General features: G+C 73.5%; 102 protein-coding genes and 1 pseudogene. 49 read left to right on the top strand and 54 right to left on the bottom strand.

From position 1 onward, the window contains the following. Window positions 1–93: 93 nt before the first annotated feature. The 3 genes from ACFY7C_RS29235 to ACFY7C_RS29225 are packed head-to-tail and all read right to left on the bottom strand — an operon-like array spanning window position 94 to window position 3,365. Entirely contained in the window at window positions 94–1,011 is a 918-nt protein-coding gene (locus ACFY7C_RS29235; protein WP_389655960.1) for an acyl-CoA dehydrogenase family protein, read from the bottom strand. Window positions 1,012–1,019: 8 nt separating this feature from the next. Next, window positions 1,020–2,153, bottom strand: coding sequence for an acyl-CoA dehydrogenase family protein (locus ACFY7C_RS29230; protein ID WP_389655958.1), 1,134 nt, complete (start codon window positions 2,151–2,153; stop codon window positions 1,020–1,022). Window positions 2,154–2,174: 21 nt separating this feature from the next. Beyond that, window positions 2,175–3,365 carry an amidohydrolase family protein gene (locus tag ACFY7C_RS29225; protein WP_389655956.1) on the bottom strand — a complete coding sequence of 397 codons (1,191 nt, stop codon included), beginning with the start codon at window positions 3,363–3,365 and terminating at the stop codon, window positions 2,175–2,177. Window positions 3,366–3,495: 130 nt separating this feature from the next. Here ACFY7C_RS29225 and ACFY7C_RS29220 point away from each other — a divergent pair, with 130 nt between their 5' ends. Beyond that, the gene (locus tag ACFY7C_RS29220; protein WP_389655954.1) at window positions 3,496–5,043 is read left to right on the top strand and encodes a class I adenylate-forming enzyme family protein; all 1,548 of its coding nucleotides are present in this window, start codon (window positions 3,496–3,498) and stop codon (window positions 5,041–5,043) included. A gap of 45 nt (window positions 5,044–5,088) precedes the next feature. On the opposite strand, the gene ACFY7C_RS29215 is transcribed toward ACFY7C_RS29220, so the two are convergent. Both ACFY7C_RS29215 and ACFY7C_RS29210 read right to left on the bottom strand, forming a co-directional pair. After that, the gene (locus ACFY7C_RS29215; RefSeq protein ID WP_389655952.1) at window positions 5,089–5,439 is read right to left on the bottom strand and encodes an NAD(P)H-dependent oxidoreductase; all 351 of its coding nucleotides are present in this window, start codon (window positions 5,437–5,439) and stop codon (window positions 5,089–5,091) included. A gap of 325 nt (window positions 5,440–5,764) precedes the next feature. Then, the gene (locus tag ACFY7C_RS29210) at window positions 5,765–6,139 is read right to left on the bottom strand and encodes an STAS domain-containing protein (RefSeq protein WP_389655950.1); all 375 of its coding nucleotides are present in this window, start codon (window positions 6,137–6,139) and stop codon (window positions 5,765–5,767) included. Between the two features lie 272 nt (window positions 6,140–6,411). Between ACFY7C_RS29210 and ACFY7C_RS29205 the strand changes: the two genes are divergently transcribed. Beyond that, window positions 6,412–6,999, top strand: a complete 588-nt coding sequence (locus ACFY7C_RS29205) for a sigma-70 family RNA polymerase sigma factor (RefSeq protein ID WP_389655948.1) — start codon at window positions 6,412–6,414, stop codon at window positions 6,997–6,999. Then, the gene (locus tag ACFY7C_RS29200; protein WP_389655946.1) at window positions 6,996–8,345 is read left to right on the top strand and encodes a zf-HC2 domain-containing protein; all 1,350 of its coding nucleotides are present in this window, start codon (window positions 6,996–6,998) and stop codon (window positions 8,343–8,345) included. The genes ACFY7C_RS29205 and ACFY7C_RS29200 overlap by 4 nt, the downstream gene beginning before the upstream one ends. Before the next feature lie 498 nt (window positions 8,346–8,843). On the opposite strand, the gene purU is transcribed toward ACFY7C_RS29200, so the two are convergent. Together purU and ACFY7C_RS29190 are read right to left on the bottom strand one after the other, a co-directional pair. Further along, window positions 8,844–9,695, bottom strand: coding sequence for a formyltetrahydrofolate deformylase (gene purU / locus ACFY7C_RS29195; RefSeq protein WP_389655944.1), 852 nt, complete (start codon window positions 9,693–9,695; stop codon window positions 8,844–8,846). A gap of 46 nt (window positions 9,696–9,741) precedes the next feature. Continuing rightward, entirely contained in the window at window positions 9,742–10,260 is a 519-nt protein-coding gene (locus ACFY7C_RS29190; protein ID WP_389655942.1) for a hypothetical protein, read from the bottom strand. A gap of 143 nt (window positions 10,261–10,403) precedes the next feature. Between ACFY7C_RS29190 and ACFY7C_RS29185 the strand changes: the two genes are divergently transcribed. Beyond that, the gene (locus tag ACFY7C_RS29185) at window positions 10,404–11,675 is read left to right on the top strand and encodes an ABC transporter substrate-binding protein (protein ID WP_389655940.1); all 1,272 of its coding nucleotides are present in this window, start codon (window positions 10,404–10,406) and stop codon (window positions 11,673–11,675) included. 75 nt (window positions 11,676–11,750) lie between these two features. Here the strand turns inward: ACFY7C_RS29185 and ACFY7C_RS29180 are convergent, their stop codons facing one another. Both ACFY7C_RS29180 and ACFY7C_RS29175 read right to left on the bottom strand, forming a co-directional pair. Continuing rightward, on the bottom strand, window positions 11,751–13,046 hold the full coding sequence (locus ACFY7C_RS29180; RefSeq protein ID WP_389655938.1) for a hypothetical protein: 1,296 nt from the start codon (window positions 13,044–13,046) through the stop codon (window positions 11,751–11,753). Window positions 13,047–13,180: 134 nt separating this feature from the next. Further along, on the bottom strand, window positions 13,181–14,566 hold the full coding sequence (locus ACFY7C_RS29175) for a transcriptional regulator (protein WP_389655936.1): 1,386 nt from the start codon (window positions 14,564–14,566) through the stop codon (window positions 13,181–13,183). Between the two features lie 304 nt (window positions 14,567–14,870). On the opposite strand from ACFY7C_RS29175, the gene ACFY7C_RS29170 reads away from it, so the two are divergent. From ACFY7C_RS29170 to ACFY7C_RS29155, 4 genes are all read left to right on the top strand, one after another. Next, on the top strand, window positions 14,871–15,548 hold the full coding sequence (locus tag ACFY7C_RS29170) for a bifunctional DNA primase/polymerase (protein WP_389655934.1): 678 nt from the start codon (window positions 14,871–14,873) through the stop codon (window positions 15,546–15,548). A 134-nt stretch (window positions 15,549–15,682) separates the two neighbouring features. Continuing rightward, window positions 15,683–16,525 carry an ABC transporter ATP-binding protein gene (locus tag ACFY7C_RS29165; protein WP_389656911.1) on the top strand — a complete coding sequence of 281 codons (843 nt, stop codon included), beginning with the start codon at window positions 15,683–15,685 and terminating at the stop codon, window positions 16,523–16,525. Then, window positions 16,522–18,174, top strand: a complete 1,653-nt coding sequence (locus tag ACFY7C_RS29160) for a transporter (protein WP_389655932.1) — start codon at window positions 16,522–16,524, stop codon at window positions 18,172–18,174. The genes ACFY7C_RS29165 and ACFY7C_RS29160 overlap by 4 nt, the downstream gene beginning before the upstream one ends. A gap of 374 nt (window positions 18,175–18,548) precedes the next feature. Beyond that, a complete protein-coding gene (locus ACFY7C_RS29155) occupies window positions 18,549–18,992 on the top strand; it encodes a subtilase-type protease inhibitor (protein ID WP_389655930.1) in 444 nt (147 codons plus the stop codon). 25 nt (window positions 18,993–19,017) lie between these two features. Here ACFY7C_RS29155 and ACFY7C_RS29150 read toward each other — a convergent pair whose 3' ends face one another. The 4 genes from ACFY7C_RS29150 to ACFY7C_RS29135 all read right to left on the bottom strand — a co-directional run bounded on the left by ACFY7C_RS29150 (window position 19,018) and on the right by ACFY7C_RS29135 (window position 21,547). Then, complete coding sequence (locus ACFY7C_RS29150; protein ID WP_389655928.1) at window positions 19,018–19,767, bottom strand: hypothetical protein; 750 nt, start codon at window positions 19,765–19,767, stop codon at window positions 19,018–19,020. A gap of 95 nt (window positions 19,768–19,862) precedes the next feature. Continuing rightward, complete coding sequence (locus ACFY7C_RS29145) at window positions 19,863–20,153, bottom strand: hypothetical protein (protein ID WP_389655926.1); 291 nt, start codon at window positions 20,151–20,153, stop codon at window positions 19,863–19,865. A 60-nt stretch (window positions 20,154–20,213) separates the two neighbouring features. Further along, window positions 20,214–21,245 carry a trypsin-like peptidase domain-containing protein gene (locus ACFY7C_RS29140; RefSeq protein WP_389655924.1) on the bottom strand — a complete coding sequence of 344 codons (1,032 nt, stop codon included), beginning with the start codon at window positions 21,243–21,245 and terminating at the stop codon, window positions 20,214–20,216. A gap of 89 nt (window positions 21,246–21,334) precedes the next feature. Further along, window positions 21,335–21,547 carry a hypothetical protein gene (locus ACFY7C_RS29135; protein WP_389656977.1) on the bottom strand — a complete coding sequence of 71 codons (213 nt, stop codon included), beginning with the start codon at window positions 21,545–21,547 and terminating at the stop codon, window positions 21,335–21,337. On the opposite strand from ACFY7C_RS29135, the gene ACFY7C_RS29130 reads away from it, so the two are divergent. Further along, a complete protein-coding gene (locus ACFY7C_RS29130; protein ID WP_389655922.1) occupies window positions 21,480–21,962 on the top strand; it encodes an NAD(P)-binding domain-containing protein in 483 nt (160 codons plus the stop codon). The two genes, ACFY7C_RS29135 and ACFY7C_RS29130, sit on opposite strands and share 68 nt — an antisense overlap. Here the strand turns inward: ACFY7C_RS29130 and ACFY7C_RS29125 are convergent. Both ACFY7C_RS29125 and ACFY7C_RS29120 read right to left on the bottom strand, forming a co-directional pair. Then, the gene (locus ACFY7C_RS29125) at window positions 21,896–22,747 is read right to left on the bottom strand and encodes an alpha/beta fold hydrolase (protein WP_389655920.1); all 852 of its coding nucleotides are present in this window, start codon (window positions 22,745–22,747) and stop codon (window positions 21,896–21,898) included. The two genes, ACFY7C_RS29130 and ACFY7C_RS29125, sit on opposite strands and share 67 nt — an antisense overlap. 377 nt (window positions 22,748–23,124) lie before the next feature. Continuing rightward, window positions 23,125–23,817: a metal-dependent transcriptional regulator gene (locus ACFY7C_RS29120; RefSeq protein ID WP_389655918.1), complete on the bottom strand. Its 693-nt coding sequence runs from the start codon at window positions 23,815–23,817 to the stop codon at window positions 23,125–23,127. 160 nt (window positions 23,818–23,977) lie between these two features. Here ACFY7C_RS29120 and ACFY7C_RS29115 point away from each other — a divergent pair, with 160 nt between their 5' ends. Beyond that, window positions 23,978–24,733 (top strand): SIS domain-containing protein, encoded by a 756-nt coding sequence (locus ACFY7C_RS29115; protein ID WP_389655916.1) that lies wholly within the window; start codon window positions 23,978–23,980, stop codon window positions 24,731–24,733. Window positions 24,734–24,824: 91 nt separating this feature from the next. On the opposite strand, the gene ACFY7C_RS29110 is transcribed toward ACFY7C_RS29115, so the two are convergent. From ACFY7C_RS29110 to ACFY7C_RS29100, 3 genes are all read right to left on the bottom strand, one after another. After that, entirely contained in the window at window positions 24,825–27,710 is a 2,886-nt protein-coding gene (locus ACFY7C_RS29110) for a hypothetical protein (RefSeq protein ID WP_389655914.1), read from the bottom strand. 133 nt (window positions 27,711–27,843) lie between these two features. Further along, window positions 27,844–29,175, bottom strand: coding sequence for a PAS domain-containing protein (locus ACFY7C_RS29105; RefSeq protein ID WP_389655913.1), 1,332 nt, complete (start codon window positions 29,173–29,175; stop codon window positions 27,844–27,846). A 157-nt stretch (window positions 29,176–29,332) separates the two neighbouring features. Further along, window positions 29,333–30,457 carry a LuxR C-terminal-related transcriptional regulator gene (locus tag ACFY7C_RS29100; RefSeq protein ID WP_389655911.1) on the bottom strand — a complete coding sequence of 375 codons (1,125 nt, stop codon included), beginning with the start codon at window positions 30,455–30,457 and terminating at the stop codon, window positions 29,333–29,335. Between the two features lie 216 nt (window positions 30,458–30,673). Between ACFY7C_RS29100 and ACFY7C_RS29095 the strand changes: the two genes are divergently transcribed. The 9 genes from ACFY7C_RS29095 (at window position 30,674) to ACFY7C_RS29055 (ending at window position 40,705) form a co-directional block, all read left to right on the top strand. Beyond that, window positions 30,674–31,315, top strand: coding sequence for an NAD(P)-binding domain-containing protein (locus ACFY7C_RS29095; RefSeq protein ID WP_389655909.1), 642 nt, complete (start codon window positions 30,674–30,676; stop codon window positions 31,313–31,315). 56 nt (window positions 31,316–31,371) lie between these two features. Next, on the top strand, window positions 31,372–32,202 hold the full coding sequence (locus ACFY7C_RS29090; RefSeq protein ID WP_389655907.1) for a BTAD domain-containing putative transcriptional regulator: 831 nt from the start codon (window positions 31,372–31,374) through the stop codon (window positions 32,200–32,202). Window positions 32,203–32,354: 152 nt separating this feature from the next. Further along, complete coding sequence (locus ACFY7C_RS29085; RefSeq protein WP_389655905.1) at window positions 32,355–33,728, top strand: FAD-binding oxidoreductase; 1,374 nt, start codon at window positions 32,355–32,357, stop codon at window positions 33,726–33,728. A gap of 154 nt (window positions 33,729–33,882) precedes the next feature. Next, complete coding sequence (locus ACFY7C_RS29080) at window positions 33,883–35,244, top strand: MFS transporter (RefSeq protein WP_389655903.1); 1,362 nt, start codon at window positions 33,883–33,885, stop codon at window positions 35,242–35,244. Between the two features lie 167 nt (window positions 35,245–35,411). Then, window positions 35,412–36,485, top strand: a complete 1,074-nt coding sequence (locus tag ACFY7C_RS29075) for a phenazine biosynthesis protein (RefSeq protein ID WP_389655901.1) — start codon at window positions 35,412–35,414, stop codon at window positions 36,483–36,485. Further along, window positions 36,485–37,897, top strand: a complete 1,413-nt coding sequence (locus tag ACFY7C_RS29070) for an aldehyde dehydrogenase family protein (protein WP_389655899.1) — start codon at window positions 36,485–36,487, stop codon at window positions 37,895–37,897. The genes ACFY7C_RS29075 and ACFY7C_RS29070 overlap by 1 nt, the downstream gene beginning before the upstream one ends. Window positions 37,898–37,931: 34 nt before the next feature. Then, window positions 37,932–38,336 carry a tyrosinase family oxidase copper chaperone gene (locus ACFY7C_RS29065; RefSeq protein ID WP_389655897.1) on the top strand — a complete coding sequence of 135 codons (405 nt, stop codon included), beginning with the start codon at window positions 37,932–37,934 and terminating at the stop codon, window positions 38,334–38,336. A 28-nt stretch (window positions 38,337–38,364) separates the two neighbouring features. Continuing rightward, window positions 38,365–39,285, top strand: a complete 921-nt coding sequence (griF, locus tag ACFY7C_RS29060; RefSeq protein WP_389655895.1) for a grixazone synthase — start codon at window positions 38,365–38,367, stop codon at window positions 39,283–39,285. Window positions 39,286–39,367: 82 nt separating this feature from the next. Next, a complete protein-coding gene (locus tag ACFY7C_RS29055; protein ID WP_389655893.1) occupies window positions 39,368–40,705 on the top strand; it encodes an MFS transporter in 1,338 nt (445 codons plus the stop codon). A gap of 61 nt (window positions 40,706–40,766) precedes the next feature. On the opposite strand, the gene griH is transcribed toward ACFY7C_RS29055, so the two are convergent. The 4 genes from griH to pdxH all read right to left on the bottom strand — a co-directional run bounded on the left by griH (window position 40,767) and on the right by pdxH (window position 45,271). Then, the gene (gene griH, locus ACFY7C_RS29050; RefSeq protein ID WP_389655891.1) at window positions 40,767–41,930 is read right to left on the bottom strand and encodes a 3-amino-4-hydroxybenzoic acid synthase; all 1,164 of its coding nucleotides are present in this window, start codon (window positions 41,928–41,930) and stop codon (window positions 40,767–40,769) included. 6 nt (window positions 41,931–41,936) lie between these two features. Further along, window positions 41,937–42,740 carry a 2-amino-3,7-dideoxy-D-threo-hept-6-ulosonate synthase gene (locus ACFY7C_RS29045; RefSeq protein ID WP_389655889.1) on the bottom strand — a complete coding sequence of 268 codons (804 nt, stop codon included), beginning with the start codon at window positions 42,738–42,740 and terminating at the stop codon, window positions 41,937–41,939. A 94-nt stretch (window positions 42,741–42,834) separates the two neighbouring features. Beyond that, entirely contained in the window at window positions 42,835–44,208 is a 1,374-nt protein-coding gene (locus ACFY7C_RS29040; protein WP_389655887.1) for an aspartate kinase, read from the bottom strand. 433 nt (window positions 44,209–44,641) lie between these two features. Further along, window positions 44,642–45,271 carry a pyridoxamine 5'-phosphate oxidase gene (pdxH, locus tag ACFY7C_RS29035; RefSeq protein ID WP_389656908.1) on the bottom strand — a complete coding sequence of 210 codons (630 nt, stop codon included), beginning with the start codon at window positions 45,269–45,271 and terminating at the stop codon, window positions 44,642–44,644. A 272-nt stretch (window positions 45,272–45,543) separates the two neighbouring features. Here pdxH and ACFY7C_RS29030 point away from each other — a divergent pair, with 272 nt between their 5' ends. After that, window positions 45,544–46,644, top strand: coding sequence for a citrate synthase 2 (locus ACFY7C_RS29030; RefSeq protein WP_361574753.1), 1,101 nt, complete (start codon window positions 45,544–45,546; stop codon window positions 46,642–46,644). 29 nt (window positions 46,645–46,673) lie between these two features. Here ACFY7C_RS29030 and ACFY7C_RS29025 read toward each other — a convergent pair whose 3' ends face one another. The 4 genes from ACFY7C_RS29025 to ACFY7C_RS29010 form a co-directional block, all read right to left on the bottom strand. Then, window positions 46,674–47,744, bottom strand: a complete 1,071-nt coding sequence (locus tag ACFY7C_RS29025; protein ID WP_389655884.1) for an isopenicillin N synthase family dioxygenase — start codon at window positions 47,742–47,744, stop codon at window positions 46,674–46,676. A 179-nt stretch (window positions 47,745–47,923) separates the two neighbouring features. Beyond that, a complete protein-coding gene (locus ACFY7C_RS29020; RefSeq protein WP_389655882.1) occupies window positions 47,924–48,541 on the bottom strand; it encodes a TetR/AcrR family transcriptional regulator in 618 nt (205 codons plus the stop codon). Between the two features lies 1 nt (window position 48,542). Next, entirely contained in the window at window positions 48,543–49,265 is a 723-nt protein-coding gene (locus ACFY7C_RS29015; RefSeq protein ID WP_389655880.1) for an enoyl-CoA hydratase family protein, read from the bottom strand. Next, a complete protein-coding gene (locus ACFY7C_RS29010; protein ID WP_389655878.1) occupies window positions 49,262–50,884 on the bottom strand; it encodes a 4-coumarate--CoA ligase family protein in 1,623 nt (540 codons plus the stop codon). Before ACFY7C_RS29010 ends, ACFY7C_RS29015 begins: the two co-directional genes overlap by 4 nt. A 218-nt stretch (window positions 50,885–51,102) precedes the next feature. On the opposite strand from ACFY7C_RS29010, the gene ACFY7C_RS29005 reads away from it, so the two are divergent. From ACFY7C_RS29005 to ACFY7C_RS28995, 3 genes and pseudogenes are all read left to right on the top strand, one after another. Continuing rightward, window positions 51,103–52,575: a hypothetical protein gene (locus ACFY7C_RS29005; RefSeq protein WP_389655876.1), complete on the top strand. Its 1,473-nt coding sequence runs from the start codon at window positions 51,103–51,105 to the stop codon at window positions 52,573–52,575. A gap of 128 nt (window positions 52,576–52,703) precedes the next feature. Continuing rightward, complete coding sequence (locus tag ACFY7C_RS29000; RefSeq protein WP_389655874.1) at window positions 52,704–53,960, top strand: AAA family ATPase; 1,257 nt, start codon at window positions 52,704–52,706, stop codon at window positions 53,958–53,960. Next, window positions 53,957–55,260 (top strand): annotated as a pseudogene (locus ACFY7C_RS28995) (VWA-like domain-containing protein). Before ACFY7C_RS29000 ends, ACFY7C_RS28995 begins: the two are co-directional and overlap by 4 nt. Before the next feature lie 73 nt (window positions 55,261–55,333). On the opposite strand, the gene ACFY7C_RS28990 reads toward ACFY7C_RS28995, so the two are convergent. After that, complete coding sequence (locus ACFY7C_RS28990; RefSeq protein WP_389655872.1) at window positions 55,334–55,816, bottom strand: YybH family protein; 483 nt, start codon at window positions 55,814–55,816, stop codon at window positions 55,334–55,336. A 141-nt stretch (window positions 55,817–55,957) separates the two neighbouring features. Between ACFY7C_RS28990 and sigJ the strand changes: the two genes are divergently transcribed. Next, window positions 55,958–56,893 (top strand): RNA polymerase sigma factor SigJ, encoded by a 936-nt coding sequence (gene sigJ / locus ACFY7C_RS28985; RefSeq protein WP_389655870.1) that lies wholly within the window; start codon window positions 55,958–55,960, stop codon window positions 56,891–56,893. 28 nt (window positions 56,894–56,921) lie between these two features. Continuing rightward, window positions 56,922–57,047, top strand: coding sequence for a hypothetical protein (locus ACFY7C_RS28980; RefSeq protein WP_389655868.1), 126 nt, complete (start codon window positions 56,922–56,924; stop codon window positions 57,045–57,047). 22 nt (window positions 57,048–57,069) lie between these two features. Here ACFY7C_RS28980 and ACFY7C_RS28975 read toward each other — a convergent pair whose 3' ends face one another. Genes ACFY7C_RS28975 through ACFY7C_RS28955 form a run of 5 tightly spaced genes read right to left on the bottom strand, consistent with a single transcriptional unit; the run spans window position 57,070 to window position 64,234 of the window. After that, window positions 57,070–58,203: an acyl-CoA dehydrogenase family protein gene (locus ACFY7C_RS28975; protein WP_389655866.1), complete on the bottom strand. Its 1,134-nt coding sequence runs from the start codon at window positions 58,201–58,203 to the stop codon at window positions 57,070–57,072. Next, the gene (locus ACFY7C_RS28970) at window positions 58,200–60,131 is read right to left on the bottom strand and encodes an acetyl/propionyl/methylcrotonyl-CoA carboxylase subunit alpha (protein WP_389655864.1); all 1,932 of its coding nucleotides are present in this window, start codon (window positions 60,129–60,131) and stop codon (window positions 58,200–58,202) included. The genes ACFY7C_RS28975 and ACFY7C_RS28970 overlap by 4 nt, the downstream gene beginning before the upstream one ends. A gap of 7 nt (window positions 60,132–60,138) precedes the next feature. Then, complete coding sequence (locus ACFY7C_RS28965) at window positions 60,139–61,743, bottom strand: acyl-CoA carboxylase subunit beta (protein ID WP_389655862.1); 1,605 nt, start codon at window positions 61,741–61,743, stop codon at window positions 60,139–60,141. Further along, a complete protein-coding gene (locus tag ACFY7C_RS28960; RefSeq protein ID WP_389655860.1) occupies window positions 61,740–63,419 on the bottom strand; it encodes an acyclic terpene utilization AtuA family protein in 1,680 nt (559 codons plus the stop codon). Before ACFY7C_RS28960 ends, ACFY7C_RS28965 begins: the two co-directional genes overlap by 4 nt. Beyond that, entirely contained in the window at window positions 63,416–64,234 is an 819-nt protein-coding gene (locus ACFY7C_RS28955) for a TIGR03084 family metal-binding protein (protein WP_389655858.1), read from the bottom strand. The genes ACFY7C_RS28960 and ACFY7C_RS28955 overlap by 4 nt, the downstream gene beginning before the upstream one ends. A 243-nt stretch (window positions 64,235–64,477) precedes the next feature. Here ACFY7C_RS28955 and ACFY7C_RS28950 point away from each other — a divergent pair, with 243 nt between their 5' ends. Next, on the top strand, window positions 64,478–65,626 hold the full coding sequence (locus tag ACFY7C_RS28950) for a hypothetical protein (protein WP_389655856.1): 1,149 nt from the start codon (window positions 64,478–64,480) through the stop codon (window positions 65,624–65,626). A gap of 20 nt (window positions 65,627–65,646) precedes the next feature. Here the strand turns inward: ACFY7C_RS28950 and ACFY7C_RS28945 are convergent, their stop codons facing one another. Both ACFY7C_RS28945 and ACFY7C_RS28940 read right to left on the bottom strand, forming a co-directional pair. Further along, complete coding sequence (locus tag ACFY7C_RS28945; RefSeq protein ID WP_389655854.1) at window positions 65,647–65,826, bottom strand: DUF1272 domain-containing protein; 180 nt, start codon at window positions 65,824–65,826, stop codon at window positions 65,647–65,649. Window positions 65,827–65,879: 53 nt separating this feature from the next. Next, window positions 65,880–66,851 (bottom strand): DMT family transporter, encoded by a 972-nt coding sequence (locus ACFY7C_RS28940; protein ID WP_389655852.1) that lies wholly within the window; start codon window positions 66,849–66,851, stop codon window positions 65,880–65,882. A gap of 134 nt (window positions 66,852–66,985) precedes the next feature. Between ACFY7C_RS28940 and ACFY7C_RS28935 the strand changes: the two genes are divergently transcribed. Continuing rightward, the gene (locus ACFY7C_RS28935; protein WP_389655850.1) at window positions 66,986–67,888 is read left to right on the top strand and encodes a LysR family transcriptional regulator; all 903 of its coding nucleotides are present in this window, start codon (window positions 66,986–66,988) and stop codon (window positions 67,886–67,888) included. A 94-nt stretch (window positions 67,889–67,982) separates the two neighbouring features. Then, entirely contained in the window at window positions 67,983–68,639 is a 657-nt protein-coding gene (locus ACFY7C_RS28930; protein WP_389655848.1) for a DUF4232 domain-containing protein, read from the top strand. Window positions 68,640–68,659: 20 nt separating this feature from the next. On the opposite strand, the gene ACFY7C_RS28925 is transcribed toward ACFY7C_RS28930, so the two are convergent. After that, the gene (locus ACFY7C_RS28925) at window positions 68,660–69,004 is read right to left on the bottom strand and encodes a winged helix-turn-helix transcriptional regulator (RefSeq protein WP_389655846.1); all 345 of its coding nucleotides are present in this window, start codon (window positions 69,002–69,004) and stop codon (window positions 68,660–68,662) included. 89 nt (window positions 69,005–69,093) lie between these two features. Between ACFY7C_RS28925 and ACFY7C_RS28920 the strand changes: the two genes are divergently transcribed. Next, complete coding sequence (locus tag ACFY7C_RS28920; RefSeq protein WP_389655844.1) at window positions 69,094–69,786, top strand: NADPH-dependent F420 reductase; 693 nt, start codon at window positions 69,094–69,096, stop codon at window positions 69,784–69,786. Between the two features lie 7 nt (window positions 69,787–69,793). On the opposite strand, the gene ACFY7C_RS28915 is transcribed toward ACFY7C_RS28920, so the two are convergent. Then, window positions 69,794–72,658, bottom strand: a complete 2,865-nt coding sequence (locus ACFY7C_RS28915) for an FAD-binding and (Fe-S)-binding domain-containing protein (RefSeq protein ID WP_389655842.1) — start codon at window positions 72,656–72,658, stop codon at window positions 69,794–69,796. Window positions 72,659–72,709: 51 nt separating this feature from the next. Between ACFY7C_RS28915 and serC the strand changes: the two genes are divergently transcribed. Then, window positions 72,710–73,828 (top strand): phosphoserine transaminase, encoded by a 1,119-nt coding sequence (gene serC, locus ACFY7C_RS28910; protein WP_389655840.1) that lies wholly within the window; start codon window positions 72,710–72,712, stop codon window positions 73,826–73,828. Between the two features lie 122 nt (window positions 73,829–73,950). Here the strand turns inward: serC and ACFY7C_RS28905 are convergent, their stop codons facing one another. From ACFY7C_RS28905 to ACFY7C_RS28895, 3 genes are all read right to left on the bottom strand, one after another. Then, on the bottom strand, window positions 73,951–74,316 hold the full coding sequence (locus tag ACFY7C_RS28905) for a hypothetical protein (protein WP_389655838.1): 366 nt from the start codon (window positions 74,314–74,316) through the stop codon (window positions 73,951–73,953). Between the two features lie 96 nt (window positions 74,317–74,412). Next, complete coding sequence (locus ACFY7C_RS28900) at window positions 74,413–75,240, bottom strand: ABC transporter permease (RefSeq protein WP_389655836.1); 828 nt, start codon at window positions 75,238–75,240, stop codon at window positions 74,413–74,415. Then, complete coding sequence (locus ACFY7C_RS28895) at window positions 75,237–76,244, bottom strand: ATP-binding cassette domain-containing protein (protein ID WP_389655834.1); 1,008 nt, start codon at window positions 76,242–76,244, stop codon at window positions 75,237–75,239. Before ACFY7C_RS28895 ends, ACFY7C_RS28900 begins: the two co-directional genes overlap by 4 nt. A gap of 97 nt (window positions 76,245–76,341) precedes the next feature. On the opposite strand from ACFY7C_RS28895, the gene ACFY7C_RS28890 reads away from it, so the two are divergent. After that, window positions 76,342–77,103, top strand: a complete 762-nt coding sequence (locus ACFY7C_RS28890) for a TetR/AcrR family transcriptional regulator (protein ID WP_389655832.1) — start codon at window positions 76,342–76,344, stop codon at window positions 77,101–77,103. On the opposite strand, the gene ACFY7C_RS28885 is transcribed toward ACFY7C_RS28890, so the two are convergent. After that, window positions 77,069–78,064 carry a WD40 repeat domain-containing protein gene (locus ACFY7C_RS28885; protein WP_389655830.1) on the bottom strand — a complete coding sequence of 332 codons (996 nt, stop codon included), beginning with the start codon at window positions 78,062–78,064 and terminating at the stop codon, window positions 77,069–77,071. The genes ACFY7C_RS28890 and ACFY7C_RS28885 overlap by 35 nt on opposite strands. 114 nt (window positions 78,065–78,178) lie before the next feature. Here ACFY7C_RS28885 and ACFY7C_RS28880 point away from each other — a divergent pair, with 114 nt between their 5' ends. After that, entirely contained in the window at window positions 78,179–78,859 is a 681-nt protein-coding gene (locus ACFY7C_RS28880) for a GDSL-type esterase/lipase family protein (RefSeq protein WP_389655828.1), read from the top strand. Window positions 78,860–78,879: 20 nt separating this feature from the next. Here the strand turns inward: ACFY7C_RS28880 and ACFY7C_RS28875 are convergent, their stop codons facing one another. Further along, window positions 78,880–79,299, bottom strand: coding sequence for a carboxymuconolactone decarboxylase family protein (locus ACFY7C_RS28875; RefSeq protein ID WP_389655826.1), 420 nt, complete (start codon window positions 79,297–79,299; stop codon window positions 78,880–78,882). A 19-nt stretch (window positions 79,300–79,318) separates the two neighbouring features. On the opposite strand from ACFY7C_RS28875, the gene ACFY7C_RS28870 reads away from it, so the two are divergent. Next, the gene (locus ACFY7C_RS28870) at window positions 79,319–79,873 is read left to right on the top strand and encodes a MarR family winged helix-turn-helix transcriptional regulator (RefSeq protein WP_389655824.1); all 555 of its coding nucleotides are present in this window, start codon (window positions 79,319–79,321) and stop codon (window positions 79,871–79,873) included. Window positions 79,874–79,961: 88 nt separating this feature from the next. On the opposite strand, the gene ACFY7C_RS28865 is transcribed toward ACFY7C_RS28870, so the two are convergent. Together ACFY7C_RS28865 and thpR are read right to left on the bottom strand one after the other, a co-directional pair. Continuing rightward, window positions 79,962–80,951 (bottom strand): aldo/keto reductase, encoded by a 990-nt coding sequence (locus tag ACFY7C_RS28865; protein ID WP_389655822.1) that lies wholly within the window; start codon window positions 80,949–80,951, stop codon window positions 79,962–79,964. A 163-nt stretch (window positions 80,952–81,114) separates the two neighbouring features. Further along, entirely contained in the window at window positions 81,115–81,699 is a 585-nt protein-coding gene (gene thpR, locus ACFY7C_RS28860; protein WP_389655820.1) for an RNA 2',3'-cyclic phosphodiesterase, read from the bottom strand. Between the two features lie 32 nt (window positions 81,700–81,731). On the opposite strand from thpR, the gene ACFY7C_RS28855 reads away from it, so the two are divergent. Further along, window positions 81,732–82,250 (top strand): GNAT family N-acetyltransferase, encoded by a 519-nt coding sequence (locus ACFY7C_RS28855; protein ID WP_389655818.1) that lies wholly within the window; start codon window positions 81,732–81,734, stop codon window positions 82,248–82,250. 114 nt (window positions 82,251–82,364) lie between these two features. Here ACFY7C_RS28855 and ACFY7C_RS28850 read toward each other — a convergent pair whose 3' ends face one another. Further along, window positions 82,365–83,723 carry an MFS transporter gene (locus ACFY7C_RS28850; RefSeq protein ID WP_389655816.1) on the bottom strand — a complete coding sequence of 453 codons (1,359 nt, stop codon included), beginning with the start codon at window positions 83,721–83,723 and terminating at the stop codon, window positions 82,365–82,367. Between the two features lie 26 nt (window positions 83,724–83,749). Continuing rightward, window positions 83,750–84,193 (bottom strand): MarR family winged helix-turn-helix transcriptional regulator, encoded by a 444-nt coding sequence (locus ACFY7C_RS28845; protein ID WP_389655814.1) that lies wholly within the window; start codon window positions 84,191–84,193, stop codon window positions 83,750–83,752. Between the two features lie 132 nt (window positions 84,194–84,325). Between ACFY7C_RS28845 and ACFY7C_RS28840 the strand changes: the two genes are divergently transcribed. Continuing rightward, complete coding sequence (locus ACFY7C_RS28840) at window positions 84,326–84,526, top strand: ribbon-helix-helix protein, CopG family (protein WP_389655812.1); 201 nt, start codon at window positions 84,326–84,328, stop codon at window positions 84,524–84,526. On the opposite strand, the gene ACFY7C_RS28835 is transcribed toward ACFY7C_RS28840, so the two are convergent. Beyond that, the gene (locus ACFY7C_RS28835; RefSeq protein ID WP_389655810.1) at window positions 84,519–85,976 is read right to left on the bottom strand and encodes an NCS2 family permease; all 1,458 of its coding nucleotides are present in this window, start codon (window positions 85,974–85,976) and stop codon (window positions 84,519–84,521) included. The genes ACFY7C_RS28840 and ACFY7C_RS28835 overlap by 8 nt on opposite strands. Before the next feature lie 164 nt (window positions 85,977–86,140). Here ACFY7C_RS28835 and ACFY7C_RS28830 point away from each other — a divergent pair, with 164 nt between their 5' ends. Continuing rightward, window positions 86,141–86,428: a DUF2530 domain-containing protein gene (locus ACFY7C_RS28830; protein WP_389655808.1), complete on the top strand. Its 288-nt coding sequence runs from the start codon at window positions 86,141–86,143 to the stop codon at window positions 86,426–86,428. 123 nt (window positions 86,429–86,551) lie between these two features. Then, window positions 86,552–88,960: an HAD-IC family P-type ATPase gene (locus ACFY7C_RS28825; protein ID WP_389655806.1), complete on the top strand. Its 2,409-nt coding sequence runs from the start codon at window positions 86,552–86,554 to the stop codon at window positions 88,958–88,960. Between the two features lie 28 nt (window positions 88,961–88,988). Here ACFY7C_RS28825 and ACFY7C_RS28820 read toward each other — a convergent pair whose 3' ends face one another. Further along, entirely contained in the window at window positions 88,989–89,903 is a 915-nt protein-coding gene (locus ACFY7C_RS28820; RefSeq protein ID WP_389656905.1) for a GlxA family transcriptional regulator, read from the bottom strand. Between the two features lie 163 nt (window positions 89,904–90,066). On the opposite strand from ACFY7C_RS28820, the gene ACFY7C_RS28815 reads away from it, so the two are divergent. Further along, a complete protein-coding gene (locus tag ACFY7C_RS28815) occupies window positions 90,067–90,720 on the top strand; it encodes an MBL fold metallo-hydrolase (protein ID WP_389655804.1) in 654 nt (217 codons plus the stop codon). A 93-nt stretch (window positions 90,721–90,813) separates the two neighbouring features. On the opposite strand, the gene ACFY7C_RS28810 is transcribed toward ACFY7C_RS28815, so the two are convergent. Together ACFY7C_RS28810 and ACFY7C_RS28805 are read right to left on the bottom strand one after the other, a co-directional pair. Continuing rightward, window positions 90,814–94,029 carry a sacsin N-terminal ATP-binding-like domain-containing protein gene (locus tag ACFY7C_RS28810; RefSeq protein ID WP_389655802.1) on the bottom strand — a complete coding sequence of 1,072 codons (3,216 nt, stop codon included), beginning with the start codon at window positions 94,027–94,029 and terminating at the stop codon, window positions 90,814–90,816. A gap of 464 nt (window positions 94,030–94,493) precedes the next feature. After that, window positions 94,494–95,417 carry a DUF3027 domain-containing protein gene (locus ACFY7C_RS28805; protein ID WP_389655800.1) on the bottom strand — a complete coding sequence of 308 codons (924 nt, stop codon included), beginning with the start codon at window positions 95,415–95,417 and terminating at the stop codon, window positions 94,494–94,496. Between the two features lie 339 nt (window positions 95,418–95,756). Here ACFY7C_RS28805 and ACFY7C_RS28800 point away from each other — a divergent pair, with 339 nt between their 5' ends. The 4 genes from ACFY7C_RS28800 (at window position 95,757) to ACFY7C_RS28785 (ending at window position 99,315) form a co-directional block, all read left to right on the top strand. Then, a complete protein-coding gene (locus tag ACFY7C_RS28800; RefSeq protein ID WP_389655798.1) occupies window positions 95,757–97,154 on the top strand; it encodes an MFS transporter in 1,398 nt (465 codons plus the stop codon). A gap of 79 nt (window positions 97,155–97,233) precedes the next feature. Next, window positions 97,234–97,710, top strand: coding sequence for a DUF2771 domain-containing protein (locus ACFY7C_RS28795; RefSeq protein ID WP_389655796.1), 477 nt, complete (start codon window positions 97,234–97,236; stop codon window positions 97,708–97,710). A gap of 1 nt (window position 97,711) precedes the next feature. Further along, window positions 97,712–98,467, top strand: coding sequence for a futalosine hydrolase (locus ACFY7C_RS28790; protein WP_389656902.1), 756 nt, complete (start codon window positions 97,712–97,714; stop codon window positions 98,465–98,467). Further along, window positions 98,464–99,315 (top strand): 1,4-dihydroxy-6-naphthoate synthase, encoded by an 852-nt coding sequence (locus ACFY7C_RS28785; RefSeq protein ID WP_389655794.1) that lies wholly within the window; start codon window positions 98,464–98,466, stop codon window positions 99,313–99,315. Before ACFY7C_RS28790 ends, ACFY7C_RS28785 begins: the two co-directional genes overlap by 4 nt. A 19-nt stretch (window positions 99,316–99,334) precedes the next feature. On the opposite strand, the gene ACFY7C_RS28780 is transcribed toward ACFY7C_RS28785, so the two are convergent. Beyond that, window positions 99,335–99,718 carry a cold-shock protein gene (locus ACFY7C_RS28780; RefSeq protein WP_031073201.1) on the bottom strand — a complete coding sequence of 128 codons (384 nt, stop codon included), beginning with the start codon at window positions 99,716–99,718 and terminating at the stop codon, window positions 99,335–99,337. A gap of 166 nt (window positions 99,719–99,884) precedes the next feature. Here ACFY7C_RS28780 and ACFY7C_RS28775 point away from each other — a divergent pair, with 166 nt between their 5' ends. Further along, on the top strand, window positions 99,885–100,163 hold the full coding sequence (locus tag ACFY7C_RS28775; protein ID WP_389655792.1) for a hypothetical protein: 279 nt from the start codon (window positions 99,885–99,887) through the stop codon (window positions 100,161–100,163). Here ACFY7C_RS28775 and ACFY7C_RS28770 read toward each other — a convergent pair. Next, entirely contained in the window at window positions 100,151–100,780 is a 630-nt protein-coding gene (locus ACFY7C_RS28770; protein WP_389655790.1) for an HAD family hydrolase, read from the bottom strand. The two genes, ACFY7C_RS28775 and ACFY7C_RS28770, sit on opposite strands and share 13 nt — an antisense overlap. A 92-nt stretch (window positions 100,781–100,872) precedes the next feature. Here ACFY7C_RS28770 and ACFY7C_RS28765 point away from each other — a divergent pair, with 92 nt between their 5' ends. From ACFY7C_RS28765 to ACFY7C_RS28755, 3 genes are read left to right on the top strand one after another with little or no spacing between them, the layout of a single operon-like run. Beyond that, a complete protein-coding gene (locus ACFY7C_RS28765) occupies window positions 100,873–101,886 on the top strand; it encodes a FecCD family ABC transporter permease (RefSeq protein ID WP_389655788.1) in 1,014 nt (337 codons plus the stop codon). Beyond that, window positions 101,883–102,938, top strand: a complete 1,056-nt coding sequence (locus ACFY7C_RS28760; RefSeq protein WP_389655786.1) for a FecCD family ABC transporter permease — start codon at window positions 101,883–101,885, stop codon at window positions 102,936–102,938. Before ACFY7C_RS28765 ends, ACFY7C_RS28760 begins: the two co-directional genes overlap by 4 nt. Beyond that, a complete protein-coding gene (locus ACFY7C_RS28755) occupies window positions 102,935–103,756 on the top strand; it encodes an ABC transporter ATP-binding protein (RefSeq protein ID WP_389655784.1) in 822 nt (273 codons plus the stop codon). Before ACFY7C_RS28760 ends, ACFY7C_RS28755 begins: the two co-directional genes overlap by 4 nt. A gap of 48 nt (window positions 103,757–103,804) precedes the next feature. Here the strand turns inward: ACFY7C_RS28755 and ACFY7C_RS28750 are convergent, their stop codons facing one another. Continuing rightward, window positions 103,805–104,797, bottom strand: a complete 993-nt coding sequence (locus tag ACFY7C_RS28750) for a zinc-binding alcohol dehydrogenase family protein (protein ID WP_389655782.1) — start codon at window positions 104,795–104,797, stop codon at window positions 103,805–103,807. Window positions 104,798–104,901: 104 nt separating this feature from the next. Between ACFY7C_RS28750 and ACFY7C_RS28745 the strand changes: the two genes are divergently transcribed. Beyond that, window positions 104,902–105,243 (top strand): ArsR/SmtB family transcription factor, encoded by a 342-nt coding sequence (locus ACFY7C_RS28745; protein ID WP_389655780.1) that lies wholly within the window; start codon window positions 104,902–104,904, stop codon window positions 105,241–105,243. A 267-nt stretch (window positions 105,244–105,510) separates the two neighbouring features. On the opposite strand, the gene ACFY7C_RS28740 is transcribed toward ACFY7C_RS28745, so the two are convergent. Further along, complete coding sequence (locus ACFY7C_RS28740) at window positions 105,511–106,374, bottom strand: hypothetical protein (protein WP_389655778.1); 864 nt, start codon at window positions 106,372–106,374, stop codon at window positions 105,511–105,513. 41 nt (window positions 106,375–106,415) lie between these two features. Between ACFY7C_RS28740 and ACFY7C_RS28735 the strand changes: the two genes are divergently transcribed. Further along, on the top strand, window positions 106,416–109,004 hold the full coding sequence (locus ACFY7C_RS28735; RefSeq protein WP_389655776.1) for a helicase-associated domain-containing protein: 2,589 nt from the start codon (window positions 106,416–106,418) through the stop codon (window positions 109,002–109,004). 16 nt (window positions 109,005–109,020) lie between these two features. Here ACFY7C_RS28735 and ACFY7C_RS28730 read toward each other — a convergent pair whose 3' ends face one another. After that, on the bottom strand, window positions 109,021–109,599 hold the full coding sequence (locus tag ACFY7C_RS28730) for a Uma2 family endonuclease (protein WP_389655774.1): 579 nt from the start codon (window positions 109,597–109,599) through the stop codon (window positions 109,021–109,023). Window positions 109,600–109,711: 112 nt separating this feature from the next. Here ACFY7C_RS28730 and ACFY7C_RS28725 point away from each other — a divergent pair, with 112 nt between their 5' ends. Continuing rightward, window positions 109,712–111,364, top strand: coding sequence for a DNA repair helicase XPB (locus tag ACFY7C_RS28725; protein ID WP_389655772.1), 1,653 nt, complete (start codon window positions 109,712–109,714; stop codon window positions 111,362–111,364). The last annotated feature ends 29 nt before the right edge of the window (window positions 111,365–111,393 follow it).

The raw sequence follows: 111,393 nt of genomic DNA, 5'->3' as shown, positions 1-111,393 counted from the left end.
CAGTACGAGGGCGACCCTCCGCCTTGCGATCGCACGCACCAGACGCCGCGGGCCCTGCCCTGCGGGCAGACGGCGCTACTTTCCGGACACGACCTAGAGCCGGGCGGCGACGAGCTCCTCGGCCGCCGCCCCGGACAGCCCGCGCTCGGCCCGGACCCAGGCCCGTTTGAGATGCAGGTGCACATCGGCCTCCCAGGTGAAGCCCATGCCGCCGTGCACCTGGAGGCAGTCGCGGGCGCAGTCGACGGCGGCCTCGTCGGCGAGCAGGCGGGCCCCGGCGATCTCGACGGGGTCGGCGGTGACGGCGGCCGCGTAGACCGCGACCCGGGCGACCTCGGTCCGTACGAGCATTCGCGCGCACAGGTGCTTGACCGCCTGGAAGCCGCCGATCGGCTGCCCGAACTGTTCCCGTGCGCGCGCGTGGGCGACGGCGAGCTCGGTGGTACGGGCGGCGCTGCCGAGCTGTTCCGCGGCGGTGAGCAGGGAGACCGGGTCCCCGCCCGGCGGGGCGCCGTCGGGCAGCCGGTGCAGGGGCGTGAGCGGGTCGACGGACCGCGTCGCCACGGCCCCTTCGACCGGTCCGAGGACCACGTCGGCCTCGTCCAGCCACTCCACGAGGCCCCCGTCGGCCCGCGTGACGACGACCTCCCCCTCCGCCGCGCCCGGCACGCTCCCGGCCGCCAGGTGCGTGGCGATCAGCGGCCCGGGCAGCAGCGCCCGGCCCGCCTCCTCGAAGGCGAGCACCGCTTCGGGAAGGCCGAGCCCGACCCCGCCCCGCTCCTCCGGGAGCCGCAGCGCGAAGAAGCCGGCCGTGCCGAGCTCCCGCCACAGCGCGCGGTCGAGCGCCCCGCGCGCGCCGACGGCCCCTCCGCCCCCCTCGACAGCGCCCTCGACAGCCCCTCCGCCCGCGTCGACGGCCGCCCGGAGCGCGTCCCGGTCGAAGCGGCGCTCCAGGAGTGCCCGTACCCCCTTCCTGAGCGCCTGCTGGTCCTCGGTGAGTCGGAAGTCCACGTGTCGGTTCACCGACCCTTCGGCAGGCCGAGGATGCGCTCGGCGACGATGTTCTGCTGGATCTGCGAGGTGCCCGCCGCGATCGTGTACGAGAGCGAGGACAGCCGGTCGAGGGTCCACGCGTGCCCCACGTCGAGCGCGTCGGGTCCGATGACGGCGGCGGCCGTGTCGTAGAGCTCCTGGCGGGCGTGCGAGTAGCGCAGCTTGAAGACGGAGCCGCCGACGCCGGGCACGCCGCCGGTGGCCTGGGCCTCGCTGACGTTCCACTGGGTCAGGCGCCACAGGGCCTGGAACTCGGCGCCGAGGCGGCCGAGGCGGCGGCGCAGCGCGGGGTCGTCCCAGCGGCCGTTGGCGCGGGCGGTGCGGGCGAGTTCGCCGAGGACGCGGCGGCAGGCGACGACCTCGCCGACGAAGGCGGTGCCGCGCTCGAAGGACAGGGTGACCATGGTGACCCGCCAGCCGTCGTTCTCCGCCCCGACGCGGTTCGCCACCGGCACCCGTACCTCGTCGAGGAACACCTCGGCGAACTCGGCGGACCCGGCGAGGGTGCGCAGCGGCCGTACGGTGACGCCGGGGGCGTCCATGGGCAGGGCGAGCCAGGTGATGCCGCGGTGCCTGGGGGCCTCGGGGTCGGTCCGGACGAGCAGTTCGCACCAGTCGGCGACCTCGGCGTGCGAGGTCCAGATCTTCTGGCCGGTGACGACGTAGGTGTCGCCGTCCCGGACCGCCCGGGTGCGCAGGGAGGCGAGGTCGGAGCCGGCCTCGGGCTCGCTGAAGCCCTGGCACCACACCTCGTCGCCGCGCAGCACCGGCTCCAGCCAGCGTGCGCGCTGTTCCGGCGTCCCCTCGGCGGCGATGGTGGGTCCGGCGTGGAGGAGGCCGACGAAGTTGGCGCCGACGTAGGGCGCGCCGGCGCGTTCGGTCTCCTCCAGGAAGATCAGCCGCTGGGTCGGGGAGGCGTCCCAGTGGACGTGTCCGTAGCCCGCGTCGTAGAGCCGCCGCTGCCAGCCGCAGTCGTAGGCGCGCCGGGCGGGCCAGTCGAGCGGGTCGGGCCGGGGCGGCAGTCCGGGCAGTTCGGCGGCGAGCCATGCGCGCAGCCGGGCCCGGAACTCCTCCTCCTCTTCGGTGTGGCCGAGGTCCATCAGTCCTCCCTCCGTCCCCCCTCAGACGATGCCGAGGTCGAGCATGCGGATGGCGTTGCCGCGCATGAGCTTGTAGACGGTCTCGTCGTCGAGGCCCTTGACGTGGTCGAGGGCGACCTCCTTGGTGTGCGGGAAGGTGGAGTCGACGTGCGGGTAGTCGGTCTCGAAGGTGGCGTTGTCGCGGCCGACGACGTCCAGGGACGCGATGCCGTGCTTGTCGCGGAAGAAGCAGCAGAAGATCTGCCGGTAGTAGTACGTGGACGGGGGCTCGGGGATCAGGTCGCGGACGCCGCCCCAGGCGCGGTGCTCCTCCCACACGTCGTCGGCGCGTTCGAGGGCGTACGGGATCCAGCCCATCTGGCCCTCGCTGTAGGCGAGCTTGAGGCGGGGGAACTTCACGAGCACGCCGCTGAAGAGGAAGTCCATCATCGAGGCCATCGCGTTGTTGAAGGACAGCGAGGCCTGGACGGCGGGCGGGGCGTCCGGGGAGGCGGCGGGCATCTGGGAGCTGGACCCGATGTGCATGTTGACCACCGTCCCGGTCTCCTGGCAGACGGCGAAGAACGGGTCCCAGTAGCCGGAGTGGATCGACGGCAGGCCGAGGTGGGTGGGGATCTCGGAGAAGGTGACGGCCTTGACGCCGCGGGCGGCGTTGCGGCGGATCTCGGCGACGGCGAGGTCGATGTCCCAGAGCGGGATGATGCAGAGCGGGACGAGCCGGCCGCCGCTGTCGCCGCACCACTCCTCGACCATCCAGTCGTTGTAGGCGCGGACGCAGGCGAGGGCGACCTCCTTGTCCTTGGCCTCGGCGAAGGTCTGGCCGCAGAAGCGGGGGAAGGTGGGGAAGCAGAGGGAGGCCTCGACGTGGTTGAGGTCCATGTCCTTGAGGCGCTCGACGGGGTCCCAGCAGCCGCGGCGCATCTCCTCGCGGGTGATGCCCTCCAGGGTCATGTCGTCGCGGTCGAAGCCGACGGCGGCGATGTTGCGCTTGTACGGGAACTTCAGGTCCTCGTAGATCCACCAGTCGGTGGGCGGTCCGTCGGGATCCATCGTGATCTGGTACTTGCCGCCGATGTAGGCGAGCTCTCCGATGCCGGCGGTGAGGGGCTGGGGACCCCGGTCGCGGTACCTGGCCGGGAGCCAGGTCTCGAAGAGGTGCGCGGGCTCGATCACGTGGTCGTCGACGCTGATGATGCGGGGCAGTTCCGTCATGACCCCTCCGTTTTCTGATGGACCGTCAGATCCTCCTGGGGTCAGGCTAGCCCCGCACCCCTGGACCGACAAGGACCGGCCCTCTACGCTCTCGGCACGATCTGACGGACAGTCAGCCAGGGGAGTCGTCGTGACCGAAGATGCCGGAAGCCGGGCCGCCGCAGACCCGACCGAGACCGCGTACGCCCTGGGCGCCTCCCGCACGCTCTGGGAGCTCGTCGAACGCCGCGCCGCCCGCACCCCCGACCGGGCCGTCCTCCTCCAGGGCGACCGCGCCCTCACCTTCGGCGAGCTCCGCGACCGCGCCGAACGCTGCGCCGCCGGCCTGTACGGCATGGGCGTGCGCCCCGGCACCGTCGTCGCCTGGCAGCTGCCCACCCGGATCGAGACCGCGGTGCTCTCCTTCGCGCTCGCCCGCCTCGGCGCCGTACAGACACCCGTCATCCCCTTCTACCGGGACAAGGAGGTCGGCTTCGCGCTGCGCGAGTCCGGCGCCGAGTTCTTCGCCGTCCCCGGCGTGTGGCGCGGCTTCGACCACACCGCGATGGCCCGCCGGCTCGGCGCGCGCGGGGTCTTCGAGGCGTACGGGCCGGAGAGCCTGCCGGACGGGGACCCGGCGGTCCTCCCGGCCCCGCCCGCCTCCGGCACCGACGTCCGCTGGATCTACTGGACCTCGGGCACCACCTCCGACCCCAAGGGCGTGCTGCACACCGACCGCTCGCTCATCGCCGGCGGCTCCTGCCTGGCCCACGCCCTCCGCCTGACCGCCGACGACGTCGGCTCCATGGCCTTCCCGTACGCGCACATCGCGGGGCCCGACTACACGGTCATGCTGCTGCTGTACGGGTTCCCCGCCGTCATGTTCGAGCAGTTCGCGCTGCCGGAGGCGCTGGAGGAGTACCGCAAGCACGGCGTCACCGTGGCAGGGGGCTCCACCGCCTTCTACTCGATGTTCCTCGCCGAGCAGCGCAGACAGCCCGGCGAACCGGTCATCCCGACCCTGCGGCTCCTCGCGGGCGGCGGGGCGCCCAAGCCGCCGGAGATCTACCACGCGGTGGTGCGGGAGCTGGGCTGTCAGCTCACCCACGGGTACGGCATGACCGAGGTGCCCATGATCACCATGGGCGACCCCGGGGACAGCGCGGAGAACCTGGCCACGACGGAGGGCCGCCCGCCCGCGGGCATGGAGATCCGCATCGCCGGGGACGGCGAGGTCCGGCTGCGCGGCGAGGCCGTCTGCCGCGGCTACCTGGACCCGGTGCAGACCGCCGCCGCCTTCGACGAGGAGGGCTTCCTGCGCACCGGCGACCTCGGGCACCTCACCGACAGCGGCCATCTCGTCCTGACCGGACGGCTCAAGGATGTGATCATCCGAAAGGGGGAGAACATCTCGGCCAAGGAGATCGAGGACCTCCTGCACACCCACCCGGACGTCGGCGACGCGGCCGTCATCGGACTGCCGGACGCCGAGCGCGGCGAGCGGGTGTGCGCGGTGATCGAACAGCCGGAGGGCGCCGAGCCCCTCACCCTGGAGGCGGTGACCGCGTTCCTGCGGGAGGCGGGACTCTCGGTGTTCAAGCTGCCGGAGCAGGTGGAGCTGGTGGAGGCGCTGCCGAGGAACGAGACGCTGCGCAAGGTGCTCAAGTACAAGCTGCGCGAGCGGTATTCCCGTGCCTGAGCTCCTGTGGGGGTGGGGCTCCGGAGTGCGGTGGGGTGCGGTGCGCTACGCGGCCGGCCGCTCCAGGCTCTCGTACGCGCCCGCGAGGGACTTCTCCGCCAGCGGCTTGAGGGCGGCCATCCGCGGCACCACGGCGGCGAGGGTCGGCTCGGCGTGGACGAAGGTCAGGTCGTCGGCGAGCCCGATGGACCCGAACACGGACCGCAGGTACGGCTCCTGGTGGTCCCGGCCCTCGCGGGGCGTACCGGGGGCGTAGGAGCCGCCGCGGGCCGTGACCACGACGACCGTCCTGCCGCCGAGCAGGGCGGGGCCGCCGTCGGGGGTGACCACGTGGGCCGGGGTGACCAGCCGGTCCAGCCACGCCTTGACCGTCGAGGGGATCGCGTGGTTGTACATGGGTGCGCCGAGGACGACTCGCCGTGGTCCGCGCCGTCGAGGAGGGCCTCGCGGACGGCGTGGGTGATGTGGGGTACGGGCTCGGCGGCGAGATCACGGTGGACGTATCCGCCCCCGGGCTGGCAGCGGCGCCACTCCCGCGCGAAGTGGGCGGTCAGTTCGCGGGTGACGGATCCGGTCGGGCGGATGCCGGCGTCGAGGTGCAGGAGGGATGCCTGCGACGGGGAAGTCATGCGCCGGCCGTAGGGATTGCCGTCGGCGTCAGGGCAAGTGCGAGGACGGCTCGGGGCGGGATCCGCCGGGGGTGTGGGCCGCCGCGGGTGGCTCAGGCGGATAGGGGCTCGGTCGTCTCGTCGAGGGCCGCGGGCACGTCCTCGTACACCTCGAAGAGGCGGCGCACACCGAGCGCGGCGAGCACGCGGTTGACGTGCGCCCCGTCCTCGGCGCCCTGGGCGGGCAGGATCAGCCGGAGCCGGCCGCCGCAGGAGCGCATCAGACGACGGGACGCGATGAGGACGCCGACGCCGCTGGAGTCGCAGAAGCGGACCGCCGACAGGTCGAGGACCACGTCGTGGCGGCCGCCGGCGACGGCCGCGTGGACGCGTTTGCGGATCAGCGGGGAGCTGACCAGGTCCAGCTCCCCGCTGATCCGCAGCACGGTCCACGGGTCCTGCTCTGCCTCGTCGACCTGAATCGTCACAAGCGGCGCCTTTCAGACAGATCAAGCGAATCAGCGGATCAAGCGAATCAAGGAGATCAAGCGGATCAGGGGAATCGAGCGGATCAAGCGGAGGCGGTCCTTCCTGTCTCACCCGCTGCCCCGCCACCGTGCCCTGAAACCCCCGCGGTCGGGCTTGTCGCTTTCCTTACCATTCCCCCTCCCGTCAAGGGCGCACTTGCGGCAAAGAGGAGTGCGCCGGGGCCGGGCGCATTACTTTGGAGGGGAACTCGGGTCGGTCGGGAGGGCTTCGGATGGCGGCGAAGGACACACCACCGCGCTGGGACCGCAAGATGCAGCAGCGGCTGGCGCGCGGTGAGGCGGCCGCGCTCGGCGAGCTCTACGACCGGTTCGCCTCCCTCGTGCACAGCCTCGCCCACCGCGTGCTCGACGACGACGAGGCCGCCGACCAGATCACCCGCGAGGTCTTCGGCTACATCTGGGAGAACCCCGACGCCTACGACCCGAAGCAGGGCAACATGCGCGCCTGGGTGGCCCGGCTGACCCAGCGGCAGGCCGTGCACCGGCTGCGGCAGGCGGAGGCCGTGGCGTACGCGGAGCGCGGCGAGGGCTCGGCGGAGGAGCTGGAGCAGAAGGTGCGGCGGGCGTCGGTGGCGGCCCGCGCCGACTACATCGTGACGTCCATGCCGACGCCGCTGCGGCAGGCCCTGGAGCTGGCCTACTTCCAGCGGCGGGACTACCGGCAGACGGCGGCGGACCTCGGGGTGACCGAGGACGAGGCGCGGCGCCGGCTGCGGCTCGGGCTCCAGCTCCTGTCGACGGCGAACACCCGGCCGCTGGAGGGCTCCTCACCGCCCGGCGGCTACGGACGGTCGCTGTGACCGCGGCGAACGACGATCCCGAGGAGATCGCACGCGCCCCGTGGATACCGGGACCGCGCCCGGCGGCGGACGATTACGCGGACCTGACCTCTCCCTTTCAGGACATGGCCGAACAGGAGCCTGAGCCGGGGCGGGCGCCGGAGCGGGCGCGGCATCCGGAGCCGGAACCGGAACGGGCGCCGGAGCGGGCGCGGCATCCGGAGCCGGAACCGGAACGGGCGCCGGAGCTCCGCCCCGTGGCGGAACCGCTGCCGCACCGGGTGCTCAAGTCCCTGCTCGGGGCGTGGGCGCTCTCGGCGTGCTCGACGGAGGAGACCCAGGCCGTCGAGGAGCACCTCACCGAGTGCGCCCCCTGCGCGGACGAGGCGCTGCGGCTGCGCGACGCGGTCGGACTGCTGCACGCCGAGCGCGACCTGGACCTGGACCCGCTGCTGCGCTCCCGCGTCCTGGAGAACTGTCTGGGCCGGCGCCCGGCCCGGATCCCCGTGCCCGCGTGGGCGACGCCGTACGACGCGGAGACCGCCCGGCTCGACGCGCTGCTGCGCGACATCGGCGAGTCCGAGTGGCACGCGCCGGTGCGGCTGAAGTGGTTCGAGGGCGAGCGCCGGGTGAACCGGAAGACGACGGTCGCCGGCGTCATCGGCCATCTCCTCGCGGTGGACGGCCTGGTGGCCGCGTCCCTCGGGCTCGACGATCCGCTCGGCGCGCGCGGGGCGGAGATGCCGCCGACCGAGCGGACCGAGGCCTACTGGAACGGCTCCTCCCGGCCGCCGACGCGCGCGGTGCGCGAGCCGTGGCGGGACCAGAGCCACACCCTGATCCGTACGGTGTCCTTCGCGGGGCGCGGGGTCGCGGACCTGACGGTGACGTACGGGGACTTCGCGCTGCCGCTCAGGGACTCGCTCCTGGAGCGGGCCTTCGAGTGCTGGGTGCACGCGGACGACATCGCGAACGCGGTGGCGTATCCCTACGAGCCGCCCAGCGGGGCGCATCTGCACGGGATGATCGACCTCGCGGCCCGGCTCCTGCCGGCGGCCCTCGCCGACCGCCGCCGCGCGGGGCTGGCCGCCCCGCCCCGCGAACTGGTCACCGCGGGCTCGCCCGGCCGCTCCCTCCACCTGGAGATCGAGGGCGCGGGCGGCGGCCACTGGTACATCGCCCTGGACTCCCCCGCCGCCCTCGGCTCCCGCGAGCACGCGGTGGCGCAGGTGGCGATGGACGGCGTCGAGTTCTGCCAGCTGGTCGCGGGCCACGTCCCGCCGGAGGAAGCGGCGGCGGGCCAGGACGGCGACCGCGAGGCCATCCGCGACGTCCTCTTCGCCGCGGCCACCTTGAGCCGCATGTAGCCCCTGGGTGCGGGCCCCGCCGAACACGGCCTCGCACCCGCCCGGCGACGAGGGCTGCGCCCTGGGGGGCGTTGCCCCTCTGGTCCCCCGTCATGGGCCCTGGCCCCGCCGGGCCGGCGCCCCGCCCGCGTGGGCCTTCGCCCCGCTGGGGCGGTGCCCGCCCGGGCCTGCCCGTCGCCACCCCCCCCGTTGTGGGCATTCGTTCCTCCCCCAGACTTCGTCCGGGGGTGCCCCCAGGCGGAACGGGTGGGCACAACGGACGGCGCCCCTTGCCGGGCCTAGGCTCCCGGTGCCTTGACCCGCACCACAGGTGCGGGGCCGTCGTGGTGCGGCTAGGAACAGGTGCGGAACGCGCCCGCAAGGGCGCCGTCCCGTGTGCCCACCCGTCCCTCCCCCTAGGGCTTCGCCCTGGGGGGACCCCCAAGCGGGACGATTGCCCACACGGGCGCGGGGCGGCGGGCCGCACGCACGGGCGCGGGGCCGCGCAGGCCGGAGCGGCTAGGTGAAGACGACCGTGCGGCGGCCGTTCAGGAGGATGCGGTGTTCCGCGTGCCATTTGACCGCTCGGGCCAGCGCCTGGCACTCCACGTCCCGGCCGATCGCCACCAGCTGGTCCGGCGTCACCTCGTGGCCCACCCGCTCGACCTCCTGCTCGATGATCGGGCCCTCGTCGAGGTCGGCCGTCACGTAGTGGGCCGTGGCGCCGATCAGCTTCACGCCCCGGGCGTGCGCCTGGTGGTAGGGCTTGGCGCCCTTGAAGCTCGGCAGGAAGGAGTGGTGGATGTTGATGATCCGGCCCGACAGCTGCTTGCACAGGTCGTCGGAGAGGACCTGCATGTAGCGGGCGAGCACGACCAGCTCGACGTTCTGCTCGCGCACCAGCTCCAGCAGCTCCGCCTCGGCCTGCGGCTTGGTGTCCTTGGTGACCGGGATGTGCCGGAACGGGATCCCGTACGACCCGACCAGCTCGGCGAAGTCGGTGTGGTTGGAGACCACGGCCACGATGTCCACCGGCAGCGCGCCGATCCGCGAGCGGAACAGCAGGTCGTTCAGGCAGTGGCCGAACTTCGACACCATCAGCACGACGCGCATCCGCTCGTCGGCCCGGTTGATCTGCCAGTCCATCGCGAAGGAGTCGCCCACCGCGGCGAAGCTCGCCCGCAGCTTGTCGACGGTGACGGGCGCCTCGGCCGAGAAGTGCACCCGCATGAAGAAGAGACCCGTGTCACGGTCTCCGAACTGCTGGCTGTCCTCGATGTTGCATCCCGTGATGAAGAGGTAGCTCGACACGGCGTGCACGATGCCCTGTTTGTCGGGGCAGGAGAGGGTGAGGACGTACTGGTCGGTCATTCGCCTAGCCTGCCACACCCGGCGAAGCCGCCGGCCGCCTCGTCCGTCAGGCGGACCGCGTCATGATACGGAGCACTTCCAGGGAACGCGGCGGGACGTCGGGGTCCTCGCCGTCGGCCGTCGCCATCCGGACGTGTGCCTCGCGGGCGGCCCGTACGGCCTCCGGCCAGGCGTGGTGCTCCAGATACGCGGAGACGGGCGCGTCCGCGCCGACCTGGTGCATGATCCGCAGCACCCGCAGCACGGCCACGTCGACGAGCGCGGCCTCGCCCGAGTCGCGGAATATCGTCCCCACGTACTTCTCGGCGGACCAGCTGTCCAGCCAGGTGTCCTCCACCAGGCGGTAGACGGCGTCGGTGACGTCGCCGTACCCGTCCTGGCCGGCCAGCCAGGTCGTCTCGTGGAACCCCGGGTCCGAAAGCATGTGCAGCGCGGAGCGCACGTTGGCGCGCCAGCGCCACCACGGCATGTCGTTGAGCGGCATGCCGCCCATGGTGGAGGAGCGACGGCCGCGACGGGAAGAGTTCACCGAACCGGAGGTGGGGGTGGAGGTGGGACTGGACATCGTTCGATCGTACGTTTCCCCACTGACAGCGCCCGGTCCGGCCCCGTGCCCGCCCCGCCCGACCCCTGTAATTCACCTTCACGTCACCCAGCGTTGAAGCGGGCTCACTTCCGCGTTACCCATGGGGCGGAAGTGTGCATGCCATGACCGGTAGGCGACAGACCACACTCCTCGCGTACGTCTCGACAGCGGCGGCCGCAGCGTCGCTGCTCACCGGCTGCGGCGTACTCCCTGGGGCCACGGGGGGCTCCAGGGAGCCCGTCACGGTCATGACCTGGGCGCCCGACCAGACCCGCGCCACCAATATGCCCGGTATGCCCGCCATGGCCCAGGCCTACGCCCGTTGGGTCAACGCCAACGGCGGCATCGACGGCCACGAGCTCCGCGTCCTCACCTGCAACGAGCAGAACACCAACGCGGGCGCCTCCGCCTGCGCCCGCCGCGCCGTCCGCGAGGGCGCCGTCGCCGTCGTCGGCTCCTACAGCCAGAACGGGCGCACCTTCATGGCCCCGCTGGAGGCCGCCGGCATCCCGTACATCGGGGGCTACGGCATCTCGGAGGACGAGTTCACCAGCCCGCTCTCCTACCCCGTCAACGGCGGCCAGGCCTCCCTCATCGCCGGCCACGGCATGCAGCTCGCCGCCAGCTGCCGCACGGTCTCCCTCGTCCGTCCCGACACCATCGCCGGCGACAAGCTGCCCGACCTGCTCAACTCCGGCCTGCGCAAGGCCAGCCACCGCGGCGCCGTCGACATCCCGGCACTCGAGGACGCCGCCGAGTACACCCAGCCGGCCAGCCGGGCCCTCAGCCGGGCCGGGTCGGACGACGGCTGCGTCACCGCCGTCCTCGGCGAGCGCACCCAGACCTTCTTCGACTCCTTCCGCCGCCTTCCGGAGCAAAAGGCCGAAAAGGGCAAGGCCGGCGACACCGTCCGGATCTCCTCCGTCCTCGGCAGCGTCGGCCAGCCGGTCATCGACCGCACCGGCGGCGCGGACAGCCCCTTCGAGGGCGCCTATGTCACCGGCTGGTACCCGGACGCCGACCACAAGGCATGGGAGCCGATGAAGAAGGTGATCAAGGAGCACGCCTTCGTGGACAACCGGGTCGACCCGGCGGACGCGGGCGTGCAGACCACCTGGATCGCCTACACCGTCCTGCGGCAGGTCATCGAGTCGCTGGACAGCGACCGGATCACCGCCCTGCAGATCTCGCACGCGCTCGACCAGGGCGTGAAGATCGACACCGGTGGTCTCACGCCGCAACTGCGCTGGCGCTACGACGACCTGCTCGGCGCCCCGGGCTTCCCCCGGATCGTCAACCACGACGTGACGTTCCAGGTGGTCCGCGACGGGCGGCTGGTGGCCCAGAAGCCGGGCTTCGTGGACGTCGGCGAGACGGTCCTCACCGCGCCGTGACGGCCCGGGCCAGGACCACCGCCCCGCAACGGGGGACGGTCCTGGCCAGGCCGGTCGCGCCTCGGCCGGTGCCGCTCAGAGCTGGGTCGGGCTGCGCTTCTCCAGTCCGTACTTCCCGGCGGTCGGGTTCCACAGCGCGGCCGCCTGGCGCTTGGCGGTGGTCGCCTCGCCGCTCTTCTTGTTCGCCTCGATCGTCTGAGCGGTCGACCGGGCCTTGCCGTCCTTGCAGACCTTCTTGCTCTTCGCCTGGTCAGCCCAGGCCGCGTAGTGGTCGTCGGCGGAGGCCGAGGCCTGCCACGCCCGGGTGAGCGCCCCGGTCAGCGCCGCGCTGTTCGGCAGCTGGTCCACCGACAGGGACTGGAGCCGGGTGACGAGCCCGCGGCGCTGCTCGGCCGCACCACGCAGATCGGTCGCCGCCTGGTCGAGGTTCCGGCAGCTCTTGATCGCCTCGACGGAACGGATCACCGCGTCGCGGCTGTTGTTGCTGTCCGCGAGCAGCTTGTCGAGCGCCTTCGCCTGCGCCTCGGCCGGGTCGGCCGACTGCTCGCTCGGCCCGCCGGAGGGCGCGGCCGAGCTCGCGGCCACGTTCTGACCGGCCTTGTCGGTCTTCTTGTCCTTGTCCTCGTCCCCGCCGCTGAGCAGCGCCCCCGCCCCGAGTCCGACCACGGCGCAGCCCGCGACCACGGCCGCGATCAGCGCGACCGGCGACTTCCGGCGCGGTGGCTCGGGCTCGTCGTCGTAGTACGCGTCCTGGAAGCCGCCGCCGTACTGCTGCGGCGGCTGCGGCGGCTGTTGGTGGTGCTGGGGCGGCTGCGGGTAGCCGTAACCCGGCTGCGGTACGGGAGCGGGCGCGGGCGCCGGCGCGGGGCGCGGGGTGTCGCTGCGGAACAGGTTGTCGAAGTCGGCGAGCGGCGGCCGCTCCCCGTACCCGGGCTGCGGACCACCCTGCGGGCCCGGCTGGCCCGGCTGGCCCGGGTGCGGGCCCGGCTGTGGACCCGACTGCTGTACGGGTGCCAGGTACTGGGTCGCCTGCGCGTCGGGGCCGGCGGGACCTCCCGCCGGGCCGCCGGGGACCGGCGGGAGGTACTGCGTCGCCGCCTCCGCCTGCGGGGCCTGGGGTGCCTGCGGGGCGACGGGCGCTATGTACTGCGTGGCCTGCGCGTCCGGACCCGGGTAGCCGTAGCCGCCCTGGGCCGCCTGCGGGTAGCCGTACCCCGGCTGGGCGGCCGGAGGCGCGGCCGGCGGCTGGGCCGGGATCGGCGGCAGGTACTGGGTCGCCTGGGCGTCCGAGGGGCCACCAGGGGTCACCTCAGGTGGGAGGGGCTGCGCGGCCGGATACTGCGGCTCCGGACCCTGTCCGCTGTGCGTCACCGGGACTCCTACTGATGGACCTACGGAACTACGGAATCGTCGGCTCACGCTACCGGGTGCGCCCCGCCCGCCGCACACGCGTCCGAGACTCGTGTGACCTACCTCGCGCCCCGGGAAGATCGGCGGGACACCCCCTAAGCCGCCGCGTACAGGTCGAGCCGCGCGCCGAACTCCCGTACCGCCGTCTCCCTTCCGTACGGCTCCAGGCGCTCCTTCAGGTCGTCCAGGTACTCCGCGCCCCGCGAGGACCGCAGGGTCGACAGGAGTTCCAGGGCGCGCGTGCCCGTGCGGCAGGCCTCCTCGACCTCGCGCTGCTGGATCTGGGCCGAGGCGAGCAGCGCCAGGCCGATCGCCCGCCGCCGGGCGCGGGTCTCCGGGTGGCCGGCGAGGGAGCGCTCGGCCGCGCGGGCCGCCTCGCGGGCCTGGCCGAGGTCGCGGTGGCAGTGCGCCAGCTCGTCCGCGAGATAGGCGTCGTCGAAGTGGGCGATCCACGCGGGGTCGTCGCCCGACTCCGGGTCGGCCCGCCGCAGGGCCTCCTCGGCCTGGCCCGCCACCCGGCCGAAGGCGTGCGCGTCGCCGAGCAGGGCGTGTCCGCGGGCCTCCGCCGCCAGGAACATCGCCTCGGCGCGCGGCGGGACCTGCCCGCGCGCGCCCTCCTGCGCCGCCCGCGCCAGCTGCGCGATCTCCCTCGGGTTGCCGAGCTGCGCCGCCAGGTGGCTCATCGAGGCGGCCAGCACATAACCGCCGTAGGCCCGGTCGCCCGCTGCCTGGGCGAGCCGCAGCGCCTGGATGTAATAGCGCTGGGCCAGGCCCGGCTGGCCGGTGTCGACGGCCATGTACCCGGCGAGTTCGGTCAGTCGGGCGGCCGCCGCGAACAACTCCCGTCCCACCGACTCCCGATAGGAGCCGGAGAGCATCCCCGACACCACGCTGTTGAGGTAGTGGACCACCACCGGCCGCACGTGTCCGCTGCCGAACTGCCGGTCCAGGTCGACGAGGGCGGCCGTCATCGCCCGTACCGCCTCGACGTCCGAGGCTCCGACCCGCGCCCCGGCCGCCCGCGCCACCTGCGGGTCCGCGCCGGTGATCAGCCAGTCACGGCTGGGCTCGACCAGCGCGGAGGCGGCGACCGTCGAGCCCGACAGGAAGTCGCGCCGGCCCACGTCACTGCGCCACAGCTCGCAGACCTGCTCGATCGCCCCGAGCACGGTGGGCGCGAACTGCAGCCCCACGCCCGAGGCGAGGTTGCGGCCGTTGGCCATACCGACCTCGTCGATGGTGACGGTGCGGCCGAGCTTGCGGCCGAGGGCCTCGGCGATGATGCCGGGCGCCCGTCCACGCGGCTGCTGGCCGCGCAGCCAGCGAGCCACCGACGTCTTGTCGTAGCGCAGGTCGAGGCCGCGCTCCGCGCCGACCATGTTGACCCTGCGTGCGAGGCCTGCGTTGGAGCACCCCGCCTCCTGGATGAGCGCCTGCAACCGTTCGTTGGGCTGGCGTGCGACGAGTGGCCTGGCTGCCATGATGACTACCCCCTGAGGCCGGCATGTGTGATCGACTGGCTGATCAATGCCCTGCAGATATCTGGTCAATGCAGATGTGAACACGCGAAACCGGACACGTCGGCCGTACGGCACCGGCACGCTCACCGGCGCGGCACGGCACGGCACGCGCCGACGCCCCCCACAGGTGCGTACCCGCCCGCCGCTCCCCGGCCCCACGCGCGCCCCCACGCGTGCACCCGTGCGCCCCGTATGCAGGATCGATGCGCCACCCCACTCTCCGCCGGGCCCGTAACCCCAGGTGGCGGCGGGAGTTGAGTTCGACGTGGAAGAGACCATCGGAGTCACGGAAGCCGCACAGATCCCCAAGCAGCGAGGCGAGCTGCTGCTGGACAGCGCCGTGCGGTACGCGGAAGAGCGGCACTGGGACGTGTTCCCCGGGACCTGGCTGGAGGCGGTCGAGGGCAGGGAGCGCTGCTCCTGCGGCGCGGAGGCGTGTCCGGCGCCGGGTGCCCACCCGGCCAGGCCCGACTGGTCGACCCAGGCGACGGGCAGCGCCGTCGGGGCCCGGCGGATGTGGTCGAAGCAGCCGAAGGCGTCGATCCTGCTGCCGACCGGCCGCACCTTCGACGCGATCGAGGTCCCCGAGTCCGCCGGCTTCCTCGCCCTGGCCCGTATGGAGCGCATGGAGCTGACGCTCGGCCCGGTGACCTGCACCCCGGACCGCCGGATGTTCTTCTTCGTGCTTCCCGGCGCCGCGGCCAAGGTGCCGGACCTGGTCCGCAAGCTGGGCTGGGTCCCCACCTCGATCGACCTGGTCACGCGCGGCGAGGGGTTCTACGTGGCGGCGCCGCCGACCCGGGTCGGCGGCTTCGGCGCGGTGCAGTGGGCCCGCAAGCCCACCCCGGCGAACCGCTGGCTGCCGGACGCGGAGGAGCTGATCAGCCCGCTGGCGTACGCGTGCGGGCGCGAGGCGGCGGACGCGCGCAGCCGGCGGGCGTAGCGCCTGAGGCCCTGTGCGCCTCTGGTCATGTGCGCCTGAGGTCCTGTGCGCCTTTGGCCATGTGGCCGGAAAGACGCTCAGCCGTAAGGTGGTTCCCGACTGTACGGGGACAACCGAAGGGTTGACGCAACATGATGCCTGACCAGGCATTTGACGGAGTGTTCGAAGCGGCGGGCGGTGCACCGGGATCCGGTGCGGTGCCCGCCGTTCATGTCGAGGGGCTGTGGAAGCGCTTCGGCCAGCAGATCGCGGTGAACGGGATCGATCTGGTCCTGCCCGCGGGCCGGTTCATCGGACTCGTCGGGCCCAACGGCGCCGGCAAGACCACCACTCTGTCGATGATCACGGGCCTGCTGCGGCCCGACGCCGGGCGCATCCGGGTGGCCGGCCACGACGTGTGGGCCGACCCCGAGTCCGTGGCCCGGGTGAAGTCCAGGATCGGCATCCTGCCGGAGGGGCTGCGGCTCTTCGAGCGGCTCTCGGGCCGGGAACTCCTCGCGTACAGCGGGCGGCTGCGCGGACTGCCCGGCGCGGAGGTCGACAAGCGCGCGACCCAGCTGCTCGACGTGCTCGACCTCGCCGGCTCGCAGCACAAGCTGGTCGTCGACTACTCGACCGGCATGCGGAAGAAGATCGGGCTGGCCGCGGCCCTGCTGCACAACCCGGAAGTCCTCTTCCTCGACGAGCCGTTCGAGGGCGTCGACCCGGTCTCGGCGCAGACCATCCGCGGCGTCCTGGAGCGGTACACGGCCTCGGGCGCCACCGTCGTGTTCTCCAGCCACGTCATGGAGCTGGTGGAGTCGCTGTGCGACTGGGTGGCCGTGATGGCCGCCGGGCAGATCCGCGCGCAGGGCCCGCTGGAGCAGGTGAGGGGCTCGGCGCCGTCGCTGCAGGCCGCGTTCCTGGAGCTGGTCGGCGCGCACGGGCGGGGCGACGCCGGGGACTCCCTGGACTGGCTGGGCGGGTCGGCCCGATGAGCACCGCCACCACTCCGCCGGCCGCGGCGGCCGCGTCGTCATCCGCGGCGCCGGCCGCGGAGTCGCTGACCGCCGTCTTCGTACGGCTCAAGCTGTCGCTCCTGAAGAACGGGCTGAAGCAGTCGGGCAGCCGGACCGCCGCGTACGTCTCCTCGATCGTCTTCGCCGCCGTCTTCGCCGCCTTCCTGCTGCTCGGCGCGATCCTGCTGCGCGGTGACGACGACGCGGTCGTCGTCACCGTCCTGCTCACCGGCGTCCTCGCGCTGTCCTGGGCGGTGATGCCGCTGTTCGTGCCGGGCGGCGACGAGACGCTCGACCCCTCCCGGCTCGTGATGCTGCCGCTGCTGCCCCGGCCGCTGGTCCGGGCGCTGCTCGTGGCCTCGCTGGTCGGCATCGGCCCGGTGTTCACCCTGTGCGTCACGGTCGGGGCGGCCCTGACGCTGGCCCGGGGCGTCGCGGGGACGGTCGTCGCCGTCCTCGCCGTGCCGCTGGTCGTGCTCGTGTGCGTGGCGCTGTCGCGGGCGGTCGCCGCCGCGAACGTACGGCTCCTCACCTCCCGCAAGGGCCGCGATCTGGCCGTGCTGTCCGGTCTGGTCATCGCGGTCGGCATCCAGGTGGTGAACTTCGGCGCGCAGCGCCTCACCCAGGCCGGTGGGCTCGCGACGCTCGAGCCGGCCGCGGAGGTCGTGGCCTGGCTGCCGCCGGCCTCGGCGGTGTCCGCGATCGCCGCTGCGGGCGACGGCGACTACGCGGTCGCCGCCGCCAGGCTGCTGCTCTCCGCACTTGCCCTGGTCGGGCTCGCGTACTGGTGGCAGCGGTCGCTGGTGCGGCTGATGGTGGAGCCGGACGGCTCGACGATCGGCGCGGCCTCCGGCGCGGCGAAGGAGAAGTCGGCCTCCGCCGGGCTGCTCGGCAGGGTCCTGCCGGGCGGGCGCACGGGCACGGTGATGGAGCGCAGCCTGCGCTACATCTGGCGCGACCCGAAGACGAAGGCGGCGTGGGTGTCCTCGCTGGCGGTCGGGGCGATCGTCCCGCTCTTCAACGCGTTGCAGGGCACGGGCTCGGTCTACTTCGCCTGCTTCGCCTCGGGCATGCTCGGCCTCCAGATGTACAACCAGTTCGGCCAGGACACCTCCGCCTTCTGGATGGTGGCGCAGACCATCTCGACGACGGCCGACGCCTACGCCGAACTGCGGGCCCGGGCCCTCGCCCTGCTCGCCGTCACCGTGCCGTACACGGCGCTGGTGACGACGGTGACGGCGGGCGTGCTCGGCGACTGGAGCGTGCTGCCGGAGGCGCTGGGCGTGGCGTTCGCGCTGCTCGGCGCGATGATGGCGACGGGTGCGGTGGCCTCGGCGAACTACCCGTACTCCATCCCGCAGGACGGCGCTTTCAAGAACGTGGCGCCGGGGCAGGGCGGTCTCGCCTGGATCTCCATCTTCGGCGGCATGCTCGCCGCGGCGCTGCTGTGCGCCCCGGTGATCACGGCCACGGTCCTCCTCCACCTGTGGGAGGGGGCGCTGCTGTGGACCGTGCTGCCGCTCGGCGCGCTGTACGGGGCGCTGGTCGTGTGGGGCGGTCTGAAGGTGGCGGCCCCGCGGGTGGCGGGGCGGCTGCCGGAGATCCTTGCGGCGGTCAGCAAGGGCTGACGTCGATACGGGCGGCGCCGTGGACGGGCCGGGTCTCCTGGGTGGGGGCCCGGCCCGTCGTGCTGCTCCTGCCACCGATCGGCGGCAACCTTCCGGCCGATCGAGACCGTCCCGAACTACTCCAATTCCCAACATTTTCCGCGTCGTTCGAGGTCAGAGGATCGTACGGAGTTGAACCGCCGGCGCGGTGGGGCGCGGCCAGGGCACGCCCCGGGCCGCCTCACCCCGTCTCAACTGGCCGAACGACCGGTCGGTCGCATCCGGATCGCACAGGCGGCCGAAAAGCTGCCACCGATGTGCGATCACGCTGCGCCCCGACAAGACTCCATTCCGCATCCGCACCCAACCGTAGCCACAAGCGAAAGGGAATTCCCGTGCGTTACTTCCGTGCCGTGGGCGCCACCGCGCTCGCCACCGCCACCGGCCTCACCCTCCTCGGTACCTCGATAGCGGGCGGCACCGCCGAGGCAGCGCCCGCGAGCCTGTACGCGCCGTCGGCGCTCGTCCTCACGGTCGGCGCGGGCGAGAGCCCCGCGACGGCCACGGCCCTGCGCGCCGTCACCCTGACCTGCGCCCCGACGCCCGGCGGCACCCACCCGGACCCGGAAGCGGCCTGCGCGGAACTGGCCGCCGCCGACGGTGACTTCGACCGGCTCACCGTGTTACCGGCCGACCGCCCCTGTACGCGCGAGTGGGACCCGGTGACGGTCACCGGGGACGGCGTGTGGCAGGGCCAGCGGGTGAGCTGGGAGGCCACCTACGGCAACCCGTGCGACTTCCGGGCCCGTACGGCGGAGAGCGCGGCCCTGTCGTTCTGACGGCGGGGCGTCGAACCGACCGGCGTCAGGAGCAGAAGTAGCCGCCGACGGACTTGTCGGCACCCGCGTGGAGGTCCACCGCGTTGACGACCCAGGCGGTGTAGCAGCGGTGCACCTGCGTCGGGGTGAAGGTGAACTGGAACCCGTGGGCGTCGCCGTAGCCCGGGTGGGCCGAGCCGACGTCCGTCCGCGTCAGGTTGGCCGGGTAGGGCCCGTAGGTGTTGCCGTCGCTGTACTGGACGTACACCTGCGTGGACTGGGCGGTGTCCGGGTCCAGTGCCCACCCCCACATGGTGACCGAACCGCCGTCGACCCGGTAGCCGTCCAGATGGCCGACGGGGTCGTGGTTCACCGAGATCGAGCAGCCGAGGCCGGTGTCCACGCCGTAGCCCGTGTTCAGGGCGGTGGCGCAGACCTGCCCGGTGGCGGTGGGGACGGCGACGAACCCCGAGAAGGCTCCGCCGGACTGGTTGGCGTCCAGGGTGGCGACCCAGGTGCCGCCCACGGTGATCTTCACGCGGACCGGTCCGGTGGCGTCGGGGTCGGAGGCCCAGCCGGAGACGTTGATGCCGCCGGGGACGCGGGTCGCCGCGTTCAGCTTGCCCTGCGGGTCGTAGTCGACCGGCGGGTCCTCGACGCCGCCGCCGTCGCACCACGAGGGCGGCTCCGGCCCGTCACAGATGCTCTGCGCGTGGGCGGTCGGGACGGCGGTGAACAGGCCCGCCCCGAGCGCCAGGGCGGCGGTCACGGCGGCCAACCGGGAACGTATCGACATGCCGGTTTTCCTTACTGCGAGTTCGGCTCATGGCGCGTTCAGACTGACAGTCCGCGCGCCACGGGCCCATCCCAGAAATCTGGGGTCTTTCGCGCTCAGGGGTCCACCGGCATGTCGGGGATCCCGCTCTCGATGAGGCAGTTCCGCTCGGGATCCGGGTCCACGGGGTGGGTCCGGCTGTCGCCGGGGGAACCGGTCGGGGCCGGGCTCGGGGTCGGGGTCGCCGAGGCCGCCGGCGGGGTGGTGGAGGAGGAGGGGCAGGGCGACGGCCCCTCCTCCTCGGGGGCGGCGCCGCCGCCCCCCGCCGCCCCGCAGGCGGTCAGCGCGCCCAGCAGCACGGCGGTGACGAGGACGAACGTGCTGCCGTGTGCCGCTGAGCGCGCCATGGTGTTCCGCCTCCGAGGCCGGGGTCCCAGGGCCCGTAGGGGCCCTGACCCCGACGCCCCTTAGTAGGTCGAGTACTTGTTGAACGCGTCGCCCACCCATGTGGCGAAGTACGGCGAGCGCATCTCCGTCGGCCTGTCCTTGTTGTCGACGTTGCTGTTCACGCCGTTGACCCAGCCGCTGTAGTAGACGTTGTCGTCCTTGCCGTGGATCCAGGGGCCGCCGCTCGATCCGCCGGTCATGTTGCACGGCATCTTGATCTGGTCGGTGGTCCACCAGCTGCGCTGGGAGGTCGTCGCGGCGCAGTAGTACTGCCACTGGCCGTCGAAGGGCGGGCCCTGCGGGTATCCCATGGCCGTCATGTAGCGGTCCTTGGGGTGGTTCCACTGGATGCCCAGGCCGCCGACGGCGTTGACGAGTTCGCCGCTCGCGTTCGGGGAGGTGATGACGATGCCGACGTCGTACCCGAAGTTGCCGTCGTTGATCCAGCCGTTGAAGGCGACGAGGGTCTCGGCCCACCAGGTGCCGTAGGGGCGCGATCCGTGGTCGTAGTACGGCACGAACTGCCAGTTGGACGCCCACGACTTGCCCGGGCCGCCGTGGACGCAGTGGCCGGCGGTGAACACCATGTTCTTGTTGGTGCTGTTGACGGCCGAGCCCGAGCAGACGTAGTCCTTGCCGTCCGATGCGCGGTAGAAGACCTTGCCCACGACCCGGGTCGCGGTGACCGCCACCTTGATGCCGCCGACCGCGGCCGCGGCGCCCGCCACCGGGTCGGAGCCGGTCGCCGCCGGGCCGGTCGGCTTCTGCGGCGCCGAGGGGGCGGGCGCTCCGGGACGGTCGGCCGCCGAGGGCTGGGCGGGCGTGGCCGGGATGGCCGCGGCCATCCGCTCGGGGGTCCAGTACTCCGCCGCCCGCGCCGCCGTGCCGGCCGGCACGGTGTGCTCGACGGCCGTCGCCGCCGCCTGGGCGGCGACCCGGGTGGTCGACGCCTCGGGGGCCTCGGCGGCCTCGGCGGCGACGGGGAGAAGGAGGAGGGCCGCGGCGGCGAAGCCGACGGCGGGGTACGAGCGTCTCTTGCGTATGCCGAACACGTGATACCTCGATCCGTTGCTGGCATGGACACGCAATGCTCAGGCGGAGAGTGACGGGCCGTCAACGGAGCGTGAGAGGAATGGCCGGTTCACCCGTTCCCTTTTCGGCCTGGCCGACAAGGCACGCTCCAGCCCGCCCGGCGGGCCGTGGCGCTGACGAAGCCGCGCAGGGCGACCCGGGAGCGGTCGAGGGTCTCCGCGCGTTCGTCGAGCACGCGGAGGCGGACGCTGAGGATGTCGAAGGTCTCGGGGCAGGTGGGCAGTTCGCGGGCGTCGCCCGAGACGCAGGGCAGCAGATGCAAGCGTGTGACGGTCATCGGTCTGGGCCGGATGGGGCGGGCGCTCGCCGAGGCGTTTCTGCGGGAGGGGTACGAGACGACGGTGTGGAACCGCACGGCCGCCCGGGCCGAGCCGCTCCTCGCGGCGGGCGCGCGGTTCGCCCCCCTCGGTGCGGGAGGCGGTGGAGGCCGGGCCGCTGGTGGTGGTGTGCCTCACGGACTACGCGGCGGTGCGCGGGCTGTTGGTGCCGGTGGGGGGCGGCGCTCGACGGGGCAATCCTGGACATGCCGCACGCCATCGGCACCGCCGTGGCGGTGGTCGTCCACAGCGGCCCCCGCGAGGCCTTCGACGCCCACGCGGAGGCGTCACGGTCACGAGGTGAGGACGCCGTTGAGGAAGGGCTCCACCGCCTCGCGCCAGGCTTCGGCGTGCTCGTAGTGGAGGAGGTGACCCGCGTCGGGGATCTCCGCGTAGGCGCCGCGCGGGAGGACGCGGACCATCTCCTGGGCCTCGGCGCGGCCCAGTTCGCCGTCGAGGCCGCGGACGACGAGGGTGGGGCAGCGGACCTGGGCCAGGGAGTCCCAGTGGGCGTCATGGACCCAGGTCGCGCGGGAGGCGAGCATCTGGGCGGGGTCGAAGACGGGCCGCCAGCCGTCGGGGTGCTCGGCCATCACCTCGGCGAAGAAGGCACCGCGGGCGGGGCGGGGGCGCTCCACCCAGGGGTCCTCCTCGCCGAACCACCGGCGGACGGCGTCGAGCGAGGGGAAGGGGACGGGCCAGCGGCGGAACCAGTCCTGCCACTCGCGCTGCGACGCGGCGCCGAGCGCGGAGGCCCGCATGTCGCAGATGACCAGGGCCCGGACGAGGTCGGGGTGCTCGGCGGCGAGCTGCCAGGCGGTGAGCGCGCCCATGGAGTGGCCGACCACGGTGACCGGGCCGAGGCCGAGCCGCTCGACGACGGCGGCGGCGTCGGCGACGTACGCCTCGCGGGTGAAGGGGCCGGCGGCGGGCTTCTCGCTGTGGCCGTGGCCGCGCTGGTCCAGGGCGATCGTGCGGTGGCGCGCGGCGAGCCAGCGGGCGGCCGGCTCCCAGTGGGAGGCGCTGCCCATCAGGCCGTGGAGGAGCAAGACGCCGGAGCCGCTCTGCGGCGCGGTCTGTTCCGTGAAGTCCCAGGCCGCCAGGCGTACGCCGTCGGCCCCCGTGACGTCGAGTCGTCGCACCATGCTGCTCGGCACCCCCTCTTTCCCATGGCCCCGTGGAACCGCGCCAGACTATCGAACCCGTATTCGAAAATGCGCTTCTGCCGCTCAACACCCCACGTTCGAGTGACAGCACTCAAGGATTGACGGCCGGGACCGAGGGGAGATGTTCAGCGGGAGGCGGACCGCTCGGGGAAAACGGTCCGAGGGGAATGACCCTGGGAGCTCGGGGCTCCGGGTCAGCACAGGGGAGGACGGACCCCGGCGCCTCAGGGCGCCGGGGTTCACCGTTGTCGTACGAAGGACGACCCTCATCGCACCAGCGTGGCACGGGAAGGGCCGTGGGCGTGGCGATTCCGCCGTAAAACGGGCCCGTCGGAAATCTGGCCCGGCGGGTGGCTCTAGCGCTTGGCGACGAAGACGTGCGCCGCGACCTCCGCGTCCAGCTCGGCCGCCTCGCCGCTGCTGCCCACCAGGACGCCGCCCGGGGACTCCGTCACCGACACCACGGAGCCGGGCTGCACGCCCGCGCGCCGCAGCGTGTACATCAGCTGGGCGTCGGTCTGGATCGGCTCGCCGATCCGGCGGACGACCACGGTCTTGCCCTCGCCGCCGGCGTCCAGGTCGGCCAGCGAGACCATCGAGTCGTCCAGGAACGACTCCGCCTCGGCCTTCTCGCCCAGCTCCTCCAGGCCCGGGATCGGATTGCCGTACGGCGACTCCGTCGGGTGGCGCAGCAGCTCGAGGACCCGGCGCTCCACGGCCTCGCTCATCACGTGCTCCCAGCGGCACGCCTCCGCGTGGACCTGCTCCCACTCCAGGCCGATCACGTCGACGAGCAGGCACTCGGCGAGCCGGTGCTTGCGCATCACGCGGGTGGCCAGGCGGCGGCCCTCGTCCGTGAGCTCCAGGTGTCGGTCGCTCGCGACGGCCACCAGACCGTCGCGCTCCATGCGCGCCACCGTCTGGCTGACGGTCGGACCGCTCTGGTCCAGCCGCTCGGCGATACGGGCGCGCATGGGGACAACACCTTCCTCCTCAAGCTCAAGGATGGTGCGGAGATACATCTCCGTGGTGTCGATCAGTCCGGACATACGTGCCCCTCGATGAGTCGTGCGCTGGCCCTGCACCAATTCTTGCGCATCGCACCGACAACCGTGGCGTGCCGGGGTGAACCGAGCCGAGGCGGTATTGACAGAGCAATGGTCCAGACCGCACCGTGATCGGCGACCACGACGAGAAGGAGCCGCCGCCATGGGCGAGAGCAAGCTGGCCGGACAGTTCTTCGACGCCGCCATCGGGCTGCTCCAGAAGGTGCGGGACGAGGACGCGGAGGACATCGCGGCCGCCGGTACCGCCATCGCCGAGGCGGTCGCCGCGGGCGGCCGGCTCTTCGCGTTCGGCGCGGGCCACTCGTCGCTCGCGGCGCAGGACGTCGTGTACCGGGCCGGCGGCCTCGCCCTGATGAACCTGCTGGCCGTCCCCGGTGTCGTCGGCGTCGACGTCATGCCCGCCACCCTCGGCTCCGCCCTGGAGCGCGTCGACGGACTGGCCGGCGCGGTCCTCGACTCCTCCCCCGCCCGCTCCGGCGACGTCCTGATCGTCATCTCCCTGTCGGGCCGCAACGCCCTGCCGGTCGAGATGGCGATGAACGCGCGCGCCCTGGGCCTCACCGTGATCGGGGTGACCTCGGTGGCGTACGCGACGGAGACCAGGTCCCGGCACGTCTCGGGCACCTATCTGAAGGACCACTGCGACATCGTCCTCGACTCCCACATCGCCGTCGGCGACGCCGAGCTCACCCACGAGGGCATCGAGGCCCCCTTCGCACCCGCCTCGACGGTCGTCACCAGTGCCCTGATGCAGGCCACGATGGCCGCGGCGGCCGAGGAGATGGTCCGGCTCGGCATCGAGCCGCCGCTGCTGCGGTCGGGGAACGTGGACGGCGGCCACGAGTGGAACGGGCGGGTGATGGCGGAGTACGGGGACCGCATCTTCTTCCGCCACTGAGGATCGCGCCACCGAGGCCGGAAACGGGTGCGGGGGCCGCGGCGAGTTCTCGCCGCGGCCCCCGCGTTCTTCCGTCGTTCTCTGTCAGGTCCTAGGACACGTAGTAGCCGGCGACATCCGCCAGCAGCCCCACGGTCCCCGCGTGGTTGTAGAAACTCACCTTCCCGTTCACGACCGGGACGACGACCAGGTTGGGGATGGTCGTCCCGGCGGTGAAGTTCAGGTTGGACGTCGCCGGGCGCGGGGCGCCGTCGGGGAAGACGGACACGTAGCCGGTCGCCGTCGGGGCGACGGCCGTCACGTTCATGACGACCGCCGTCACGCCGGTGGCGGGGATGCCGGAGGTGCCCGCGATCGGCAGGGTGACGGTCTTGCCGGGGCCGACCGAGGTGTTCATGACGCGGGTCGGGGTCATCGGCTTGAACGCCGAGCCCGAACCGTCCGTCGTGAAGTAGCCGGCCACGTCGGCGAGCAGGTCGACCGAGCCGGAGTGGTTGTAGAAGCTGACCTTCCCGTCCGCCGACACGGGCACGATCACCATGTTGGGGATCGTCGTCCCGGCGGTGAAGTTGAGGTTCGAGGTCGCCGGGCGGGCCGTGCCCGCCGGGAAGACCGACACATAGCCGGTCGCCGTCGGCGCCACCGCCGTCACGTTCATCGCGACCGCCTTCACACTGTCGGCCGGGATGCCGGCCGTGCCCGTCACCTGGAGGGTGACCGTCTGCCCGCCGGCCAGCTTGGCCTTCGGGGCGCCCAGGCCCGCCATCGTGTTCAGGACCCGGGTCGGGCCGACCGGCTTGTACGTCGCCCCCGAACCGTCCGTCACGTAGTAGCCGGACACGTCCGCGAGCAGGTCCACCGAACCGGAGTGGTTGTAGAAGCTGACCTTCCCGTCCGCCGAGACCGGCACCACCACCAGGTTCGGGATGGTCCGGCCCGCCGTGAAGTTCAGGTTCGACGTCGCCGGACGCGTGGTGCCGGCCGGGAAGACCGACACGTAACCGGTCGCCGTCGGCGCCACGGCCGTCACGTTCATGACGACCGCCGAGACACCCGCGGCCGGGATACCGGACTTTCCAGTCACCTGAAGGGTGACGGTCTTGCCGCCCCCCACCTTGCCCTGCGCCACGCCCAGTCCCGCCATGGTGTTCATCAGACGGGTCGGGGGCATCGCGTGGAACACGCCCAGACCGTTCGTGGCCGCGCTGGTGACCGTGAAGGTGCCGAGCGGGGTGACCTTGTCGTCGAACGCCGCCTCGTTCACCACCGAGAGCGCCCAGACGCCGACGGGCGCACCGGTCAGGTCGAGTGCGGCGACGAGGTTCTCACGGGTGACGTCCACCGAGACGGTCGTGCTCTCGATCCGCGCGCCGGACGGGTGCTCGATCCGCAGCCGGTGCTCGGCCCTGAGCGCCGTGCCCGACAGGACCACGTGCGGCTTGGTGCCGCTCGCGGCGGTCCGGTGGCTGACGTCCCGGAAGGCGATGGGGTCGGCGCCGCAGACCTGGACGGTGCAGACCAGTTCGGCGGAGTAGGCGGAGCGGGAGTTCCACTCGCGCAGGCCGAGCACCATCACGGTCGGCTTCGGCTGCCCCGTGACGGGGTCGCCGAGGTAGCAGTCGATCTCGATGTCCCGGTCGGTGCAGCGGTCGAGGGACCCGTCGTACAGGGAGAGGACGGCGCCGCGCCCGTCCCGGTCGGTGTCCTTCACGACCGCGTCGTACCGGTCGTGCTGGTACGTCTCCAGACCCGCGCACACGGCGGTGTGCTGCTCGTCGAGGACGCCGGTGATCGGCCCGTAGCCGTAACTGATGTTGGCCGGGCGGGCGCATTCGGGAGCCGGGCCGGCGGCGCCGGCGATGCGCATGGCGTCGAGGCGGTACGGCTGACCGGCGTGGACGCTGTTCCACCCCGGGGTGACGACGACCTGGTAGCGGGTCGCGCCCGTGACGCCGCAGTCCTCGTACGTGGTGTTGCAGGAGAGCTGGCCGGCGGGACCGTAGACGGTGTGGCGGGCTTCGTTGAAGCCGTCCCGCTCGTTGACGTACAGCACGTCACGGGTGTCGGTGGTGGTCACCTGGCGGCAGACGGGCGTGCCGGGCGCGGGGAGCGTGCCCGTGGCGGCCGGTGCGCCGACGGCGGTCGCCGGAGTGGTCACGCAGCCCTTGGCGGTCGCGGTGACGTCACGGCGGACGAGGTCGAACTCACCCGATGCCACGTGTCCGGCGGCGACCACCCGGTAGGACCTGCCGGCGACGAGCTCGCAGGCGGCCCATCCGTTGCGCTGGTCCGCCACCTCGCAGATCGGGCGGCCGGTGTCCTCGACCACCCAGAAGCGGGCGAGGGAGTCCGTGCCGCCGCTCACCTTGTGGATCTGGACGAGCTCCTTCAGGGAGTGGTCGCCGGCCGGGATGTCGGCGCAGGCGGCGAAGGTGCCGTTCGCGGTGGAGAAGCGGGACGCGGCGGTTGCGGCGGTGAAGTCACCGGCCGGAAGGACCGGGCAGATGCCCTTGCCGTCCGCGGGCTCGTCGACGCGCTGGAGGAACAGGGCGTACGGCGTCGGGGTCGGCGCGTTCGCGGAGACCGACCACAGCTTCGCGTAGTGCGGGGCGGTGCCGCCCAGCCGGCAGGTGCCGCTCCGCGTGTTCGACGGGCCGCAGATCTGGGCTCCGGTCGAGTCCACGATCGCGGGCGCCACGCCCCACGACCCGCCGAGCCGGTCGTCGACCACCACGATCGCGGCGCCGGCCGGGAACGGCAGCTTCAGACAGTCGACCGCGTCGGCGGTGTCGAGTGCGCCCCGGTTGTAGCCGACGACGGCGTCCGCCGTCCGCGTGCACGGGGTGGTGGCGTCGGCGGCCGTGGCCTGCTGCGCGGGCAGCACGAAGGTCAGCAGCGTGGACAGTGCGGCAAGGAGCGTGGTGAGGTACGCGGCCGGTCTTCCGGTTCTGTGGCGGAATCTCGTGCGTACGGGCACGCGAGGGTACATTCCGGTCCCCCCCGGGGTGATGGCATCAGGAATGCGGCGATGATCGCACAGGCGAACGACAGTCGGACGCCGCGGGGGCCGCGGCGAACCCTCGCCGCGGCCCCCTGTGTTCCCGCCGGGTTCAGCCCGCCGCCGCGTCCAGCGACGCCGCCACCCGGGCCGCGACCGTCTCCGCGTATTCGGCGTCCTCGCGTTCGAAGGCCGGGCGCGACGGGGAGCGGAGGAAGGTGGCGACGCCCACGGTGCGGGCGCGGGCGCGCAGGGGGACGCAGAGGGCGTGGGCGGTGTCGGTGGGCCAGAGGCGGTCGGTGGCCCACCGGGGGGTGCCGGGGGACGCGCTGGCGCGGGTGGGGCCCTGGCGGGCGAGGGCCTGGAGGGCGGGGTGGGCCGGGGCGTAGCGCAGCGGGATGCCGCCGGCGGCGACGGGGGCGACCGGGCCGGGGGCGCCGCTCGGGGTCGCGAGGGCCCGGACCAGGCGGTCGCCGGGGGCGGTGTGGTCGACCAGGACGTGGTCGGCGAAGCCGGCGAGGGCGAAGTCCAGGAGGACGGCGGCGGCCCGGAGCGGGTCCTCGCACTCGGCGGCGGCCGCGCCCGCGCGGTGCAGCTGGCTCCAGCGGAACCGCAGCCGGTCCGCGTCCTGTTCGGCGAGGCGGGCCTCGGTGACGTCCTGGAAGAGCCAGCCGACGCCCAGCGGGACCGGCTCGGGTTCCTCGGCGAGCGGGGAGGCCAGCCGTACGAAACCGCAGCGCCAGCAGCGGCGGCGCTCGCCGCGGGCGCCGCGCAGGGTGACCCACATGTCGGCGGGCGCGGGCGGCGAGCCCGCGGCCAGCACGTGCTGGAGGGCGCCTTCGAGCTCCTCCACGCCCTGGGTGACGAGTTCGCCGAGGGGGCGGCCGAGCAGCGAGCCGCGGGAGGCGCCGAGGGCGCGGGCGGCGTAGCCGTTGACGACGGCGGGGCGCAGGTCGACGTCGACGAGGACGACGCCCCAGGCCGCGTCCGCGAGCAGCGCCTCGCTCAGCGCGAGGGACCGCTCCAGGTCGATCTGGACGTGCACCTCGCTGAACGCGCAGTACACCCCGGCCGGCTGTCCGTCGGCACCGCGCACGCCGGCGGTCTGGGTGCGGACGAGGACCCGGCCGCCGTCCTTGCGCAGCAGCGCGAACTCGTGGACCTGCCGGCCGGGCGCGGTCATCGCGCGCAGCAGCCGGGCCAGCGTCTCCTCGGCGTCGGCGGTGCGGGCCGCCCAGCCGTCGAAGCCGCGCCGCCCGACGGCCTCGCGGGCGCTCCAGCCGAGGATCCGCTCGGCCTCCCGGTTCCAGTGGGTGACGGTCCCGGACGCGTCGAGCGCGCAGAGCGCCGCGTCCATGCCGTCCAGCAGGGCGGCGAGAAGATCGGCTCCCGGAACACCGGGAACCCTCGCCGTGTCGGCCGTGTCACTCGCAGAGCCACTCATGCGGGCACCCCCCGGCAACATTCAACTGGAACGTGACCCAGGACACAGCCCTTTCGGAGAAACCGATACGGGGCGCATACGGGGTGGATGCGAGGAGGCCGCGCGCCGAAGCCGAGGTGACGCGGAAGGTGTGGGGTGGAGGTCTCCGTCGTGGACGTCAGTCGTGGACGCGGACGATGCCGCGCTCCGCGAACGGCGCGTAGTACTCCGTGAACAGCTTGCCCACGAGCTCGCCCCGGCTGGAGACGCCGACCTTCTCGAAGATGCCCTTGATGTAGTCGCGGACGGTGTGCGGCGACAGGTGGAGCTGCTCGGCGATCTTCCCGGTGGGCAGCCCGCGCGCGATGCACTGGGTCACCTCGGTCTCCCGGTCGGTCAGTTCGAAGGCGTCCACGATCAGCGGCACGATCTCGGAGGTCTTGGCCGGCTCGATGACCACGGCCGACGGGCCGAGGCCGCCGTCCGCCTCGCGCAGGCAGGAGGCGTGGCACACCAGCCAGTGGCCGCTGCGGGTGCGGACCCGTACGCGGGCGTGGCCGCGGTCGCGGTCCTGGGAGATGGCGCGGGCCTTGAGCGCGGTGGCCTGGACCCAGGCGGGCACGCTGAGTCCCGCGGTGGTGACGGCGGGGCCTTCGGGCAGGTCCGCGAGGTGGGCGCGGGCGTCGTCGTTGGCGGACAGCAGGGCGCCGGAGGCGTCGAAGAGCAGCAGTCCCGGTCCGTGCAGGCCGTCGGGCAGGGGCTGTGGGGCGGTGCCCGCGAAGGAGCGCAGCCGGCGGGCCAGCGGAGTGACCAGACTCTCGATCAGCCGGGACTCGGAGGCGCCGAACGCGGGGCGGCCGTGGGCGCGGAAGAGGCTGATGTGGCCGTGCGGGCGGCCGCCGACCCGCAGCACGGCCCGTAACTCGTCCTGGAGGCCGCGGGGTTTCATGAAGGAGTGGTAGAGGCTGCTGCGGGCCGGCAGGTCGCCGGTGGCCTCGCGCAGTCCGGCGACCGGCACCTTGGCCTGGGCGAGGTCGCGGAAGAGGTTGACGTTCTCGGTGAAGAGCTCGGTCTCCCAGTAGACGGCGCAGCCGTGCTCGTCGAGGTTCTCGGCGCGGATGGGGGCGGCCATCATGCCGGTCTCGGGGTCCGTGACGCGCCAGACGGCGGCGTCGTACGGGATGAGCCGGCGCACGTGATGGGACGCCTCGGCGAACATGCCGAGCGCGTCGCCGCTCTTCGCGGCCCGCGCGAGCAGTTCGGCGCGGCCGATCTCGATTCGGGAAACACGGTCACTGGTCACCCCTTGATCCTGACAGTCCGCGGGCGGAGCGCCAACCCCTCACTTGAGGGGTTCGGAAAAAAGGCGGAAGACATGCCTCGTACGCGGTCAACCATTTGAAGACGCGGAGCGTCCGCCGCGACCCCCCTCGAATGCGGGGATGAAACGGATGGGGGACCGCGGGAGAATTCCCAAACTTTTCGGACGGAACTTTCCGGCAGGCGGTGGGGAACGCGTATGAGGGTGGGCATCATCGGCGCGGGCGCGATGGGCAGGGCGATGGCGCGCCGGGCGGCGGTGGCCGGAGCGGTCGTCCTGCTCGCCGACCGCGGCGCGGGCCGGGGTGCCGGGCGCGGCGCCGGCCGGGCGCGGCGGGCGGCCCGTGAGGCGATGGCCGGAACCCCGGGGGTCGTGGTGAGCGCGACGACCCGCGCGGCGCTGGGTCCGGGGCTGGTGTTCCTGGCCCTGGACCGGGCCGAGTCACTGGAATTGCTGCGCCGTCACCGCCGTACGCTGACCGGAAAGGTGCTCGTCGAGGTGACCGTGCCGCGGGTCGGGCCGCACGGCACGGAGATGGGCGACCTGATGGCCGCCGCCCCGGGCGCCCGTTGGGTGCGGGCCTGTGCCGCCGGTGACGCCGAGTCGATCTACCGGGGCCTGATCGACGGTCATCCCGTCGACGTGTTCGTGGCCGCCGATGACGATCCGGCCAAGATTCGGGTGATCGAGCTGACCAATCGTTCCGGTCTGCGCGCCCTCGACGCGGGGCGGCTCGACCGGGCGAGGGTTCTCGACGAATTGACATCTCTGGGTAGGGAAATCAGCCACCGACTGGCTACTCCGGAAGGCTGGGCAATAAAGTTGCTGCCCAGCTGGTGAGCGCCGGAACCGCACCTCCACCAATTCACCGGCAATCCGATCTTGGGGGAAGATCCATGACCAGAGAACCGGCTTTTCTCGCGCTGGGCGCCCTTGTCGTGCAGGGTCCGCACGGCGAGGTGAAGCTCAGTGGAAACCGTCAGCGCATTCTGCTGACCATGCTGTTACTGGAAGGCAACCGGGTGGTGGCCGTCGACCGGCTCATCCGTGCGATCTGGGGCGACTCGCCACCCGCCACGGCCCGAAGTCAGATCCGTATCTGCGTGTCCTCGCTGCGCCGCCAGTTCGCGGCCGGCGACGTGCCCGCGACCATCGAGACGCACAAGACCGGTTACCGGCTGCGCGCTCCGGAGGCCACCATCGACCTGCACCGCTTCGGACAGCTCATATCCCGCGCCAGAGGCGGGGCGGCGGACCGTCCCGACCTGGAACTGGCGTCGCTCTACCGAGAGGCCCTCGCCCTGTGGCGGGGGCCTCTCGGCGAAGGGCTCGGCAGTCCGCTCCTGGACACCGTCGCCCTCAAGTACCACGAGGACTACCACTCCGCCCTGGAGGACTGCTACGAGCTGGAGTTGCGGCTCGGCTACCACCGCAGGGTCCTCGGCGAACTCACCCACCACGTCTCCGAGCACCCGTTCCGCGAGACGCTCATCGCCCAGCTGATGATCGCCCTGTACCGCTCGGGGCGGACGGCGGACGCCCTCGCCCTGTTCCGCGACACCCACCGCCGTTTCCGCGACGAGCTCGGCATCGTCCCCGGCGAACGGCTCCAGTCGATCGAGAGCCTGATCCTCGGCGGCACCGACAAGCAGGCCGGCCAGCAGCCCCACCCCGACGAAACGCTTCTCTTCGGGCAGCCGGCGACCGCCGGGCCCACCCGCCACTGACCCGGTTCTTCCCCCTCAGCTGAGGGGGGAGGCCGGGGCGGAGTCCCTCCTCCGCAGGGGATGGAGCGCCCCACCCGTCAGGGAAAGACTCGGGGCGTTTCCAGGCAACGGCACTCAGAGCCGAGCGCCGTACGCAGAGAGAGGGGCCGTCCATGGCTCGCCAGCCTCAGTACTCCGTCATCCCGGACAGCGCGGTGGACCGGCTCGTCTCCGAGGTGAAGGGCGAGGTCTTCCTCCCGGACGACCCGGGGTACGAGGCCGAACTCGACGGCTTCAACCGGATCGGCCGGCACCGGCCGGCCGTCGTGGTGGGCGCGGTCGCCGCCGAGGACGTCGCCGCCGCCGTCCGCCTCGCCACCGAACTCGGTCTTCCCGTCGGCGTACAGGCCACCGGCCACGGCATCGCGGCCCCGGCCGAGGACGCCGTCCTGGTCACCACGCACCGGATGAACGCGGTCGCCGTCGACCCGATCGCCCGGATCGCCCGCGTCGAGGCCGGTGCCCGCTGGCACCAGGTCATCGCCACCGCCGCCTACCACGGCCTGGCCCCGCTCAACGGCTCCTCGCACCTGGTCGGCGTCGTCGGCTACACCCTCGGCGGCGGCCTCGGACCGCTCGGCCGGCTGTACGGCTACGCGGCCGACCACGTCACCCGCGTCCACCTCGTCACCGCCGACGGGCAGCACCTCACCGTCACCCCCGACACGCACGGCGACCTGTTCTGGGCGCTGCGCGGCGGCAAGGGGAACTTCGGCATCGTCACCGCCCTGGAGTTCCGCCTGATGCCGGTCGCCCGGCTGTACGGCGGAGGGCTGTACTTCCCCGGTGCGCAGGCCCCGGCCGTGCTCGACGCCTGGCGCGCCTGGACCGCCGGCGTGCCCGAGACGCTGACCTCCTCCGTGGCCCTGCTCCGGCTGCCCGGGCTGCACCAGGTGCCCGACCACCCGGCCGGCGAGCTCGCCGTCCACGTCCGGATCGCGTTCACCGGGGACCGGGAGGAGGGCGAGCGGCTGCTGCGCCCGCTGCGGGAGGCGGGCACGCTGCTCGCCGACACGGTCGCCGAGATGCCGTACAGCGACGTCGCCGAGATCCACCAGGACCCGACCGAGCCGCTGCCGTACCACGAACGTAACGTCGTACTGCGGGAGTTCGGCGAGGACGCCCTGGCGGCCCTGCTCGCCGCCGCCGGTCCCGGCGCGGACTGCACGGACCCGATGGTGGAGCTCCGGCACCTGGGCGGGGCGCTGTCCCGGCAGCCGTCCGTGCCGGGGGCCGTCGGCCGGGACGGTGCCTTCACCCTGTCGACGCTGTCCCTGCCGGGTTCCCCCGACGTCGTCCTGCGGCCGCTCGCCCGCTGGTCCACCGGCCGCCGCTATCTGAACTTCCTGGCCGGCGCCGACACGGCGGACCTGGCCGCCGACTGCTTCGACGAGGAGACCTTCGCCCGGCTGCTGCGGGTGAAGAGGCACTACGACCCGCACAACGTGTTCCGCCTGGGCCACGCGCTGCTCCCCGACGCGGCCTGACCGGACCCGGCCGGAGCCGCCCCACCCGCCCAGGGTGCTCGCTCCGGCCGGTCCCGGGCCGCACGCCGGGCCGGGCCCGTCACCCCCGGACGGGCCCGGCCCGGCCCCTCCTCACCCGACCACCCGCCCCGCTCGTCTCCGTAGGAGGAGACCCATGACCACCGACCAGGCCCTGTCCACCGCCCCCGGGCAGCCGGCCGCCGTGCTCAGCGCCCGCTCCGCAGGGCTGCGCTACGGCGCCCTCTTCGGGCCCGCCGTCTTCGGCGTCACGGCCGCCGGCGTCGCCCTGCCGGACGTCGCCAAGGCCCTGCACGCCACCCCGGCCACCGCAGCCTGGGTGCTCACCGCCCACGCGCTCGCGCTCGGCGTCGGCACCGCGCTCTTCGGGCGGCTCGCCGACTCCAGGGGCGTACGCACCTCGCTGCTCGTCGGCTCGCTCGTGCTCGCCCTCGGCTCCCTCATCTGTCTGTTCGCCCCCAACATCGGCGTCCTCGTCGCCGGCCGCTTCGTGCTCGCCACCGGCTCCGGCGCCATGACCTCGGGCGCCCTCGCGCTGTCCGCGGCCGCGCCGCCCGCCGACCGGCCCAAGGTGCTCGGCGGATTCGGCGCCACCATGGCCGTCTTCTCCGCCAGCGCCACGCTCGCCGGCGGCGTCTTCACCCAGTGGGTGACCTGGCGGATCGCGCTCGTCCTGCCCGCCCTGTCGCTGCTCGCCGTGCCGCTGTGCCTGCGTGCCGCCGCGGCCCGGGCCGGCAGCGGCCGCAAGCTCGACCTGCCCGGCGCGGTGCTGCTGACCGTCGCCGCCATGTCGTTCCTGCTGCTCATCCAGTCGTACTCGCTCGGCCTGTCCACCGGCGTCGTCCTCGCCCTCGCCGCCGCGCTGGTGGTGTCCCTGGGCGGTCTGATCCAGCGGGTGCGCACCACCGAGGGCTCCTTCGTGCCGCGCCGGCTCGTCGCCGACCGCGTCTTCCTGCGCGCCTCGCTCACCGGCGTCGGCGCCTACGCGGGCCTGTTCGCCGCCATGTACCTGGTGCCGCAGATCCTCGTCGGCGGGCACGGCTGGAGCGTCCTGGCCGTCGGCACCTGGCTGCTGCCCGGCGCCGCCGTCGGCGCCGTCCTGTCCCGGTTCGCCGGCAAGTTCGCGGGCGGCAGCGCCGGTTCCGTGATGCTGAGCGCCATCGCCCTCGCCATGGCCGCGATCCTCGCCCTGTCGGCCGCCGTGACCAACCCGACGCCGCTGCTCATCGGCGCCTCGCTCGGCTTCGCCGCGTTCGCCGTCACCCAGGTCATCACGACCGCGCTGATGTCCGCCCACGTCGAACCCGCCCTGCGGGGCGGCGCGATGGGCCTGCTCAACCTCACCTTCTTCGTCGGCGGCGGGGTCGGCAGCGCCACCGCCGGCGCACTCGTCAAGTCGATGTCCATGACCAGCGTGCTCGCCGTCGTCGCGGTCTTCCCGCTGATCGCCGCCGTCTCCGCGCTCACGCTGCGCGCCGGAGGCGGCGCCAAGAGCTGACCCGGCGGGCCGGGCACCGCCCCCGACCCGGCCCGCCGGGTCACCCGGACACGAGCCCGGGACTCGGAACCCCGACTCGAAACAACACCAATACAGCCGCGATAGGCGCCGACCGAAGGATGAACACCGTCGGCGCCTCTTCGCGTTGAAGGAGACCAGTACTCGCCATGACCGACCTCCCGACCACGGACTCCCCCGCCACGGAATTCGACCTTCACATACGGAAGTCGATGGCCTGGCACTTCGGTGCCGACACCGGCTCCCCCTTCTGGCTCGCCAAGCGCGACAGCCTCGGCTTCGACCCGCTCACCGACATCGGCGGCCTCGCCGACCTCACCCGCTTCCCCGACGTCAGCGCCGAACTGCGCACCGTGCCCGTCGGCGACCTCATCCCCCGGGGCCTGAAGGACCGGGTCTTCCGGGTGTACGACTCCGGCGGCACCACCGGCTCCCCCAAGCGGATCGTCGACAGCGCCGCCCGCGCCGAACTCCTCGTCTGGGCCCGCGAACGGCTCATCGAGAGCGGGGTGCCCGCCGAGGGCGACTGGCTCCACCTCGGCCCCAGCGGCCCCCACGTCATCGGCTACGACGTCTCCCGCTACGCGGCCCTGTCCGGCGCCCTCTTCCACACCGTCGACCTCGACCCGCGCTGGGTGAAACGTCTCCTCGGCGACGGCCGCGAGGACGAGGCGGACCTCTACGTCCAGCACCTGCTCGACCAGGCCGAGACGATCCTCACCACCCAGAAGGTCGCCGTCCTCAGCTCCACCCCGCCGCTCCTGGAAGCGATCTGCGCCCGCCCCGGCCTCTACGAGCTGGTCCGGAGCAACGTGAAGGCGATCATCTGGGCCGGCACCTCCATCAGCGCCGAGAACCTGCGCATGCTCGACCGGGAGTTCTTCCCCGACGCCGCCGTCGTCGGCGTCTACGGCAACAGCCTCATGGGCGTCGCCCCGCAGCGCCCGGCCGCCCCCGGCGACACCCACCCGTGCGTCTTCGAGCCGTACCCGGCCACCACCCGCCTCGAACTCGTCGACGACGCGGGCCGGCCCGTGCCGTACGGGGAGCGCGGCCGGGTCCGGCTGCACCTGGTCGCGGAGGAGATGTTCCTGCCCAACATCCTGGAGCGGGACAGCGCGATCCGGGTCGCCCCGCGCCCCGGCTCCCCCGTGGACGGCCTCGCCGACGTCCAGACCTACCGGGCCGTCGACGACGTGCGGGTCATCGAGGGGGTCTACTGATGAGCGACGGCACCCTGCTCACCGTCGACCCGCTGGTCTGCGGCCGCACCGTCACCAGCTCCGACCGCACCCGGCTGCCCGACGTCCGCGGCGGCGACCTCGCCGACGTCGGCGCCGCCCCGCGCCTCATGGCACTCGCCGCGCTGCGCGAGCTGCGCACCCACGCCGACGGCCGCCCCGTGGACCAGGACGTCTTCGACAAGGCGGCCGAGCTCTTCGAGCACGCCGCCGTCGAGGGCGAGTCGCCCGAGGAGTACGCGGCCCGCGTCTCGTACGCCACCGGGCTCACCGCCGCCGCCGTCGCCCAGTCCGTCCGCGACCTCGTGGACGAGCTGCGCGAACTGTCCGAGACGACCGCCGCCGAACTGCCCGGCACCCGCTTCGGCCCGGGGGCCGGGACCCAGCGGGGCCCCCACTCCGGCACCGGTTTCACCACCCGCTGGGTGCCGCGCGGCCGGGTGTTCGCCGCCGTCATGGCCAGCAACCACCCCACCCCCAGCGTCACCTGGGCGCAGGCCCTCTTCCACGGCTACAGCGTCGCCGTGAAGCCCGGCAGCCGCGACCCGTTCACCCCGCTCCGGCTGGCCCGGGCGCTGCTCGCCGCCGGACTGCCCGCGCACAAGCTGGCCGTCCTGCCGGCCTCGCACCAGACCGGCGAGTTCCTCCTCAAGGAGGCCGACCGCGGCATCGTGTACGGCGGCGACAGTGCCGTACGGCGCTGGCAGGGCGACGAGTCGGTCGCCGTGCGCGGCCCCGGCCGCACCAAGGCGCTGCTCGACGCCGAGCCGGACGACACGGTCATCGGACACCTGGCGCTGTCCGCCTCCTTCGACGGCGGCACCCGCTGCACCAACCTGTCGGCGGTGCTCACCACCCGCCCCGTGCACCAGGTCGCCGACGCACTCGCCCGCCGGCTCGCCGCGCTGCCGAGCGTGCCCGCCACCACGGCCGGGGCGACGCTCCTGGTCGCCGACCCGGAGCGGGCCGAGCGGATCCGCGGCCAGGTGGCCGAGCTGCGGGCGGCCGCCGGGGTGACCGACCACAGCGCCGCCTTCGACCCGGCCGCGGCCGGCACCGTCGTCGAACTGGCCGACGGCTCGCGGCTGCTGCGCCCGCTGGTCCTGTCCGTGGACCGGGTCGACCATCCGGCGGTCGGCACCGAGCTGCCCTTCCCGTTCGTGGTCGTCGCCCCCTGGGCGCCCGCCGACGGGGTGGCCCCGCTGCGCGGTTCGCTCGTCCTCAACCTCCTCACGGACGACGAGGAGCTGGTCGACGCGGCCGTGCGCGAGCCGAGCGTCCGCAAGGTCACGCGCGGGCCGGTGCTGCCGTGGACGGCGGTCCCGGGAATCCCGCACGACGACAACTACACCCAGTTCCTGCTGGAGCCCAAGGGCGTCGTGGCCGCCGCCTGACGCGGCCGGCCCCATCCTCACGAAGGGAATCACCGTGTCCATCAAGCGACGCGACATGGTCAAGCTGACCGCTGGCACCGCCCTCGCCGCCTCCGCCGCCGCGGTCCCGTTCGCCACCGGCGCCGTGGGCGCCGAGGACGACACCCCGGCCCCGGCCACCGCCCAGGGCGGCTCCGGGGAAGGCGACTACACCGAGACCTACCAGGGCCGCACCATCCGGGTCGCGTCCGCCGCGGCCGGCGGCGGCGTGTTCATCGACGGGCGTCCGCTGCACCTCATGAAGTTCGCCGAGGACGCCTACCTCAGCTCCCTGTGCCACTACGAGATGGCGCCGACCCCGCTGGTCGCCGCCCGCCGCGCCGTCGAGGAGCTCCGCGGCGCCCAGCTGCTCCCGAACGTCCACGGCGCCCACGTCATGGACGCCACGACGCCCGCCTGACCCGCCCCGTCCGAGAGGGAGCCCCGCCATGGTGCACGTACGCAAGAACCACCTCGACATGACCCGCGAGGAGAAGCGCAGGTTCATCCACGCCGTCAAGGAGATCAAGCGGAGAGGGATCTACGACCGCTTCGTCGACCTGCACATACGGATCAACTCGCAGGACTACCTGGACAAGGTGACCGGCAAGCGGCTCGGTCACATCAACCCCGGCTTCCTGCCCTGGCACCGCCAGTACCTGCTGCGCTTCGAGCGGGAGCTGCAGAAGGTCGACCCCCGCGTCACCCTGCCGTACTGGGACTGGTCCATCGACCACGGCGAGGACTCCCCGCTGTGGGACGACGACTTCATGGGCGGCAACGGCCGGCCCGGCGACCGCCGGGTGATGACCGGTCCGTTCGCCCGTGACAACGGCTGGGTCCTCAACATCAGCGTCGTCCCCGTCGGCGACGAGCACCCGGCCCTGAACGGCAACTACACGCACGACGACCGGGACTACCTGGTGCGGGACATGGGCACCCTGACCGACAAGCTGCCCACCCCCAAGGAGCTGGACGACACCCTCGCCCTGAAGGTGTACGACTCCGCGCCGTTCAACCACACCTCCGGAAGCGAGCCGCCGTACGCGAGCTTCCGCAACCACCTCGAGGGCTACACCAAGTTCGCCTGGGAGGAGGCCGCGGGCAAGCTGCACGCCGCCGGGCACGTGTGGGTCGGCGGCCACATGATGTACATCGGCTCGCCCAACGACCCGGTGTTCTTCCTCAACCACTGCATGATCGACCGCTGTTGGGCGCTGTGGCAGCAGCGGAACCCCGAGGTCCCGCACTACCTGCCCCTGGAACCCACCACCGATGTCCCCGACATCAACACCCCCCTGGGTCCGTGGCACACCATGACGCCGCGCGACCTGATCGACCACACGAAGTGGTACCGCTACGACAAGTAGCACCCGCCGGGCGCCGGACCGCGGACCTCCTCGGAGGCCGGGTCCGGCGCCTTCGTGTCTCCCCACCCCCGTGGAGGTAATCGTGCTCACCCGAAGACACTCGTCCCTGGCCGTCCTCGCCCTGTGCTGGGCCGCGGTCTTCTTCGACGGCTTCGACGTCATGGTGTACGGCGCCGGGCTGCCGTACATGCTGGACGACGCCTCGTTCGGCCTGGACGCGGCGACCGCCGGCACCATCGGCAGCTGGACCACCCTCGGCATGCTGCTCGGCGCCCTCGGCTGCGGCACCCTCACCGACGGCCTGGGCCGCCGCCCGGTCCTGGTCGGCTGCGTCCTCGCCTTCTCCGCCGGCTCAGGCGTCTGCGCGATGGCCGGTTCGGTCGGCGTCTTCGGCGCCGGCCGGTTCCTCACCGGCATCGGCCTGGGCGGGCTCATCCCCGTCTGCCTGGCCGTCGTCGCCGAGTTCACGCCCGCCGCCCGGGTGCCGCTGGCCACCGGCGTCCTGATGTCGGCGTACCACGCGGGCGGCATGACCGCGACGGGCGTCGGCCTGTGGCTGGCGCCCGGCCACGGCTGGCGCTGGGCCTTCGCCGCCGGCGTGCTGCCCGCCGTCGTCGCCGTACCGCTGCTGCTGCGCTTCCTGCCCGAGTCGCCCGCCGTGCTCTGGGCCAGGGGACGGCGGCGGGAGGCGGCGGAGACCGCCCTCGCCCACGGGCTGCCCGACCCGGCGGGAGGCCCGGCGGCGGGCCCGGGCGGGGCGGAGCCGGGACGGTCCGGGGAGCGGCTGCGGGCCGTCGCCGCGCTCGTCGGCCGCGAGCACCGCGCCGCCACGCTGCTGCTGTGGCTCGCCTCGGCCTGCGGGCTGATGCTCGTGTACGGGCTGAGCACCTGGCTGCCGCAGCTGATGAGGGCCTCCGGATACGGGCTCGGGTCCTCCGTCGGCTTCCTCATGGCCGTCAACGCGGGCGGCATCGCCGGCATGCTGCTCGCCGGCTGGGTCGCCTCCCGGTTCGGCGCGGTGCCGGTGGCGGGGACCTGGTTCGCGCTGACCGCGGTGTCGCTGCTGCTGCTCTCGGTGCGGATGCCGGTGCCCCTCACGTACGTCCTCGTCACGGTCACCGGGATCTGGCTCTACAGCGCCTCGACGATGGTGTACGCGGTGGCCGGCGGTCTCTATCCGGCGGCGCTGCGCGCTCCGGGGCTCGGCTGGGTGGCGGGGGTGGGCCGGCTCGGGGCCGTGCTGTCCCCCTGGCTGGGCGGCTATCTGCTCTCGCACGGCCACGGCACCTGGGGCTTCCCGGTGTTCGCGGCGGCCGGGGTGCTGGGCGCGGTGGCGGTCCTGCTCAGCCGGGCGGTGCGGCGCGAGGCGGCGCCGGACGGGACCGGGGCCGCGCCCGGGACTCGTACGGCCGCCGTGTGAACCGCCCCGGCCGTGCCACCCTCGGTACGGGTGGCACGGCCGGGTGCGCGGCGCAGGAGGCTTACTTCTCCAGGCAGAACTCGTCGATCGGGTAGCCGACGTGACGGTCCTCGCTGGGCAGGTAGCCGAGCACGATGTCGCCCGGCTTCAGCTCCGTGCTGTTGAGGACGACGCCGTTGGGGCCGAGGACCCGCACGTGCCAGTCGTCCTGGAGGATCAGGTTCACCCGCTGCCCGTTGGGGGCCTCGGCGTCGATGGAGATCAGCGGACGGGACTCGATCTTGACCCGGCCGACGGTGACGAGACGGGTGTTGCCCTTCACGTCCACCGCGGTGACCTTGCTGCCGGCCTTGAGCTCGCTGAGGTAGTTGGTGCGCTCGTCCTTGCCCAGCGTGTACGAGTGGATGGCGCCGGCGTTGACCCGGAACGGGCGGGTCGGCATGTACGGCAGCGGGTGGGTCTCGCTGACGCACAGGATCATGCCCTTGGAGTGCGAGCCGACCAGGATGCCCTCGTCCTCGCGGAAGTGGGTGCAGGTGTCGACGCAGGCACGCTCGCCCATGCCGATGTGGGTGGTCTCCACGATCCGCAGCTCGGTGAGGTTGACGTTCGGGACGTCGGCCTCGGCGGCCCGCTTCAGGGCGGCGGTGTCGCCGACCTTCGCCGGGGCCATCATGACGCCGTCCGAGCCGTGCTCCAGGACGCCGAAGATGATCTCGGCCTCCTCCACGTCCTGCGCGACGGTGATGAGCGAGCCGGTGGCGCGGGCCGCCGCCGCGATGACGATCTCCAGCGGGATCTTGGTGGGGTCGCGGAACAGCAGCACGCTCCACTTCTCGGTGCGCGCCGACTCGCAGGCGTCCTCCAGGGTGGGGGCGTCGATGATCTCGACGAACCGGCCGACCTCCACCTCGGGGTGCTTCAGGGCGAGCTCGGCGGGGGTCACACCGTGCTTGGCGGGGTCGACGATGACGACGGTCGCGTCGCCGAAGTCCTCCGGCAGCGGCTTGTTCTGCGGGAACAGGACCTTGGTGATGGTCGGCGGCAGGTCCTTGAGGTGCTCGGTGTCGTCGGCGACGACCGCCTCCACGCGGTGGTGCAGCGCCTCCTGGAGGATCGCCTCACGGGCCTCGCCGAGCGAACGGATGTCGAGCCAGCTGATCTTCACGGAACTCTCCTGATCTTCTTCGGTGTTCTCTGGCGGGCGCTGGTGTCCAGCGGGCACTGTTCTCTAGCGGGCCGTGGCGACGGAGACGGCGGAGCGCCGTCCGTGCACGAGGTCGGAAAGCTTGTCGGTGAGGGCGCCGGGGTTCGGGGCCTGGAAGACGTTGCGGCCCATGGCGATGCCGGCGGCGCCGCCGCTCAGGGCCTCCTCGACGTACGCGAGGGTGGCCGCCTCGTCGTCGTTGCGGGGGCCGCCGGTCACGATGACCGGGACGGCGGCGGTGGCGGTGACGTCCCGCATCGCGTCCACGGAGCCGACGTAGGGGCTCTTCACGATGTCGGCGCCGAGGTCGGCGGCGAGCTGGATGGCGTGGGCGACGAGGTCGGGGTCGCGCGGGTTGTCGATCTTCGGCCCGCGCGGGTACATCATCGCGAGCAGCGGAACGTTCCAGCGGTCGCAGGCGTCGCCCACCGCCGCCAGGTCCGCGACCTGCTCGCGTTCCTCGTCGGCGCCCAGGTTGACGTGGACGCTGACCGCGTCGGCGCCGAGCCGCAGGGCCTCCTCGACGCCAGCCACCAGGTACTTGGCGTTCGGGTCGGGGGCGTGCACGGTGCTGGCGCTCAGGTGCACGATCAGCGAGGTGTGGGCGAACCACTCGGGGTCGATCCGCCGCAGCGCGCCCTTGTGCAGCACGACGGCGTCCACGTGGTGGCGGGCCAGTTCGCCGACGAGCGCGCCGACCCGGCTGCCCCCGGTCACGGGGCCGTCGGTGACGGAGTGGTCGAGCGGCACGACGAGGAGCCGGTCCGGGGCGTGGCGGTAGAGCCTGCGCAGCCGTAAGCGGCGGGCGAAGGACAACTGGTCGGTCATCGGTTCTCCCAGGGGGGTGGGTCAGGGCCGGAGTGGTCGGGTCCGGAGTGGTCGGGTCCGGGCACGAGGCTCGGCGGGATCCGGTCCGGGTGGGTCAGGTCCGGCCGGCGAGGGTCAGGGGGCTGTCGTCCGACGAGCCGTCGAGTTCGAACTCGGTGTGCAGCAGCCGGACCGCCCGGTCCACCTCGGTGCGCGGCACGGTCACCGACATCCGCAGCTGCGAGGCGGAGAACGCGCCGGCGGGGATGCCGCGGTCGGTGAGCGCGGACAGCATCCGGGCCGCGTACTGGGGGCGGCTGAGCAGGCCCTTGCCGACGATCGACACCTTCGCCACGGTGTCGTCCACGGTGAGCGCGTCCGCGCCGTCGGCGGCGTGTGCGGCGAGGAACTCGCGTACCGCCGCGACACGGGTGTGCGGCACGGTCAGGCCGATGGTGTGGCCGCCGCCGCGCTCCTCGTGCACGGAGGTCATGTCGGCGGGGACGGCCTCCCTGCCGAGCGCGCGGAACACGGTGAGCGCCGGGTTCTCCGCCGCCCGCGCGGTGCGGACGGTGACCCGTGCCGCGTCCTGGTCGTGTACGACCGCCATGACGGCGGCCTGGGTCTCGAGCATGGTCTCTCCGTCGGTCGCGTGGGGTGCGGTGGCGTGGAGCGCGGTGGTGCGGATCCCGGCGGCGTGGGCTCCGGTGCTATGGATTCCGGTCGACGGGTCGGTGGCGTGGATGCGGGTGCCGACCTCGGGGGCCGCGGAGTGCCCGACATGGATGTCGAGGCCGCACAGCGCGGCGAGTTCGACCGCGCGGGAGTGCATGACCTTGGCGCCGGCGAAGGCCATCTCCGCCATGACGTCCATGTCGAGCCGCGGCATCAGCCGGGCGTGCGGGACCAGGCGGGGGTCGGCGGTGAGCACGCCCGGGACGTCGGTGTAGATCTCGCAGTGGGTGGCGCCGAGCTCGGCGGCCGCGGCGACGGCCGTGGTGTCCGAGCCGCCGCGGCCCAGCGTGATGATGTCGCCGTCGGCGTCGACGCCCTGGAAGCCGGCGAGGACGACGACCCGGCCGGTGTCGAGGAGCCGCTCGGCGCGCTCGGTGTCGATGGCGACGATGACGCCCGAGCCCGCCGGCCCGGAGGCCAGGATGCCGGTCTGCGCGCCCGAGAGGGCGGTCGCCGGGGTGCCGATGCGCTGGAGCGCCATCGCCATCAGGGCGGCGGAGGCGGCCTCGCCGGTGGCGAGGAGCTGGTCGAGCTCGCGGCCGTCGGCGTCGGGGTTGATCTCCCCGGCGGTGCGGATGAGGTGGTCGGTGGTCTTTCCCTGTGCCGAGACCACGACGGCCACGCGCCGGCCGGCCGCGGCGACGCGGGCGATCCGGCGGGCCACCCGGCGCACGTGCTCGGTGGTCGCCAGCGAGCTGCCGCCGAACTTCTGCACCACCGTGCCCGGCGTGCGCTCCTGGCCAAGGGTTGCCATCTGTCCCCCGCTCGTCGGTCTCGGTCAACTGATGACGAGCCAACCCGAGGGCCGTATCGGGGCCCGTATCGCGCGGGCTATCCGCACCGCATCGGGACCGCATCGGAGCGTGACGACGGGGACAGCGGCGAGGGGGAGTCGAGGGGAAAAAGGACGCGAAAAAACAGTTGAGTGCGCGCCGGGGGCTTCTTAGGGTGGGGTCACACGCGAAAGGAGGTGATCCGAAAAAATGGTTTCTTTTCGGACTCGTGAGGTGACTGCGGGCTAAGGCCTGCCGTCGCACTCTTGTGCACCTCGGCAGGCCACCTGCCGAACACCACGCAGTCACCCGACCCGTGGGCCGCCGGTCAGTCCGGCCGGCTCCCGTCCGGACCTAGGCGGACGGGACCAAGGCCCACGGGTCGTCTGCATGACGGGGTCGAGGCACGGCCCGTCACGGGGACAGCCGCTCCACCCGCCAGGAGCCGTCGCCCTCCCGCACGTACCGCAGCCGGTCGTGCAGCCGGTTCTCGTGCCCCTGCCAGAACTCCACCGTCTCCGGTACGACCCGGACGCCGCCCCACTCCGGCGGCACCGGCACCTGCTCGCCCTCCGGGTAGCGGGCGTGCAGCTCCTCGTACCGGGCGAGCAGCTCGGCCCGCGACTCGATCACCGAGGACTGGTGACTGGCCCACGCGCCCAGCTGGGAGCCGTGCGGGCGGGTGCGGAAGTACGCCACGGTCTCGTCCCGTCCGGTGCGGGCCGCGCGGCCCGTGACGATCACCTGGCGGGCCAGCGGGTGCCAGGGGAAGAGCAGCGACACGTACGGGTTGGCGTCCAGCTCCCGGCCCTTGCGGGAGTGGTAGTTCGTGAAGAACACGAAGCCGGCGTCGTCGTAGTGCTTGAGCAGCACGGTGCGGGAGGACGGCCGGCCGTCGGAGGTGGCGGTGGAGACGACCATCGCGTTCGGCTCGTGGATGGCCGGATTGGCGGCGGTCTCCTTGAACCAGCGCGCGAACTGTTCGACCGGTTCGGGTGCGAGGTCCGCCACGGTCAGCTCCATGGTCCGGTACTGCTCGCGCATGTCGGCGGGATCGAGAGCGTCGGTCACGGGCCCATCCTGCCGTAGCGTCCCAGTGTGCCCGGCACCGCATGGCGCTAATCCTTCGTCGCCGGATCGGCGCACTGTGCCGGATGTCACCTTTCCCCGCATCATCGGAACCGTACAGACTCATCCGCTGGATCACTGTTCCGTTCCGCCAACCGGCCGCCGGGATGATTGATCATCGATCACATCGGCGTATCGACGTATCGATCACACCGGCGTTTCGCCACATCGCGCAGAGGAGCCGCCTCATGTCTGACTTCGTACCGGGACTCGAAGGAGTCGTCGCGTTCGAGACCGAGATCGCCGAGCCCGACAAGGAGGGCGGCGCCCTCCGCTACCGCGGGGTCGACATCGAGGACCTGGTCGGCCATGTCTCCTTCGGCAACGTCTGGGGCCTGCTCGTCGACGGCGCCTTCAACCCGGGCCTGCCCGCCGCCGAGCCGTTCCCGATCCCGGTGCACTCCGGGGACATCCGCGTCGACGTCCAGTCCGCGCTCGCCATGCTCGCGCCGGTCTGGGGCCTCAAACCGCTCCTGGACATCTCCGCCGAGCAGGCCCGCGACGACCTCGCCCGCGCCGCCGTGATGGCCCTGTCGTACGTCGCCCAGTCGGCGCGCGGCCAGGGCCTGCCGATGGTGCCGCAGAGCGAGATCGACAAGGCGCAGTCGATCGTCGAGCGGTTCATGATCCGCTGGCGCGGCGAGCCGGACCCGAAGCACGTCAAGGCCGTCGACGCCTACTGGACCTCGGCCGCCGAGCACGGCATGAACGCCTCCACCTTCACCGCCCGCGTCATCGCCTCCACCGGCGCCGACGTGGCCGCCGCCCTGTCCGGCGCCGTCGGCGCCATGTCCGGCCCGCTGCACGGCGGCGCGCCGTCCCGCGTCCTCGGCATGATCGAGGAGATCGAGCGCACCGGCGACGCGACGGCGTACGTGAAGCAGGCGCTCGACAAGGGCGAGCGGCTCATGGGCTTCGGCCACCGCGTCTACCGCGCCGAGGACCCGCGCGCCCGCGTCCTGCGCCGCACGGCGAAGGAGCTCGCGGCGCCCCGCTTCGAGGTCGCCGAGGCCCTGGAGAAGGCCGCCCTGGAGGAGCTGCACAACCGCCGCCCGGACCGGGTCCTGGCGACGAACGTCGAGTTCTGGGCCGCGATCGTCCTCGACTTCGCCGAGGTCCCGGCGCACATGTTCACCTCCATGTTCACCTGCGCCCGCACGGCCGGCTGGTCGGCGCACATCCTGGAGCAGAAGCGCACCGGCCGCCTGGTCCGCCCCTCCGCCCGCTACACCGGCCCCGGCCAGCGGGACCCGCGCGAGATCGAGGGCTACGCCGACATCGTCGGCTGACGGTCCCGGCAGGGGTCACCGGCCGGTGGTCACCGCGACATCGCCGGCCGGCCCGCCGCCGCGAGCAGGTCCGCGTGGTGGCGGGCCGCCGCCAGCGGATGGGCGCGGAGCTTGCCCTTCAGCTCGTTCCGGCCGTACTCGGCGAACAGCGGGTTCGCCGGGTCGGCCGTGACGCCCGGCGCCACGGCGGCGTAGGGGAACTCCAGCGGCGCGATCCGGGCGTCGAGCCGCGGGTTGTAGAAGAACGGGACGGAGTACCGTTCCGTCGCCCCGGGCGGCGAGACGACCCGGTGGTGGGTGGCGACCAGGTAGCCGTTCGTCGCCACCTCCAGCAGCTCGCCCAGGTTCACCACGAACGCGCCCGGCAGCGGCGGCACGTCGTGGAAGACCCCGTCCTCCCGCTCCACCTGCAGCCCGCCCACCTGGTCCTGGAGCAGCAGCGTGAGGAAGCCGTAGTCCTTGTGCGCGCCGACGCCCTGGTCGTCGCCCTCGCCGCTGCTGCCCGGGTAGCGGACCAGCTTCAGCTGCGGGTGGGCGCGGGAGCCGAAGGCGTCGTCGTAGAAGTCGGGCCGGGCGCCGATCGAGGCGAGCAGCTCGTGCAGCAGCCGCTCGGCGACCCAGGAGAGCCGCTCGATCCAGTTCAGCGCGGCGAGCCGCAGCTCCGGCAGGGCCTCGGGCCACTGGTTGGGGCCCTGCAGCCACCAGTACGGCGGCTCCCCCGGCCCCGGGATGTGCGCGGGCCGCTCGGCCCCGATGTCCAGCTGGTCCCGCCAGTCCCGCGCCCCGCCGGTCCGCTCGTCCCCGATCCGGGTGTAGCCGCGGAAGTGCGGCGAGTTCGTGGTGTCCAGGGCCAGCCGCTCGGGCTCCGGCAGCGCGAAGAAGGCCCGCATGGCGCTGGTGAGCGCCCGCGTCTCGGCGTCCGTGACGCCGTGCCCGACGAGCTGGAAGAAGCCCACGTCATGGGCGGCGGAATGGAGCTGCGCGTGCAGCAGACGACGGGCCCGGGGACCCCGGTCGGCCGCGGCGAGGTCGACGATGGGGAGCTGGGAGGCGTACGACGGGGACGGGGCGTACGACGGGTGCGGTGAGGGATGGCTCATGGCGTGCGTCCGCGAAGGTGTACGAGGAAGGTGTACGGAAGGGGCCGGGCGACGGGTTCAGAGGTGACCCGGACACCCCATGCTCGCGACGCGGAGCAGATCCACGTGGCGGCGACGTACGAGCGCAGGCATGCGACCAGCGTACTGCGGGCCCCACGGCTCCGCCCCGGAGCGGGAGCTCAGCCCAGCGCCTCGTCCAGGAGGGCCGCCCACTGGGCCACCACCCGCTCCCGCCGGGCCCGGTCGTCGGTGAGGAGGGTGGCGAGCCCCAGGCCGCGGGCCATGTCGAGCAGGCCCTGCACGCACTCCCGTACGCCCGGCCGGGACTCGTCCGCGCCCAGCAGCTCGACGGCGATCCGGTGGGACTCGCGGCCCACCTTGGCCTCCAGCTCCGTGACGCGGGGCCGGAGCTGCTCCTCGTTCGAGGCGGCCACCCACAGGTGGAGGGCGGCGCGGAACAGCGGGCCGGTGTAGAGGTCGACGAGGGCCGCGACCACCGAGCGGCGGTCCTGCGTGGGCAGGGTGCGCAGCGCCTGGGAGCGTTCCTCGGCGACGTACTCGACGGCCGCCGTGAACAGGTCCTCCCGGGTCGGGAAGTGATGCTGGGCCGCGCCGCGCGACACCCCGGCCCGCTCGGCGACCACGGCGACGGTGGAGCCCGCCCAGCCGCGCTCGGCCAGACAGGCCACCGCCGCCTCCAGGAGCCGCTGCCGGGTGGCGCGGCTCCTGTCCTGCTTCGGGCCGGCCTTGGCGCCGCCGTTCCTGGCTCCGTCCTGTGGGCCGGTCACGTCCGCCATGTCACAACCGCCATGCTGGGTCCCGTCGTTCGAGGAAGGCCGTCATCCCTTCGCGTGCCTCGGCCGAGGCGAACAGCGAGGCGGACAACTGGACCAGTTCCTCCGCGTCGCGCTCGAAGGCTGCCAGGACTTTAGCCGTGACCAGCCGCTTCGCCTCGCGCAGCCCCTGCGGGGAGGCCGCGCGCAGGCCGTCGAGGATCGCCGGGAGGTCGGCCGCGCCGGCCGTGACCAGGCCCATGGCGCGGGCCTCGGGGACGCCGAAGCGCTCGCCCGTCAGGTAGTAGCGGGCCGCCGCGCGGGGCTCCAGCTTGGGCAGCAGGGTCAGGGAGATCACCGCGGGCGCGACCCCGATCCACACCTCCGAGAGCGCGAAGTCGGAGCCGTCCGCCGCCAGCACCACGTCGCACGCCCCGAGCAGCCCGAGCCCGCCGGCGCGGGCGTGGCCGGAGACGAGGCCGACCACCGGCTTCGGCAGCTCGACGATCTGCCGGAGCAGGTCGACGAAGGCGTACGGTCCGGGCGGTGCCTTCAGGTCGGCGCCGGCGCTGAAGGTGGAGCCGGTGTGGGTGAGCACCAGCGCCCGGACCGCCGGGTCCTTGGCGCAGGCGGCGAGCGCCTCGGCGAGCTCGGTGACGAGCGGCGCCGACAGCGCGTTGCGGTTGGCCGGGGAGTCCAGGGTCAGGGTGGTGATCCCGCGGTCGGAATCCGTACGGACGAGGCTCATGCGCGGTCCCTCAGTTCCCGGCGCAGGATCTTGCCCGACGCCGCTCGGGGCACGGTGTCGACGAACTCCACCTGCCGGATCTTCTTGTACGGGGCGACCCGCTCGGCGACGTGGGCCATGACCTCCTCGGCGGTGAGCCCGGCCGCGGCCGGCTGGCGCACCACGAACGCCTTCGGTATCTCGGTGCCGTCGGCGTCCCGCACCCCGATGACGGCCGCGTCGGCGACGCCGTCGTGGGTGAGGAGCAGGGCCTCGAGTTCGGCCGGGGCGACCTGGAAGCCCTTGTACTTGATGAGTTCCTTGACCCGGTCGACGACGAACAGCCAGCCGTCCTCGTCGACCCGCCCGATGTCCCCGGTGTGCAGCCAGCCGTCCGCGTCGACCATGGCGGCGGTGGCCTCGGGCCGGCCGAGATAGCCCTTCATGACCTGCGGGCCGCGGATCGCGATCTCGCCCTCCTCGCCGGGCGCCGCGTCCTTCGGCGGGTCGGCGGGGTCGCGGGGGTCGCCCGGGTCGTCGAGGGAGACGAGCCGCATCTCGGTGCCGGGCAGCAGCTTGCCCACCGTGCCGGGCGGCGGGTTCTTCGCGGCGAGCGGCACGAGGTGGGTGGCCGGGGAGAGTTCGGTCATCCCGTACGCCTGGAGGATCGGCGGCAGTCCGAGGCGCGCCGAGCAGGCCTCGGCGAGCGCCGCGTCCAGCGGGGCGGCGGAGCAGACGATGTACCGCAGCGACGACAGGTCGTAGGAGGCGACCGACGGGTGCTTGGCGAGCGCGAGGACGATCGGCGGGGCCACGTACAGGGCGGTGATGCGGTGCTTCTCGATGGCGGCGAGGAAGCCGTCGAGCTCGAAGCGGGGCAGCACGACGACGGTGGCGCCGCGCCGCAGCGGGGCGTTCATCAGCGCCGTCAGGCCGTAGACGTGGAAGAACGGCAGCACGGCGAGGATGCGGTCGCCGGGGCCCATCGGCATGAGCGGTTCGAGCTGGGCGAGGTTGGTGGCGATGGAGGCGTGGGTGAGCATCACGCCCTTGGGGACTCCGGTGGTGCCGGAGGAGTACGGGAGGGCCGCGAGGTCCGTGGCCGGGTCGATGTCCGGTGCCGGGTCGGGCGCGGTCGAGCCGAGGAAGGTCTGGAGCGAGCGGACGCCGTCGCCCTCGGGGCCCGCCGGCGGCTGGTCGCAGACGAATATCTCCCGTATCCCGCCCGCGAGTTCGGCGGCGGCCCGCGCGGTCGCGAGCAGCGGCGACACGGTGACGATCCAGCGGGCGGAGGAGTCGCCGAGCTGCCGGGCGAACTCCTCGGGCGTGGCCAGCGGGTGCACGGTGGTGACGGAGGCCCCGGCGCGCGTGGCGGCGTAGAAGGCGATCGGGAACAGCACGGTGTTGGGGCTGTGCAGGGCGAGCACGTCGCCCTTGCGGACGCCGGCCTCGGCGAGCCCGGCGGCGACCCGCCGGTGGAAGGCGTCGACCTGCGCGTACGTGAGGGTGAGCGCCCCCTCCGCGCCGGTGCCGTCGATCAGGGCCGGGGTGTCGCCGCGCTCGGCGGCGTGGCCGAGGACGGCGTCGTGGATGGGGAGGGACACCACCGGAACGTCCGCGTACTCGCTGTGAAACACCATGCGTGCGTGCCCCCTGACTCTGGGTGGTTGGTGGCGACAGGATGGCTTGTGCGGGTGCGGCTTGGGGAGACCCTGGCAGCACGCGGACAAACAATCAAGCGCGCATGCATGGTTCGGGAATCGTGCTGGCGGCGGGCGGCGGGCGCGGCTACGATCGCCGCGATGACGACTCTTCCGCTGATCAGATTGGGGGACCCGTCCGCGCAAGGTGAGTGCTGATGGCCACTCGATCCTTCGCCGCGAACGGTGACTCCCGTTCCCTTTCCCTCTCCCGTCTCTCCTTCTGGCCGCGCGTACGCGAGTTCGCCGTGTCGGCCACCGCGATCGAGACCGCGACCGCCCGGCGCCTCGTCGGCGACTGGGCCGGTGCGTGCGCCGCCGCGGGCTTCGACGTCGACCTGGACCTCACGTCGCTCGCACGTACGCACGGTTCGGCTCTCGCCGCCCGCGTCCGCTCCGATCTCCGGCACCTGGCGCCGGACCTGGTGCGGTGGCACCTGCCGAGGATCGCCCCGGACGGGCTCCTGCGCCCCGGGCTCACCGTGCCGCTCGCCCGGTACGGCGAGGTGCACCTCGTGGTGCGCACGGCGCCGGCGTGGGCGGACGGCGGGCAACGGCTCAGCCTGGCGCTGTGGGACGGCACGGCCGCGTTCCAGGCGCCGGGCACGCACCCGCGTCCCCGGCCCGGCCGGCGCTTCCGCTTCGATCTGCACCGCCACCTCTGGGACGCGCGCCGGGCCGGCGAGCTGCGGGCCAGATCGGGGGCGGACCTCGACCGCGACCGCGATCCGACGTGGTCCGATCCCGAGGGGCTGATGGGGCTTCAGGGGCTCGGGGAGCTCCAGGGGCTCACGTGGCCTGCGTTCGGGCTGCGCCCGGCCGTCGAGCGGTGGGCGGACGAGGCCCGGATCGTGCTCCGGGCCGAGGGGCGCTCCCACGGGGCCGTGGCCGTACGGGCCGGAGCCCGGCGGCTCGTCCTCGACGTCGGACCGGACGGCGGCGTACGGATCACCGCACCGCCCCGGGGCGGCCGCGGCGGCGCCGGGAACCGACCGCCCCGGCCCCTTCCCCATCCGCTGCCGCTGCTGCCGGACGCGGCGACCTGGGTCCCGCCCGACCTGGAGCTGCTCCGGGCCGGCGCGATCGAGCCCGGCCGACTGCACCCGCTGGTCGCCGACGCGCTCGTACCGGGACACGAACCGGCCGCGACCCCGGCACCGGCGCCGCACGATCCGGGCCGCCCCCGGGTCGTCGAGTGCCGCGGGGCCCCGCACCGGATCGGCCTGGTCGACGGCGTCCTGTCCGCGCTGGACCACGACCCCGCCGAGATCCGGCGGGAGGAACTGCTGGCCGCCCTGTCCGGGCCCCCACTGCCCTGTCTGCGGGCCATCGACGAGGCGCACCGCCGCCCCGACTGCCTCAGCGGTGTCCGCGAACGTCTGGATCACGGCGACACCGCCGGGGCCCTGGCCGTCGTCGAGGGCCTGCTCGGGCCCGGTGCGGTGCTGCGCGACGGGGCGCTCCGGGAGGCCCTGGAGGCGGCGGCCCGACGGCGGATCACCTACGGGCTGTACCGGGCGGGCCTGAGCGGGCCCGCGCGCCCGCTCGTCCCGGGGCGCCCCCGCCCCAAGGACCACCGCCCACGTCCCCGCCTCGCCGAATCCGCCGGCCCGGTGCCGATCTGCTGCTGACCCGGCCTCCGTATGTCCCGGAACTCAGCCGAACCTTCCGTACTTCCTCCGACGACCGAGCGCGTGCCCACGACCGCCCGGCGCTCCACACCCCTTCTTCCACCCCGCCAGACCCACAGGTGACCTCTATGACCACATACGCTCCTTCTGTTCCCGCTCCCTCCTCAGGGCTCGACATCGCCGCCCGACTCCTCGGCCTGCTGCGCGACACGACCACCGAACCCCGCCCCAACCCCCCGCTCGAAGCCCTGACCCTGGCCGTCGCCGCCGACCTGCCGGTCCTGCTGTGGGGCGAGCCGGGCATCGGCAAGACCGCCGCCCTGACCCAGCTCGCCGAGTCCCTGGACCTGCCGCTGACCACGGTGATCGCCAGCGTGCACGAGCCGTCGGACTTCTCCGGCCTGCCCGTCGTCGGCGACGACCCGGCGGAACAGGGCGTACCGCTCGCCCCGCCGGACTGGGCCGTGCGGCTCGTACGGGCCGGCCGCGGGCTGCTGTTCCTGGACGAGCTGTCGACCGCGACCCCCGCCGTCCAGGCGGCGCTGCTCCGCCTCGTCCTGGAGCGGCGCATCGGGTCGCTGCGGCTGCCGCCCGACGTGCGGATCGTGGCCGCCGCCAACCCTCGGGCCTCGGCCGCCGACGGCTGGGAGCTGAGCGCTCCGCTGGCCAACCGCTTCGTGCACCTGCAGTGGACCCACGACCACGAGGTGGTGGTGCGCGGCCTCGGCGGCACCTGGCCCCGGGCCACGCTGCCGCGGCTCGACCCCGCGCGGCTGCCGGAGGCCGTGGACGTCGCCCGCCGGGCGGTGTGCGGGCTGCTCACGGCGCGGCCCGCGCTCGTGCACCGGCTGCCGGGCACCGAGACCCGGCGGGGCGGCGCGTGGCCGTCGCCCCGCAGCTGGGACATGGCCCTGTCCCTGATCGCCTTCGCCACCGCCGCCGGTTCCTCCCGGGACGTGCTCTCGCTCCTCGTACGCGGCACCGTGGGCGACGGCGCGGGCCTCGAACTGCTCGCCTGCCTCGACCGGATGGACCTCCCCGACCCGGAACTCCTGCTCGCCGACCCGGGGAACGCCGAGCTGCCCGAGCGGGGCGACCGCCGACAGGCCGCCCTGGAAGGAGTGGTGGAGGCGGTCAAGGCGCGGCCCGACCAGGGACGGTGGGACGCGGCCTGGGCGCTTCTGGTCCGCGCGATGGAGACCGGGGCGCCCGATCTGGTGGTGGTGCCGGCCACCACCCTGGCCGCGCTGCGGCGGGAGGAGTGGGACGTCCCGACGGAGATCGAGCGGCTGGCCGGTGCCGTGTCGCTGTCCCGCCGGACCGACCGCTCGGTGGCGCGGGCGGCGACGGCGGAGAGCGCCGCCGGAAGCGGGGCGGGCCGATGAGCACGGTGACCACCCCCGGGCGGACGCCCTCCGACCGGGCGTCCCTGGACCGGCCGTCCCTCGACCCGGCGCCCCTCGACCCGGCGCCCCTCGACCTCGACCGGGAGAAGCTGTTCGCCGCGCGCCTCCATGCCGTCCGCGTACGGCCGTATCTGGCGACCGCGTTGTTCGCCCTGACCGTCGTGGAGTCGCGGCGGGTGCCGACCATGGCCGTCGACCGCCACTGGCGGTGCTACGTCTCGCCCTCCTTCGTGGCCCGCACACCGGTCGAGCAGCTCGCCGGGGTGTGGGTGCACGAGGTGTCCCACCTGCTGCGGGACCACCACGGCCGCGGCGACCGGGTCGCCCGCGCACGCGGCCTGACCGGCGCGGGCGACCGGCTGCGCATCAACATCGCCGCGGACTGCGAGATCAACGACGACGTGTACGGGGACGGTCTCGTACGGCCCGAGGGCGCGGTGGTGCCGCAGACGCTCGGCCTCCCGGCGGGCGAACTCATGGAGGACTACCTGGGCCGGTTCGGCCTCGGGACGTGGCTGCCGGACGCGGCCGCCTGGCTGGACTGCGGCAGCGGCGCCGACGGCCTGGAACGGGACTGGGACCTCGGCCCGGACGGTGCGCACGGCCTGAGCGAGCAGGAGCGGACGCGGTCCGCTTCCGCGTCGCGCAGGGCATCACCGGCGCACCGGGCGACACGCCCCGCGGCTGGCGGCGCTGGGCGGAGGAGGCGTTCCATCCGCCGCAGGCCTGGCGGCAGTTGCTGGGCGCGGCGGTACGGTCGGCCGCCTCCGGATCGGGCGCGGGCCAGGACCACAGCTTCGGCCGGCCCTCGCGCCGCCAGGTCGCGCTGCCCGGCACCGTCCTGCCGAGCCTGCGCCGCCGGCCGCCCCGGGTGTCCGTGATCATCGACACCTCGGGGTCGGTCAGCGACGGCGAGCTCGGCAGCGCCCTCCTGGAGGTGGCCGCGATCTCCCGCGCCGTCGGCGGCCGCCGCGACCTCGTCAGCGTGCTCCCCTGCGACGCGTCGGCCAACGTGGTGCATCCGCTGTGCAAGGCGGAGGGCATCCCCCTGCTCGGCGGCGGTGGCACCGGTTTCGCCACCGCCCTGCGCACCCCGCCCCGCCCGGACGTGATCGTCGTCCTCACCGACGGGCAGACGCCCTGGCCGGAGCGTCCGCCGTGCCGTACGGTCGTCGGCCTGTTCCCCCGCCTCGGCCCGGCCCGTCGGGTGAACGAGGACAACCCCGACTACATCCCGAAGGGCCCCCCGGACTGGGCCCGAGTGGTCCGCATCGGCTGAGGACACGCGGCCCGGGGGATCAGGAAGGGGAAGGGGACGGGGACGGGGACGGGGACGGGGAAGGGGACGGGGATCAGGACCAGGCGGGGGCGGGCTGGTCCTTGTCGGCCGGGAGCCAGACGCCCATGGTCGTGGGGTCGAGCGGGATCGAGATGTGCTCGTGCGTGATCGACCAGGTGCCGTCCTCGGACCGGCGCAGGCAGACGCTCTCCCGTACCCATATCGACGCCTGGAGCCCGCCCTTGCGCTCCCCCGAGTCCAGGTGGAGCATGTGCGCGAACGCGGTGTCCGCGCCGACCGCGAGGGTGAGGTCGTGCGTCTCCAGGCCGATGGGGCCGACGTATCCGTCGAACCAGCGCAGGAAGTTGCGGCGGATCTCGTCGGTGCCGGTGAACCGGAGCGGGGGGACGACGTCGTAGTAGACGGCGTCGGGCGCGTAGAAGGACATGAGCCGGTCGATGTCCTTCGACTTCTGGGCGTCGGCGCGGCTCGCCAGGAGCGCCCGGATCTCGGCCTCGGACCCGGTCCCGGACTCGAACTCGTGGGTGGTGGTCATCGCGTACTCCTTCGGTGTGGGCGTGCTGCTGCTTACGACGAGCCGGCCCTGCGGAATGTGAGGCGGGGCCCCACCTCACATTCCGGGGCGCTGTCCCGTCGTGGAGGAGAGGGAAGATCCGACCGAGGGAGCCGCGAGACCATGACGACCACCCCGTCCGCGCCGGAAGACGGCCGGCTCGGTCCGACGACGGGCGCCGTCGTCGCCGAACGCCGACGGCTGACCAACCTCGCCTACCGGATGCTGGGGTCCCTGGCCGAGGCCGAGGACGTCGTCCAGGAGACGTACGCCCGCTGGTACGCGATGTCGGAGCCGCAGCGGGAGGCGGTGGAGTCCCCCGGCGGCTGGCTGATGAAGGTCGCCGGGCGCATCTGCCTCGACGTGCTCCGCTCGGCGCGGGCGCGGCGGGAGCGTTACGTGGGGGAATGGGTGCCCGAGCCGCTGCCCGCGCGCACCGAGTGGCCCGTCGGGGCGGCGGACGGCAGCACGGCCGATCCGGCGGACCGCGTCACGCTCGACGAGTCGGTCGGCATGGCCTTCCTCGTGGTCCTGGAGTCGATGACTCCGGCCGAGCGCGTCGCGTTCGTCCTGCACGACGTCTTCCGCTATCCCTTCGCCGAGGTGGCCGACATCGTCGGCCGCAGCCCGGCGGCCTGCCGCCAGCTGGCGTCCTCGGCCCGCCGCCGTATCGACGCCTCGCGGCCTCCCGCCTCGCCCAAGGCCCAACGGGCCCGGGTCGTGCGGGACTTCAAGCAGGCGTGGGAGGCCCAGGACATCGACGCCCTCATCGGCCTGCTCGATCCCGACGCCGTCGCCGTCGGGGACGGCGGCGGACGCGTCACGGCCTCGCTGCACCCGATCGAGGGCGCCGGGTCCGTCGCCCGCTTCTTCGCCGCCCGGACCCTCCCGGGCCGGCTCACGGTCCGGGAGTGCACGGTCAACGGCCAGCCCGGCCTGGCGGCCCGCCTCGACGATGCCGTCGTGTCGGTCTACGCCTTCGACATCGCCGACGGCCGGATCCGCCGCATCTGGGCCGTCCTCAACCCCGAGAAGCTCCGCCCGTGGACGACGGCGTGACCCCGCCGCCCGCCACGAGGTCGGCCACGTGGACTTCGAGGTGAAGGACAGCCAGTGGATCGACGAGGTCGCGGTCCTGCCCGAGAAGGCAGTCGACGATCGCGAGCGGGTCGAGTACGACCTGGGCACCCCCCGGGTGTGGGTGGACACCTAGACCGGCGGAGCGGCCGCGGGCGTCAGTACGACTTGGGCAGTCCCAGGGTCTGGGTGGAGACGTAGTTGAGGATCATCTCCCGGCTGACCGGGGCGATCCGTGCCACCCGGGCCGCCGTGATCAGCCGGGCGAGGCCGAACTCCTTGGTCAGACCGTTGCCGCCGAGGGTGTGGACGGCCGTGTCGACGGCCTTCACGCAGGCCTCCGCCGCCGCGTACTTCGCCATGTTGGCGGCCTCGCCCGCGCCGACGTCGTCGCCCGCGTCGTACAGGGCGGCGGCCTTCCGCATCATGAGCCGGGCGAGTTCCAGGTCGATGTGGGCCTGGGCCAGCGGGTGGGCGATGGCCTGGTGGGCGCCGATGGGGGCCTTCCAGACCTGGCGTTCCCCGGCGTACGTCACGGCCTTCGCCAGGGCGTGGCGGCCCATGCCGATCGCGAACGCGGCGGTCATGATCCGTTCGGGGTTGAGGCCCGCGAAGAGCTGGAGCAGACCGCCGTCCTCGTCGCCGACCAGGGCGTCCCCCGGCAGGTGGACGTCGTCCAGGGTGAGTTCGAACTGCTTCTCGTCGGCGTCGAGTTCCATCTCGATGGCCCGGCGCCCGAAGCCGGGCGTGTCGCGCGGGACGACGAAGAGGCAGGGCTTGAGGGTGCCGGTGCGGGCGTCGGAGGTGCGGCCGACGATGAGGGTCGCGTCGGCGATGTCGACACCGGAGACGAAGACCTTGCGCCCGCTGAGGACCCAGCCGTCCTCGGTGCGGGTGGCGGTGGTGGTGATGCGGTGGGAGTTGGATCCCGCGTCGGGCTCGGTGATGCCGAAGGCCATCGTGCGGGTGCCGTCGGCGAGCCCGGGCAGCCAGGCGGCCTTCTGCGCGTCGGTGCCGAAGCGGGCGATCACGGTGCCGCAGATCGCCGGCGAGACCACCATCATCAGCAGCGGCGCACCGGCCGCGCCCGCCTCCTCCAGGACGATCGACAGCTCGGCCATGCCGCCGCCCCCGCCGCCGTACTCCTCGGGGAGGTTCACGCCGAGGTAGCCGAGCTTGCCCGCCTCGGCCCACAGCGCGGCCCGGTCGAAGCCCGGTCCGTGCCGGCGCCCGAGGGCGGAGACGGCGGCGCGCAGGGCGGTGTGCTCCGGGGATTCCACGATCGTGCTCATGCGGATGCTTCCTCCTGGGCTTCGGTCGGTACGTCGGCCCGCTGACCGGGCTGTACGACGGGCTGTACGACGGCGAGCAGGGCACCGACATCGACCTGGCGGCCGGGGGCGGCGTGGAGCGCGGTGAGCGTGCCGGAGGCGGGCGCGGTGACCCGGTGTTCCATCTTCATGGCCTCCAGCCAGAGCAGGGCCTGCCCGGCCTCGACCCGGTCGCCGACGGCGAGGCCCTCGGCGACGCGGACGACGGTGCCGGGCATGGGGGCGAGCAGGGAGCCGGGGGCGGTCTGCTCGCGGGGGTCGGTGAAGCGGGGGCGGGCGGTGAGCCGGTGCGGGCCGGCGTGGACGGTGCCGTCGGGGTACGCGGTGACGTCGACGTCCCGTGCGACTCCGGCGACCTCCAGGCGTACGCGGTCGGGGGCGGCCGCGAGGACGCGGACGCCCGGCGGGGCGGTCACCTCGTAGCCACCGCCGCGCGCGGGCCGGTAGCGGACCTCGTGGCCGCCGTAGACCCTGGTCTCGTCCTGGGAGCGGACGTTGCGCCAACCGCCGCCGAATCGGCCCCGGTCGGCGGCCGCCCGGGCGATCGCGGCGGCTACGGCGGCGTGCGCCTCGCCGTCCCGGGGCCGGGTCAGCGCGTCCAGGTGGCGTCCGTAGAAGCCGGTGTCGAGCCGGTCGGGATCCTGGAAGTCGGGGTGGCGCAGCGAGGCGACGAGCAGGTCCCGGTTGGTGACCGGTCCGTGGACGCGGGCCCGGTCCAGGACCCGGGCCAGCTTGCGCACGGCCGCGGCCCTGGTCGGGGCGCTCACGACGACCTTGGCGAGCATGGCGTCGTAGTGCACGGGGACGGAGTCGCCGGAGGCGTAGCCGGTGTCGACCCGTACGCCCGGTCCGGCCGGGAACTCCAGGGCGTGCAGCACACCGGTCTGCGGGGTCCATCCGGTGGCCGGGTCCTCCGCGTAGAGCCGGGCCTCGACGGCGTGGCCGCGGGGGGCGGGGGGCTCCGGGTCCAGTGCCGCGCCCTCGGCGACCGCGATCTGGAGGGCGACCAGGTCCACTCCGTAGACCTCCTCCGTCACCGGGTGCTCGACCTGGAGGCGGGTGTTCATCTCCAGGAAGTGGGCCCGGCCGTCGGCGACCAGGAACTCGACGGTGCCCGCGCCGACATAGCCGACGGCCTTCGCGGCCGCCGCCGAGCGCTCGTACAGCTCGTCGGCGAGCGCGGCCGGCAGGCCGGGCGCCGGGGCCTCCTCGACGACCTTCTGGTGGCGGCGCTGGAGGGAGCAGTCGCGGGTGCCGAGCGTCCACACGGTGCCGTGGGTGTCGGCGAGGATCTGCACCTCGACGTGGCGGCCGTTCTCCACGTACGGCTCGACGAACACCTCGCCGTCCCCGAAGGCGCTCGCCGCCTCGGCCGAGGCCGCCGCCAGCTCCGCCTCCAGCGCGGCGAGTTCCCGGACGACACGCATGCCGCGGCCGCCGCCGCCCGCCGCCGCCTTCACCAGGACCGGCAGGTCGGCCTCGGTGACCTCGGTGAGCGGGCGGACACCCATGAGCTCCTTCGCCCGGGTCTTCGACGCCATCGCCTCGATCGCCTCCGGCGGCGGCCCGATCCACACCAGGCCCGCCGCCAGCACCGCCTGCGCGAATTCCTTGTTCTCGGAGAGGAATCCATAGCCGGGGTGGACGGCGTCGGCGCCCGCCGCGAGGGCGGCCGCCACCACCAGGTCGCCGCGCAGATACGTGTCCGCCGGCGCCGCCCCCGGCAGCCGTACGGCCGCGTCGGCCTGCCGTACGTGCAGGGCGCCCGCGTCCGCGTCGGAGTACACCGCCACGGTCGCGATGCCGAGGTCACGGCAGGTGCGGAAGACCCGGCAGGCGATCTCGCCCCGGTTGGCGACCAGGACGGTGGAGATCAGTCGATCGGTCATCAGTGCCTCACATCCTGAAGACGCCGAAGCCGCCGCGCGCGCCCTCGACCGGTGCCGTGTGGATCGCGGACAGGCAGAGCCCGAGGACGGTGCGCGTGTCGCGCGGGTCGATGACCCCGTCGTCGTACAACCGCCCGGAGAGGAACATCGGCAGCGACTCCGACTCGATCTGCGCCTCCACCAAGGCGCGCAGTCCGGCGTCGGCCTCCTCGTCGTAGGGCTGCCCCTTCGCCTCCGCCGAGGCGCGGGCGACGATCGACAGCACGCCGGCGAGCTGCTGCGGGCCCATGACGGCGGACTTGGCGCTCGGCCAGGCGAAGAGGAAGCGCGGGTCGTAGGCCCGGCCGCACATGCCGTAGTGCCCGGCGCCGTAACTCGCCCCCATCAGGACGCTGAGGTGCGGCACCTTCGAGTTCGACACCGCGTTGATCATCATGGCGCCGTGCTTGATGATGCCGCCCTGCTCGTACTCCCTGCCCACCATGTAGCCGGTGGTGTTGTGCAGGAAGAGCAGCGGGATGTCCCGCTGGTTGGCGAGCTGGATGAACTGGGCGGCCTTCTGCGACTCGGCGGAGAAGAGCACGCCCCGCGCGTTGGCGAGGATGCCGACCGGGTAGCCGTGCAGGCGCGCCCAGCCGGTCGTGAGCGAGGCCCCGTACAGCGGCTTGAACTCGTCGAAGTCGGAGCCGTCGACGATCCGGGCGATGACCTCGCGCGGGTCGAAGGGGGTCTTCAGGTCGCCGGGGACGATCCCGAGGAGCTCCTCCTCGTCGTACTTCGGCGGTTCGACGAGCCCGGGGGCCGGATCGGGGTGGGCCTTGCGGTGGTGGAGCCGGGCGACGATCCGGCGGGCCTGGCGCAGGGCATCGGGCTCGTCGAGGGCGTAGTGGTCGGCGAGGCCGCTGGTCCGCGCGTGCATCTCGGCGCCGCCGAGCGACTCGTCGTCGCTCTCCTCGCCGGTCGCCATCTTCACCAGCGGCGGCCCGCCGAGGAAGACCTTCGACCGCGCCTTGATCATCACGGTGTGGTCGGACATGCCGGGGACGTAGGCCCCGCCGGCGGTCGAGTTGCCGAAGACGACCGCGATGGTCGGGATGCCGGCGGCGGAGAGGCGGGTCAGGTCACGGAAGAGCGCGCCGCCCGGGATGAAGATTTCTTTCTGAGAGGGAAGATCCGCGCCGCCGGACTCGACGAGCGAGATGACGGGCAGCCGGTTGGCGTACGCGATCTCGTTGGCCCGCAGCGCCTTCCTCAGGGTCCAGGGGTTGGAGGCGCCGCCGCGCACGGTGGGGTCGTTGGCGGTGATCAGGCACTCGACGCCCTCGACCACGCCGATGCCGGTGACCAGCGAGGCGCCCACCGGGTAGTCGCTGCCCCAGGCGGCGAGCGGGGACAGCTCCAGGAACGGCGAGTCGGGGTCGACGAGCAGCTCGATCCGCTCGCGGGCGAGCAGCTTGCCGCGCCGGCGATGCCGCTCGGTGTACTTCTCGCCGCCGCCGGCGAGCGCCTTGGCGTGCTCGGCGTCGAGCGCGGCCAGCTTCTCCAACATGGCGGCGCGGGCGGCGGCGTGGTCGGGTCCGCCGGTGTCGAGGGCGGAGGCGAGGACGGTCACAGCAGTACCTCCGGTATGTCGAGGTGGCGGGAGCGCAGCCACTCCCCCAGGGCCTTGGCCTGCGGGTCGAAGCGGGCCTGTGAGGCGACGCCCTCGCCGAGGATCCCGGCGACGGTGAAGTTCAGCGCCCTGAGGCGGGGCAGGACGTGCCGGGTGACCGGGAGTTCCTTCGTCTCGGGAAGCAATTCCCGGAGGAGGTCGACGGTGAGGGTGTGGGCGAGCCAGCGCCACTCCTCCTCCGTGCGCACCCAGACGCCGATGTTGGCGTCACCGCCCTTGTCTCCGCTGCGGGCCCCGGCGATCCGTCCCAGCGGGGCCCCGCGGACCGGTCCCGGCGGCAGCGGCAGCGGCAGTTCCGGGTCGGGTACGGCGGCGAGGGCCCGGCTCCCCGGCGGTGCGGGGACGGGAAGACGGGTGCCGTCCGGCAGCACGGCCGTGTGCGGGACCTCGTCAGCGCGGACGTGGTCGGTCTCGAAGACCCCGTAGGGGGCGCCCTTGCCGGGCGGGGCGGTGACATGGAAGCCGGGGTAGCTCGCGAGGGCGAGTTCGATCGCCGCCCCTGTCAGGGTGCGGCCGACCTTCTCGGGGTCGGGGTCGCGGACGACCAGCCGGAGCAGGGCGCTCGCGGTCTCCTCGGTGGCGGCGTCCTCGCGATCTCCGCGGACGAGCTCCCAACGGACTTCGGCGGGAGCCGACTTGGCGAGGGCGTCGTCGATCTGGGCGCGGACCAGGGCCGCCTTGGCCTCGATGTCGAGGCCGGTGAGCACGAAGACGACCTCGTTGCGGAAGCCGCCGAGCCGGCACAGCCCCGCCTTGAGCGTCGGGGGCGGCGCCTCACCCCGTACGCCGTGGATCCGGACCCGGTCGGGGCCCTCCTGGGTGAGCCGTACGGTGTCGAGCCGGGCGGTCACGTCGGGCCCGGCGTAGCGGGCGCCGGCGGTCTCGTAGAGGAGCTGCGCGGTGACCGTGCCGATGTCGACGAGCCCGCCCGTGCCCGGGTGCTTGGTGATCACGGCGCTGCCGTCGGCGTGCAGTTCGGCGAGCGGGAAGCCGGGCCGCCGGAGGGCGGCCGGGCCGTGGTCGGTGAAGAAGGCGTAGTTGCCGCCGGTGGCCTGGGTGCCGCACTCCAGGACGTGTCCGGCGACGACCGCGCCGGCCAGCTCGTCGTACGCCTCGGGCCCCCAGCCGAAGAACCACTGCGCGGGCCCGGTGACGAGCGCGGCGTCGGTGACCCGTCCGGTGACGACGACGTCGGCGCCCGCGGCGAGGCAGGCGGCGATGCCGGCGCCGCCGAGGTAGGCGTTGGCGGCCAGGACGTCCCGCGCGGGCGGCAGCCGGTCGCCCTCCACGTGGGCGATCCGGGCCGGGACGCCGAGCCGGCCGGCGAGCTCGCGCAGGGCGTCGGCGAGGCCGGCCGGGTTGAGGCCGCCCGCGTTGGCGACGATCCGCACCCCGCGCTCGTGGGCGAGGCCGAGGCCCTCCTCCATCTGGCGCAGGAAGGTCTTCGCGTAACCGGCGGAGGGGTCCTTGAGCAGGTCGCGGCCGAGGATGAGCATGGTCAGTTCGGCGAGGTAGTCGCCGGTGAGGACGTCGAGCTCCCCGCCGGTGAGCATCTCGCGGACCGCGTCGAAGCGGTCGCCGTAGAACCCGGAGGCGTTGCCGATCCGCAGGATCACGACCCGGCCCCCTGAGGGGGTCGCCCCTGGCCGGCCGGGCCGGCGAAGGCCTGGGCGATGCCCAGCCACTCCTCGGCGTCGGCGCCCTGCGCGACGAGGGCGGTGTCGGCGCGGTGCACGCGCTGGGTGACCAGGAGGCAGAAGTCGAGGGCGGGCCCGGTGACCAGCTGCGGGGCGTCCTCGGGCCCGAACGACCACACCGCGTCGCCCAAGGCGCCGTCGGCGACGCCTTCGGGCGCGGTGAGCTCGAGGCGGAAGGGTGCGGCGGGTGGCGTGAGTCCGCGCACCAGATAGGCGTAGTCCCGGGCCCGCAGTCCGATCCAGGCCACGTGCCGCAGCCGGGCCGTCGGCGCCCGTACGACCCCGAGGGCGTCGGCCACGTCCTGGCCGTGCGCCCAGGTCTCCATCAGCCGTGCGGTGGCGAGCGACCCGGCGCTCATCGGCGGCCCGTACCAGGGGAAGCGGGTCCCGGGTGCCGCCTCCCGCAGCACCCGGTGCAGCCGCTCGCGACCGTCCCGCCAGCGGGCGAGCAGCACGCCGGGCGCGAGCGCCGCGCCCTCCTCGGCGCCCTCGTCGACGAACCGGTCGGGGGCGGCGAGCGCCTTCTCGACCTCGACGGCGAAGGCCCCCGGATCGGTCGCGGCGAGCAGCGCCGCCGCGTCGGTCCAGGCGAGGTGAGCGATCTGGTGGGCGACCGTCCAGCCCGGCGCGGGCGTCGCCGCAGCCCACCGCTCCTCGCTCAACCCCCGTACGAGCAGGTCGAGTTCCTCGCTCTCGGCACGCAGATCGGCAAGAACGCCGGCGGGGTCGGACACGGAGCGCTCCCCTCGGGGACGGGCGGGTCACGGACGTGCGTGAGGAGCATGGCAGTCGGACCAGAAACAATCAAGCGTGCTTGCTTTAAAGATTCCCGGGCGGAGCCGAAGCGGCCCGGTCCCGCGCGCCGCGGCCTTCCGCCCGCCACTCCCCGTACAACCCTTGGCCATGCCCGGTCGTCGTACTGGTCGCCCCCCGCGGCTCTCCCGCAGCACCATCCGACGAATGACCGAGGAATCACCATGCGCCTCAAAACAGCGGCGGTCGCCTCGACCGCCGCACTCCTCCTGACCGTTCCGGTCGCGGCGGCCCAGGCGGATCCGAACGCACCGGCCACCACGCAGCCGGCCGCTCCGGCCGCTCCGGCCGCCGACCGGGCCGCGGAACCGGTGGACCTCGCGGCCTCGCTGGTCGCCAAGCCCGCCTCGGTCGCCCCGGGCGGCTTCTTCGACCTGGAGGTCGGCGGAAAGCTCGTCTCGGGTCCGGTGCGGAAGCTGGACGTCACGGTCACGCTGCCCGCCGGCATCACCTACGCGGAGAGCGACAGCGCGATCGACTGCCGCCCGAGCGCGGACGGCCGGTCGTTCACCTGCCCCGACCGGGAGCCGATGACGTCCGGCTCCCTCGGCATGCCCGTGACCCTGCGGGTCGACAAGAACGTGGCCGTCGGCACCGACCTGGTCCTCACCGGCAAGGTCACCCCCGTCGGCGCGACCGACGACAAGCCGGCGAACGACACGGCCACCGTCACGGTCAAGACGACCCGGACCGCCGACCTCGGCGTCGAGTGGAAGCCGTCCTCGAAGACCGTACGGCCGGGCGAGGACGTGCCGGTGGACCTCGTGGTGACCAACCACGGCCCCGATGTGGTCCAGCAGGCGATCGTCTCCCTGGCCATGTACGGCGAACACAACGTCGGCCCCAAGGGCGGGGACAGGCGCTGCTGGTACGACCCGGGCTCGGGCATCTGCGAGAGCTACGAGGACCTCGCGCCGGGCGAGAGCGTCACCTTCACCCTCGTCTGGAACCTCCCCAAGGAGGCGGTCGGCACGACTCTCCGCACGGAGGCGAGTCTGCACGTCGACGCGGCCCGTGACCTGGTGCGGGAGAACAACTCGGACGACCTTCACCTGAAGGTCGTCAAGGGCTCGACCCCGACGGCCCCGTCGACCGCGAAGCCCACGGCGAAGCCGACCGCGACGGCGACCGCCTCGCCGTCGTCCACCACGGCCGCCCCGCAGCCCTCGCACTCCGCGCAGGGCACCGGAGGCAACCTGGCGGACACGGGCTCCGGGCCGCTGCCCGCGCTGGCCGGCACCGCGGCCGCCCTGGTCGCGGCCGGCGGCGTGTTCCTCGTCCGGACCCGCCGACGGGCCCGCCGGGAGCACTGAGCCCGAGCCGGGAGGGCTCGTCAGGTGCTGCGGCGGGGGCGGGGTACCAGTTCCCCGCCGCAGTTGGGGCAGACGTCCGCCATCGCGTCGGCGCACGGCACGCAGAAGGTGCACTCGTACGTACAGATCCGGGCGGGGGCGTCGACGGGCAGGGTGGTCGTCTCGCAGCGTTCGCAGCGTTCGCGCATCTCAAGGGCCATGCCCCCATCCTGCGGACGGCCCGCGCGCCGGGAAACCGGGCGCGGGCCAAAGATCAACGGGATCGGGACATCTGGGTCCGCACGGCACCCATGCTGGCCGCGATGACCAGCGCGATCGCGAGCGCGTCGGCCGGGCCGAGCGCCTGGTGGAGGACGAGGAAGCCGGCGGTGGCGGCGATGGCCGGTTCCAGGCTCATCAGGATGGCGAAGGTGGGCGCGGGGAGGCGGCGCAGGGCGAGGAGTTCGAGGGTGTAGGGCAGCACGGAGGACATCAGCGCGACGCCGAGGCCCAGGCCGATCGTCGACGGGACGAGCAGCCGGTCACCCGCCTCCAGGATGCCGAAGGGCAGGCTGAGGACCGCGCCGAAGGCCATCGCGAGGGCCAGGCCGTCGGCCTGCGGGAAGCGTCGGCCGGTGCGGGCGCTGAAGACGATGTACGTGGCCCACATGGCGCCGGCGGCGAGGGCGAAGCCCGCACCGGCCGGGTCCAGCCGGTCGAAGCCGCCGCCGCTGAGGAGGACGACGCCGCCGAGGGCGAGGCCCGCCCAGAGGAGGTTCACCAGGCGGCGCGAGGCGAACACGGAGAGGGCGAGCGGGCCGAGCACCTCCAGGGTGACGGCGGCGCCGAGCGGGATCCGGTCGACCGCCAGGTAGAAGAGGACGTTCATGCCGGACATGGCGGCGCCGAAGGCGAGCACGGTGCCCCAGTCGGCGCGGCCGTAGCCGCGGAGCCGGGGGCGGCAGACGGCGAGCAGGACGACGGCGGCGAGCACGAGCCGCAGGGTGACGACGCCGAGGGCGCCGGCCCGGGGCATGAGCAGGACGGCGAGGGCGGAGCCGAACTGGACGGACAGGCCGCCGGCCACGACGAGCGCCACGGGACCGAGCCGGCCGGCCCCGCGGGCCACCCCGGCCCCGCGGGCCACCCCGCCCCCGCGGGCAGCGGAACCGGTGACCGCTCCGGCGGCGGCCTCGGGGGTGGCGGCCGAGGCCACGGCGGATATGTCCTTGACCGGGCTGTCCACCGGCGTGCTCCTTGCCTAGCTGTCGATCATGAGTCCATTACGTTGGACCATCCAGTCCACAGTAATGGACTGGTTCCGTTTTCGCCGCCACCCCCTCCCCTCCGCACGCTACGAGCCGGCGCGCGGCGCGTGAAATGCCGATTGCGCTGCGGTTATGCTCCGCACGCATGAGCCGCACGAGCATCGAGCTCCGCCACCTCCGCTGCTTCCTCGCCATCGCCGACGAGGGCAACCTGACCCGGGCCGCCCTCCGCCTCCACCTCACCCAGCCCGCCGTCTCCCGCACCCTGGCCGCCCTGGAGAAGCACCTCGGCGCCCGGCTCGTCGACCGCTCCACCCACCACCTCGCGCTCACCCCCGAGGGCCGCGCCTTCCACGAGCGGGCCGCCGCCGCGGTCGCCGCCTTCGACGCGGCCGTCGACCCCGACCGGCTCCGCCACCGCCCCCTGCGCCTCGGCCACGCCTGGTCGGCCTTCGGCCCGTACACCACGCCCCTCCTGCGCCGCTGGCAGCGCGACCACCCCGAAACGCCCCTGGAACTGCTCCGCGTCGACGACCGCACGGCCGGACTGCTCCGCGGCGAGGTCGACGCGGCGCTGCTGCGAGGGCCGGTGGAGATCCCGGGCCTGGCCACCGAGGAGCTGCTCACCGAGGACCGGGTGGCCGCCCTGCCGGCCGACAGCCCGCTCGCCGCGCGGCCCTCGCTGACGCTGGCGGACCTCACGGGCGAGACCGCGATCCTCAACCCGGTCTCCGGCACCACCACCCTCGGCCTCTGGCCGGCCGCGGCCCGCCCCCTCTCCACCCTGACCGTCGCCAACACCGACGACTGGCTCGCCGCGATCGCCGCGGGCCGCGGCATCGGCGTCTCGACCGCCTCCACGGCCGCCCTCCACCCCCACCCGGGCGTCACCTACCGCCCCCTTCCCGACGCCCCGCCCCTCCCCCTCCTCCTCGCCTGGCGCCCCACCGCCCGCCACCCCGCGACGGGGGCCTTGGCGGACCTGGCCCGCCGGATCGCCCGCGAGCCGTGGTGAATTCGGCGAACCGCCGTCACGAAGCCGTGAAACTACGGCGGGACCCTGGTGCTCACCACAGCGCGTCCGCGCTTCGTCATCGGGGGGCATCACCATGAGCACCGTTCGCAGAACCGCCACCGCCAGAACCGCCACTGCCGGAACCGCCGTCGTCCTCGTGGCCCTGTCCGCACTGGCCCTCACCGCCTGCGGGCCCTCCGAGGACGGTGCCGCCCCGCCGGCCTCGCCCACCGCTGCGACCACGTCGCCGGTGAAGCCCACGCCGACCACGACTCCCGAAAAGCCGTCGGCGCCCGCGACCCCCACGACGCCCTCGCCGTCGACCGAACCCGACGCGGACGTCTTCCCGTGCAGCACCTTCGACGTGACCTTCAGCGCGACACTGGCCGAGCCCACCACCGGCAGCTATCTGCTCAAGATCACCAACAAGAGCGGCAAGGCGTGCCGGGTGCTCGGCCACCCCGTCGTCACCTTCGGCGAGCTCGACGGGGCGGCGACGGAACGCGGCAAGGCCCCCGGCATCGAGGACGCCATCCGGCTCGCCCCGGGCCGGTCGGCCTACGCCGGGCTGATGGGCGGCCCGCTCACCTCGGAGAGCAAGACCGTCTCGTACATCCGGATGACCATGACCACCGAGTCGGATCTGGAGCAGGTGCCGCTCAAGGCCGCCACCCCCGGCCTCCACGTCACACCCGGCAAGGAGTCCGTGACGCCGTGGGTCGACAACGCCGAGGACGCGCTCAGCCTGTAGCCGGTCTCCGAGGGGGCCGGCTACCGCTCGTCCTGCGCGGCGAGGACCTCGTCGCCGTGCTCGTACCCCCACGCGCCGAGCGCGTCGATCGGGCCCAGCAACGTGCGGCCGAGCGGGCTGAGTTCGTACTCGACGCGCGGGGGCGACTCCGCGTACGCGCGGCGGGTCACGAGCCCGTGGGACTCCAGGCGCCGGACGGTCTCGGTGAGCACCTTGGGGCTGATGCCACCGATCCGCTCGCGCAGCTCCCCGGGCCGGGCGGGCCCGTCGCGCAGGGACCAGAGGACCACCGGGTTCCAGGTGTGGGCGAGCAGGTCGAAGGCGAGGCGGGCCCGGCAGTCGGCGATGAAGGCATCGGTCGTCACTTACCAGATGGTGCCTGACCGCCTCCCTACCGTCGTGGCTGTCGTGAGGTTTTCCCGACAGGGGTTTTTCCCGACAGGAAGGAAGTGCGGTGCGAATCGGCGTACTGGGCACGGGCAACATGGCGGACGCACTGGCCACCCACTGGGTACGGGCCGGGCACGAGGTCGTCGTCGGCGGGCGCGACGAGCAGGGGGCGCGGGAGCTCGCCGCCCGTCTCGGCGGCGGCGCGGGGCACGGAAGTCTGCGCGCGGCGGCCGAGTTCGGCGAGGTGGTACTGGCCGCGCTGCCGTACGGGGCGGGGCAGGAGGTGGTGCGCGAGCTGGGCGCGGCGCTGGAAGGGAAGGTGCTGGTCGACTGCTCGAACCCGGTCGGTCCCGGCTTCGTCCTGCTCACGGACGACCACGGGGAAGACGACGGGGACGACGGCAGCCGGACCGGCGGGGCCTCGGCGGCCGTACGGCTGGCCGCGGCCGCCCCGAACGCCCGCGTGGTGAAGGCGTTCAACCTCTGTCATGAGGACGTGTGGCGGATGGACCCGCCGGTCTTCGACGGGCGGCCGCTCGCCGTTCCCGTCTGCGGCGACGATCCGGCGGCGCTCGCGCTCGTCCACCGGCTGGTACGGGACGCGGGCTGCGAGCCGGTGAACGGCGGCGGGCTCGGCCGGGCCGGGCTCGTGGAGGCGACGGCCGCGCTGTTCATCGGGCTGTGGGTCGGCGAGGGGGCGGACGCGCAGGCGATCGCACCGCCGCTCGCCTTCGCCACCGGGCCCGCCCACGACTGACGTCCGGTCAGTCGTCCAGCGCCTCGGCCAGGACCTCCGCCAGGTGCCGTGGATGGCGGCCCGGCAGGAGGTGGGCGATCTGGGTGCGGCAGGAGAAGCCGTCGGCGAGGACCACGGCGTCCCGCTCGGCGGTCCGCAGCGCGGGCAGCAGCTGGTCCTCGGCGCAGGCGACGGACACCTCGTAGTGCCCGGGCTCGAAGCCGAAGTTGCCGGCCAGGCCGCAGCAGCCGCCCGACAAGTCACCCTCCAGACCCGCCTGTTGTCGGAGGCGGCGGTCGGCCGTGTCGCCCAGGACGGCGTGCTGGTGGCAGTGGGTCTGGCCGGCGACCGGACGGTCGAGGCGCGGCGGGGCCCAGTCGGGAGCGAGTTCCGCCAGGGCCTCGGCGAAGGTGCGGACGGAGGCGGCGAGGCGGGTGGCGCGCGGATCGTCCGGGAGGAGTTCGGGCAGGTCGGTGCGCAGGGTCGCCGCACAAGAGGGCTCCAGGACCACGACGGGCCGCCCGCCCCGGCCCAGGCCCACGCCCTCGGCCCCAGCCCCGGCCCCGTCGCCGTCCCCACCCCCGCCCACGACCTGGTCCATCACGTCGAGCGTGCGGCGCATCACCCGCCGGGCCGTGTCGAGGCGGCCCGTCGAGACATAGGTGAGCCCGCAGCAGACCCGGCCGGGCGGCAGGGCCACCCCGAGACCGGCCGCCTCCAGGACGCGTACCGCCGCCCGGCCGACCTCGGGCGCCAGGTGGTCGGTGAAGGTGTCGGGCCACAGGGTGAGGGCCGGCACCCGGTCCGAGGCCCGCTCGCCGAACCAGGACACGAACGACCGCCGCGCGACCCGGGGCATCGTCCGCTCCGGCGTGACGCCCGCGAGCCGGGCCGCGCGGGGCAGGCGCATGGCCGTGTTCAGGCCGCGCCCGAAGAGGTCCAGCCAGCGCGGCAGGCCGCCCATCGTCCAGTGCGAGCGGGGCCGCTTCAGCGCCCGGAGCGGGCCCGCGTAGTAGCCGTCCAGGAACTCCGCCTTGTACGCGGCCATGTCGACGCCCACCGGACAGTCGCTGCGGCAGCCCTTGCACGACAGACACAGGTCGAGCGCCTCGTGGACCTCCTCGGAGCGCGGTCCGCCCGTGACGGTCTCGCCGAGCGCCATCTCGTGGAGCAGCCGGGCCCGCCCCCGGGTCGAGTGCTTCTCCTCCCCCGTCGCCCGGTACGAGGGACACATCACTCCGGGACCGGAACTCGGTCCGTCCACCCGGCACTTGGCGACACCGACGCACCGGGCAGCCTGCCGTCCGAGGCCCACCAGCGGCAGCCCGGTGAACCGCAGCCCCGAGTCGAGCGGCTCGGGCCGCACCAGCATGCCGGGGTTGAGGCCGCCGTCCGGGTCCCACAGGTCCTTGACCTCGCCGAACAGGGCGACGAGCTCGTCCCCGTACATCTTCGGCAGCAGCTCGGCCCGCGCCTTGCCGTCGCCGTGCTCGCCGGACAGCGAGCCGCCGTGGGCGACGACGAGGTCGGCGACCGCCTCGGAGAAGCGGCGGAAGTCCCGTACGCCCGGCTCCGTCCACAGGTCGAAGTCGATCCGCACATGGACGCATCCGTCGCCGAAGTGGCCGTACGGGGTGCCCCGGAGCCGGAATTCCTTCAGCAGGGAGCGGAATTCCCGCAAATAGGCGCCGAGCCGGGCCGGCGGCACCGCGCAGTCCTCCCAGCCGGGCCAGGCCTCCCCGCCGCCCTCGCGGCCTCCGCCTCCCGCTCCTCCGGTCAGGGAGCCGCCCTCCGGCATCCGGGTCGCCGTCCCGGCCGCGTCCTCCCGGATCCGCCACAGCGCCCGCTGCCCCGCCGGATCCCGCACCACGGCGGTGCCGACCGCGTCCGCCGCCCGCACCAGGGCCGAGGCCGCGTCCTCCCCGTCCACCTCGCAGAAGAGCCAGGCCGCGCCCCGGGGCAGCCCCTCGGCACCCCGCACCAGGTCTTCCGCCATGCCCTCCACGGTGAGCGGCCCGTACGGCAGCAGCCCGGCCGCCGCGTCCGCCGCCGCGCTCTCGTCGGCGTACCCGAGGACCACCAGAATTCTTTCCGCAGGGAGCGGAACGAGGCGCAGCTCGGCCTCCGTCACCACCCCGAGCGTGCCCTCGCTGCCGCACAGCGACCGGGCCACGTCCCTGCCGCGCTCGGGCAGCAGCGCGTCGAGGGCGTAGCCGGAGATCCGGCGCGGCAGCCCGGCCGGGTAGCCGGTCCGCAGCAGCGCGAGCCGGTCGTCCACGAGGTCCAGGAGTCCGGGCGGCGCGCCCCGCCCGTCCGGCCCCGCCGTCAACCGCTCGCCCCGGTACCGCACCACATCCAGCGAGCGCACGTTGTCCGCCGTGGTCCCCCAGGCGACCGAGTGCGCCCCGCACGCGTTGTTGCCGATCATTCCGCCGAGGGTGCAGCGGCTGTGGGTGGACGGGTCGGGACCGAAGGTCAGCCCGAACGGGCGGGCCGCCTCGCGCAGCCGGTCGAGGACGAGCCCCGGCTGGACGACCGCCGTCCGGGCCTCCGGATCGAGGAGGACCAGCTCGTTCATGTGCCGTGTGAAGTCCAGCACGACCCCGGTGCCGGTGGCCTGGCCGCCGATCGACGTCCCCGCGCCGCGCGCGACCACCGGGGTCCCGTGCGCCCGGCACACCTCCAGGGCGGCGGCCACGTCGTCGGCGTCGCGCGGCGCGACCGTCCCGACCGGCACCCGGCGGTAGTTGGAGGCGTCCATGCTGGTCAGGGCGCGTGCCGTGACGGAGAAGTCGACGTCTCCCGCGACGGCGGAGCGCAGGTCGGCGGCCAGCTCCCGGGCGTGTTCCTGGTGTGTTCCCACAAGGCCAGGATGTCTCAGTGCTCGTCTCATCGGGCGGACATACCGCGACCGGCCCCTTCCCGAACCGATACGCTCCGCCTCGTGGCCGATATCCAGATTCCCGCTGACATCAAGCCCGCCGACGGCCGTTTCGGCGCGGGCCCCTCCAAGGTGCGTACGGAGGCGCTGGACGCCCTGGCCGCCACGGGCACCTCCCTCCTCGGCACGTCCCACCGCCAGGCTCCGGTCAAGAACCTGGTCGGCGAGGTGCGTGCCGGCATCCGTGACCTCTTCTCGCTGCCCGAGGGCTACGAGGTGATCCTGGGCAACGGCGGATCGACCGCCTTCTGGGACATCGCGACCCACGGTCTGATCGAGAACAAGTCCCAGCACCTCACCTTCGGCGAGTTCTCCTCCAAGTTCGCGAAGGCCGCGAAGCTGGCCCCGTGGCTGGCCGAGCCGACCGTGATCTCCTCCGACCCGGGCACCCACCCGGAGCCGGTGGCCGAGGCGGGCGTCGACGTCTACGCGTACACGCACAACGAGACCTCCACCGGTGTCGCGGCCCCGCTGAAGCGGGTCGCGGGCGCCGACGAGGGCGCGCTCGTCCTGGTCGACGCGACCTCCGGTGCCGGCGGTCTGCCGGTCGACATCGCCGAGACGGACGTCTACTACTTCGCCCCGCAGAAGTCCTTCGCCGCCGACGGCGGCCTGTGGCTGGCCGCGTTCTCGCCGGCCTCCCTGGAGCGGGCGCAGCGGATCCACGCGTCCGGCCGTCACATCCCGGAGTTCTTCAGCCTGCCGACCGCGATCGACAACTCGCTGAAGAACCAGACCTACAACACCCCGGCGCTCGCGACCCTCTTCCTGCTCAACGAGCAGCTGAAGTGGATCAACGGCCAGGGCGGTCTGGACTGGGCCGTGGCCCGGACGAAGGAGTCCTCGCAGGCGCTGTACGGCTGGGCGGAGGAGTCCAAGTACGCGACGCCGTTCGTCACCGACCCGGCGAAGCGCTCGCAGGTCATCGGCACGATCGACTTCGCCGAGGAGATCGACGCGGCGGCGGTCGCCAAGGTCCTGCGCGCCAACGGCATCGTCGACACCGAGCCGTACCGCAAGCTGGGGCGCAACCAGCTGCGCATCGCGATGTTCCCGGCGATCGACCCGGCGGACGTGCGGGCGCTGACGGCCTGCATCGACCACGTGATCGAGAAGCTCTGACCTTCTCGCGTACGGGTCCCGCGTAAGAATCGCGCGGAGAAGTCCCGCGAACGGATCCCGCGTACGAAAGGGCCCGGCGCCGGTCGTGACCGACGCCGGGCCCTTCGCCGTGTCCGGCGGCCTCAGCCCGCCTGCGCCTTCACGTGGTCGACGACCGCGTTGAACTCGGCCGTCGGGGAGAACTCGACGACATCCGTGTCCTCCAGGGCCTCCGGAGCGTGCCCGGGCCCCCAGTAGTAGGCCTGTCCCGCCTCGTAGTTCTCCTCGCCCGTGGCCGTCCGCATCCTGATCCGGCCCTTGAGGAGATAGCCCCAGTGGGGGCACTGGCACAGGTCGCCCTCCAGGCCCTTGAGGGCCGGGGCCATGTCGGTGCCCTTCGGGAGGTGGATGAAGGCGACGGTCATGTCACCGCCGGCCTCCTGCATACGGAAGTCCAGGCCGTCGCCTTCCATGGCGACCGGTGTCTCCCCGCGTGTGAACGCCGTCATGACTCCTCCGCACTCTCGGTCTCCGCCGCAGTCTCGGCCTTCTTCCAGTCTCGGCCGAGAAACGCGGGTGTGCGCGGGCGGGGGAGGAACCGCAGGTCAGCGGCTGAGGCGCTGGAACCTGCGCACGGCGAGCGGCTGGAAGACGGCCGTGATCACCAGGGGCCAGACGAAGGCCATCAGGACGGCGTGCTGCTCGACCCAGCTGCCACCGCCCGCCCCGGGGTTCCCGAAGAGCTCGCGGGTGGCGGCGACCGTCGAGGAGATCGGGTTCCAGGCGGCGACGGGTCCCAGCCAGTCCGGCATGAGCGAGGGGGCGACGTACACGCTCGAGACCATCGTGAGCGGGAAGATCACCGCGTAGAGCGCCCCGGCCGCCTCCGCGTCCGGCAGCACGAGTCCGCACCAGACGCCCACCCAGACGAGGGAGAAGCGCAGGAGCAGCAGCAGGCCGAAGGCGAGGAGCGTCCCGGCGGTGCCGCCGTCGGCGGTCCAGCCGATCGCGAGGGCCGTGCCGGCGAGGATGGCGAGTTCGGCGGCGGCGATCAGCAGGTCGGAGACGCCCCGGCCGGTGACGACGGCGGACGGGGCCATGGGCATGGACCGGAAGCGGTCCATGACGCCCTTGCCGGCGTCGTGGACGACGGCCGTCGCGGTGTTCATCAGGCCGAAGGTCATCGTCATGGTGAACATCCCCGGCATCAGGAAGTCCTTGTAGTCGCCGCCGCCGGGCACCCGCATCGCGCTGCCGAAGACGAAGCCGTAGAGCAGGACGGAGACGATGGGGAAGCCGAGCTGCCAGACGACGGCGACGGGCTTGCGGCGGTAGTTGAGCAGGGTGCGGCGGACGAGGGACAGGCAGTCGGCCACGGCCCAGTGGGCACGGCCGCGCGGCGCGGCGGCGGGGGTGAGGTCGGCGGCGCTCATGCGGCGGCTCCTTCCACGTGACCGCTGCGGGCGGCGCCGCCGCGGCCGGTCAGGCTCAGGAACACGTCGTCCAGGCTGGGGCGGCGCAGACCGATGTCCTCGACCGCGACGCGCTCGTCCCGCAGGGTGCGGGCGACCTCGGTGAGGGCGGTGACGCGGTCGGTGACGGGGGCGTGGATCCGCCGTTCGTGCTCGTCCACGACCGGTTCGCCGTCCGTGACCCGGGCGACGGTCCTCCGGGCGGCGGCGAGGTCGGCGCGCTCGACGACGACGACCTCGATCCGGTCGCCGCCGACCCGGTTCTTGAGCCCGTCGGGGGTGTCGTCGGCGATCGCGCGGCCTCGGTCCATGACGGTGACGCGGGAGGCGAGCCGGTCGGCCTCGTCGAGGTACTGCGTGGTGAGCAGCACGGTGGTGCCGCCGGCGACGAGGGAGCGGACGGCGTCCCAGACCTCGCCTCGGCCGCGCGGGTCGAGACCGGTGGTCGGCTCGTCGAGGAAGAGGACGTCGGGGGCGAGGATCAGCGAGGCGGCCAGGTCGAGCCGGCGGCGCATGCCGCCGCTGTACTCCGCCGTCCCCTGGTCGGCGGCCTCGGTGAGCCCGAAGCGGTCGAGCAGCTCGGCGGCCCGGTCGCGGGCACGGCGCCCGCCGAGGTGGAAGAGGCGCCCGAAGAGTTCGAGGTTCTGCCGGCCGGTGAGGCCCTCGTCGAGGGCCGCGTACTGACCGGCGAGGCCGATCCGGGCCCGCACGGCGCGCGGGTCGCGGGCCACGTCGAGCCCGGCGACCTCGGCCCGGCCGCCGTCGGACGCCAGGAGTGTGGCGAGGACGCGTACGGCGGTGGTCTTCCCTGCGCCGTTGGGGCCGAGGAGGCCGTGGACGGTGCCGGGGCGGACGGCCAGGTCGAGTCCGTCGAGTGCGGGGGCCTGGGCGGCGTCCTTCCTTCTCCCGCCTCCGTACCTCTTGCGCAGTCCTTCGGTGACGACGGCGTGTTCGTACACGGGCATCCTCCGCGTCCTCCTCATCTCGGCGACCTCCGCTCAGCGAAACTGAGTACACCGTACCCGTAAAAGAGTACGCCGTACCCAGTTTTAGGGTGAGGGCATGACGGAGCCGGACCCGACCACCAGCAGCCTCGAACTCCTCTGGGGCACCGGGCAGCGCCCCAGCCGCGGGCCCAAGCCGGGCCTGAGCCTCGACCGGATCGTCGGCGCGGCCGTCGCCGTCGCCGACGCGGAGGGCCTGGACGCGGTGTCGATGCGGCGCGTGTCCAAGGAGCTCGGCGTCGGGACGATGTCGCTGTACCGGTACGTCCCCGGGAAGACCGAGCTGCTCGACCTGATGCTCGACCGCGTCCAGGGCGAGTCCTTCGAAGACGACCCGGAGGCGCCCACGGGCTGGCGGGACACGGTCACCAAGCTGGCCCGCTCCCACCTCGCCCTCTACCGCGCCCACCCCTGGCTGCTGAAGGTCAGTCAGGCCCGCTCGGTGCTCGGCCCCAGCGCGCTGCGCGGGCTCGAGGTGTGCCTCTCCGGCCTGAAGGGGCCGCACGGGATGGGCCTGAGCGACCAGCAGACGATCGGCGTGATCATCACCGTGCAGGGCTTCGTGTCGGGCATCGCCCGGATGGAGATCGAGGCCGTCGAGGCCGCACGGGAGACCGGAGTGGACGACGACGAGTTCTGGGCGCGGCAACGGCCCTTCCTGGAGCGGGCGATGGCCTCCGGCGACTATCCGCTGATGGCGGGCATGGCCGAGAACACCTTCGCCCGCGACTTCGACCACTTCGCGTTCGGGCTCGAACGGCTCCTGGACGGCTTCGAATCCCTGGTCAGCCGCGCCGCAGGAGACGCTTCCCGCCGATGACGGCGGCGGCGACCAGGCCGAGGACGAGGAAGCCGGTGGTGGCGTTCCCCTCGCCGGCCGGCTCGCCGGAGGCGCCACCGCCGGGGGGCTCGGCGCCGCCGCCCGGGGCGGTGCGGCCGGGTGCGGGGGCGGCGCCCGGCCGGTCCACGCGGATCACCCGGCTGTGGTTCCCCTCCGAGCCGAACATGAGAGCCGACCCGTCCCGCGTGTACGTGACGGATTCCGCCTGCCCCTGGAAGGGCGCGCCGGCGGACGTGCCCTCGCCGACGGGGCGGCCGTCCTTCCAGGCGTACTCCTCGGCCAGCAGATAGCCGCGCAGGACGAGCCGTTCGCCGTCCGGGGAGAAGGCGCCGTCGGTGACCCACGGGACCTCGGCGATCCGCCGGAAGACGTTGGCCCGGGAGGCGGACAGGCGGGCGGGGCCCTCGTAGAGGCCGCCGCCGTCCTTGTGCTTGCTGGCGATGTAGACCCGGCCGGTTTCCGGATGGACCATCAGCGCCTCGGCGTCGCGGGCCCCGTCGGCGTACCGCACGTCGTACTGGGTCGCCCGCACGGTCTGGTCGCGCAGCTCCTTCGGCTCGGGGAAGCGGTAGATCCAGACGTGGTCCCAGGTGCCGTCGAGGTTGTCGCCGATGTCGCCGACGTAGACGTGCCCGTCGGGGCCGACGGAGATCGCCTCCATGTCACGGGGGGTGCCGACGCCCTTGAGGGTGAGGGTGGCGACCGTCTTCCCGGTACGGGAGTCGACGCCGTAGATCAGCGGCGCGTCCTGGTCGTTGTGCGTCCAGTAGATCCCGGGGTGGGCCCGGCTGGCGGCGAGGCCGCTGGACTCGGTGATCCGGGGGTCTTGGAGGGTGAAGTCCCGGTCGGCGTCGCCGCCCTCCGCCGCGCCGGCGGGGGCGGTGGCGGCGAGGACGGCGAGGGCCGTGGCCCCGAGCACGCGCAACACAGCAGTTCGCATGCCCTCCAGCCTGCCACGGCGGCGGCGCCGGCCCCCCGGGGCCGCGTTCCTGGTGTCGGGGATCACGTCACCGCCCCGCTCCGCCCTGGTCCGGCGTCGGTGATGATGTCCCCCATGCGTTTTCTGTTCGTCGGCGACAGCATGACCATCGGACGCGCCGGCGACTTCACCTGGCGGTACCGGATGTGGCGGCACCTGGAGTCGGTGCTGCCCGGCGGGTACGAGATCGTCGGCCCGCGCACCGCGCTGTACGAGGCCGCGACGGACGCGGCGACCTCCGACGCGTACGCCGACCCGGACTTCCCGGCCGCCGCCCGCCGCCATCTGGCCGGCTGGGGCGAGGGCTGGCTGCACATGGCGCCGGTCGTCGGCGAGACGGTGGCCGAGACCCGCGCCGACGTGCTGCTGGTCTCGCTCGGCCTGATCGACCTGGGCTTCTACACCAACAGCGACCAGACGACCGAGAACGTCCGCGCCTTCCTCGCCGCCGCCCGCACCGCCAACCCGCGCGTCCGGGCGGTGCTGCTGCCCGTCATACCGAACGTACGGGCCACCTACGACGCCCCCTTCGCCGCCGAGTGCGCCCGCTTCAACGAGCTGCTCGCGAAGACGGTCGCGGACCTCGACACGGCGTCCTCGCCGCTGCTCCTGGCGTCGGTCCCGGAGTCGTACGACATCGACCACGACACCTACGACGGCACCCACCCCGGCCCGAGCGGCGAGCACAAACTGGCGGCGGCCTTCGCGACCGCCCTCCACCAGGCGTGGGGCGTCGGCGGGCCGTACTCCGCCTGATCGCCCGCCCTGATCGCCCGTCAGGCGGCCCGGGTGAGGCGGTTGGCGAGGGTCGAGACCGTGTACGTGCCGATGCCGAGCACCACTTCGAGGGCGTTCTGCCGGGTGTAGCCGTGGGCGAAGAAGGCGTCGAGCTCGGCGTCGCTCACCGCGCCCGAGGCGGCGAGGACCTGGAGGGTGAAGCGGCGCACGGCGTCGAGGGCTTCGGGAGCCGGGGCGGAGGCCGGGTCGAGGGCGGCGAGCTTGGCCTCGTGCATGTCGACGCAGAGGTGGCACTGGTTGCGGGCGGCGACGGTGAGGATGACGGTCTCGCGGGAGTGCGCGTCGAGGGTGGTGGACTCGAAGATCTCGCTGAGTCGGAGGAAGCCGTCGAGGGTGTGCGGGGACTCCTTGAGGAGTGCGACGGCGTGGGCGGTGCGGGTGGACAGGTCGAGTGGCACGGGGACCCCCTGAAGTAGAATGGACAACATGGTTGACCATGTCGACGAGCAAAACGTAAACCAGGTTGTCGATCACGGCAAGGCGATTCCGGATCCCGTTCCGGACCCCCCGGGCTTCGAGCTGCCCCTGCTGCTCTTCGCCGGCTTCCGCACCCTCATCGACCGCCTCCACGCCGAGCTCGCCCGCCAGGGCCACCCCGACGTGCGACCCGCCCACGGCTTCGCCCTCCAGGCCATCGCCGCGAGCCCCCACGGCTCCACCGCCAGCGACATCGGGCGCCGGCTCGGCGTCTCCAAGCAGGCGGCCGGCAAGACCGTCGACCGGCTCCTCACCCTCGGCTACGCCGAACGCGCCGACGATCCCACCGACGCCCGCCGCAAACTCGTCCGCCTCACCCCCCACGGCGTCGACGCCCTCACCCGCTCCGCCGCCGTCTTCGACACCCTCCGCGCCGAATGGGCCTCGGCACTCGGCCCCGACCGCGTCCGCGACCTGGAGACCGCCCTTCGCACCGTCGTCCCCACCGAAGCCACCTTCCGCCTGGACGCGACCAGTTGGCTCGGTGGGTCGTGACCCGCCCCTGGACCGACGGCTTCCCCCGCGACTGACGCGGGGGAAGCCGTCGGTCGGTCCTCGCCTGGCGGTCCTCACCGGGCGGGCGTCACCAGGCGAAGGCCTCCGGCGACGGGCCCGGGCCCGGGAAGATCTCGTCGAGGGAGGCCAGGAGCTCCTCGCCGAGGGTCAGGTCCAGGGCGCGCAGGGCGCCCTTCAGCTGCTCCGGCGTGCGCGGGCCGATGATCGGGCCCGTCACCCCCGGCCGGGTCAGCAGCCACGCCAGCGCCGTCTCACCCGGGTCCAGGTCGTGCCGGTCGAGCAGGTCCTCGTACCGCTGGATCCGCTCCCGCACCGCCGGATCGGTGAGCACGCCGGCCGCCCGGCCGCCCGCGCGGCGGCCGTCCTTCACCGTCTTGCGCAGGACACCGCCGAGCACCCCTCCGTGCAGCGGTGACCACGGGATGACCCCGAGCCCGTACTCCTCCGCGGCCGGGATCACCTCCATCTCGGCGCGCCGCTCGAAGAGGTTGTAGAGGCACTGCTCGCTGACCAGGCCGACCATCCCGCGCCTGGCCGCGGCCTCGTTCGCCTGCGCGATCTTGTAGCCGGGGAAGTTGGAGGAACCGGCGTAGAGGATCTTGCCCTGCTGGATGAGGACGTCGACCGCCTGCCAGATCTCCTCGAAGGGCGTCAGCCGGTCGATGTGGTGGAACTGGTAGACGTCGATGCGGTCCGTACCGAGCCGCTTCAGGCTGTCGTCGACGGCGCGGCGGATGTTCACGGCGGACAGCCGGTCGTGGTTCGGCCACACCTGGCCGTCCACGCCCATGTTCCCGTACACCTTCGTCGCCAGGACCACCTTGTCGCGGCGCGACGGGTCCTTCGCGAACCAGGAGCCGATGATCTCCTCGGTGCGGCCCTTGCCCGCGCTCTGCCCGTAGACGTTCGCGGTGTCGAAGAGGTTGAGGCCCGCGTCGAGCGCGGCGTCCATGATGGCGTGGCTGGTGGGTTCGTCCGTCTGCGGTCCGAAGTTCATCGTCCCGAGGACGAGTCGGCCGACCTTGAGTCCCGTGCGTCCGAGCTGCGTGTACTCCATGGACGTCCAGCCAACGCCTTCGAGCGGACTCGAAGCAAGGGCCTGACCACGGCGGCCCGTGGTGCGGTCACCCCACCACGGACGCCACCGCGATGATCGCGAACATCAGTACGAGCGCGCCGGCCATGATCCGGTTACGGGTCTTCGGGTCCACCCTTCGAGATTAACCCGCCGACTCCGCCGCACCGCCCAGGGGCCAGGTGGCGACCGTCTCATAACGGGGCCGCTCACCCGGCACACCACCGCCGGGCAGGTTGCTGCGCACCAGGGCCAGCTCGTCCACCTCCCACCGGGAGCCCTCGAAGGACTCCATGGCCGCGACGAAGGGCCGCAGGTCGAGGTCGGCGGCGCGGGAGCGGGCGACGGTGAGGTGGGCCTGGTAGCGGCGGTGCTCGTCCATCGGCACCCCGGCCCGGCGGGCGGCGGCGTCGGCGCGCTCGGCGAGCAGCCGCATCTCGTCGATGCCGCCCGCCGCGCCGGTCCACAGCACCGCCCGCCCGAAGTGACCGCCGCCGTGCAGCCGCAGCGGAAACGGCGCCGTGCGGTGGGCGGCCCGCCCGAGCCGGGCCGAGAGGTCGGGCAGCAGGGCCTCGTCGACCTCGCCCATGAAGGCGAGGGTGAAGTGCCAGCCGGGCCGGGAGGTCCAGCGCAGCCGGTCGGCATCCGGCAGACGCCCGAGGAGGTCCACCTCGCGGGCGAGCTCGGCGAGCTGCGCGGGCGGCGGGATGACGGCAGCGAAAAGCCTCATGGGACGAGTGTGGCAGGGCTAGGGTCGGCGGGATGGACACCGGGAACAAGATCCAGATCAGGCCGGGCGGGGCGGCGGACGTCCCCGCGATGCTCGCGATATTCGACAGCGCCGTGGTGTGGCTCAACGGGCGGGGCATCACCGCCCAGTGGGGCACCGAGCCGTTCAGCGCACGGCCGAAGACGGTGGAGATGGTCGAGAAGGTCGTCGCCGAGGGAGACCCGTGGATCGCCGAGATCGACGGCAGGCCCGTGGGCACGCTCACCCTCACCCCGCACCCGGGCGCGTACGTGGCGCCCGCCGACGAACCGGAGCGGTACGTCCGCTTCCTCGCCACCGACGGCCGCCGCCACGGCCACGGGGTCGGCGCGGCACTCCTCGCGCACGCGGCCGAGGAGACCCGCCGCGCGGGCGTCTCCCTGCTGCGGGTCGACTGCTTCGCGGGCAGCGACGGGCGCCTGGTGGAGTACTACGAGCGCCAGGGCTTCATCCGTACGGAGGCCTTCGCGGTCGGCGACTGGCCGGGCCAGGTGCTGGAGCGACGCGTCTGATACGGGTCTGAGCGGCGGGGGCCGGACCGGACCGGGACCCGAGGGCGGGGGTCTTCGCGACCCCCGCCCCCGCCCCCGTCCCCGCCCCCGTACGGGACATCCCCGGCGGCGCGGCTACGCCGCCGTCGCCAGGCTCTCCCGGCGCTCCTGCGGGACGAAGCGGACGCTCGGGTGGCCGTGGTGCCAGCCGAGGGCCACCTTCAGGCCGCCGACCCTGGCGAGGACGAGGCCGATCGCGGCCGCCGCCGTGAGCGAGACCAGGCCGCCGGTCGCGAAGCCGACGCGGGGGCCGTAGGTGTCGGTGACCCAGCCCAGCAGCGGCGCGCCGATCGGGGTGCCGCCGGCGAAGACCATCATGTAGAGGCTCATCACCCGGCCCCGCATCGCCGGGTCCGTCGCCATCTGGACCGCCGAGTTGGCGCTGACGTTGACCGTCAGGCCGATCAGGCCGATCGGGACGAGGAGCAGCGCGAACAGCCAGAACGACGGCGACAGCGCCGCCGCGATCTCCAGGACGCCGAAGGCGCCCGCCGCGATCACCAGCATCCGCAGCCGGGTCGAGCCGCGCCGGGCGGCGAGCAGCGCGCCGGCGAGGGAGCCGGCCGCCATGAGGGTGTTGAGGAAGCCGTACGTACCGGCGCCGACGTGGAAGATCTCCTCCGAGAAGGCCGTCAGCCAGATCGGGAAGTTGAACCCGAAGGTGCCGATGAAGCCGACCAGGACGATCGGCCAGATCAGATCGGGTCGCCCGGCCACGTATCTGAGCCCCTCCCGCAGCTGGCCCTTGCCGCGCGGGGCGCGCTCCACCTTGTGGAGTTCACTCGTCCGCATCAGCAGCAGGCCGGTGAGCGGGGCGAGGAAGGACAGGCCGTTGATCAGGAAGGCCCAGCCGCTGCCGATCGAGGCGATCATCAGGCCGGCGACGGCGGGGCCGACGAGCCGGGCCGACTGGAAGTTGGCCGAGTTCAGCGAGACGGCGTTGCGCAGCCGGTCGGGGCCGACCATCTCGGAGACGAAGGACTGCCGGGTCGGGTTGTCGACGACGGTGACCATGCCGAGGAGGAAGGCGACCAGGTAGACGTGCCAGACCTGGACGTGTCCGGACAGGGTCAGTACGGCGAGGGTCAGTCCGCACAGGCCGAGCGCGGCCTGGCTCACGAGCAGGATCCGGCGCTTGGGGTAGCGGTCGGCGAGGACGCCGCCGTACAGGCCGAACAGCAGCATCGGCAGGAACTGGAGCGCCGTCGTGATGCCGACGGCGGCTGCGGAGCCGGTGAGGCTCAGGACCAGCCAGTCCTGGGTGATCCGGGCCATCCACGTACCGGTGTTGGAGACGATCGCTCCGGTGAAGAACAGCCGGTAGTTCCGGATCCCGAGCGAGGAGAAGGTCCCCTGGCTCCGGCGGGTGCGCGGGTGCGCGTAGGTATCGGGTTTGTGGACGGGTGCGGAGTCTGCTCCGGGTCCCGTACTCAAAGTGCGTCGCCTCCTCGGCTGTCGGTCTAGAGGTGTGCGAGCTTCTCCAGGACCGGGGCGGCCGCGCGCAGCCTGGCCCATTCGTCCTCGTCGAGACCTTCGGCGAGGGTGGCGAGCCAGGCGTTCCGTTTACGGCGGGACTCTTCCAGCATGGATTCCGCCTGCTCGGTCTGCCTGACCACCTTCTGCCGACGGTCGTCGGGATGCGGCTCGAGCCGGACCAGTCCCTTGGCCTCGAGGAGCGCGACGATGCGCGTCATCGATGGCGGCTGGACGTGCTCCTTGCGGGCCAGCTCACCAGGGGTGGCCGAGCCGCAGAGCGACAGGGTGCCCAGCACCGACATCTCGGTGGGGCTCAGCGATTCGTCGACGCGCTGGTGCTTCAGGCGCCGGCTCAGCCGCATGACGGCGCTGCGGAGGGCGTTCACGGCCGCGGCGTCGTCGGCGGTGCTGTGGGACAGGTCAGGCATGTTCCTTAGCGTAACTCATTACTCTAACTAAAGACCAATCGAAAACCTCCGGCCACGATCTCTCACCCGAACGAGTGAGGCCGAACCGGAAAGTGACACACACGGGCCGCTGGTGGCGCGAACCTGACGGGCATGGAATCGACCGTGCTCAGCCTGCGCGTCGACGGAGAGCTGCTCGAACGGCTCCGCGGACACGCCGCCAGAAGAGGAATGAGCGTCCAGGACTATGTCGTCCGGACGCTCATTCGGGAGGACTTCGACGAGCGGTTCAAGACCGCCGTCGAGGAGACGGAGAAGTTCTACGGGGCGGCCACGCGCCCCGCGATCACGTGAGGCCCAGCGCCGGCATCGCGTAGTAGAAGACGAAGACCGCCGACACCACGTACATGGCCACGGGCACCTCACGGCCCCGGCCGGCCGCCAGTCGCAGCACGCTGAAGGCGATGAAGCCGATGCCGATGCCGTTGGTGATCGAGTACGTGAACGGCATCATCAGCATCGCCAGGAAGGCCGGCACGGCGATCGTGAAGTCGCTCCAGTCGATCTCCTTGACCGACCCGGCCAGGATCAGGAAACCGACCGCCAGCAGGGCGGGGGTCGCCGCCTGCGAGGGCACCATCGTGGCGAGCGGCGTGAGGAACAGCGCGACCGAGAACAGACCACCGGTCACCACCGAGGCCAGGCCCGTGCGGGCGCCCTCGCCGACACCGGCGGTGGACTCCACGAAGCAGGTGGTGGCGGAGGACGAGGTGGCGCCGCCGGAGGCGACGGCGAGGCCGTCGACCAGCAGGACCTTGTTGATGCCCGGGAAGTTGCCGTCCTTGTCCGTCAGCTCGGCCTCGTCGCCGACGCCGAGGATCGTGCCCATGGCGTCGAAGAAGCACGACAGCAGCACGGTGAAGACGAACAGGACACCGGTCAGGAGGCCGACCTTGTCGAAGCCGCCGAACAGGCTGACCTGGCCGACCAGACCGAAGTCGGGCGAGGCGACCGGGTTGCCGGGCCACTCCGGCGTGGTCAGGCCCCAGGAGGGGACGGTGGCGATCGCGTTGATCACCATGGCCACGATCGTCATCACGACGATCGAGATCAGGATCGCGCCCGGCACCTTGCGGACGATCAGCGCGAGGGTGAGCAGGGTGCCCAGGACGAAGACGAGCACCGGCCAGCCGGTGAGGTGACCGTCGCCGCCGAGCTGCAGCGGGACGGTGGTGTGGGCGGCGTCGGGGATGCGGGAGACGAAGCCCGAGTCCACCAGGCCGATCAGCATGATGAACAGGCCGATGCCGATCGCGATGCCCTTGCGCAGGCCGACCGGCACGGCGTTCATCACGCGCTCGCGCAGGCCCGTCGCGACGAGCAGCATCACGACCAGACCCGCGAGCACGACCATGCCCATCGCGTCCGGCCACGACATCCTGGGCGCCAGCTGGAGCGCGACGACCGTGTTGACGCCGAGACCGGCGGCGAGGGCGATCGGCACATTGCCGATGACGCCCATGAGGAGGGTCGAGAAGGCCGCGGTCAGGACGGTCGCGGTGACGAGCTGGCCGCCGTCGAGCTGGTGCCCGTACATGTCCTTGGCGCTGCCGAGGATGATCGGGTTCAGCACGATGATGTAGGCCATCGCGAAGAAGGTGGCGAAACCGCCGCGGACCTCGCGGGCGACGGTGGAGCCGCGCTCGGAGATCTTGAAGAAGCGGTCGAGGCCGGAGACGGGACCCTGCGGGGTCGAGGGCTCCGGGGGCGTGGGCATGGCCTTGGCGGTGGCCGTGGTGCTCATTGGGGGGTTCCTCTACGGAGGTGTGAAGACGTCCATTTGGCGGTTCATACGAGGGGAACCCGCCAGAGGCAAACCGTTTCAGTATGAACACATGAACGAGCGGGCGTCCATCTCCGCGCGTAGACCCGCGTGAACACGAATTTCGGCCGCCTAGACTGACCGGCATGGCGAAGTGGACACCGAAGTACGAGGCACCGGAGCCCCTGGAGGGGCCCGTCGTCGCCACCATCACGGGCGGCACGATCCTCTGGTTCGTCCTGTTCCTCGTCCAGGTCCCCTTCTACGGCTGGTTCGACGACCGCGACCTGACCTGGTGGGTGTGGACCTGCCTGGCCGGCGCGGGCCTCGGACTCATCGGCATCTGGTACGTGCGGAAGCGGGACGCGGCGATCAAGCGCCACGCGGCCGCCGGGCGCGAGGCCGGGCACGAGGCCGGGCACCCCGCCCCGTAGGGCCCGAGGCCACCGCCCCGTAGGGCCTGCCGTAGTACCTGGGGACCATTCGTGTCCTCCCCCGGTCCGATCTTCGGCCCGCTCGGCGGGTGAACGGCCCCGTCCGGTCGTAACGTCGACAACATGAGTCAGCGGGCGAAGATCGACACCGACGGCAGCGAGACGGCGGAGGCCCGGTCCCCCGTCGTGCACCGGATCGCCGGGCTGACCTCCGCCGAGGTCGCCGAGCGGGTCGCCCGCGGCGAGGTCAACGACGTACCCGTCCGCAGTTCCCGCTCCACCGCCGACATCATCCGCGGCAACGTCTTCACCCGCTTCAACGCGATCATCGGCGTGCTGTGGGTGATCATGCTCTTCGTCGCGCCGATCCAGGACAGCCTCTTCGGCTTCGTGATCATCGCCAACACCGGCATCGGCATCATCCAGGAACTGCGCGCCAAGAAGACCCTCGACGGACTCGCGGTCATCGGCGAGGCCAGGCCCACCGTCCGCCGCGACGGCGTCTCCGCCGAGATCTCCACCTCCGAGATCGTCCTCGGGGACCTGATCGAGCTGGGCCCCGGCGACAAGGTGGTCGTCGACGGCGAGGTCGCCGAGGCCGACAGCCTGGAGGTCGACGAGTCGCTGCTCACCGGCGAGGCCGACCCCGTCGTGAAGCAGCCCGGCGACCGGATGATGTCCGGATCCTTCGTGGTCGCCGGCGGCGGCGCGTTCACCGCCACCAAGGTGGGCCGCGAGGCCTACGCCGCCCAGCTCGCCGAGGAGGCGTCCCGCTTCACCCTCGTCCACTCCGAGCTGCGCTCCGGCATCTCCACCATCCTCAAGTACGTGACCTGGATGATGGTGCCGACCGCCATCGGCCTGATCATCAGCCAGCTCGTCGTCAAGGACAACGACTTCAAGAACTCCGTCGCCCGCACCGTCGGCGGCATCGTCCCCATGATCCCCGAGGGCCTGGTCCTCCTCACCTCCGTCGCCTTCGCGATCGGCGTGATCCGCCTCGGCCGCAAACAGTGCCTCGTGCAGGAGCTCCCCGCCATCGAGGGCCTCGCCCGCGTCGACGTCGTCTGCCTCGACAAGACCGGCACCCTCACCGAGGGCGGCATGGACGTCACCGAGCTTCGCCTGCTGAACGGCGCGGACGAGACGTACGTACGGAAGGTGCTCGGCGCGCTCGGCGAGTCCGACCCGCGCCCCAACGCCTCCCTCCAGGCCGTCATCGACGCCTATCCCGACGCCGTCGACTGGCGCTGCACCCAGGCGCTGCCCTTCTCCTCCGCCCGCAAGTACAGCGGCGCCGCCTTCAGCGAGGGCGACGGCGAGAACTCCACCTGGCTGCTCGGCGCCCCCGACGTGCTGCTTCCGCACACCGACCCCGCCCTCGCCGAGGTCGACCGGCTCAACGAGCAGGGCCTGCGGGTGCTGCTCCTGGCCCGCACCACCCGCGAGCTCGACTCCCCCGACGTCGCCGCCGACGCCCGCGCCACCGCCCTCGTCGTCCTCGAACAGCGGCTGCGGCCCGACGCCGCCGACACCCTCGCCTACTTCGCCGACCAGAACGTCGCCGCCAAGGTGATCTCCGGCGACAACGCGGTCTCCGTCAGCGCCGTCGCCGGAAAGCTGGGCCTGCCGGGCGCCGGGAACACCATCGACGCGCGACGGCTGCCCACCGAACGGGAGGAGATGGCCCGCGCCCTCGACGAGCACGCGGTCTTCGGCCGGGTCACCCCGCAGCAGAAGCGCGAGATGGTCGCCGCCCTCCAGTCCCACGGACACACCGTCGCCATGACCGGCGACGGCGTCAACGACGTGCTCGCGCTGAAGGACGCCGACATCGGCGTCTCCATGGGCTCCGGCTCGGAGGCCACCCGCGCGGTCGCGCAGATCGTGCTCCTGAACAACTCCTTCGCGACGCTGCCGTCGGTGGTGGCGGAGGGCCGGCGGGTCATCGGCAACATCACCCGGGTGGCCACCCTCTTCCTGACGAAGACGGTCTACTCCGTCCTCCTCGCCGTCCTGGTGGTCTGCTCCCAGGTCGAGTACCCCTTCCTGCCCCGCCACCTCACCCTGCTGTCCACCCTCACCATCGGCGTCCCCGCCTTCTTCCTGGCCCTCGCCCCCAACAAGGAGCGCGCCAAGCCCCACTTCGTACGGCGGGTGATGCGGTACGCGATCCCGGCCGGCGTCATCGCCGCGGCGGCCACCTTCACCACCTACCTCCTGGCCCGCCACCACTACGCGGGCCCCGGCGCCCTCGACGCCGAGACCAGCGCCGCGACCCTCACCCTCTTCCTCGTCTCCATGTGGGTCCTCGCGATCATCGCCCGCCCCTACACCTGGTGGCGCGTCACCCTCGTCGCCACCATGGGCGGCGCCTTCCTCCTCGTCCTCGTCGTCCCCTGGCTCCAGGACTTCTTCGCCCTCAAGCTCGTCGGCGTGACCATGCCGTGGACGGCGGTCGCGATCGCGGCGGCGGGCGCCGCGGTGCTGGAGTTCGCGTGGCGGTGGGTGGGGCGCAGGTTCCCGGCATGAGGGCTCCGGGGCGCCCCGGGCAGGCCGGTCAGTTGCCGGTCGTACGGGTGAAGGAGCGGCGGTAGGAGCGGGGCGGGATTCCCCGGCGGCGTACGAACTGGTCGCGCAGGACCGCCGCGCTGCCGTAGCCGACCCTGCGGGCGATCTCCTCGACCGGCAGGTCCGTCGTCTCCAGGAGCTCCTCGGCGCCGCTCAGGCGCAGGTCCCGCAGCCAGGCGTGCGGGGTGGTGCCGGTGGCGGCGGCGAAACGGCGGGCGAAGGAGCGCTTGCTCATCAGGGCCCGCCGGGCCAGCTCAGCGACGGGCAGGGGTTCGTGGAGGTGCTCACGCGCCCAGGCGAGCACCTCGGCGAGGCGCTCGTCCTCGCCGTTCTCGGGGACGGGCGCGGCCAGGTACTGCGCCTGCCCGCCGTCCCGGTGCGAGGGCAGCACCATGTCGCGGGCGATGGTGTTCGCCAGGGCCGCTCCGTGCTCCCGCCTGATGAGGTGCAGGCACAGGTCGAAGCCCGCGGCGGCTCCGGCGCCCGTGCTGATCCGCCCCTGGTCGAGGTAGAGGGCGTCCGGTTCGACGATCACGCCCGGATGGCGGCGGGCCAGGAGGTCGGCGAACCGCCAGTGGGTGGTGGCCCGCAGGCCGTCCAGCAGTCCCGCGGCCGCCAGCACGAACGCACCGACGCAGTGAGCGGCGACCAGCGCGCCCCGCTCGTGCGCCGCCACGAGGGCGTCCAGCACCGCGGGCGGGGACGGCGTGCGGAAGCCGGCCGACGGCAGGACGAGGACGAGGTCGGCGGCGGTCAGCCGGTCCAGGCCGTGCGCGACCGACAGGGGCACGCCCAGGTCGGTGGGGACGGCACCCGGCCGGTCGCCGCAGAGGGCGAAGTCGAAGCCGGGCGCCCCCTCCCCGTGCGGGCCGAACACCTCGGCGACGATGCCGACGGCCAGCATGCCGACGCCGGGCGGGGTGTACGCGGCGACGGTGGTGAAGGGAGGCACCCGCGGAGTGTGCCACGGCCCGCGGCGGCGGTGGCGGCAGTGGTGGCACATTTCCTGCGATCGGTGGCATCCGTGCCACTCGTGGCCGCCGGGCCCCGGCGGAAGGATTCCCCTCATGACGAACGACATCGCAGCGCCGGACCACACCGCCCCCACCACCGCGCCCACCCCCACCGACGGACCGGCCCCGCTCCGGCGCCGGGCCGCCTACACCGTCCTGACCACCGGATACACCCTGTCCACCGGCCCCGGCGTCGCCGCCACCGTCTCCTACGTCTCCGAGGGCGACCGTCACGTGATCATCGACCCCGGGATGGTGGCGAGCCGTGACCGCATCCTCGGGCCGCTGGCCGGACTGGGGCTCGGGCCCGACGACATCACCGACGTCGTCCTCAGCCATCACCACCCCGACAACACCATGAACGTCGGTCTGTTCGGGCGGGCCAGGGTGCACGACCACAAGGCGATCTACGAGGCCGACCAGTGGACCGACCGGGACGCCGAGGGCTACGAGCTGAGCCCCTCGCTGCGGCTGATCCGCACGCCGGGCCACAGCGCCGAGGACATCACCCTGCTGGCGGGCACGGAGGAGGGCGTGGTGGCGTTCGTGGGCGACCTGTGGTGGCGCCCGGACGGCCCGGCCGAGGACCCGGTCGCCCCCGACCGCGAGGTGCTGCGCGCCTCCCGGCTGCGGGTGCTCGCCGCCGCGGACGTGATCGTGCCGGGCCACGGCGCCCCCTTCCCGGCCGACGACACCGCACCGCGCTAGGCCGTGTCGGGCCCGCGAGGCAGCGCCCGACAGCGCGCCGCCCGGCGGTACGCCGTCAGGTGACGGGGCACTGCCGGGCGGCGGCGGGCGGGGTCAGTCGAACCAGCGGTCCCGCGCCAGTTCCGCCGTCCGCGACGGGTCCTCCAGGAGGGCCGCCACCTCGAAGCGGCGGGGCCACTGGCCCGCGGCCCAGGCGAGGCCCGCGGCGACGCCCTCCAGGGTGGCGGCGTGGATGACGCCGTCGGGGGTGCGGCGCCAGTCCAGTTCGGTGCCGGCGGCGCGGAGTTCCTCGTGCTCGATGTACGTGGCCGGGGTGGCCGGGCCGAGGAGGGCGTGGACCGCGGGCGGCACCTCGTGCTCCTCGCCGACCGTCGTGACCTCCGCCTCCACCGCCTCGCTCAGCCGCCGGACCTGGAACAGCTCGGCCAGGTCGGCCGCGTGGGACGGGGCGACCGGGAGGAGGGGCAGGCCGGTCGCGAGGGGCAGCAGGTCGGGGGCGTCGGCGACCAGGGCCTCGGCCGCGTCGACCACCACCAGCTCGCCGTCCACGACCGCCCGCAGCTCGTCGGGCAGGGTCACCTGGTCCGGGTCCAGGTCGGCCAGGGCCGTGTACAGGGCGTGCAGCTGGGCGCCGGACACCTCGCGGGACGGGTCGGCGAGCCGGGCCAGGAGCTCGGCCGCACCGCCCGGCTCGTCCAGGAGCGCCGGCACCGAGGTCCGTACGCCCAGGGCCCGCAGCACCTGCTCGTCCTCGAAGCCGGTCGCGTCGGCCGAGTCGTACAGGCCGATCAGCAGCGGGTCCGTGCCGGCGGCCCGCAGACCGGCCGGGCGGCGGCCGTCGAGGACGGGGTGGTCGCGCAGCCACCAGGCGGTGTACGAACGGACGGTCTCCGTGGTCCCGTCCGGCAGCAGCACCCGCACCGGCTGCGTCAGCGCGTCCCGCAGCGGCGGCCGCGCGAGCAGGGCCAGCGCCTGCGGCCAGGCGTCGTCGTCGACCAGGTCCAGGTCCCGTACGGCCACGATCTCCGTCGCCACCGGCGGCACCGGCGCCTCCGGCAGCCGGTCCAGGACGTCCTCGCACCACACGTCGACGGCGTCGAGGAGACCGGCGTCGTCCGGCTCGGCGAAGTCGCCCTCGCGCGGCTCCAGTTCGTCCGGGTCGAGCACCAGGTCGGCGGCCCGCACCAGCTGGAAGTTCGCGAGCACCCCGCAGGCGGCGAGCGGCTGTTCGCCCCAGCGCTCGGCCAGCTCGGCGTCCACCAGGGCGAGTTCGCCCTCGCGCATCACCGACGCGAACGGCGAGCCGGGCAGCACGAGTTCCCCGGCCGGGGCGAGCTCGCCGTCCTCGTCGGGCAGCGCCAGCGCCCCCAGCCACGGCTCGTCCCCGGGCCCGAGGTCCGCGTCCCGCACGAGGGCGAGCACGGTCTCCGCGAGCTCGTCCGCGTCCAGGGTGTCGGCGTCCTCGTCCCAGATCTCGCCCGCGTCGAGCGAGGCCGCGACCGCCGCCCGCACCTGCGGCGTGGTGAGCACCGCGCGCGGCGTCGCCGGTACGGCCCCCAGCTTCTCCAGGATCGGGTGCGCCGCGTCCGGGTGGGCGACCTTCAGACCGAGCCGCCCCAGGTCGACGGGCGTGTGGTCCTGCGGAAGGAGGACCTGGCGGGGGCCGATGGTGGTGCGGACCCGGGCCGCCGGCGGGATCTCCTCGTCCTCCGCCGCGTCCGGGGCCGGCGCCTCGGCCGCCGCCGTACCCGCCGGGCCCATCAGCGGCACCGGCAGGCCCGTCAGCCGGTCCGGGTCGACGCCCGCGAGGGAGTCGTAGAGCCGCCACCACCACCGGGGCGACCGGTGCGCGCCCGCCAGCCGGTCGATCGCCTCCGTCAGCGGCAGCCGGCCCACGCCCAGCGTCCGCAGCTCCGTCCGCCGCTCCAGACCGGCCGGCAGCAGCGTCGGGAACACCTCGGCCAGCACCGCGACCGTGTCGGCGCCGGCGCCCTCCACCACCTCCGCCTCGATCGGGCGCAGCGCGGGCAGCTCCTCCGACGCGGCGGCCGGGGCCAGGAACGCCACCCGCGGCAGCCGCTCCAGGACGGCGGCGCGCAGCGCCCCGTCGAGGGCGCCCTTGCCGAGCGGTCCGGGCACCAGGTCGAGGGTGCCGGTGGTCACCGGCAGCCAGTCGGCGAGCAGCTCGGCGTACGCCTCGCCCGCCCGTTCCACCAGGAAGTCCGTGAGCGGGCCCGGCGCCGGGTGGCGGCGGGCCGTGTCCAGCGGGAAGGAGGCGATGAGCAGGGCGGGGATGCCGAGGGGCTCGTCGGTCGGGGTCGGGGCGTGGACGACGGGCGTGGTGTGCGGGTAGCGCGGCGCGCCCTCCGTGTCGACCGGTACGGCCCAGGTCACCGACCAGTGCGGGCGGAGCCGTTCCTCGACGGGGCGGTCCTTCAGCAGGCCCGCGTCCAGGGGGCCGCCGTGGCTGACGGTCCGCCAGCGACGGGTCAGCGTCCCGGAGTCGGTGGTGTCGGTGAGGTGGACGTAGCCGTCGCTCTCGGTGCGGGTGAGGGTGCGCACCCGGCCGTCCGCCGTCTCGACGACGACCTCGGTCAGTCCGGGGAGGGTGAGCAGCAGGGCGTCGTCGACGGCGGCGAGGAGCCGCTCGGCGAGGTCGACGGCGGCCGAGTCGCGCAGCGGGAGGACGACCACGGTGTCGTAGCCGTCGGGCGCGGTGCCCTCGGCGGGCAGCGGCAGGCGCAGCAGCGGTACGTGGCCGTCGCGGCGGCGCAGCTCGTCGCCCAGGCCGGGGCTGTGCCGGGCGGTCTCGGCGGCCAGCTCACGGGCCTCCGCGAGGGACCAGCGGACACCGCCGTGGCGGCCGAGGACGGCCGGCTCGTCGGTGACGGCGAGCACGGCGGCGAAGCCGACGCCGAAGCGGCCGACGGCGCCGGAGTCGCGCTCCGAGCGCTTGGCGGAGGCGCGGAGGGTCGAGAGCGACTCGACGCCGGCCGCGTCCAGCGGGGCGCCGGTGTTGGCGGCGGCCAGGGCGGCGGGGCCGTCGGCGTCGGCCGGGTGCAGGGTGAGGCGCAGCCGGCCGGTGACGCCGGCGCGGCGGGCGGCGTCGGCGGCGTTCTGGGCCAGCTCGACGACGAGCCGGTCCCGGTAGCCGCCGAGGACCAGGTCCTCCTCGGCGTTGGCGTCCTCACGGAAGCGGGCCGGTCCGGCGCCCCACGCGTCGAGCACGCCTCTGCGGAGCCGTGCGGTACCGAAGGGGTCGGCTCCGTCGGTCGACGTCCTGACGCTGACGCTCACGTCTGACTCCACTCTGCGGTACGGGGATGTGGCCGGTGCCCGAAGGTACCGCGCCCCGCCCCCCTCCCCCGCCGGGGCACGTCCCCCCGCCCCTCTGGACCAGCCCACATGCGGGGCCGCCGCCTTCGTCCCACCCCCGTGTGGGCAATCGTCCCGCAGGGCGGGACGGGTGGGCACACGGGACGGCGCCCATGCGGGCGCGTTCCGCACCTGCACCTACCCGCACCACAAGCACGGCGCACCCGTGGTGCGGGTCAAGGCACCGGGAGCCTAGGCCCGGCAAGGGGCACCGTTCCGTTGTGCCCACCCGTTCCGCCCCAGCGGAACGAATGCCCACAACGGGGGGCGGGTGGGCACCGCCCCAGCGGGGCGAAGGCCCACACGGGCGCGGGCGAAGGCCCAGCAGGGCGGCGGGCCGCACGTGCGGGCAGGCGCGGGGCCAGCGGGGCGGCGGCCCGCACCGGCCCCCGCAGCGGCTACGAGTGGCCCAGGTCCTCAGACGCGTCCGGTTCGGTCGTGGAGCCGGAGTCCTTCGCCGGGCGGAGGGGGAACTCGTCCGCGGCCATCGAGTCCAGGACCGGCAGCGCCGGACGCGGAGGCTTCGGCATGACCGCGGCCTCGGAGTGCCCACCGCACCCGTACGCGAGCGACACGACCCGCCCGTCGGCGGGCGAGAACTCGTTGGCGCAGACACCGAACGCCTGCTTCAGGGAGCCGGCCAGCGGCACCAGGAAGGCGCAGGAGACACAGCTCGCCGGCGCCGCCTGCGCCATCGGCGTCTTCGCGCCGAACGCCTCGTCCCAGCGGTCCGCCGCGGTGTGCAGCCCGTAACGGGACAGCACCCGCGCCCGCCGCATCCCCAGCTCCTCGGCGACCGCCGCGATCGCACCCCGCGACGGCGTACGGGAGGTGATCTCGGCGTCCTCGACGTCGAGGTGCTCCTCCATCTCCTCCGAGACGGCCGAGTTCGGCGGCGGCGCGTCCTCGCCCGAGTAGCCGGGCTCCAGGCGCAGGTCGTCCTGCTCCGTCGGCAGCAGATCGCCGGGGCCCATGTCACCGGGCCGCAGCCGCTCGCTCCACGGCACCCACTCGGGCGCGAGGAGGGCGTCCGGGCCGGGCAGCAGGACGGTTTCGTCAAGCGTGACGTTCTTGGCGCGGGAGGCCCGGGTGACGGTGACGGCCCAGCGCCAGCCGCGGTAGCCCGGCTCCTCGCACTCGAAGAAGTGCGTGACGACCCGGTCGCCCTCGGCGACGACCTCGACGTGCTCCCCGACGACACCGGGCGCGGCCGCCTCCTCGGCGGCCTCCCGGGCGACGTCTACGGCCTCGGCGCACAGACGGTCGGGGGTACGCGTGGCTCGCGGGGTACGCGGGGTACGGCTTCGCGTCGTCGCACTCACAGGTCTCGCTTCTCTCCTACGCCGTCTCACGGGTGCGCCGGCCGAGGAACGGGAGCGAGCGGGAGCGAAGTCCGGGGCCGTGGGCGGAGCGGACCAGAGGGCCGCATCGACGTCCACGCCCGACATGTCTCTCGTGCTTCTCGCGTGTCTCGGGCACACCTATCGTCATCCATTCTGCGGGATGCCGAAGAGGCGCGCGGCCGAGAACATCCGCCGGTGGCGCGCTACGCACGCTACCCCGTTCGCAGCGCTCAGCCCACCTGCCCGACCCAAGTGGCCCGCATCGCGGACCTCCGACTCCGCCTCGCGGGCCCTGCCATCGGTTCGTACGGCGTGTCCGTGGGGCACTATGACGGAGTGGCAGCCGCACGGTCTTCCGCACGATCGCACGATCATGCCGGGCCGCTCAGCCGAGCGGGCCGGAAGGTGGGTCGCGCCCTGCACCTGCCGTTCACGGGCACCGCGCGCGGCATCAGAAAGGCGACGCACGCGCACGGCGCGGGCGAGTCGGGGCTCGGAAAGCTGATCGAGCTGCACGCGGTCAACGGCGCCGGCGACGTCATGATCACCGTCGCTCTCGCCTCCACCGTCTTCTTCTCGGTGCCGACCGACGAGGCCCGCGGCCGGGTCGCGCTCTACCTGGCCATCACGATGGCCCCCTTCACCCTCCTCGCGCCGGTCATCGGCCCGCTGCTCGACCGCATCCCGCACGGCCGCCGCGCGGCCATGGCGGGCGCCATGCTGACCCGGGCCGTGCTGGCCGTCGCCATGTCCGGGGCGGTCGCCACCGGCGGGATCCAGCTGTATCCAGCGGCGCTGGGCGTGCTGGTGGCGTCGAAGGCGTACGGGGTGGTGCGCAGCGCCGTCGTGCCACGCCTGCTGCCACCGGACTTCTCCCTGGTGAAGGCGAACTCACGGGTGACCCTCGCCGGTCTCCTCGCCACCGGCGTCGCCGCGCCGATCGGCGCGGGGCTCCAGCTCGTCGGACCCGGCTGGCCGCTGTACGGGGCGTGCGCGCTGTTCCTGCTGGGCACGTTCTGGGCGCTGCGGATGCCCCACAAGGTCGACTCGGCGAAGGGTGAGCGGCGCGCCCATCTGCTGACGCACGGCGAGAAGCGGCCGAGCCTGCGGACGGTCGGCCCGTCCGTGCTGCACGGGCTCCAGGCGAACGCCTCGCAGCGCATGCTGTCGGGTTTCCTGATCTTCTTCCTGGCGTTCCTGCTGCGCGTGCACCCGCTGCCCGGGCAGAGCGCGGCGGTGTCGCTCGGCATGGTGGCGGTGGCGGCGGGCGTCGGCAACGCGTGCGGGACGGCCGTCGGCTCGCTGCTGCGGGAACGGGGCCACGGCCCGGAGGTGATCATCGCCACGATGCTGTCGGTCGTCCTCTGTACGGCGATCTGCGCGGCGATCTTCTTCGGCGGCCTGATGGTGGCGGTGCTCGGCGCGGTCGCGGGCCTGACGCAGGCCCTGTCGAAGCTGTCCCTCGACGCCACGATCCAGCGGGACGTGCCGGAGGCCGTGCGGACGTCGGCGTTCGCCCGTTCGGAGACGGCGCTGCAGATGGCGTGGGTGGTGGGCGGCGCCATCGGCATCTCCCTGCCGCTGAACGGCACGCTGGGCATGGCGGTGGCGGCCGGGCTGCTCGGCCTGGGCTGGCTGCTGTCCGTACGGGGCCTGATCGGGGCGGCCCGCCGCCACCGGCACCGGGGAGGCTCCACGAAGGCCCGAGTGGCCTGAGGGGGCCGGGCGGAGTGTGTCGAGCGGCACGCCGCACCCCCGCGTGGCGCGGACGCGACGGCCCGATAGCCTTCGGCTCATGACCGTTGCGTTCCTCACCCGCAAGCACCGTCGGGCCACCGCGGCCCTCGGGGCCGTCTCCGCCGGGCTCCTCGTCCTCTCCGCCTGCGACAAGCCGTCCCCGGTTGCGACCGTGACGGTCGGCTCCACGTCGGTGAACACCGAGGCCGTCTGCTACGACGACGGCAAGGCGATCCCCGAGAAGCAGCTCGGCGAGTGCCTCAACAAGCCCGGCAAGGCCGTCTCCGTCGACCCGACCGAGCGGGTGCGCTTCGGCGTCGACCCCGAGGTCGCCGAGAACGGCTGGACGATCTTCCTGAACGGGCAGAACGTCGAGCCCGAGCCGTTCACCAAGACCTACCGCTCCATCCAGGCCAGCGCCTTCTTCAGCAACCAGGCGGGCGAGCCCTCGGACAAGACCAGGGTCACCATCGTCGAGAACTCCGGCAAGAAGGTCACCGGCATCTGGTCCTTCGAGTTCCAGAAGAAGTCCTGACCTGTCCCCTCGCATCCTGGTCGTGACGGCCGTGGCGGCGGAGGCCGACTCCGTCGCCGACGGCCCGGCCGTCGACGTGCCCCTGCCCGGCGGCTTCACCCTGCGCCGACACGCGACCACGCCTGCGACGGCGACCGCGCGGACGGGCCCGGTCGTCGACGTCCTCGTGGCCGGCGTCGGCCCGGCCGCGGCCGCCGCGGCCACCGCGACCGCCCTCGCCCACGCCACCACCCACCGGCCCTACGGCCTCGTCGTCTCCGCCGGGATCGCCGGCGGTTTCCAGCCCGCCGCGCCCCTCGGGACCGTCGTCGTGGCCGACGCCGTCGTCGGAGCGGACCTCGGCGCGCAGACCGCCGACGGATACCTGGCCGTCGAGGAACTCGGCTTCGGCCGCTCGGTGCACCGGGTCCCCGAGGCCCTGACCAAGGCGGCCGCCGACGCGCTCGCCCACGGCGGGCAGCCGCACGTCGTCGGCACCGTGCTCACCGTCTCCACCGTCACCGGCACCGCCGAACGCGCCACCGAACTGGCGGAGCGTCACCCCGGCGCCGCCGCCGAGGCGATGGAGGGCTTCGGAGTGGCGGAGGCCGCCGCCGCGTACGGCCTGCCCGTCCTCGAGATCCGCGCCGTCTCCAACGCCGTCGGCCCCCGCGACCGCGCCGCCTGGCGCATCGGCGAGGCCCTGGACGCCTTGCGCCGCGCCTTCCGGCTGCTGACCCCCACCGTCTTCACGGACTCCGAGGGAACCCCGCAGTGAAACTGAAGATCGCCTACTCGCCCTGCCCGAACGACACCTTCGTCTTCGACGCCTGGGCCCACGGCCGCGTCCCCGGCGCGCCCCGCCTCGACGTGACCTTCGCCGACATCGACCTCACCAACGGCTGGGCGGAACGCGGCGGCGCCCCGTACGACGTCCTGAAGGTCTCGTACGCCGTGCTGCCCTGGATCCTCGACGAGTACGCCCTGCTGCCCTGCGGCGGCGCCCTGGGCCGCGGCTGCGGGCCCCTCGTCCTGACCCGCGAGGCGGGCGACCCGGCGGAGCTCGCCGGGAAGACCGTCGCGGTGCCGAGCGAGCGTTCGACGGCCTATCTGCTGTTCCGGCTGTGGGCGGCGGACGTCGTCCCCGACGGGGTCGGCGAGGTGGTCGTCATGCCGTTCCACGAGATCATGCCGGCCGTGCGCGACGGCAAGGTCGACGCCGGACTCGTCATCCACGAGGCCCGCTTCACCTACAAGAACTACGGGCTGCACGCCCTCGCCGACATGGGCGCGCACTGGGAGCACACCACCGGGCTGCCCATCCCGCTCGGCGCGATCGTCGCCCGGCGCTCACTCGGCGCCGACACCCTGCGGCTGCTCGCCGAGTCGGCGCGCACCTCGGTCCGGATGGCCTGGGACGACCCGTCCGTCTCCCGCCCGTACGTACTCGAGCACGCGCAGGAGATGGACCCCAAGGTGGCCGACCAGCACATCGGCCTCTACGTCAACGAGTTCACCGCCGACCTCGGCGAGACCGGCTACGCCGCGGTGCGCGGGCTGCTCACCCGCGCCGCGGCCGAGGGACTCGTCCCGCCCCTCGGCCCCGACGCGCTGTCGTTCCCCTGAGGGACACGACCCGACGGGCTCAGACGTCGAGCTGGTCCGCGACCGCCCGCAGCAGGCCCGCGATCTTCTTGCCGTGCACCTTGTCGGGGTAGCGGCCGCGCTCCAGCATGGGCGTGATGTTCTCCAGGAGCGTGGTCAGGTCCTGCACGATGGACGCCAGCTCGTCGGGCTTGCGCCGCTGCGCCGCGGCGACCGACGGCGTCGGGTCGAGAACCGTCACGGACAGCGCCTGATCGCCGCGCTGCCCGGCGACCACGCCGAACTCCACGCGCTGCCCCGGCTTGAGGGCGTCGACTCCGGCGGGGAGCACCGACGAGTGCACGAAGACGTCGCCGCCGTCGTCGCGGGAGAGAAAGCCGAAGCCCTTCTCACTGTTGAACCATTTGACCTTGCCGGTAGGCACGTCCGTCCTCGTCCTCGTACTCGATGGGTGCGCCGGGATCCCGGCTCCGTGTGGGAAAAGAGATACAGCGGGTCACCGACCCGCCGCCACCAAGGCTAATGGGCTGAGGCCCGGTGACAAGACGCCACCGGTCCGTTCTCCTCGGCCTGGGAACTACCCTGGCCGAATGCTTAGTGAAACCCCTCCGCGCCCGTCGGACGACAGCGCCCCCGGTGACGGGCTGGTGCGCGTCGGCGCGGTCGTGTTCATCGTCGGGGCGGTCGCGACCCTGGTCACGGTGGCTCCGCTGTTCCTCGGGACCGATCCGTTTCCCACGGTCGCGTACCTGGTGTCGATGCTGATGGGCGTCGGCTTCCTCGTCGCCGGCGCGGGCGTGCTCCGCTCGATCGCCGCCCAGCGGCGCCGGGCCAGGGCCGTGCAGGCCGCGGCGGCTCAGCCCCGGTAGGCCTCCCACCAGGGACGGAAGTCCGTCAGGTCGGTCAGGACGACGTCCGCGCCCGCCGCGCGCAGCTCCTCCGGGTCGCACGGGCCGGTGGCGACGGCGACCGAGAGCGCGCCCGCGGTGCGGGCGCCGCGGACGTCGCCGATGTGGTCGCCGACGTACACCCCGGCGTCGTGGGCGCGCAGCGCCTCCGCCTTGCCCTCGGCCCACAGGTCGCCGACGACGGCGTCCGGCTCCATGCCGAGGTGGGCGAGGTGGAGCTTGGCGTGGGGCTCGTTCTTCGCGGTGACGACGATCGTGCGGCCGCCCGCCTCGTGAACGGCCTGAATCGCATCCCGCGCGCCGGGCATGGGGACGGTCGGCTCGATGGCGTACTGCCCGTAGAACTCGCGGTAGCGCTTCACCATCTCCGGGACCCGGTCCTCGGGGAACCAGTGGGCGAGCTCGTGGCGCAGCGGCGGGCCGAGGCGGGAGACCACCAGGTCGGCGTCGATCGGGACGCCGACGTCGACGGAGAACGCCTCGAACGCGGCCTTGATGCCGGGGCGGGTGTCGAGGAGGGTCAGGTCGAGGTCGAAGCCGACCGTGGGCGCGGCGCTGCTGGATTCCATGGGCGTCATTGTGCCCGGGTGTTCGAAATCGGCCACTGTCTAGACTTGGCGAAGCCTTGCCGAAGGCCTCGCACCACTGCCCGTAGCTCCGATGGGTGTCCATGACCGCCATACGTTCCCGACGCGCCTCCCGGCGCGTCGTCGCGACCACGGCGGCGGTCGTCGCCCTGCTGCTCGCGATCCTCCTCAGTCTGGCGGTGGGCGCCCGCGCGATCCCGCCCGCCACCGTGTTCGACGCACTGCTGCACGGGGCCACGAGCCCCGACGCCGAGGTCGTACGGGAGCTGCGGGTGCCCCGCACGCTGATCGGCCTCATGGTCGGCGCGGCCCTCGCTCTGGCCGGCACCGCCCTGCAGGGCATCACCCGCAATCCGATCGCCGACCCCGGGATCCTCGGCATCAGCCAGGGCGCCTCCGTGGGCGTCGTCCTCGCGATCGCCGTCGCCGGGGTGCGGACCCTCCACGGCTACGTGTGGTTCGCCTTCGCCGGCGCCGCGCTCGCGTCCGTCGCCGTCTACGCCATCGCCTCCAGCGGCCGCGGCGGCGCCACGCCCGTGAAGCTGGCGCTCGGCGGCGCCGCGATCAACGCACTCCTGTTGTCCGTCACCACCGGTGTGCTGACGACCCAGGCGTCCGCGCTCGACGAGTTCCGGTTCTGGCAGATCGGCTCGCTCGACGGCCGCGACACCCTGATCGTCGGCCAGATCTGGCCCTTCCTGCTGCTCGGCGCGCTCCTCGTGCTGTCGGTGGCCCGCGGGCTCGACGCGCTCGCGCTCGGCGAGGACGTCGCCAAGGGCCTCGGGCAGCGGGTCGCGACCGTGCGGATCGTCGGCGGCGTCGGGGCGACGGTGCTGACCGGCGCCGGGGTCGCCGCGGCCGGCCCGATCGCCTTCGTGGGCCTCGCCGTCCCGCACATCGCCCGCGCCGTCGTCGGCAGCGACCACCGCTGGGTGCTGCCGATGGCGGCGCTCATCGGTCCGGTCATGCTGCTGGTGTCGGACGTCGCCGGCCGGATCCTGTTCCCGCCGGGCGAGGTGCCCGCGGGCGTGATGACGGCGCTCATCGGCGTGCCGTTCCTGGTGACGCTGGTGCGGCGGAAGGCGGTGCCGGCGTGACCACGACCGTCCCCCGCCTCCGGCCGGCTGGCTACGGAGTGGTGCGCGCCGGACGTTCCTCGTTCCTCATGCACCGGCGGTCCGCCCTCGTCGCCGTGGGCCTGATCGCCCTCCTGGCCGCCGCCTCCGTCGCGTACCTCTGCGTCGGCGAACGCTTCGTCCCGCCCTCCGACGTGCTGAAGGCCCTCCTGGGCACCGAGCCGTCCTTCGTCGTCGAGGAGCTGCGGCTCCCCCGCCTCGTGACCGGGCTGATGGCCGGCGCCGCGTTCGGCGTCGCGGGCGCGCTCGTCCAGACCGTCGCCCGCAATCCGCTCGCCAGCCCCGACATCATCGGCATCAGTCAGGGCGCGGGCGCGGTGACGGTCGCCGCGATGACCTTCGGGCTCACCTCGTACGGCCTCATCCCTTACGTGTCGATCGCGGGCGGTCTCCTCGCCGCCGCGCTCGTCTACGTGTTCGCCTGGCGCGGCGGCCTGCACGCGACCCGGTTCGTGCTGATCGGCATCGGCTTCGCCATCGCGCTGCGCTCGCTGACCCACCTCTTCATGACGAAGGGCGACTATCTGGTCGCCCAGCAGGCCCAGATCTGGATGACCGGCTCGCTCAACGGGCGCGGCTGGGACGAGTCGGCGCCGCTGCGGTGGACCCTGCTCCTGATGCTGCCGGCCGTGCTGTGGGCGGCGCGGGCGCAGCGGACGGTGTCCCTCGACGACGACACGGCGACCGCGCTCGGCGTACGGCTCGGGCGGGTCCGGCTCGGTCTGGTCGCCGTGGGCGTGGTCCTGGCGTCGGTCGCGACGGGCGTCGCGGGGCCGGTGGACTTCGTGGCGCTGCTGGCGCCGCAGATCGCCCGCAGGACCACCCGGACCGCGCAGATCCCGTTGCTGTGCTCGGCGCTCATGGGCGCCGTCGTCGTGATCCTCGCCGACCTGCTGGGCAGGCGGCTCCTGGCGCCCACCGAACTGCCGGTGGGCGTCCTGACGGCGGCGGTGGGCGCCCCGTATCTGATCTGGCTGATCGTGCGCAGCCGTCAAGTGGGAGGCAAGGCGTGACCGTGGTCTCGAAGACGTCAGGGAGCCGGCTGTCGACCCGCTCGCTCACCCTCGCGTACGAGGAGCGGACGGTCGTCCACGACCTCGACCTGGCAATCCCCGACGGCAGGGTCACCGTCATCGTCGGCCCCAACGCGTGCGGCAAGTCGACCACCCTGCGGGCGCTGGGCCGGCTGCTGCGCCCCCGGGGCGGAGCCGTCCTCCTCGACGGCGAGGAGCTGGCGAAGCTGCCCACGAAGCGCATCGCGCAGCAGATCGGCCTGCTCCCGCAGACCCCGGTCGCCCCGGAGGCCATCACCGTGGCCGACCTGGTGGCGCGGGGCCGGCAGCCGCACCAGGCGTGGTGGAAGCAGTGGTCCGAGGAGGACGAGCGCGCCGTCGTCGACGCGATGGAGCGCACCGACGTCACGGAGCTCGCCGACCGGTCGGTCGACGAGTTGTCGGGCGGCCAGCGCCAGCGGGTGTGGATCGCGATGGCCCTGGCGCAGGAGACCGACCTGCTCCTGCTGGACGAGCCCACCACGTACCTGGACATCGCCCACCAGGTCGAGGTCCTCGACCTGGTCCGGCGCCTGAACCACGTGCGGGGCAGGACGGTGGTCATCGTGCTGCACGACCTGAACCAGGCGGCGCGCTACGCCGACCACCTGGTCGCGATGAAGGCGGGCCGGGTGGTCGCGGAGGGCGCGCCGGGCGAGGTCGTGACGGCGGAGCTGGTGCGGGAGGTGTTCGGCCTGGAGTCGGTGGTCGTGCCGGACCCGGTGACGGGTTCGCCGCTGGTGGTGCCGGGTGCGCCGTGGGCGGCGGAGACGACGTGAGGGGCCCGCGCCCCCTCCCGGGCCCCGGCCCCGACGCCAGGCCCGGGCTCAGGTCACCTTGAGCAGCAGCTTGCCGGTGCTGGTGCGGGAGCCCATGAGCCGGTGGGCCTCCGCCGCCTCGGCGAGGGGGAACTCGGCGGTGACGGGCAGCACGACCGTCCCGTCGGCGACCTTCGCGAAGGCGTCCTCGGCGAGGGCGCGCAGGGCGTCGGGGGCGGTCTGGGCGAGCAGGAGGATCGAGAAGCCCGAGACGGTGACGCCCTTCGGGTACAGCTCGGGCTGCCCCACCCGCCACGGCTCGGCGGAGCTCGCGTTGCCGTAGGAGACGAGCCTGCCGAAGACGGCGAGGGAGGCCAGCGAGGCCTTGAGGGTCTCGCCGCCGACGGGGTCGAGGACGAGGTCGACGCCGCGCTCGCCGGTCGCCGCGCGAACCGCCTTCTCCAAGGCCTTGGGGTCCCGCTCGAAGTCGCCGACGAACACCTCGTCGTAGCCGTGTTCGCGGGCGTACGCGGCCTTGGCCGCCGACGACACCGTGCCGTACACCGCGCCCGCGCCGGCCGCCTTCGCGAGCCGGCCGGCGGCGGTGCCGACGCCGCCCGCGGCGCCGTGGACGAGGACGGTCTCGCCGCGCCGCAGCCGGCCGACGGCGTGGACGAGGGCCTGGGCGGTCGGCAGGACGGTGGGGAGGGTGGCGGCGGTGCGCAGGTCGATGCCGGCCGGCAGCGGGAAGACGGTCGCCGCCTCGGCCACGGCGACCTCGGCGTAGGCGCCGCCGCCGGTGAGGGCGGTCACCTCCTGGCCGACGGCGAGTCCGGTGACGCCCGCGCCGAGGGCCCGGACCCGGCCGGAGACCTCGAGGCCGGGCCGGTAGGGCAGGGCCTGGACGCGGTAGCCCTCGGCGCGTGCCTTGAGGTCGGCGAAGTTGACCCCGGCGTAGGCGACGTCGATGCTCACCTGTCCCGGTCCGGGCTCGGGGGCTTGTGCCTCCACCACCTTCAGGACCTCGGGACCGCCGTGCTCCCCCAGCTCGATCGCGCGCATGCCGCACCTCCGGCTCGACTGTTCAATGAAAAGCGAACACCGTCGACTGTATGATCCAGATCGAACACTCGGCAAGCCCCGGGCATCGAGACCGAGAGGACACCATGCCCCCCACCGGCCATCGGCCCGCCCCCGAACACACCCACCCCGACGAGGTCCCCGTCCTCACCGCCCTCGCCGCGCTCGCCGACCCCGTACGGCTCACCCTCGTGCGCGAGCTCGCCGGCTCCGACGACTGGACCCGCGCCTGCGGCAGCTTCGACGTCCCGGTCGGCAAGGCGGCGCTCAGCCACCACTTCGCCGTCCTGCGCGCGGCGGGCCTCGTCGAACAGCGCGACCAGGGCCCCAAACGGGTCAACCGCCTCCGCCGCCCCGAATTCGACACCCGCTTCCCGGGCCTGCTCGACCTGGTCCTGCGCCCGGACGAAGTCGCCGCCCCGGCATGATGGCCGCATGATCCTGAACGCCTTACCGATCACGCACCCGGCACAGGAGCAGGCTCTCGTGGATCGCCGCGGCACAGGAAGAGGTGGCCGAGGACATGGGCTGGTGACAGCCTGACGCGGCGGCGGGCTCCCGGCCGACGCCGCGCCGGCCGACCCGGCTGAGTCCGGCGGCCGGCGGACCCGGCCCGTGCCGGTCCTGCCGGAGCCGATGCCGGTCCTGCCGGAGTCCGCGCCGGTCCTGCCGGAGCCGGTGCCGGTCCCGCCGGATCAGTCGCTTCGAGCCGCCCGCCGGGCCCGCCACAGCAGGAAGAGGGCCGAGGCGACGGCGGCGGCGCGGAGGGTCCAGGGCCAGGTGGCGGCGATGGCCGCGCCCATTCCGGCCTCGCCGGTCGCGACCGGGGCGCCCCAGCGGCCCTCGACCCGGCCCCAGAGCCAGACGATGCCCGCGGTCACGGCGAGGCCCGGCACGACCAGGACGGCCCCGCGGCGCTCGCGGGAGGCGTACGCGAGGAGCCAGCCCGCGGCGAGCGGGAACAGCGAGCCGAACGCGGCACCGGCCAGCAGGAGCAGGGCCGAGACGAGCAGCAGCGGGCTGCCGAGGCGCAGCCCGCGCACCCGCGCGAACCGCCCGGGCCGTGCCCCGCCGTCGGCCTCTTCCGCGTACTCCTCCCCCGCTCCTTCCCCTTCCTCCCCGCCGTCCTCCTCGACCGGCGGAGGCTTCAGCAGCTCCGGAATCTCCACGCCCCCGACGAACCCGGGCACCGCCACGCCGTCCACGGCGTCCACCGCGTCCGTACGCCACCAGTCCGTTGCCGCCCGCGACTCGCCCGTCCGCGGCGCCGGTACCGGAGCAGGACCAGCCGCGGCCGCACCAGGACCGACGGAAGCACCGGGATCGTCCGCGCCCCCCGGCGCCACCCGCCCCACCACCTCGTCCGGCGTACCGAGGTCGCCGAGGATCCCGGACACCCCCTCGCCCTTCACGGCGCGGCGGTGCTGGATCTCGTCCCGCAGGCCCGATACCAGTTCACGGCGCTCGGCCGCCGGCACCTGCCGCTGCTGCGCCAGGTCGCCGACCCGGCTCAGATAGTCGAAGACCAACCGGTCGTTCTCGATCCCCTCGATCCCCACGGCACGACGGTAGCGCCTGCGCAGGGGCTAACGTGGTGCGGATGGGGATCGGTGAGCTCGACCGGGAGGCGCACGTGCCCGATGGAACGGACGACGGCGCGGCCAAGGGCGCCGGCGCGCCGCCGCGCACTCTCGCGGAGGCGTTGCGCGCCGGCGGCGACGAGGGACTCGCCGCGCTGCTGCGGGCCCGCCCGGACCTGCTGTCGCCGGTGCCGAACGACCTGACGCAGCTGGCGACCCGGGCCGGCACCCGCGGTTCGGTCGTGCGGGCGCTCGAACGGCTCGACGCGTTCGCCCTCCAGACGGCCGAGGCCCTCGCGGTGGCCCCCGACCCGGCGTCGTACCCCGTGCTTCTCGCCCTGCTCACGGGCGACACGGGCGAGGACGGCGACACGAGCGAGGACGGCGACCCGGCGGCGGAGGCCGAGATCCGGGCGGCGCTGCCGCGCGCGGTCGCGGTGCTGCGCGAGCAGGCCCTCGTATGGGGAGACGACGAGCGGCTCCGGCTCGTACGGACCGCGCGGGAGCTGCTGGCGCCGTCGCCGCAGCACCCCTCCCCCACCGGGCTCGGCCCGACGGTCGCGGAGGCCACGGCCGGGATGTCGCCGGGCCGGCTTCAGGAGATCGTCGCGGCGGCGGGGCTGCCGCCGACGCACGACCCGGTGTCGGCGGTGGCCTCCTTGACCGAGTTGTTCACGGACCGTACGAGGATGGCGGCGCTGCTCGACACCGCGCCGCCGGAGGCGCTGGCGGTCCTCGACCGGCTGGTGTGGGGCCCGCCGTACGGAGAGGTGACGGCGGACCCGACGCCGCCGGTGCGCTGGCTGCGGGACCGCGGGCTGCTGCTGCCCGCGTCGACGCGGACGGTGGTGCTGCCGCGTGAGGCGGCCCTGCATCTGCGCGGCGGGCGGGCGCACCGGACGCCGGAGCCGACCGCTCCGGCGGTGGTGGCGGCCCGCGACTACCGTCCACAGGTGGTGGACAACGCGGCGGCCGGGCAGGCGTACACGGCGCTGGCGACGGTCGAGGAGCTCCTCAAGTCCTGGAACCAGGGCGGCCCGCCGGTGCTGCGGGCCGGCGGTCTGGCCGTACGGGACCTGAAGCGCACCGCGTCGGCCCTCGACGTGCCGGAGCAGGTGGCGGCGTTCTGGCTGGAGCTCGTGTACGGGGCGGGGCTGCTGGCCTCCGACGGGGAGGCGGACGAGCGGTACGCGCCGACGCCCGCGTACGACGACTGGCTCGACCTGCCGCCCGCGGAACGCTGGGTTCGGCTGGCCGGAGCCTGGCTGGCCGCGACCCGTGTCCCGGGCGTGGTCGGCGCGCAGGACGCCAAGGGCCGCACGCTCGCCGCGCTCGGGCCGGGTCTGGACCGCGGCCCGGCGGCGGAGGTCCGGCGCCGGGTCCTCGGCCTCCTGGCGACCCTGCCGCCCGGCGCCGCCGCCGACCGGGAGTCGGTGCTGGCCCGGCTGCGCTGGGACCGGCCGCTGCGGGGCGGCGGCGACCAGGCCGCGGATCTGCGGGCCCGGCTCGCGACCTGGACCCTGGAGGAGGCCGAGCTGCTCGGCGTGACCGGCCGCGGGGCGCTCGCCTCGCCCGCCCGGGCGCTGCTCAACCTGCCGCTGGCCGAGGCCGCCGACGAGGACGCCCTCGAAGGGCACGCGCACGACTGCGAACCGTCCGTGGCCGCGTCCCGTGCGGCGACGCTGCTCGCCCCGCTGCTGCCGGAGGCCGTCGACCACGTCCTGCTGCAGGCCGACCTGACCGCGGTGGCGCCGGGGCCGCTGCGCCGTCCGCTCGCCGAGACGCTGTCCGTGCTCGCCGACGTGGAGTCGAAGGGCGGCGCGACGGTGTACCGCTTCACGCCCACCTCGGTGCGGCGCGCCCTGGACGCCGGGCGGAGCGCCTCCGACCTGCACGACTTCCTGACCTCGCACTCGCGTACGCCGGTGCCGCAGCCCTTGTCGTACCTCATCGACGACGTGGCCCGGAAGCACGGCCATCTGCGGATCGGCGCCGCGTCCGGCTACGTCCGCTGCGACGACGACGCCCTGCTCGGCGAGATCCTCGCCGACCGCCGGTCCGCCGCCCTCGGGCTGCGCCGCCTCGCGCCGACGGTGCTGGCGGCGCAGGCGGACCCGTCGACGCTGCTGGAAGGGCTGCGGGCGATGGGTTACGCGCCGGCCGCGGAGTCCGCCGAGGGCGATGTGCTGATCACCCGGGCGGACGCCTACCGCACTCCGCCCCGTACCGCCCCGGCCCCCGTCCAGGACGGCCCGCCCGCGCCCGACGCCACGCTCCTGACGGCCGCGGTCCGGGCGATCCGCGCCGGCGACCGGGCCGCGACGGTCCCCCGCAAGGAGCCCACCACAGCGGCCCCCCTCGCGGCCGGCGCCCTTCCCCGCACCTCCGCCGCCGAGACCCTCGCCACCGTGCAGGCCGCCGCCATGACCGGCTCGGCCGTCTGGATCGGCTATGTGAACGCGGAGGGCGCCGCCAGCCAGCGCGTGATCGCCCCCGTCCGCGTCGAGGGCGGCTTCGTGACGGGCTACGACCACACGGCCGACGAGGTCCGCACGTATCCGCTGCACCGGATCACGGGCGTGGCGGAACTGGCGGACGACGAGGGGTAGGGAGGCGTCTTGTCGATCAGGCCCTGGGGCTCACGAGAGCGCCAGGGTCGAGCGTGATCGGGAACGGCGCCTCGATCTTCGTCTCGCGCCCCGCCTCGGCCACGGTCCTCTCGACGTAGCGGCCGTCCACCAGTTCGGAAACCACCAAGGCGGGAACGGGCTCCGGCTCCAGGCGCCACAGGTGCTCGATGCCGGCGTCCGCGTAGTACGGCGGCTTCAGCAGCCGGTCGGTGCGGCGCCCCGAGGACGACGGCGAGGCGATCTCGACGACGAGGAGGACGGCCTCGGCGTCGTACGTGATCGGGTCCTCGGCGGCGGCGGCCGCCTCGACCACCACGATGTCGGGAATGAAGAGCCCATCCGGCAGAACCAGATTCACCGCTTCGAGGACCTCGGCCGGGACCCCCGTCTCCTGGAGGGCACGGTCCAGCAACGACGCCAGACGCAGCGAGGCCCGCTGGTGCTTCGTCCCCGGAGCTGGTGACATCATGAGCGCTTCCCCCATCAGTTCCCTGCGCTGACCGCGGTCCTCCCCCAGAGCCAGGACTTCTTCTATCGTCCAAGGTCCGTAGTGCGGATCGTGCGCGACGCTCATCTCGCCACCTCCCTCTCGGCAGTCCGTCGCATCCAGTGTGGCAGTCCCCTCGGACATCGGCCGGGCTTCAGGCAGACTGGATGTTTGGCCACGTGGAAGGGATGCGCAGCACGTGAACGGTCCACTCATTGTCCAGAGCGACAAGACCCTGCTCCTGGAGGTCGACCACGAGCAGGCCGAGGCGTGCCGGCGCGCCATCGCCCCCTTCGCGGAGCTGGAGCGGGCGCCGGAGCACATCCACACGTACCGGGTGACGCCGCTCGGTCTGTGGAACGCGCGGGCGGCCGGGCACGACGCCGAGCAGGTCGTGGACGCGCTCGTGGAGTTCTCGCGGTATCCGGTGCCGCACGCGCTGCTCGTGGACGTCGCCGAGACGATGGCGCGGTACGGCCGGCTGACGCTGTCCAAGCACCCGGTGCACGGGCTGGTGCTCACCACCACCGACCGGCCGGTCCTGGAGGAGGTGCTGCGCTCGAAGAAGGTGCAGCCGCTCGTCGGGCAGCGGATCGACCAGGACACCGTGGCCGTGCACCCCTCGGAGCGCGGGCAGATCAAGCAGACGCTGCTCAAGCTGGGGTGGCCGGCCGAGGACCTGGCCGGTTACGTGGACGGCGAGGCGCATCCGATCGACCTCGCCGAGGACGGCTGGGCGCTGCGGCCGTACCAGCAGCAGGCCGTCGAGGGCTTCTGGCACGGCGGCTCGGGCGTCGTCGTGCTGCCCTGCGGCGCCGGCAAGACGCTGGTCGGGGCCGGGGCGATGGCCAAGGCCCGGGCGACCACGCTGATCCTGGTGACGAACACGGTCTCGGCCCGCCAGTGGAAGCACGAGCTGGTGAAGCGGACCTCCCTGACCGAGGACGAGATCGGCGAGTACAGCGGGACGAGGAAGGAGATCCGGCCGGTCACCATCGCCACGTACCAGGTGCTGACGACCCGCCGGAAGGGCATCTATCCGCACCTGGAGCTGTTCGACTCCCGCGACTGGGGCCTGATCGTCTACGACGAGGTGCACCTGCTGCCCGCGCCGGTCTTCAAGTTCACCGCCGACCTCCAGGCCCGGCGGCGGCTCGGGCTGACCGCCACCCTGGTCCGTGAGGACGGCCGCGAGTCCGACGTCTTCTCCCTCATCGGCCCCAAGCGCTTCGACGCGCCGTGGAAGGAGATCGAGGCGCAGGGCTACATCGCGCCCGCCGACTGCGTCGAGGTGCGGGTGGACCTGACCGACGCGGAGCGGCTCGCGTACGCGACGGCGGAGGCGGAGGAGAAGTACCGCTTCTGCGCGACGACGGCCACCAAGCGGCGGGTCACGGAGGCCCTGGTGCGGAAGTTCGCCGGGCAGCAGATCCTCGTCATCGGGCAGTACATCGACCAGCTCGACGAGCTCGGCGAGCACCTGGACGCGCCGGTGATCAAGGGCGAGACGTCGAACGCGCAGCGCGAGAAGCTGTTCGAGGCGTTCCGGCAGGGCGAGATCAGCGTGCTGGTCGTGTCGAAGGTCGCGAACTTCTCCATCGACCTTCCCGAGGCCACGGTCGCGATCCAGGTGTCGGGCACCTTCGGCTCCCGCCAGGAGGAGGCCCAGCGCCTCGGCCGGGTGCTGCGCCCGAAGGCCGACGGCCACCAGGCGCACTTCTACTCCGTGGTCGCCCGCGACACCATCGACCAGGACTTCGCCGCCCACCGGCAGCGCTTCCTGGCCGAGCAGGGTTACGCGTACCGGATCATGGACGCGAGCGAGTTGCTGGCGGGGGACTCCGGGGAGTGACGCCCGGGTGGCCTCGTCACGCCAGAGGG

It is taken from the genome of Streptomyces sp. NPDC012769, assembly GCF_042901205.1.
Taxonomy (GTDB): domain Bacteria; phylum Actinomycetota; class Actinomycetes; order Streptomycetales; family Streptomycetaceae; genus Streptomyces.
Note: the sequence above shows the minus strand (reverse complement) of the source record. Positions and strands in the feature narration are given on the sequence as shown.

Excerpts from the sequence above, each read along its gene's own strand:
- ACFY7C_RS29230 (WP_389655958.1), bottom strand. The coding sequence starts at position 2,153 with ATGGACCTCGGCCACACCGAAGAGGAGGAGGAGTTCCGGGCCCGGCTG.
- ACFY7C_RS29225 (WP_389655956.1), bottom strand. The coding sequence starts at position 3,365 with ATGACGGAACTGCCCCGCATCATCAGCGTCGACGACCACGTGATCGAG.
- ACFY7C_RS29215 (WP_389655952.1), bottom strand. The coding sequence starts at position 5,439 with ATGTACAACCACGCGATCCCCTCGACGGTCAAGGCGTGGCTGGACCGG.
- ACFY7C_RS29205 (WP_389655948.1), top strand. The coding sequence starts at position 6,412 with ATGGCGGCGAAGGACACACCACCGCGCTGGGACCGCAAGATGCAGCAG.
- purU (WP_389655944.1), bottom strand. The coding sequence starts at position 9,695 with ATGACCGACCAGTACGTCCTCACCCTCTCCTGCCCCGACAAACAGGGC.
- ACFY7C_RS29190 (WP_389655942.1), bottom strand. The coding sequence starts at position 10,260 with ATGTCCAGTCCCACCTCCACCCCCACCTCCGGTTCGGTGAACTCTTCC.
- ACFY7C_RS29185 (WP_389655940.1), top strand. The coding sequence starts at position 10,404 with ATGACCGGTAGGCGACAGACCACACTCCTCGCGTACGTCTCGACAGCG.
- ACFY7C_RS29175 (WP_389655936.1), bottom strand. The coding sequence starts at position 14,566 with ATGGCAGCCAGGCCACTCGTCGCACGCCAGCCCAACGAACGGTTGCAG.
- ACFY7C_RS29165 (WP_389656911.1), top strand. The coding sequence starts at position 15,683 with ATGCCTGACCAGGCATTTGACGGAGTGTTCGAAGCGGCGGGCGGTGCA.
- ACFY7C_RS29160 (WP_389655932.1), top strand. The coding sequence starts at position 16,522 with ATGAGCACCGCCACCACTCCGCCGGCCGCGGCGGCCGCGTCGTCATCC.
- ACFY7C_RS29150 (WP_389655928.1), bottom strand. The coding sequence starts at position 19,767 with ATGTCGATACGTTCCCGGTTGGCCGCCGTGACCGCCGCCCTGGCGCTC.
- ACFY7C_RS29145 (WP_389655926.1), bottom strand. The coding sequence starts at position 20,153 with ATGGCGCGCTCAGCGGCACACGGCAGCACGTTCGTCCTCGTCACCGCC.
- ACFY7C_RS29130 (WP_389655922.1), top strand. The coding sequence starts at position 21,480 with ATGTCGAAGGTCTCGGGGCAGGTGGGCAGTTCGCGGGCGTCGCCCGAG.
- ACFY7C_RS29125 (WP_389655920.1), bottom strand. The coding sequence starts at position 22,747 with ATGGTGCGACGACTCGACGTCACGGGGGCCGACGGCGTACGCCTGGCG.
- ACFY7C_RS29120 (WP_389655918.1), bottom strand. The coding sequence starts at position 23,817 with ATGTCCGGACTGATCGACACCACGGAGATGTATCTCCGCACCATCCTT.
- ACFY7C_RS29115 (WP_389655916.1), top strand. The coding sequence starts at position 23,978 with ATGGGCGAGAGCAAGCTGGCCGGACAGTTCTTCGACGCCGCCATCGGG.
- ACFY7C_RS29105 (WP_389655913.1), bottom strand. The coding sequence starts at position 29,175 with ATGAGTGGCTCTGCGAGTGACACGGCCGACACGGCGAGGGTTCCCGGT.
- ACFY7C_RS29095 (WP_389655909.1), top strand. The coding sequence starts at position 30,674 with ATGAGGGTGGGCATCATCGGCGCGGGCGCGATGGGCAGGGCGATGGCG.
- ACFY7C_RS29090 (WP_389655907.1), top strand. The coding sequence starts at position 31,372 with ATGACCAGAGAACCGGCTTTTCTCGCGCTGGGCGCCCTTGTCGTGCAG.
- ACFY7C_RS29085 (WP_389655905.1), top strand. The coding sequence starts at position 32,355 with ATGGCTCGCCAGCCTCAGTACTCCGTCATCCCGGACAGCGCGGTGGAC.
- ACFY7C_RS29080 (WP_389655903.1), top strand. The coding sequence starts at position 33,883 with ATGACCACCGACCAGGCCCTGTCCACCGCCCCCGGGCAGCCGGCCGCC.
- ACFY7C_RS29075 (WP_389655901.1), top strand. The coding sequence starts at position 35,412 with ATGACCGACCTCCCGACCACGGACTCCCCCGCCACGGAATTCGACCTT.
- ACFY7C_RS29070 (WP_389655899.1), top strand. The coding sequence starts at position 36,485 with ATGAGCGACGGCACCCTGCTCACCGTCGACCCGCTGGTCTGCGGCCGC.
- griF (WP_389655895.1), top strand. The coding sequence starts at position 38,365 with ATGGTGCACGTACGCAAGAACCACCTCGACATGACCCGCGAGGAGAAG.
- ACFY7C_RS29045 (WP_389655889.1), bottom strand. The coding sequence starts at position 42,740 with ATGACCGACCAGTTGTCCTTCGCCCGCCGCTTACGGCTGCGCAGGCTC.
- ACFY7C_RS29040 (WP_389655887.1), bottom strand. The coding sequence starts at position 44,208 with ATGGCAACCCTTGGCCAGGAGCGCACGCCGGGCACGGTGGTGCAGAAG.
- pdxH (WP_389656908.1), bottom strand. The coding sequence starts at position 45,271 with ATGCGCGAGCAGTACCGGACCATGGAGCTGACCGTGGCGGACCTCGCA.
- ACFY7C_RS29030 (WP_361574753.1), top strand. The coding sequence starts at position 45,544 with ATGTCTGACTTCGTACCGGGACTCGAAGGAGTCGTCGCGTTCGAGACC.
- ACFY7C_RS29025 (WP_389655884.1), bottom strand. The coding sequence starts at position 47,744 with ATGAGCCATCCCTCACCGCACCCGTCGTACGCCCCGTCCCCGTCGTAC.
- ACFY7C_RS29020 (WP_389655882.1), bottom strand. The coding sequence starts at position 48,541 with ATGGCGGACGTGACCGGCCCACAGGACGGAGCCAGGAACGGCGGCGCC.
- ACFY7C_RS29015 (WP_389655880.1), bottom strand. The coding sequence starts at position 49,265 with ATGAGCCTCGTCCGTACGGATTCCGACCGCGGGATCACCACCCTGACC.
- ACFY7C_RS29010 (WP_389655878.1), bottom strand. The coding sequence starts at position 50,884 with ATGGTGTTTCACAGCGAGTACGCGGACGTTCCGGTGGTGTCCCTCCCC.
- ACFY7C_RS29005 (WP_389655876.1), top strand. The coding sequence starts at position 51,103 with ATGGCCACTCGATCCTTCGCCGCGAACGGTGACTCCCGTTCCCTTTCC.
- ACFY7C_RS29000 (WP_389655874.1), top strand. The coding sequence starts at position 52,704 with ATGACCACATACGCTCCTTCTGTTCCCGCTCCCTCCTCAGGGCTCGAC.
- ACFY7C_RS28990 (WP_389655872.1), bottom strand. The coding sequence starts at position 55,816 with ATGACCACCACCCACGAGTTCGAGTCCGGGACCGGGTCCGAGGCCGAG.
- sigJ (WP_389655870.1), top strand. The coding sequence starts at position 55,958 with ATGACGACCACCCCGTCCGCGCCGGAAGACGGCCGGCTCGGTCCGACG.
- ACFY7C_RS28975 (WP_389655866.1), bottom strand. The coding sequence starts at position 58,203 with ATGAGCACGATCGTGGAATCCCCGGAGCACACCGCCCTGCGCGCCGCC.
- ACFY7C_RS28970 (WP_389655864.1), bottom strand. The coding sequence starts at position 60,131 with ATGACCGATCGACTGATCTCCACCGTCCTGGTCGCCAACCGGGGCGAG.
- ACFY7C_RS28950 (WP_389655856.1), top strand. The coding sequence starts at position 64,478 with ATGCGCCTCAAAACAGCGGCGGTCGCCTCGACCGCCGCACTCCTCCTG.
- ACFY7C_RS28945 (WP_389655854.1), bottom strand. The coding sequence starts at position 65,826 with ATGGCCCTTGAGATGCGCGAACGCTGCGAACGCTGCGAGACGACCACC.
- ACFY7C_RS28935 (WP_389655850.1), top strand. The coding sequence starts at position 66,986 with ATGCCGATTGCGCTGCGGTTATGCTCCGCACGCATGAGCCGCACGAGC.
- ACFY7C_RS28930 (WP_389655848.1), top strand. The coding sequence starts at position 67,983 with ATGAGCACCGTTCGCAGAACCGCCACCGCCAGAACCGCCACTGCCGGA.
- ACFY7C_RS28915 (WP_389655842.1), bottom strand. The coding sequence starts at position 72,658 with ATGAGACGAGCACTGAGACATCCTGGCCTTGTGGGAACACACCAGGAA.
- ACFY7C_RS28905 (WP_389655838.1), bottom strand. The coding sequence starts at position 74,316 with ATGACGGCGTTCACACGCGGGGAGACACCGGTCGCCATGGAAGGCGAC.
- ACFY7C_RS28900 (WP_389655836.1), bottom strand. The coding sequence starts at position 75,240 with ATGAGCGCCGCCGACCTCACCCCCGCCGCCGCGCCGCGCGGCCGTGCC.
- ACFY7C_RS28895 (WP_389655834.1), bottom strand. The coding sequence starts at position 76,244 with ATGCCCGTGTACGAACACGCCGTCGTCACCGAAGGACTGCGCAAGAGG.
- ACFY7C_RS28890 (WP_389655832.1), top strand. The coding sequence starts at position 76,342 with ATGACGGAGCCGGACCCGACCACCAGCAGCCTCGAACTCCTCTGGGGC.
- ACFY7C_RS28885 (WP_389655830.1), bottom strand. The coding sequence starts at position 78,064 with ATGCGAACTGCTGTGTTGCGCGTGCTCGGGGCCACGGCCCTCGCCGTC.
- ACFY7C_RS28880 (WP_389655828.1), top strand. The coding sequence starts at position 78,179 with ATGCGTTTTCTGTTCGTCGGCGACAGCATGACCATCGGACGCGCCGGC.
- ACFY7C_RS28870 (WP_389655824.1), top strand. The coding sequence starts at position 79,319 with ATGGACAACATGGTTGACCATGTCGACGAGCAAAACGTAAACCAGGTT.
- ACFY7C_RS28865 (WP_389655822.1), bottom strand. The coding sequence starts at position 80,951 with ATGGAGTACACGCAGCTCGGACGCACGGGACTCAAGGTCGGCCGACTC.
- thpR (WP_389655820.1), bottom strand. The coding sequence starts at position 81,699 with ATGAGGCTTTTCGCTGCCGTCATCCCGCCGCCCGCGCAGCTCGCCGAG.
- ACFY7C_RS28855 (WP_389655818.1), top strand. The coding sequence starts at position 81,732 with ATGGACACCGGGAACAAGATCCAGATCAGGCCGGGCGGGGCGGCGGAC.
- ACFY7C_RS28845 (WP_389655814.1), bottom strand. The coding sequence starts at position 84,193 with ATGCCTGACCTGTCCCACAGCACCGCCGACGACGCCGCGGCCGTGAAC.
- ACFY7C_RS28840 (WP_389655812.1), top strand. The coding sequence starts at position 84,326 with ATGGAATCGACCGTGCTCAGCCTGCGCGTCGACGGAGAGCTGCTCGAA.
- ACFY7C_RS28835 (WP_389655810.1), bottom strand. The coding sequence starts at position 85,976 with ATGAGCACCACGGCCACCGCCAAGGCCATGCCCACGCCCCCGGAGCCC.
- ACFY7C_RS28830 (WP_389655808.1), top strand. The coding sequence starts at position 86,141 with ATGGCGAAGTGGACACCGAAGTACGAGGCACCGGAGCCCCTGGAGGGG.
- ACFY7C_RS28825 (WP_389655806.1), top strand. The coding sequence starts at position 86,552 with ATGAGTCAGCGGGCGAAGATCGACACCGACGGCAGCGAGACGGCGGAG.
- ACFY7C_RS28820 (WP_389656905.1), bottom strand. The coding sequence starts at position 89,903 with ATGCTGGCCGTCGGCATCGTCGCCGAGGTGTTCGGCCCGCACGGGGAG.
- ACFY7C_RS28815 (WP_389655804.1), top strand. The coding sequence starts at position 90,067 with ATGACGAACGACATCGCAGCGCCGGACCACACCGCCCCCACCACCGCG.
- ACFY7C_RS28795 (WP_389655796.1), top strand. The coding sequence starts at position 97,234 with ATGACCGTTGCGTTCCTCACCCGCAAGCACCGTCGGGCCACCGCGGCC.
- ACFY7C_RS28775 (WP_389655792.1), top strand. The coding sequence starts at position 99,885 with ATGCTTAGTGAAACCCCTCCGCGCCCGTCGGACGACAGCGCCCCCGGT.
- ACFY7C_RS28770 (WP_389655790.1), bottom strand. The coding sequence starts at position 100,780 with ATGACGCCCATGGAATCCAGCAGCGCCGCGCCCACGGTCGGCTTCGAC.
- ACFY7C_RS28765 (WP_389655788.1), top strand. The coding sequence starts at position 100,873 with ATGACCGCCATACGTTCCCGACGCGCCTCCCGGCGCGTCGTCGCGACC.
- ACFY7C_RS28750 (WP_389655782.1), bottom strand. The coding sequence starts at position 104,797 with ATGCGCGCGATCGAGCTGGGGGAGCACGGCGGTCCCGAGGTCCTGAAG.
- ACFY7C_RS28745 (WP_389655780.1), top strand. The coding sequence starts at position 104,902 with ATGCCCCCCACCGGCCATCGGCCCGCCCCCGAACACACCCACCCCGAC.
- ACFY7C_RS28735 (WP_389655776.1), top strand. The coding sequence starts at position 106,416 with ATGGGGATCGGTGAGCTCGACCGGGAGGCGCACGTGCCCGATGGAACG.
- ACFY7C_RS28730 (WP_389655774.1), bottom strand. The coding sequence starts at position 109,599 with ATGAGCGTCGCGCACGATCCGCACTACGGACCTTGGACGATAGAAGAA.